Consider the following 84,883-nt stretch of genomic DNA (forward strand, 5'->3'; position numbering starts at 1 on the left):
AGATCACAAAACTCTATGCCTGTCTTTTTTTACCCGCCCATTACTGGGGATTCCTCAGCGCGCCAGCGGGGATAAACCGACTTACGCGGCTGTAATGACTCCCACAAAGAGGTGTTCCCCGCGTCAGCGGGGATAAACCGGTGACCGTTCAACATTCCTGAGTCAGTACAACGTGTTCCCCGCGCCAGCGGGGATAAACCGTGGATGGCGACCGCATGGCCGGGCGGAACGTAGTGTTCCCCGCGCCAGCGGGGATGAACCGTACCGCGCAAGAAGCGCACGCCCTTTGCCGGAGTGTTCCCCGCGTCAGCGGGGATAAACCGGACGCACTGGATGCGATGATGGATATCACTGGGGGAGCTTCCATTATCAAACTCATCAAGACGCCTTCGCCAGCTCCTTCACCAGAGGTAGCATTATCCGCATAACGTCACTGCAGCGACGTTCTGTTCTTCCTGGAAGTGCCTTATCAATATGCTGTTGATTATCCAGTCTTACATCATGCCAGCTAGTTCCCTCAGGGAATGCGGCTGTTTTTGCGCGTTGCTGATAACCATCTTTATTTCCCAGACTCCAGTTTGTTGCTTCTACTGAAAGTACGGCAATACCGGCTTTGTCGAAAACCTCGGCGTCATTACAACACCCGGTGCCTTTGGGATAATTTTTATTTAAGCCCGGATTGGTCGTTGCGGCAATTCCATGACTGCGGGCAATCGCCAGCGCCCTGTCGCGCGTTAATTTCCTTACTGCTTCAGGGGTTTTTACACCGCTGTTGAAATACAATTTATCGCCAACAATTAAGTTATCGAGATTAATCACCAGCAGCGTATTTTTCTTTTCGGTGTCACTCATCCGCTTGAGTAAATTCTCAGCGCCTAATTTACCTTCCTCTTCGCCACTGGTCGCCACAAAACGAATACCATACTCGGTAGGCGTATTTTTCAGACGATCTGCCAGCTCAAGCATGATGCCCAGACCTGCAGCGTTATCATCCATTCCTTGTAACGTCAGCCCGCCGAGATTGGCATCTGCGTCAGCATCACTCAGCGGGGCGTAAGTATCCAGATGCGCCATAATGATGATCTGCTGCGGCGCTTTGCCATCATGAGCAGCAATGACCGTACTTCCCGTCACGTTATGCCAGTTCTTGCGATTATCGCGGGCAGTGTAAATATATCGGCTATTAAATGTCCGAATATCACTGCGATAACCCATTTGCTGAAACTGTTGGCGAATATAATCCGCAGATAACATTTCTGCTGGAGTTCCTGTCATGCGTCCCGGAAAGAAAGTCGCAATATGTCGTGCCTGGGTATTAGCAAAATCGCCAGGTTTAGGTGACGAGGCGTGTACGGGGAGAATAAAGCATACGCCGAGCGCCAGGGCAGCGGTACGGTGGCGCAATGCGGAAAACATAGTGAGTCCTTAAATACCATGCAAATTTTTTTTACCGCCATAGTATGAAACTGCCGCAGCGCTAAAACAATTTCAAATCTTCCTAAACGCCCGAAATCCGGTGCCTTAAGCACTTTTTGATATTAGCTTTGCCAAATCGTTATTCCGTTAAGGAACTACTCATTCTAATTGGTAATTTCATTCGTTCTCTTACGCTCCCTATAGTCGAAACATCTGATGGCAAGAAAATAGCAGTATTGCAAAGGAACGGTTATGGAGCAAAAACGACTTACTCACCTGCTGCAACTGGAGGCAGAAAGCATCCACATTATTCGCGAGGTGGCGGCAGAATTCTCAAATCCGGTGATGCTTTACTCAATCGGTAAAGATTCCAGCGTCATGCTGCATCTGGCGCGCAAGGCGTTTTATCCTGGTACGCTGCCTTTCCCATTGCTGCATGTCGATACTGGCTGGAAATTCCGCGAGATGTATGAGTTCCGCGATCGCACGGCGAAAGCCTACGGCTGCGAGTTGCTGGTGCATAAAAACCCAGAAGGTGTGGCGATGGGGATTAATCCATTCGTTCACGGCAGCGCGAAACATACCGATATTATGAAAACCGAAGGCCTGAAGCAGGCACTGAACAAGTACGGCTTTGATGCCGCCTTCGGTGGCGCACGTCGTGACGAAGAGAAATCTCGTGCTAAAGAGCGAATCTACTCTTTCCGTGACCGCTTCCATCGCTGGGATCCGAAAAACCAGCGTCCGGAGCTATGGCACAACTACAACGGGCAAATAAACAAAGGCGAAAGTATCCGTGTCTTTCCGCTTTCCAACTGGACCGAGCAGGATATCTGGCAATACATCTGGCTGGAAAATATCGACATTGTTCCGCTGTATCTCGCTGCGGAACGTCCGGTTCTGGAACGCGACGGTATGTTGATGATGATTGATGACAACCGTATCGACCTGCAACCGGGTGAAGTGATTAAAAAACGGATGGTGCGTTTTCGTACGCTGGGCTGCTGGCCGCTGACCGGTGCGGTGGAGTCAAATGCACAAACACTGCCGGAGATCATCGAAGAGATGCTGGTCTCCACCACCAGTGAACGTCAGGGACGCGTGATTGACCGCGACCAGGCGGGATCTATGGAGCTGAAAAAACGTCAGGGGTATTTTTAAAATGAACACCGCACTTGCACAACAAATCGCCAATGAAGGCGGCGTCGAAGCCTGGATGATTGCGCAACAACATAAAAGCCTGCTGCGTTTTCTGACCTGTGGTAGCGTCGATGACGGCAAAAGTACCCTGATTGGTCGCCTGCTGCACGATACCCGCCAAATCTACGAAGATCAGCTCTCATCGCTGCATAACGACAGCAAGCGTCACGGCACCCAGGGCGAAAAGCTGGATCTGGCGCTGTTGGTGGATGGCCTGCAAGCTGAGCGCGAACAGGGCATCACCATTGATGTGGCTTACCGCTATTTCTCTACCGAGAAGCGTAAATTTATTATCGCTGATACCCCAGGGCACGAGCAATACACCCGCAATATGGCGACCGGCGCGTCAACATGTGAACTGGCGATCTTGCTGATTGATGCCCGTAAAGGCGTGCTCGATCAAACCCGTCGTCACAGTTTTATCTCCACGCTGTTGGGGATCAAACATCTGGTTGTGGCGATCAACAAAATGGATCTGGTGGATTACAGTGAAGAGACGTTCACCCGTATTCGTGAAGATTATCTGACCTTTGCCGGGCAGTTGCCGGGTAATCTGGATATCCGTTTTGTGCCACTCTCCGCACTGGAAGGCGACAACGTGGCTTCGCAAAGTGAAAGTATGCCGTGGTACAGCGGCCCGACACTGCTCGAAGTGCTGGAAACCGTGGAGATCCAGCGAGTGGTGGATGCCCAGCCAATGCGCTTCCCTGTGCAGTACGTTAACCGACCGAATCTTGATTTTCGTGGCTATGCCGGAACGCTGGCTTCTGGTCGCGTGGAAGTCGGGCAACGTGTCAAAGTGTTGCCCTCTGGCGTGGAGTCAAATATTGCGCGGATCGTTACTTTTGATGGCGATCGCGAAGAAGCCTTTGCCGGAGAAGCGATCACCCTGGTGCTGACGGATGAGATTGATATCAGCCGTGGCGATCTGTTGCTGGCGGCAGATGAAGCGTTGCCGGCAGTGCAGAGTGCGTCGGTGGATGTGGTATGGATGGCAGAACAACCGCTTTCCCCTGGGCAGAGTTACGACATCAAAATTGCTGGTAAGAAGACGCGCGCTCGTGTTGATGGCATTCGCTATCAGGTTGATATTAATAACCTTACCCAGCGCGAAGTTGAAAACTTGCCGCTGAACGGCATCGGCCTGGTGGATCTCACTTTTGACGAGCCGCTGGTGTTAGATCACTATCAGCAAAACCCGGTGATGGGCGGGCTGATTTTTATCGATCGCCTGAGCAACGTGACCGTGGGTGCCGGTATGGTGCAAGAGCCGAAAAACGAGGCTGCCGTTGCGCCGTCGGAATTTAGCGCGTTCGAGCTGGAACTGAATGCGTTAGTACGTCGCCATTTCCCGCACTGGGGCGCGCGCGATTTGCTGGGGGATAAATAATGGCGCAGCATGACGAAAACGTCGTCTGGCATAGCCATCCGGTCACTGCGCAACAACGCGAGCTACACCACGGTCATCGTGGTGTAGTGCTGTGGTTTACCGGCCTCTCCGGATCCGGTAAATCCACGGTCGCCGGGGCGCTGGAGGAGGCGTTACATAAACTCGGCGTCAGTACGTATCTGCTGGATGGCGACAATGTTCGCCACGGATTATGCAGCGATCTCGGTTTTAGCGATGCCGATCGTAAAGAGAATATCCGTCGCGTCGGTGAAGTGGCGAATTTGATGGTTGAAGCCGGACTGGTGGTGCTGACCGCGTTTATCTCGCCACATCGCGCTGAACGGCAGATGATTCGCGAACGCGTAGGAGAAGGGCGATTTATCGAAGTATTTGTCGATACGCCGCTGGCGATTTGCGAGGCCCGCGATCCAAAAGGCTTATATAAGAAAGCGCGTGCAGGGGAGCTGCGCAATTTTACGGGAATAGATTCCGTTTACGAAGCGCCTGAATCTCCTGAAGTTCATCTTAATGGTGAACAATTAGTAACAAATTTGGTAACTCAATTATTAGATCTGCTGAGACAGAACGATATTATCAGATCCTGAGACACTACCGGGCTTGCACGCCCGGTTCGTCAAAGTAACAGGATCAAATATGCGTAATAGCCATAACATTACACTAACAAGTAACGACAGCCTTACTGAGGATGAAGAAACCACATGGTCACTGTCAGGTGCCGTGGTCGGTTTTATCTCCTGGTTATTTGCGCTGGCGATGCCGATGTTGATTTATGGCTCTAACACGCTGTTCTTCTTTATCTACACCTGGCCTTTCTTTCTGGCGCTGATGCCCGTTGCGGTGGTGGTGGGGATTGCGCTGCATTCATTGATGGACGGAAAGCTACGCTACAGTATTGTTTTCACCCTGGTGACAGTCGGCATTATGTTTGGCGCGCTGTTTATGTGGCTACTGGGCTAATTTGTACTTTCCCGTCTCCGCTGTTCATAATTCAAACCGTAACTAATAATGAGATTATGTTCTGCACGCCCTGGGTATACGTAACAATAGACAAATGTGGTACATTTGCCCGCGTTGTCGCGGTATCCCCAACAGAGGATGTAGAGTCGTCTTCGGATGCATGGGATGATGATGCCGTTTTTCAGGGGGCAGGATGGGTAAACTAACGCTGCTGTTGCTGGCTATTCTGGTCTGGCTACAGTACTCGCTGTGGTTCGGTAAGAACGGTATACATGACTATACCCGCGTCAATAATGATGTGGCGGCACAGCAAGCTACAAACGCGAAACTTAAAGCGCGAAACGATCAACTTTTTGCCGAAATTGACGATCTCAATGGCGGCCAGGAGGCGCTCGAAGAGCGTGCGCGTAATGAACTCAGCATGACCAGGCCGGGCGAAACTTTTTATCGTCTGGTGCCTGACGCGTCGAAGCGCGCACAGTCTGCGGGGCAAAACAATCGATAAATCAGCCCAGGAATTAACATGGCAACCACTCATTTGGATGTTTGCGCCGTGGTTCCGGCGGCCGGATTTGGCCGTCGAATGCAAACGGAATGTCCTAAGCAATATCTCTCAATCGGTAATCAAACCATTCTTGAACACTCGGTGCATGCGCTGCTGGCGCATCCTCGGGTGACTCGTGTCGTCATTGCCATAAGTCCTGGCGATAGCCGTTTTGCACAACTTCCTCTGGCGAATCATCCACAAATCACCGTTGTAGATGGCGGTGATGAGCGTGCCGATTCCGTGCTGGCAGGTCTGAAAGCCGCTGGCAACGCGCAGTGGGTACTGGTGCATGACGCCGCTCGTCCTTGTCTGCATCAGGATGACCTCGCGCGCTTGTTGGCGTTGAGCGAAACCAGCCACACGGGGGGGATCCTCGCCGCACCGGTGCGCGATACGATGAAACGTGCCGAGCCGGGCAAAAATGCGATTGCTCATACCGTTGATCGCAACGGCTTATGGCACGCGCTGACGCCGCAATTTTTCCCTCGTGAGTTGTTACATGACTGCCTGACGCGCGCTTTAAATGAAGGTGCAACCATTACCGACGAAGCCTCGGCACTGGAATATTGCGGATTCCATCCGCAGCTGGTCGAAGGCCGCGCGGATAACATTAAAGTCACGCGCCCGGAAGATTTGGCACTGGCCGAGTTTTACCTCACCCGAATCATCCATCAGGAGAATACATAATGCGGATTGGACACGGTTTTGACGTACACGCCTTTGGCGGTGAAGGCCCAATTATCATTGGTGGTGTACGTATTCCTTACGAAAAAGGATTGCTGGCGCATTCTGATGGCGACGTGGCGTTACATGCATTAACCGATGCCTTACTTGGCGCGGCGGCGTTGGGGGATATAGGCAAGCTGTTCCCGGATACCGATCCGGCATTTAAAGGTGCGGACAGCCGCGAGCTGCTACGCGAAGCCTGGCGGCGCATTCAGGCTAAGGGCTATACCCTTGGCAACGTCGATGTCACTATCATCGCTCAGGCCCCGAAGATGTTGCCGCACATTCCACAAATGCGCGTGTTTATTGCCGAAGATCTCGGCTGCCATATGGATGATGTTAACGTGAAAGCCACTACTACGGAAAAACTGGGATTTACCGGACGTGGGGAAGGGATTGCCTGTGAAGCGGTGGCGCTACTCATTAAGGCAACAAAATGATTGAGTTTGATAATCTCACTTACCTCCACGGCAAACCGCAAGGCTCCGGGCTGCTGAAGGCCAATCCGGAAGACTTTGTGGTGGTGGAAGATTTGGGCTTTGCGCCTGATGGTGAAGGTGAGCATATTCTGATTAGAATCCTCAAAAACGGCTGCAATACCCGTTTTGTGGCTGATGCACTGGCGAAATTCCTGAAAATTCATGCCCGTGAAGTCAGCTTCGCTGGGCAAAAAGACAAACATGCTGTTACGGAACAGTGGTTATGCGCTCGCGTGCCGGGCAAAGAGATGCCGGATCTCAGTGCTTTTCAACTGGAAGGTTGTCAGGTGCTGGAGTATGCGCGACACAAGCGTAAGCTGCGTTTAGGGGCGCTGAAAGGTAACGCCTTTACCCTGGTACTACGCGAAGTGAGCAATCGCGATGACGTAGAACAACGTCTGATCGATATTTGCGTTAAAGGTGTCCCGAACTATTTTGGTGCTCAGCGTTTTGGGATTGGCGGCAGCAACTTGCAGGGCGCGCTGCGCTGGGCGCAAACCAATACTCCGGTGCGCGATCGCAATAAACGTAGTTTTTGGTTGTCGGCAGCCCGCAGTACGTTGTTTAATCAGATTGTTGCTGAACGCATCAAAAAAGCAGACGTTAATCAAGTTGTTGACGGCGATGCGCTACAATTAGCCGGACGCGGCAGTTGGTTTGTAGCAACCATCGAAGAAATGGCTGAACTGCAACGTCGCGTCGATGATAAAGAGCTGATGATAACCGCTGCATTGCCGGGCAGTGGCGAATGGGGAACTCAGCGTGAAGCGCTGGCATTCGAACAAGCGGCTGTCGCCGAAGAAACTGAATTACAAGCCTTACTGGTGCGCGAAAAAGTTGAGGCCGCGCGCAGAGCGATGCTGCTGTATCCGCAACAATTAAGCTGGAATTGGTGGGATGACGTCACCGTAGAAATCCGTTTCTGGCTTCCGGCGGGAAGTTTTGCAACCAGCGTTGTCAGGGAACTTATCAACACAACAGGTGATTATGCGCATATTGCTGAGTAATGATGACGGGGTACATGCACCCGGTATACAAACGCTGGCGAAAGCCTTGCGTGAGTTTGCTGACGTTCAGGTGGTCGCCCCCGATCGTAACCGCAGCGGCGCTTCAAATTCTCTGACACTGGAGTCCTCCCTGCGCACGTTTACCTTTGAAAATGGTGATATTGCTGTGCAAATGGGAACCCCGACCGATTGCGTCTATCTTGGCGTGAATGCTCTGATGCGTCCGCGCCCGGACATTGTTGTGTCCGGGATTAACGCTGGGCCGAATCTGGGGGATGATGTTATCTATTCCGGTACGGTAGCCGCCGCGATGGAAGGCCGTCATTTAGGTTTTCCGGCGCTTGCCGTCTCGCTTGACGGGCATAAACATTACGACACTGCCGCGGCGGTAACCTGTTCAATTTTGCGCGCACTGTGTAAAGAGCCGCTGCGCACCGGGCGTATTCTTAATATCAATGTTCCGGATTTACCGTTGGATCAAATCAAAGGTATCCGCGTGACGCGCTGCGGTACACGACATCCGGCAGATCAGGTGATCCCGCAGCAAGATCCGCGCGGCAATACGTTGTACTGGATTGGCCCACCGGGCGGTAAATGTGATGCCGGCCCGGGGACCGATTTTGCTGCGGTAGATGAGGGCTATGTCTCCATCACGCCGCTGCATGTGGATTTGACTGCGCATAGCGCGCAAGATGTGGTTTCAGACTGGTTAAACAGCGTGGGAGTTGGCACGCAATGGTAAGCAGACGCGTACAGGCACTTCTGGATCAATTACGTGCGCAAGGTATTCAGGATGAGCAGGTGCTGAATGCACTTGCCGCCGTGCCGCGTGAAAAATTCGTTGATGAAGCGTTTGAGCAAAAAGCCTGGGACAATATTGCCTTGCCGATAGGTCAGGGGCAGACAATTTCACAGCCGTATATGGTGGCACGAATGACCGAATTACTCGAACTGACGCCGCAGTCGCGGGTGCTGGAAATTGGCACTGGTTCGGGATATCAAACGGCAATCCTGGCGCACCTTGTCCAGCATGTTTGCTCGGTCGAACGGATTAAAGGCTTGCAGTGGCAGGCGCGTCGCCGCCTGAAAAATCTTGATTTACATAATGTTTCAACCCGTCATGGCGATGGATGGCAAGGTTGGCAGGCACGTGCGCCGTTTGACGCTATCATTGTTACGGCGGCACCGCCGGAAATTCCAACTGCGCTAATGACGCAGCTGGATGAAGGTGGGATTCTCGTCTTACCCGTAGGGGATGAGCACCAGTATTTGAAACGGGTGCGTCGTCGGGGAGGCGAATTTATTATCGATACCGTGGAGGCCGTGCGCTTTGTCCCTTTAGTGAAGGGTGAGCTGGCTTAATATGTGAGGAAATACCTAGATTTTTCCTGGTTATTTTGCCGCAGGTCAGCGTATCGTGAACATCTTTTCCAGTGTTCAGTATGGTGCCTTGCACGGTAATTATGTCACTGGTTATTAACCAATTTTTCCTGGGGGATAAATGAGCGCGGGAAGCCCAAAATTCACCGTTCGCCGCATTGCGGCTTTATCACTGGTTTCGCTATGGTTGGCAGGCTGTTCTGACACTTCAAATCCACCGGCACCGGTCAGCTCCGTGAATGGCAATGCGCCTGCAAACACCAATTCTGGTATGTTGATTACGCCGCCGCCGAAAATGGGGACGACGTCGGCAGCGCAGCAACCGCAAATTCAGCCGGTACAGCAGCCACAAATTCAGGCTACTCAACAGCCGCAAATCCAGCCAGTGCAGCCAGTAGCTCAGCAACCGGTACAAGTGGAAAACGGACGCATCGTCTACAACCGTCAGTATGGGAACATTCCGAAAGGCAGTTATAGCGGCAGTACATACACCGTGAAAAAAGGCGACACGCTTTTCTATATCGCCTGGATTACCGGCAACGATTTCCGTGACCTTGCTCAGCGCAACAATGTTCAGGCGCCATATGCGCTGAACGTCGGTCAGATCTTACAGGTGGGTAATGCTTCCGGTACGCCAATCACTGGTGGAAATGCCATTACCCAGGCCGACGCAGCAGAGCAAGGTGTTGTGATCAAGCCTGCACAAAATTCCACCGTTGCTGTTGCGTCGCAACCAACAATTACGTATTCTGAGTCTTCGGGTGAACTGAGTGCTAACAAAATGTTGCCGAACAACAAGCCAACTGTGACCACGGTCACAGCGCCTGTAACGGTACCAACAGCAAGCACAACCGAGCCGACTGTCAGCAGTACATCAACCAGTACGCCTATCTCCACCTGGCGCTGGCCGACTGAGGGCAAAGTGATCGAAACCTTTGGCGCTTCTGAGGGGGGTAACAAGGGGATTGATATCGCAGGCAGCAAAGGACAGGCAATTATCGCGACCGCAGATGGCCGCGTTGTTTATGCCGGTAACGCGCTGCGCGGCTACGGTAATCTGATTATCATCAAACATAATGATGATTACCTGAGTGCCTACGCCCATAACGACACAATGCTGGTCCGGGAACAACAAGAAGTGAAGGCGGGGCAAAAAATAGCAACCATGGGTAGCACCGGAACCAGTTCAACACGCTTGCATTTTGAAATTCGTTACAAGGGGAAATCCGTAAACCCGCTGCGTTATTTGCCGCAGCGATAAATCGGCGGAACCAGGCTTTTGCTTGAATGTTCCGTCAAGGGATCACGGGTAGGAGCCACCTTATGAGTCAGAATACGCTGAAAGTTCATGATGCAAATGAAGATGCGGAATTTGATGAGAACGGAGTTGAGGTTTTTGACGAAAAGGCCTTAGTAGAAGAGGAACCCAGTGATAACGATTTGGCCGAAGAGGAACTGTTATCGCAGGGTGCCACACAACGTGTGTTGGACGCGACTCAGCTTTACCTTGGTGAGATTGGTTATTCACCACTGTTAACGGCCGAAGAAGAAGTTTATTTCGCGCGTCGCGCACTGCGTGGAGATGTCGCTTCACGTCGCCGGATGATTGAGAGTAACTTGCGTCTGGTGGTAAAAATTGCCCGCCGTTATGGCAATCGTGGTCTGGCGTTATTGGATCTGATCGAAGAGGGCAATTTAGGGCTTATCCGCGCAGTTGAGAAGTTTGACCCGGAACGTGGTTTCCGCTTCTCAACATACGCAACCTGGTGGATTCGCCAGACGATAGAACGGGCTATTATGAACCAAACCCGTACTATTCGTTTGCCGATTCACATCGTAAAGGAGCTGAACGTTTACCTGCGAACCGCACGTGAGTTGTCCCATAAGCTGGACCACGAACCAAGTGCAGAAGAGATCGCAGAGCAACTGGATAAGCCAGTTGATGACGTCAGCCGTATGCTTCGTCTTAACGAGCGTATTACCTCGGTAGACACCCCGCTGGGTGGTGATTCCGAAAAAGCGTTGCTGGACATCCTGGCCGATGAAAAAGAGAACGGTCCGGAAGATACCACGCAAGATGACGATATGAAGCAGAGCATCGTCAAATGGCTGTTCGAACTGAACGCCAAGCAGCGTGAAGTGTTGGCACGTCGATTCGGTTTGCTGGGATATGAAGCGGCAACACTGGAAGATGTAGGCCGTGAAATTGGCCTCACCCGTGAACGTGTTCGCCAGATTCAGGTTGAAGGTCTACGCCGTCTGCGTGAGATTTTGCAGACTCAGGGGCTGAATATCGAAGCGCTGTTCCGCGAGTAAGTAACTGTCAAAAAGGCCAGTCTCAAGCGAGGTTGGCCTTTTTTTATCTGATAATAAAGTCTAAAAAAGAGATCGGACAGTCCCTTCGACCCTGGTGGTGAGGGGAACAGGACGGCTCCGGCGTAATATGCTACGAAGCCATCATCTTGCGCACCAGTTGCATAAATAGCTCCTGCTCTTCTCCACTCAAACGCCCCAAAAATTCCGCATCCACACTGTCACCAATCGGTATTGCCGCAGCAAGTGCCTTTTCTCCTTCGGCAGTCAGCCAGACAAAGCGTCGCCGCTTATCGGCGGTGTCATGTTCTCGCCTGACTAAGCCACGATTTTCCATTCGAGCCAGCATTTCTGCCAGCGTTGCTTTGGTGCTGACTGCTGCTTCTATCAGCGCAACCTGTTCGATACTAGGCTTATCAGCAATGGCGCACATCACCGCGTACTGCGGTTTGGTCAGGTCAGGTAGCTCATGCTGCCAGCGAGATGTGTGCTGCTGAAAAAGCTGTCGTAACTGATGGAACGCTTTATTTCGTAACGCCATGTAAACTCCGGGCTAACTATCTGCCGCTATCATAGCGGTTTTTCAGTGACGAAGGGGATGTTGTTACTTTTCAGTGCTTGCTGCGATGGGAACAGAGGCGTATTTTAATAATAATGTTCGTGTACGAACAATTAAGAGAGTTAACAATGAGACTGATCGTCGGGATGACAGGGGCCACCGGAGCGCCTCTTGGTGTGGCATTACTGCAAGCCCTGCGGGAGATGCCGAATGTCGAGACTCATCTGGTGATGTCAACGTGGGCGAAAACCACCATTGAACTGGAAACGCCTTATAGCGCTCGCAATGTTGCTGCCCTCGCAGACTTCTGCCATAACCCTGCGGACCAGGCGGCAACCATCTCATCCGGCTCCTTTCGTACCGACGGTATGATCGTTATTCCATGCAGTATGAAAACGCTCGCCGGTATCCGTGCCGGTTACGCCGAAGGGCTGGTGGGGCGCGCTGCCGATGTCATTCTGAAAGAAGGCCGCAAACTGGTGCTGGTGCCGCGTGAAATGCCGCTTAGCACCATCCATCTCGAAAATATGCTCGCACTTTCACGCATGGGCGTGGCGATGGTGCCGCCCATGCCTGCCTTTTATAACCATCCCGAAACGGTAGATGACATTGTCCACCACGTGGTTGCCCGCGTGCTGGATCAATTTGGCCTCGAACATCCTCACGCCAGGCGCTGGCAAGGATTGCCGCAGGCCCGGAATTTTTCTCAGGAGAATGAATAATGGCATTTGATGATTTACGCAGCTTTTTACAGGCGCTTGATGACCACGGCCAGTTACTGAAAATCAGTGAAGAAGTGAACGCCGAGCCTGATCTGGCAGCCGCTGCCAACGCCACCGGGCGTATCGGCGACGGCGCACCGGCGCTGTGGTTTGATAATATTCGCGGCTTTACCGATGCTCGCGTGGCGATGAACACCATCGGTTCCTGGCAAAACCACGCCATTTCCCTCGGCCTGCCGCCGAATACCCCGGTTAAAAAACAGATTGATGAGTTTATCCGTCGCTGGGATAACTTCCCGATTGCCCCTGAGCGCCGCGCGAATCCGGCCTGGGCGCAGAACACTGTCGATGGCGACGAGATCAATCTGTTCGATATTCTGCCGCTGTTTCGTCTGAATGATGGCGATGGCGGTTTCTATCTCGATAAAGCCTGCGTCGTTTCTCGCGATCCGCTCGACCCGGATAACTTCGGCAAGCAGAACGTCGGCATCTACCGCATGGAAGTGAAGGGCAAGCGTAAGCTCGGCCTGCAACCGGTGCCGATGCACGATATCGCCCTGCATCTGCATAAAGCGGAAGAGCGCGGTGAAGATTTGCCGATTGCGATCACCCTGGGTAACGATCCGATCATCACACTGATGGGCGCTACCCCGCTGAAATACGATCAGTCCGAGTACGAAATGGCAGGTGCGCTGCGCGAAAGCCCGTACCCGATCGCCACTGCGCCGCTGACCGGTTTTGATGTACCGTGGGGATCGGAGGTGATCCTCGAAGGGGTAATCGAAAGCCGTAAACGCGAAATTGAAGGACCGTTTGGTGAATTTACCGGCCACTACTCCGGCGGGCGCAACATGACCGTGGTGCGTATCGATAAAGTCTCTTATCGCACGAAACCGATTTTTGAATCACTCTATCTCGGCATGCCGTGGACCGAAATCGACTACCTGATGGGGCCAGCCACCTGTGTGCCGCTGTATCAGCAGCTGAAAGCTGAGTTCCCGGAAGTGCAGGCGGTGAACGCCATGTACACCCACGGCCTGCTGGCGATAATCTCCACCAAAAAACGCTACGGCGGCTTTGCCCGCGCCGTGGGCCTGCGTGCGATGACCACGCCGCACGGTCTGGGCTACGTGAAGATGGTGATTATGGTCGATGAAGACGTTGACCCGTTCAACCTGCCGCAGGTGATGTGGGCGCTCTCCTCAAAAGTGAACCCGGCGGGCGATCTGGTGCAGTTGCCAAATATGTCCGTGCTGGAACTTGATCCAGGCTCAAGTCCGGCGGGGATCACCGACAAGCTGATTATCGACGCCACCACGCCTGTTGCCCCGGACAATCGTGGTCACTACAGCCAGCCGGTGGTCGATTTACCGGAAACCAAAGCCTGGGCTGAAAAACTGACCGCTATGCTGGCCGCACGTAAATAAGGAGAAGAAGATGATTTGTCCACGTTGTGCCGATGAACAGATTGAAGTGATGGCGAAATCGCCGGTGAAAGATGTCTGGACGGTCTACCAGTGCCAGCATTGCCTTTATACCTGGCGCGATACTGAACCGCTGCGTCGCACCAGCCGCGAACATTATCCACAAGCGTTCCGTATGACGCAGAAAGATATTGATGACGCGCCAATGGTGCCGAGTATTCCACCGCTGCTGGCGGCAGATAAGCGTTAATAAAAAAGTGCCGGGTAGAGGTTTTGCTTTACCCGGTCATATTATTTAATTCTATAAAACGATAACCGTCCGCTTTCCGGCGAGCCGGTATCAATATAAATCTGATTGGCAAATATCTGGATATTTGCAAACATCATATGTCCAAATATAAAATAATCAGCGCCGTTTATTTCTTGTAACTCGCCATTAAGCGATTTCTGCACGCGATCAACTGGCCAGAGTAATTCGCTTTCCGCTATTTCTTTGCCAAAGTGATATTCATTCCCCGGATAATCTGCATGTGCGATGACATATTTTATTATGTCGTTAGTAATTTCAATAATATGCGGAAGGTGATGGAATCTCAGCAACAGATCTATTGCATCCTGTTGTTCCGTATCATTTAAATCGAAAAACCAGTCACCACCGCTGGCAAGCCACATATTGCCATCGCCAGTTTCGAATGCATCAAGCGCCATCGCTTCGTGGTTACCTTTAACCGATGTAAACCAGGGCTGGTTTAGCAGGCGCAGCACGTTAAGACTCTCCGGCCCACGATCAATGTTATCGCCCGTGGAAATAAGCAAGTCAGTTTCGGGACAAAAAGAGAGTTGATATAAGCGGGATTGTAATAATTGATAATCACCATGAATATCACCAACGGCCCATATATGACGATAGCGATGAGCATCAATTTTTTTATAGCGTGAAGATGACATAGTTTTACCCTGTAAGATAAGCTCTCTTATTATACAGGGTATTTTTATTTGATTCTTCTGTTGTCGTTAATATTCCCGATAGCAAAAGACTATCGGGAATTGTTATTACACCAGACTCTTCAAGCGATAAATCCACTCCAACGCCTGACGCGGGGTGAGTGAATCCGGGTCGAGATTTTCCAGTGCTTCGACCGCAGGTGAGGTTTCTTCTGGTACGGACAGCAAAGACATTTGCGTACCATCAACCTGTGTAGCGGCGGCGTTCGGCGAAATGCTTTCCAGCTCACGCAGTTTTTGTCGTGCGCGCTTAATAACCTCTTTTGGCACGCCCGCCAGCGCAGCCACTGCCAGGCCGTAGCTTTTGCTCGCTGCGCCATCCTGCACGCTGTGCATAAAGGCAATGGTGTCGCCGTGCTCCAGCGCATCGAGATGCACGTTGGCGACGCCTTCCATTTTTTCCGGCAGTTGAGTCAGTTCAAAGTAGTGGGTGGCAAACAGCGTCAATGCTTTAATCTTATTCGCCAGATTTTCCGCGCACGCCCATGCCAGCGACAGGCCATCGTAAGTGGACGTCCCACGCCCAATCTCATCCATCAACACCAGACTGTACTCGGTGGCGTTATGCAGAATATTGGCGGTTTCGGTCATCTCTACCATAAAGGTTGAACGCCCGGATGCCAGGTCGTCAGCCGCGCCCACACGGGTAAAGATACGGTCAATCGGGCCGATCTCGACTTTTTGTGCTGGTACATAGCTGCCGATGTAGGCCATCAGTGCAATCAGTGCGGTCTGGCGCATATAGGTACTTTTACCGCCCATATTCGGACCGGTAATGATCAACATGCGGCGCTGCGATGACAGGTTCAGCGGGTTGGCGATAAACGGCTCATTCAGCACCTGCTCAACCACCGGATGGCGGCCTTCGGTAATGCGAATGCCAGGTTTATCAATAAAGGTCGGGCAGGTGTAGTTCAGGGTATAGGCCCGCTCTGCCAGGTTAACCAGAACATCAAGTTCTGCCAGCGCGCTTGCGCTCTGTTGCAACGCTTCCAGATGCGGCAACAACAGGTCGAACAGCTCTTCATAAAGCTGTTTTTCCAGTGCCAGCGCTTTGCCTTTTGAGGTGAGAACTTTATCTTCGTACTCTTTCAGCTCTGGAATGATATAGCGCTCGGCGTTTTTCAGCGTCTGGCGACGCATGTAGTTGATTGGTGCCAGATGGCTTTGCCCACGGCTGATTTGAATGTAGTAGCCGTGCACCGCGTTAAAGCCGACTTTCAGCGTGTCCAGGCCGGTACGTTCACGCTCGCGGATTTCCAGACGCTCCAGATAATCGGTCGCGCCGTCAGCCAGCGCCCGCCACTCATCCAGCTCTTCGTTATAGCCCGATGCGATAACACCACCGTCGCGTACCAGCACCGGCGGTGTGTCGATGATTGCTCGCTCCAGCAGATCGCGCAGCTCGGCAAACTCGCCCATTTTCTCACGCAGCGCCTGTACCGGTGCACTATCGACATTTTCTAATTGCGCACGCAGCTCCGGCAGTTGCTGGAAAGCATGACGCATACGGGCCAGATCGCGCGGGCGAGCGGTACGCAACGCCAGACGTGCCAGAATACGTTCCAGGTCGCCCACCTGACGCAGTACCGGCTGCAGCTCGGCGGTGAAATCCTGCAATGCGCCAATAGTTTGTTGGCGCTCAAGCAACACGCGGGTATCGCGCACTGGCATATGCAGCCAGCGTTTCAGCATACGGCTACCCATCGGCGTTACAGTGCAGTCGAGCACGGAAGCCAGCGTGTTTTCCGCACCGCCCGCCAGGTTCTGGGTAATTTCAAGGTTACGACGCGTCGCGGCATCCATAATGATGCTGTCCTGCTCACGTTCCATCGTAATAGAACGAATATGTGGCAGGGTCGTGCGTTGGGTGTCTTTCGCATACTGCAACAGACAACCGGCGGCACAAAGTCCGCGCGGCGCGTTCTCGACGCCAAAACCGACCAGATCGCGGGTGCCAAATTGTAGATTCAACTGTTGGCGCGCGGTGTCGATTTCAAACTCCCACAGCGGGCGACGGCGCAAGCCGCGACGACCTTCAATTAACGACATTTCAGCAAAATCTTCTGCATACAGCAGTTCTGCCGGATTAGTGCGTTGCAGTTCTGCCGCCATCGTTTCGCGGTCAGCCGGTTCACTCAGGCGAAAACGACCTGAACTGATATCCAGCGTCGCGTAGCCGAAACCTTTGCTGTCCTGCCAGATAGCCGCCAGCAGGTTGTCCTGACGCTCCTGCAACAGCGCTTCATCGCTGATGGTGCCCGGCGTAACGATACGGACAACTTTTCGCTCGACCGGACCTTTGCTGGTCGCCGGATCGCCAATTTGTTCACAAATAGCAACCGACTCGCCCTGATTCACCAGTTTGGCGAGATAGTTTTCCACCGCATGGTAGGGGATACCTGCCATCGGGATCGGCTCGCCCGCTGAAGCACCGCGTTTAGTCAGTGAAATATCCAGCAGTTGCGACGCTCGTTTCGCGTCGTCATAAAATAGTTCGTAAAAGTCACCCATCCGGTAAAACAGCAGGATCTCAGGATGCTGGGCTTTCAGCTTGAGATACTGCTGCATCATGGGGGTATGGGCATCGAAATTTTCTATTACACTCATGGGGTTATGTCCGCTTCCCTGATATTAAATGGGGTGTGATAGTTTTTATTTTCGTTGTAATCACATAAGGCGCACATGATACCGGAGTTAATCATTTCAGGGGAAGAAGCTAACGGTGAGTTCTTGATGCCAGTTCCGGGAAAGATGCTGTTTTGCAGCTTTTGTGTGATGCTGACGAAGCAAGTACGCAAAATTGTGTTGGTTTGAGAATCCTTCTTCTTTAGAGTCATAGTGCCCTTTAAGATTAAGTTGTAATATAAACACATCTTAATGAGGTGGAGGCAGCATGTCCGGCAAGCGTATCTCTCGTGAAAAACTGACGATTAAAAAAATGATCGATCTTTATCAGGCGAAATGCCCGCAGGCGTCAGCAGAGCCGGAACATTACGAAGCGTTGTTTGCTTACGCGCAAAAGCGGCTGGATAAATGTGTGTTTGGTGAAGAGAAACCCGCCTGTAAGCAGTGTCCGGTGCACTGTTATCAGCCAGCAAAGCGTGAGGAGATGAGGCAAATTATGCGTTGGGCCGGGCCGCGAATGTTATGGCGTCATCCGATCTTAACCGTACGCCATCTGATTGATGACAAACGTCCGGTGCCGGAGTTACCAGAAAAATATCGTCCAAAGAAATAAATTTGCCGGAGTGCTATCCTCTCCGGCAAATACGGCGCTTACGCTTTGGTCGCAATCAGGATTGCTGATGCCTTGATCAATGCAATAACGCGCGACCCAGTGGTGAGTTTCATTTCTTCCTGGCTTTCATTTGTTACCACCGCCACAATTTCAAAACTCGCATCTGTTTTGATATGGACAGTAGTATTCACTGCGCCTGCGGTAATTGTCGAAACGCTACCTGCAAATTGGTTGCGAGCGGAGAATTTCAGTCCACAGTCTTCCGTTGCCAGCGTTACCCACGGGGCTTTAATCAGGGCAATCGCTTCTTTCCCTTTTGCCAGCCTCAGAGCCTGCTGGCTGCTGTGAGTCACAATGGCCACCAGCTTTGCACCACCTGCCAGCGTCAATTCTACTTCATCATTCACCGCGCCCATTGCTACTGAGCTAACTGTTCCGGTTAATTGATTTCTTGCTGAAACTGCCATACTGCCTCCTTTCATTTAATGTTGATCGAGTATAACCACATTTGTTAAACCAATGCTGATTTATCAATTCCCAGCCGCTTCATCCGTGATAGCAGCGTGGTGCGTTTCAGCCCCATACGCTGGGCGGCGCCTTTCGGACCCGCGACTACGCCATTAGTCTCTTTTAATACACGTACGATCAACTGATATTCATCTTCGCCCTCCAGGGCGACAACCGTTGCGGCAGGCGGCGTTTCAGGCTCCGGTAAAGCAATATCTGGCAATGACAGCTGCAGCACGTTGCCACGTGTCAGCAATACCGCGCGCTCAATGACGTTTTCCAGCTCGCGTACGTTACCCGGCCACTCCATGCTACTTAAGGTGCGCAGCGTCTCGGCCGGAATGCTGTCGATATTGCGCCCCAGACGACGGGCAATTTTGAAGGTAAAGGCTTTCGCCAGCAGCGGAATATCTTCCGGACGTTCGCGTAGTGGCGGCAGGTGTATCGGGAAGACATTCAGACGGTAATAGAGATCGCTACGGAACTCACGGTCGGCGACCATTTTTTTCAGATCGCGGTTAGTCGCGGCAATTAACCGTACGTCCGTCTGAATGATTTTGTTGCTGCCGAGGCGTTCAAACTCCTGTTCCTGCAAAACACGCAGCAACTTCGGCTGTAGCTCCAGTGGCATATCGCCCACTTCGTCAAGGAACAGAGAGCTTTTATCTGCCAGTTCAAAACGACCAATGCGCTGGGCGCTGGCACCGGTAAAAGCCCCACGTTCATGACCAAACAGATCGCTTTCCAGCAATCCGGCAGGCATTGCCGCGCAGTTCATTTTTACCATGCGGCGATTATTACGCCCACTGAGATTATGGATCGCGCGGGCAATCAGTTCCTTACCTGTGCCAGTTTCACCGAGGATCAGAACGGTACTGTCACTTTGCGCCACCATTTCAACTTGTTTAAGCACGCTGTACATGGCTTCGCTGCGGCCAATAATCTCGCCAAATTCACTATCAACATTGTTGAGCTGCTCAGTCAGGGCGAGGTTTTCATCAACCAGCCGTTCTTTCAAACGATGGATTTCCTGATAGGCGAGGGCGTTATCGACAGCGATTGCCACACGTTCGGCAATCTGGCGCAGTAAATTCAGATTGGTAGTGGTAAAGACCTTCTCTTCACATTGTGCCAGTTTCAGCACGCCCAGCATGGTGTTGCCAGACATCAGCGGTAACAGGCACAAGGTTTGAATCTGGTTGCCCCAGGTGTCGAACAACATGCGCTCATAGGGGGCTAAATCGTCCCGCTCGTGGAGATTAATCAGTAGCATCTCTTTGCTTTTGAACACGCGTTCGGTGAGGGTTCCGGCTTCATCGACTTCGCTCTGTTCGTGGGCGGGATGCTGTTTATCAAGATAGTGAGTGGAGTAGATGTTGAGTTTGTTTTTACGGTGGCCGCGTAAGACGATGCTGATATCGTCAATGTCGAAGTAGTAATGGATTTCTTTTGCGACTTCGCTGACCAGTTCGTCCATATCCAGGCGGGAAAGCACCGCGTTAGTGATGGCGACCAGGATGCGGAAGTTATCGCGTTCCCGGCATAACAACTCATAGTCGACATTGTTAACGGCGCGGCTCTGGATTTGTTCGGTGACGACAGAAACGATCTGCGTAAATGTTTGCAGACGATTGAACTCTTTTTCGCTCCAGGGGCGATCGTCATAACGAATAAATTCACAGCCACCAAAAATATGCCCTTCTGCCGCCAGTGACATCAGGCAATAGTGACCAAATTTGGGGTATAGCCCACTAGTGGCCAGCTGCGGCCAGGTTTCACAAAATTCTTCGTAATTGCAATGCAGTGTATCAGGGCGCGACAAAATGCTGCGTACCGGACCGTGTGCCAGAACAGTTTCGTCTTCATATTTAATGGGGGTGTCTTTTTCACGCGACGCGTAATAAGACGCACGTTGAGTCTGCGCTTGCCACAACACAATCGCAGCGTTGTCGGCGAGCGCAGAACGCTTTACCAGTTGCGAAAGAGCCTCACACAGCGAGGCCAGATCTGGCTGCTGCAATAGTGTCCGAGTGATGTCGAACAACCCTTGTTGTCCGAGATCACTCATCGGTGTATATGACATGTCGTTCTTCCAGGAAAGCACCGCAAAGCGGTGCAAAAGGTCATTGACTAACTATAGGAGATGTAGAATTTTATTAGCATATACGCGGAAGCGGTTCGGCGTGTGGTAAATCGAGGGTTCGTTTCACGCCATACAGACCGGCAAGACGAACACCTTTACGTTCCACCACTTCACCAATCAGCGCCGCGTCTTTCCCCAGTGGATGGGAATGTAACGTTGCCAAAACTTGCTCTGCTGCGTTGCGTTCAACGGCGATTACCAGTTTGCCTTCGTTGGCAAAGTTAAGGGCGTCCAGCCCCAGCAGTTCGCAAACGCCGCGCACGGCAGGTTTAACCGGCAGTGCCGCTTCTGAAAGTTCAATGCCACAACCGCAGGCTACCGCAAACTCATGAACCACCGCGTTTACCCCACCACGGGTGGCATCACGCAGCGCTTTCACGCCGGGAATGTCACGTAGCGTCTGAATAAGTGGCGTCAGTACCGCGCAGTCGCTGACCAGTTCGCCATCCAGCCCCAGCTGCTCGCGCAGGTTAAGAATAGTCGCTCCGTGGTCGCCGAGCGTACCGCTCACCAGCAGAACATCGCCTGCGGTTAACGTCTGTGCGCCCCAGTGAATATTCGCCGGAATTGCGCCCATGCCTGCGGTGTTGATGAATAGTTTATCTGCCGCGCCGCGCTGCACCACTTTAGTGTCGCCTGTAACGATGGCTATGCCTGCCGCGCGGGCGGTTTCTGCCATGCTGGTGACAACGGCTTTCAGCGTCTCCATCGGCAATCCTTCTTCAAGGATAAAGCCACAAGAGAGATAGCGCGGAATAGCGCCACTGACCGCAACGTCATTCGCGGTGCCGCAAATCGCCAGCTTGCCGATATTACCGCCAGGAAAGAACAGCGGGTCGATGACGTAACTGTCGGTAGAGAACGCCAGACGGTCGCCTTCCGCTACCAGCTGCGCCAGATCAAGACGCGCCTGATCTTCCTGCTCTGCCAGCCACGGGTTGGCAAAAGCTTCCATAAACAGGCTGTTGATTAATTGCTGCATCGCCTGGCCGCCGCTGCCGTGGGCGAGTTGGATATTATTCACGCTTCACTCTCCTGCTGACGATACTGATACCACGCGGCGCAGGCTCCCTCGGAGGAAACCATCAGCGCGCCGAATGCGGTTTGAGGATTACAGGTGTTACCAAATAGCGGGCATTGGTGCGGCTTACATTTGCCCGTCAGTACTTCGCCACAACGCGCGCGCGGGTCATCGCAAACCTGCTGCGGTGCTGGACGGAAATGCGCTTCGGCATCGAATCGTTGATAATCCGGCGTCAGGTGCACGCCAGAAGATTCAATCACGCCTAAGCCGCGCCATTCGCTGTCGCCGTTGACGCAGAACACATCGGATATCGCCTGTTGTGCCAGCAGGTTACCGGCATCCGGCACCACCCGACGGTACTGATTCTCTACCTTGCTGTGGGCCGCTATTTTCTGCTCTACCAGCATGACCACGCCTTGCAGTAGATCAAGCGGTTCGAATCCAGCGACCACCAGCGGACGATGAAAATCGCTGGCGATAAAATTATAGGCATCAGTGCCGATAACCATACTGACGTGACCGGGTGCAAGAAACGCGTCGATACCGTTATCCGGCTGTTCCAGCAAACTGCGCAGCGTCGGGATCAGCGTAATATGCTGGCAGAAGAAGTAAAAATTCTGCACATCGCGAGCTTTTGCCTGTTGCAGAGTGATGGCAGTCGTCGGCATGGTGGTTTCAAACCCTAAGCCGAAAAACACCACTTTGCGAGTTGGATTCTCCTGCGCCAGTTTCAACGCATCCATTGGCGAGTAAACGATGCGTACATCGGCACCGCGCGATTTTGCCTGCAGCAGCGAACCCTGTTTCCCGGGGACGCGCATGGCGTCGCCAAAGGTACAGAAGATGACTTCCGGATGGCTGGCAATCTCCACGCAGGTGTCGATTCTGCCCATCGGCAGTACACACACCGGGCAACCCGGACCGTGGATAAACTCAACGTTTTCCGGCAACAACTGGTCAAGGCCGAATTTAAAAATGGCGTGAGTATGACCGCCGCACACTTCCATAATTCGCAGAGGGCGTTCGGCGGTGTAAGAGAGATGTGAAGCACGTTCGCGCAGATGCTCAATTAACTGCATCACCTGTTCCGGCGCGCGATATTCATCAACAAAACGCATTATTTTTCCTCGCCATACAACAGCGCACCGACATCTGGCTCAACGTCAAACATGTTTTGTAAGGCGTCAAGGATGTCGCGCGCTTCGGCTTCATTAATTACGCTCATGGCAAAGCCAACATGAACCAATACCCACTGGCCCACGCGCGGCTGACCGTTTTCATCGCAGCTGCCGACCAACGTTAAATCGACATCGCGCTGGATGCCGCAGACGTCGACTTTCGCCTGGTTGCCGTCAATGGTGCGGATCTGGCCGGGAACGCCTATGCACATCGCTGTGTCTCCAGCCAATTCAGCCACTGGTCCATCCCTTCGCCGCTGGTGGCTGAAATAAGGATGATTTCAATTTCTGGATTGACTTCGCGGGCGCAGGCGATGCACTTCTCAACGTCAAAGTTGAGATACGGCAGCAGGTCAACTTTGTTGAGCAGCATCAGTGAGGCGGCGGCAAACATATGTGGATATTTCAGCGGTTTGTCTTCACCTTCGGTAACCGAAAGCACTGCCACTTTGTGTTTTTCACCGAGATCGAAGCTCGCCGGGCATACGAGGTTGCCGACGTTTTCGATAAACAGAATACCGTTATCGTCCAGTGGCAGGCGCGGTGCGGCGTCGGCGATCATCTGTGCGTCAAGATGGCAGCCTTTACCTGTGTTCACCTGAATCGCTGGCGTGCCGGTAGCACGAATACGCGCGGCATCGTTCACGGTTTGCTGGTCGCCTTCAATCACTGCGCACGGAACGCTGTCTTTCAGGCGCATTAAGGTTTCCGTCAGCAGGGTGGTTTTACCGGAACCAGGACTGGAAACCAGGTTGAGCACCAGCTGCTTGCGGGCAGCAAAGCGCGCGCGGTTGCGTTCGGCCAGACGGTTGTTTTTGTCCAGCACGTCAATTTCGACTTCCAGCATCCGACGCTGGCTCATGCCTGGCGCGTGAGTACCCGCTTCACCATGACCATAATGCAGGTCGCCTTCTTCAGTCTGGCTGGGGGTAAATTCAGGCGCTTTAATGCCGGTGATTTTCATCTTCGGGCGTGCCGCCGGGGCAAATGGTGCGCTACGAAACGCGGAATGGGGGTTATGTTCATCACCCTCGATATACAGGTTGCCTTCACCGCAACCGCATGTTGTACACATCGCTCACTCCTGGTCTATTTCTATTCGCCGAATCTGTAAACCGTCGTCTGCCACAATCTGTAGCATGTCACCATGACACTGTGGACAGCGGCGAACGCGCTGGGTCAATAACGTCACATATTGTTGGCATGTTTCACACCAGCATTCGGCCTCTTGTTCTTCGAGGTGCAGTTTACAACCTTCCGCTACGCTGCCGCGGCAAACCAGATCAAAACAAAAGGCAAGAGCGCTGGTTTCGACACAAGAAAATGCGCCAATTTTGAGCCAGACCCCAGTTACGCGCTTTGCGCCGTATTTTGCGGCCTGCTGTTCGATCAATTCCAGTGCCCGTTGGCAGAGGGTTATTTCGTGCATATCGCCTCCCATTAACTATTGCCAGCTACAAGCAATAATTGTGCCATTGTTGATTATCCCTACGGTGAATAATGTCGATGATGTCGAAATGACACGTCGACATGGCGACGAAATTCGCCTCTAGCCTAAAAAGCACCTTAATAACAATAAATTAAAAGTTGGCACAAAAAATGCTTAAAGCTGGCATCTCTGTTAAACGGGTAACCTGACAATGACTATTTGGGAAATAAGCGAGAAAGCCGATTACATCGCACAGCGGCATCGTCGCCTACAGGACCAGTGGCACATCTACTGCAATTCGCTGGTTCAGGGGATCACGTTATCGAAAGCGCGCCTGCATCACGCCATGAGCTGCGCACCGGATAAAGAACTCTGTTTCGTTCTTTTTGAACATTTTCGCATTTACGTCACCCTGGCAGATGGCTTTAACAGCCACACCATCGAGTATTACGTTGAAACGAAAGATGGCGAAGACAAACAGCGGATTGCGCAAGCGCAACTGAGCATTGACGGCATGATTGATGGCAAGGTCAACATCCGCGATCGCGAACAGGTGCTGGAACACTATCTCGAAAAAATCGCTGGCGTTTACGACAGCTTATACACCGCCATTGAAAACAATGTGCCGGTGAATTTAAGCCAACTGGTAAAGGGACAAAGCCCGGCGGCATGAGTTGGGGCTTTGCCCGTTTTGCAGGCGTTATGCCTGTTTGGGGATGGGCGTGTCGATGAGTGTCGAAAATGACATTTCATCGGCATGTTTTCGTCAAAAATGACAATCACCTGAGGAATGCCTGGTGAATCGTTTTGTAATTGCTGACTCCACGCTCTGTATCGGCTGCCACACCTGTGAGGCCGCCTGTTCAGAGACGCATCGCCAGCACGGCCTGCAATCAATGCCGCGCCTGCGAGTGATGCTCAATGAAAAAGAATCTGCGCCGCAGCTCTGTCACCACTGTGAAGATGCGCCTTGTGCGGTGGTCTGCCCGGTTAACGCCATCACCCGCGTTGATGGGGCCGTGCAGTTGAATGAAAGCCTGTGCGTAAGCTGCAAACTTTGCGGCATCGCCTGTCCGTTTGGCGCAATTGAATTTTCCGGCAGCCGTCCGCTGGATATTCCGGCAAATGCCAATACACCGAAAGCGCCACCGGCACCGCCTGCTCCGGCTCGTGTCAGCACATTGCTTGACTGGGTGCCAGGTATTCGCGCGATCGCCGTCAAATGTGACCTCTGTAGCTTTGATGAACAAGGTCCGGCCTGCGTGCGGATGTGCCCAACCAAAGCCCTGCATCTGGTGAATAACACCGATATCGCCCGCGTCAGCAAACGTAAACGTGAGCTGACTTTTAATACGGACTTTGGCGATCTCACCTTGTTTCAGCAGGCTCAAAGTGGAGAGGCTAAATGAGCGCAATTTCCCTGATCAATAGCGGCGTGGCGTGGTTTGTCGCCGCCGCTGTTCTGGCATTTCTCTTTTCTTTTCAAAAGGCGCTAAGTGGCTGGATTGCCGGAATTGGCGGCGCGGTTGGTAGCCTGTATACGGCAGCCGCGGGCTTCACTGTGCTGACTGGCGCGGTTGGCGTGAGCGGTGCGCTGTCGCTGGTAAGCTACGATGTGCAAATCTCTCCGCTTAATGCGATTTGGCTGATAACCCTCGGCCTGTGCGGCCTGTTTGTCAGCCTCTACAACATTGACTGGCATCGCCACGCGCAGGTGAAGTGCAACGGCTTGCAGATCAATATGTTGATGGCTGCTGCTGTGTGCGCCGTCATCGCCAGCAACCTCGGCATGTTCGTGGTAATGGCCGAAATCATGGCCTTGTGCGCGGTGTTCCTTACCAGTAACGGAAAAGAGGGCAAACTGTGGTTTGCGCTGGGACGTCTTGGCACGCTGTTGCTGGCGATTGCCTGCTGGCTGCTGTGGCAGCGTTACGGCACGCTGGATCTGCGCCTGTTAGATATGCGTATGCAACAGCTGCCGCTCGGTTCCGATATCTGGCTACTTGGCGTGATTGGCTTTGGCCTGCTGGCCGGGATTATCCCGCTGCATGGCTGGGTGCCGCAGGCACATGCTAACGCCTCTGCGCCTGCTGCTGCGCTGTTTTCCACGGTGGTGATGAAAATTGGCCTGCTGGGTATTTTAACCCTGTCGCTGCTGGGCGGTAACGCGCCGCTGTGGTGGGGGATTGCACTTCTGGTACTCGGCATGATCACCGCGTTCGTCGGCGGTCTGTATGCGCTGATGGAACACAATATCCAGCGCCTGCTGGCTTACCACACCCTGGAAAATATCGGCATCATCCTGCTGGGGCTGGGGGCTGGCGTAACGGGTATCGCACTCGAACAACCGGCGCTGATTGCTCTTGGCCTGGTCGGTGGCCTGTACCATCTGCTTAACCATAGCCTGTTCAAAAGCGTACTGTTCCTCGGGGCGGGGAGCGTCTGGTTCCGTACTGGTCATCGCGATATCGAAAAACTCGGTGGTATTGGCAAGAAAATGCCGGTTATCTCCATCGCCATGTTGGTCGGGTTGATGGCAATGGCTGCGCTGCCGCCGCTGAACGGTTTTGCCGGGGAATGGGTTATCTACCAGTCCTTCTTCAAACTGAGCAATAGCGGCGCGTTTGTTGCCCGTCTGCTGGGGCCGTTGCTCGCTGTGGGGCTGGCAATTACCGGTGCGCTGGCGGTGATGTGTATGGCGAAAGTCTATGGCGTCACGTTCCTCGGCGCGCCGCGTACCAAAGAAGCCGAAAACGCCACTTGTGCACCGCTCCTGATGAGCATCAGCGTGGTGGCACTGGCGATTTGCTGCGTGATTGGCGGCGTGGCTGCGCCGTGGCTGCTGCCGATGCTGTCTGCTGCTGTACCTCTGCCGCTGGAGCCTGCTAACACCACCGTTTCTCAACCGATGATCACGTTGCTGCTGATTGCCTGCCCGCTGCTGCCATTCATCATTATGGCGATTTGCAAAGGCGACCGTCTGCCGTCGCGATCCCGCGGCGCGGCCTGGGTGTGTGGCTACGACCATGAAAAATCAATGGTGATTACCGCTCACGGTTTTGCCATGCCGGTGAAACAGGCGTTTGCGCCGGTGCTGAAACTGCGCAAATGGTTGAATCCAGTGTCACTGGTGCCGGGCTGGCAGTGCGAGGGGAGTGCGTTGCTGTTTCGCCGGATGGCGCTGGTTGAACTGGCGGTGCTGGTGGTGATTATTGTTTCACGAGGAGCCTGAGAATGAGTGTTTTATATCCGTTAATTCAGGCGCTGGTGTTATTTGCCGTTGCGCCGCTGCTCTCCGGTATTACCCGCGTGGCGCGCGCGCGCTTGCATAACCGTCGCGGGCCGGGCGTGTTGCAGGAGTATCGCGACATTATCAAACTGCTGGGCCGTCAGAGCGTTGGCCCGGATGCCTCCGGCTGGGTGTTCCGCCTGACGCCGTACGTAATGGTGGGTGTTATGCTGACCATCGCCACGGCATTGCCAGTGGTGACAGTCGGTTCTCCGCTGCCGCAACTGGGCGATTTGATCACCTTATTGTATCTCTTCGCTATTGCGCGTTTCTTTTTTGCCATTTCCGGTCTGGATACCGGTAGCCCGTTTACTGCTCTCGGCGCGAGCCGTGAAGCGATGCTCGGCGTACTGGTAGAGCCGATGTTGCTGCTTGGCCTGTGGGTCGCCGCGCAGGTTGCCGGTTCCACCAATATCAGCAACATCACCGACACCGTTTATCACTGGCCGCTGAGCCAAAGCATCCCGCTCGTTCTGGCACTTTGCGCCTGTGCGTTCGCCACCTTCATTGAAATGGGCAAATTGCCGTTCGATCTGGCAGAAGCTGAGCAAGAGTTACAGGAAGGGCCGCTTTCTGAATACAGCGGCAGCGGCTTTGGCGTAATGAAATGGGGTATCAGCCTGAAACAACTGGTGGTGTTGCAGATGTTCATCGGCGTGTTTATTCCATGGGGACAAATGGAAACCTTCACTGCCGGTGGGCTGCTGCTGGCGTTGGTGATAGCCATCGTCAAACTGGTGGTCGGTGTACTGATTATCGCGCTATTCGAAAACAGCATGGCCCGTCTGCGTCTTGATATTACTCCGCGCATTACCTGGGCTGGGTTTGGCTTTGCATTTTTAGCGTTCGTCTCCTTGCTGGCGGCGTGATTAAAGAGAGTTTGAGCATGTCTGAAGAAAAATTAGGTCAACATTATCTCGCTGCGCTGAATGAGGCATTTCCGGGCGTTGTGCTGGAGCACGCCTGGCAGACCAAAGATCAGCTGACTGTTACCGTGAAGGTGAACTATCTTCCGGAAGTGGTGGAGTTCCTTTACTACAAACAGGGTGGCTGGCTGTCAGTACTATTTGGTAACGACGAACGTAAGTTGAATGGTCATTACGCTGTCTACTACGTGCTGTCGATGGAGCAGGGCACCAAATGCTGGATCACGGTGCGCGTCGAAGTTGATGCCAATAAACCGGAATATCCGTCCGTGACGCCGCGCGTTCCGGCGGCGGTGTGGGGCGAGCGTGAAGTGCGCGATATGTACGGTTTGATTCCGGTTGGCCTGCCGGATGAACGCCGTCTGGTGCTGCCGGATGACTGGCCGGATGAGCTCTACCCGCTACGTAAAGACAGCATGGATTATCGTCAACGTCCGGCTCCGACCACCGACGCTGAAACCTACGAGTTCATCAACGAACTGGGCGACAAGAAAAACAATGTCGTGCCGATTGGTCCGCTGCACGTCACTTCCGACGAACCGGGCCACTTCCGTCTGTTCGTCGATGGCGAAAACATTATCGACGCCGACTACCGCCTCTTCTACGTCCATCGCGGTATGGAAAAACTGGCAGAAACCCGCATGGGTTATAACGAAGTGACCTTTCTCTCCGACCGTGTGTGCGGCATCTGCGGCTTTGCGCACAGCACGGCGTACACCACCTCCGTTGAGAATGCGATGGGCATCGTAGTGCCAGAACGCGCACAGATGATCCGCGCCATTCTGCTGGAAGTGGAACGCCTGCACTCGCACCTGCTGAACCTCGGTCTCGCCTGCCACTTTACCGGCTTTGACTCCGGCTTTATGCAGTTCTTCCGCGTGCGCGAAGCCTCCATGAAAATGGCAGAGATCCTGACCGGTGCGCGTAAAACCTACGGCCTGAACCTGATCGGCGGCATTCGACGCGATCTGCTGAAAGACGACATGATCCAGACCCGCCAGCTGGCGCAACAGATGCGCCGTGAAGTACAGGAGCTGGTGGATGTACTGCTGAGTACACCGAATATGGAACAACGCACCGTAGGCGTTGGTCGCCTTGATCCGGAGATCGCCCGCGATTTCAGCAACGTTGGTCCGATGGTCCGTGCCAGTGGTCACGCTCGCGATACCCGAGCCGATCACCCGTTTGTCGGCTATGGTTTGTTGCCGATGGAAGTGCATAGCGAGCAAGGCTGTGATGTGATTTCCCGTCTGAAAGTGCGTATCAACGAAGTTTATACCGCGCTGAACATGATTGACTTTGGTCTCGATAACCTACCGGGCGGTCCGCTGGCGGTGGAAGGATTTACCTACATTCCGCACCGCTTTGCGCTGGGCTTTGCCGAAGCGCCGCGTGGCGATGATATCCACTGGAGCATGACCGGCGACAACCAGAAGCTGTACCGCTGGCGCTGTCGTGCGGCGACCTACGCGAACTGGCCGACTCTGCGCTACATGCTGCGCGGCAACACCGTTTCCGATGCGCCGCTGATTATCGGTAGCCTGGACCCTTGCTACTCCTGTACCGACCGCATGACCGTGGTCGATGTACGTAAGAAGAAGAGCAAAGTGGTGCCGTACAAAGAGCTCGAGCGTTACAGCATTGAGCGTAAAAACTCGCCGCTGAAATAAGGAATCGCCATGTTTACCTTTATCAAAAAAGTCATCAAAACCGGCACGGCGACCTCGTCTTACCCGCTGGAGCCGATTGCGGTTGATAAAAACTTCCGTGGTAAGCCAGAGCAGAACCCGCAGCAGTGCATTGGCTGCGCGGCCTGCGTCAATGCCTGCCCGTCAAACGCTTTAACGGTTGAAACGGATCTCGCCACCGGTGAGCTGGCCTGGCAGTTCAATCTTGGGCGGTGCATCTTCTGTGGACGCTGCGAAGAAGTTTGCCCGACGGCGGCGATCAAACTGTCGCAAGAGTACGAACTGGCGGTGTGGAAGAAAGAAGATTTCCTGCAACAGTCCCGCTTTGCGCTGTGCAACTGCCGTGTCTGCAATCGTCCTTTCGCTGTCCAGAAAGAGATCGACTACGCCATTGCGCTGCTTAAGCACAACGGCGACAGCCGCGCGGAAAACCACCGCGAAAGCTTTGAGACTTGCCCGGAATGTAAGCGCCAGAAATGCCTGGTGCCGTCCGACCGTATTGAACTGACTCGCCATATGAAAGAGGCCATCTGATGAGCAATTTATTAGGCCCCCGTGACGCCAACGGCATTCCGGTCCCTATGACGGTGGATGAATCCATCGCCAGCATGAAGGCGTCGTTACTGAAAAAAATCAAACGTTCTGCCTACGTTTACCGCGTGGACTGCGGCGGCTGCAACGGCTGCGAAATTGAAATTTTCGCTACCTTATCGCCGCTATTTGATGCAGAACGCTTCGGCATTAAAGTCGTTCCTTCACCGCGTCATGCGGATATTTTACTGTTTACCGGTGCGGTTACTCGTGCAATGCGATCCCCTGCGCTGCGTGCGTGGCAGTCCGCGCCGGACCCGAAAATCTGTATCTCCTACGGTGCCTGTGGTAACAGCGGCGGGATCTTCCACGATCTCTACTGCGTGTGGGGCGGTACGGATAAAATCGTCCCGGTAGATGTCTATATTCCTGGATGCCCGCCAACGCCTGCCGCCACGCTGTACGGCTTTGCGATGGCGCTCGGCCTGCTGGAGCAGAAAATTCACGCCCGTGGGCCGGGTGAACTGGATGACCAACCGGCAGAGATTCTGCATGGCAATATGGTGCAGCCGCTGCGTGTGAAAGTAGACCGTGAAGCACGCCGCCTGGCGGGTTATCGTTACGGTCGCCAGATTGCCGATGACTTCCTGACACATTTAGGGCAGGGCGAAGAGCAGGTTGCACGCTGGCTGGAAGCGGAAAATGATCCGCGTCTGAACGAGATTGTCAGCCATCTGAATCATGTTGTTGAAGAGGTGCGTATCCGATGAGTGAAAAGGTGGTGTTCAGTCAACTGAGCCGTAAATTTATTGATGAGAACGATGCCACGCCCGCCGAGGCGCAGCAGGTGGTCTATTACAGCCTGGCGATTGGTCACCACCTTGGGATTATCGATTGCCTGGAAGCGGCGCTCACCTGCTCGTGGGATGAATATCTGGCATGGATTGCCACGCTGGAGGCGGGCAGCGAAGCCCGCCGCAAAATGGAAGGCGTACCGAAGTACGGTGAGATCGTCATCGACATTAACCATGTGCCGATGCTGGCCAAAGCATTCGATAAAGCCCGGACTGCGCAAACTTCGCAGCAGAAAGAATGGAGTACAATGCTGTTAAGTATGCTGCATGATATTCATCAGGAAAACGCCATCTATTTGATGGTGAGGAGACTGCGTGACTGACGTTTTACTCTGTGTTGGCAATAGCATGATGGGCGATGATGGCGCAGGCCCGCTGCTGGCAGAAAAGTGCGCCGTCGCGCCGAAAGGTAACTGGGTGGTGATTGACGGCGGTAGCGCACCGGAAAACGACATTGTCGCTATCCGAGAACTGCGCCCGAAACGACTGTTGATTGTCGATGCCACTGATATGGGGCTAAACCCCGGCGAGATCCGCATTATCGACCCGGATGACATCGCCGAGATGTTTATGATGACTACCCATAACATGCCGCTGAACTATCTTATCGATCAGTTGAAAGAAGATATTGGCGAGGTCATTTTCCTCGGCATCCAGCCGGATATCGTCGGCTTTTACTACCCGATGACCCAGCCGATTAAAGATGCGGTGGAAACCGTTTATCAGCGGCTGGACGGTTGGGAAGGGAATGGTGGATTTGCGCAGTTAGAAGTGGAAGAAGAGTAATTCTTTCTTAAGGCATTCAGGGATATGAAAATCTGGACAAGGATGTGTGCTTTTTTATTTTGCTTAGTGCTTCCTGCGCAGGCTACCAGCTTTACCGAATATCTGCCGATGAGTGACAGCGAATACGCGCAAAAGCGGGCGCTGAAACCTCTCCTGAACATGCCTTATTTTACCGAGCAAAACTGGCATTTTAGAAAAGTTGGCGTTGCTGGCGTGACGCTTGAGAAGATGCCAAATGAAGAGGATTACTGGCAATTAACCGCTAAAGACCGCGCCGGTAAATCCTGGACGGTGCCTGTGGGTATGCTGGCAAATATGGCGGGCAAAGGGCAACTCTATCGCACCGATCTGGATCGTAACGGCATTCAGGATCTGGTTATCTGGTTACCAAGTGCTGGTAATGGTCTGGCTCCTTATGCACATTTAATCCTTATGACGTTCACGCGCGATGGTCGTCCCTGTGTCTTTGAACCCTGGGGATTCTACACCGCAAGCAAAACTGGCGTAGATGATTTGCTGGATTTGCAAGGCAATGGCCACACACAATTGCTGGATATGCAGTTTAATTCTGGTTACTGGATAACCAGCCTGTATCAGGTAAAAGACGCCAAATGGCAACGTGTTCACGGCTGGTTTGGCAAGCTAAGCTATCCCGCGCTCACGCGTTTTACTTATAGCCCCAACCGTAAACTCGTCCTCAAACCCATTGCCGGGCGTGACCCGCAAACGGAAGATTTGGCGCTGACGCAGCGTTGTTTGATAACAGGGGATGTGCTTGATGGGGTGAATCAGAACTGACTTTTCACGACGAAGAATCAGTCAGACTGATGGTAAACATAAATGGCCTGATGCGCCCGGTTTATCGAGCCTACAAGGGCGTCCCTGTTTATTGATTTTTGCCATGGCACCGTACACTATTACGGCGCTTGATCTACTGCGAGTCTCTCATTGCATTTCCGCGATAAACACTGTCATCACATGTCATCGTCACTAGTGTCGATGACAGTGTTTTTGCAGCATTACAAAAATTATTTTCTTTAAATAACAGTAAATTAAAAACTGGCATGATTTGTGAATGTATCGGCGCATTAACTGTCATTGCTGGAGAATTTGATGAACCGTTTCATCATTGCTGACGCGAGTAAATGTATTGGCTGCCGTACCTGTGAAGTGGCGTGCGTGGTTTCTCATCAGAAGAATCAGGACTGTGCATCGCTGACCCCGGAAACTTTTTTACCGCGAATTCATGTCATTAAAGGTGTGAACATTTCCACGGCGACAGTCTGCCGTCAGTGTGAAGATGCACCGTGCGCTAACGTCTGCCCGAATGGTGCTATCAGCCGTGATAAAGGGTTTGTTCATGTCATGCAGGAACGTTGCATTGGTTGCAAAACTTGTGTTGTAGCTTGCCCGTATGGCGCGATGGAAGTGGTGGTGCGTCCGGTTATTCGCAACAGCGGCACAGGGCTTAACGTACGAGCTGACAAAGCCGAAGCCAATAAATGCGACCTCTGTAACCATCGTGAAGACGGTCCGGCGTGTATGGCGGCTTGCCCGACCCATGCGCTGATTTGTGTCGATCGTAATAAACTTGAACAACTGAGCGCAGAAAAACGCCGCCGCACGGCGCTGATGTTCTAAAAAATCTTACAGAAATGTTCTGGCATCAAAGGAATTCCCGGAAATATTCGTAGAATACGGAGCGGGCGGTATCGCCGACCTGTGACTGCTGGATGCGACGCGCTCGTGTCCGGCAGGGCGGGGTACGCAATTCATGATGGCGGGAATAACTCAATGGCAAAAAACACATCTTGCGGTGTCCAACTGCGTATTCGTGGCAAAGTGCAGGGCGTCGGTTTTCGTCCATTTGTCTGGCAACTGGCACAGCAATTAAATCTTCACGGCGATGTCTGTAATGACGGCGATGGCGTAGAAGTCCGGTTGCTGGAAGACCCGGAAACGTTTCTTGTTCAATTGCATCAACACTGCCCGCCGCTGGCGCGTATTGATAGCGTCGAGCAGGAACCGTTTATCTGGTCACAACTGCCCACTGAGTTCACTATCCGCCAGAGCGCAGGCGGCGCCATGAATACGCAAATTGTTCCCGATGCTGCCACTTGCCCTGCTTGCCTTGCTGAAATGAATACCCCTGGCGAGCGGCGCTGGCGTTATCCGTTTATCAACTGTACTCACTGTGGCCCACGTTTCACCATTATTCGCGCGATGCCTTACGACCGTCCGTTTACCGTGATGGCGGCGTTTCCGCTATGTCCGGCCTGTGATAAAGAGTACCGCGACCCGCTCGATCGTCGCTTCCACGCCCAGCCGGTGGCCTGCCCGGAATGTGGCCCGCATCTTGAATGGGTAAGTCATGGTGAACATGCTGAACAAGAAGCGGCTTTACAGGCGGCTGTCGCACAGTTAAAAGCAGGAAGGATTGTTGCCATCAAAGGGATTGGCGGGTTTCATCTTGCCTGCGATGCACGTAACAGTAACGCGGTGGCGACACTTCGGGCACGCAAACATCGCCCGGCGAAACCGCTGGCGGTCATGTTGCCAGTGGCAGACGATTTACCAGAAGCCGTGCGCCAGTTGCTCACCACGCCCGCCGCGCCGATTGTGCTGGTAGATAAAAAATGCGTTCCTGAGCTTTGTGATGATATCGCTCCTGGCCTTAACGAAGTCGGGGTGATGTTGCCTGCGAACCCGCTCCAGCATTTGCTGTTACAGGAACTGCAATGCCCGCTGGTGATGACCTCCGGCAACCTGAGCGGTAAACCACCGGCTATCAGTAACGAACAGGCTCTGGAGGATTTGCAGGGCATTGCCGACGGATTCTTGAGACATAACCGCGACATCGTGCAGCGTATGGATGATTCGGTGGTGCGCGAAAGCGGCGAAATGCTGCGTCGTTCGCGGGGCTATGTACCGGACGCACTGGCCTTGCCGTCTGGCTTTAAAAATGTGCCGCCAATACTGTGCCTTGGTGCCGATCTGAAAAATACCTTCTGTCTGGTGCGCGGTGGACAAGCCGTGTTGAGTCAGCATCTGGGCGATTTGAGTGATGATGGCATCCTGATGCAGTGGCGCGAAGCGTTACGTCTGATGCAAAACATCTACGATTTCACCCCACAATACGTTGTGCATGACGCGCATCCGGGCTATGTCTCCAGCCAGTGGGCGCGCGAAATGAATCTGCCGACGCAAACGGTGCTGCATCACCATGCCCACGCGGCGGCGTGTCTGGCAGAGCATCAGTGGCCGCTGGATGGCTGTGATGTCATTGCTCTGACGCTCGACGGTATTGGTATGGGCGAGAGCGGCGCTTTGTGGGGCGGCGAGTGCCTGCGGGTGAACTATCGCAAATGCCAGCACCTGGGCGGCTTGCCTGCGGTGGCGCTTCCGGGTGGCGATTTGGCGGCGAAGCAGCCGTGGCGAAACCTGCTGGCGCAGTGCCTGCGCTTTGTGCCGGAGTGGCAGAATTATCCCGAAACGGCAAGTGTGCAAAAGCAAAACTGGAGCGTGCTGGCGCGAGCCATTGAGCGTGGAATTAATGCACCGCTGGCGTCATCGTGTGGGCGGTTGTTCGATGCCGTAGCGGCGGCGTTGGGTTGTGCACCAGCCACGTTAAGTTATGAAGGTGAAGCAGCTTGTGCTCTGGAGGCGCTTGCAGCTTCGTGCCACGGAGTGACGCATCCGGTGACGATGCCGCTGGTGGACAATCAACTGGATCTCGCCACTTTCTGGCAGCAGTGGCTGAGCTGGCAGGCTCCGGTTAATCAGCGTGCGTGGGCATTTCATGATGCGCTGGCGCAGGGTTTTGCTGCGTTGATGCGTGAGCAAGCCACGATGCGCGGTATCACTACACTGGTATTTAGCGGTGGGGTTATTCATAACCGTTTGCTGCGCGCACGTCTGGCACATTATCTCGCTGATTTCACATTGCTCTTTCCACAGAGTTTACCGGCGGGTGATGGCGGGTTGTCTCTGGGGCAGGGGGTTATTGTTGCAGCGCGTTGGTTAGCGGGTGAAGTCCAGAACGGATAAAACGTGTTGCGTTTGGATACCATTGCCGGATGCGGCGTAAACGCCTTATCCGGCCTACACATGCGCTTCCCGTAGGTCGGATAAGACGCGTCAGCGTCGCATCCGACATTTTGGGCACAGTCGCCCGCCTGCATCGGCTGGCGAAACGTCTGGGTCTGAAGGATTAAATAATCCCGGCCTGATAGAAATCCTGCAGGTTAATCGCACCGGTGAGTTTGCCGTTTTCATCCACCACCGGGGCGGCAGTGATTTTGCGCTTCATCAGGAGCTCTTTGGCGTCGATAGCGCGACTTTGTGCCTGTAATGTGGTGCCGCCGACCGTCATTGCTTCACTAACTGGCGTAGTGAGTGCGCCGCCGCCAACCAGCCAGCGGCGTAAATCGCCGTCGGTAAATACGCCTTTCACCAGTCGTTGATCGTCGCACACTGCCACCAATCCCAGACCGGTGCGGCTGAGTTCCAGCATCGCATCCATCACGCTGGCGGTTAACGCTACCTGCGGAATAGCGTCATCACGGCGCATCAGATGGTGCACTTTATTCAGCAAGCGAGCGCCCAGTGCCCCTGCTGGGTGGGAGCGGGCAAAATCTTCTTCATTAAAGCCGCGTGCTTGCATGACAGCCATCGCCAGTGCGTCTCCCATCATCAGGGTATTGACGGTGCTGGAGGTCGGCGCAAGGTGCATCGGACAGGCTTCGCGTTCTACGGAGATATCCAGCACCGCTTTCGCCGCCAGACCCAGCGGTGATGTCGCTTTGCCGGTCATCGCCAGCAGTGAGATAGATTTATCTTCCAGACGCGGAATAATCAGATCCAGTTCCTTCGCGCCACCGGAGTAAGAGATAAACAACATCACATCTCGGCTTTCAATCATCCCCAGATCGCCGTGTAGTGCCTCTGCCGGGTGGACAAAAAAAGCCGGTGTGCCGGTGCTGGCAAGCGTTGCGGCGATTTTCTTACCAATGTGGCCCGATTTGCCAATTCCCGAAACCACCACTTTGCCTTCGCAGTGCAGGATAATATTGGCAGCGCGAACAAAATCATCGCCCAGACGTTCCGGTAAACGGCTTGCTTCCTGCAACTCCAGCATTAACGTCTGACGTCCCGCGTTCAGTAGTGCTTCACTCATTGCTCTCTCCGGTTATGATCACATCGATCCCTTTCTCTTCCAGCGCCTGACGAAACGCTGGATCGATACCTGCGTCGGTAATCAGCTTATCGACGCTTTCAAGACTACAAACCACGTTGGGGCTTTTACGGCCAAACTTCGATGAGTCAGCCATCAAAATGACTTCGCGCGCGGCATTACACATCGCCTTACTGACGGTATAGACCTCGTTGAATGTGGTTACGCCCGCATTGAGATCGATGCCGTCGGTGCCCATAAACAATTTATCGAAACTGAAATGTTCGAAGGCATTCTCTGCCAGCTGCCCGTGAAATGAGGCCGATTTTTTACGAAACGTTCCACCTGGCATCAGGATGGTTTGTTCGTTATCCAGTTCGGATAGCGCATTGACGATATGCAGGCTGTTGGTCATCACTGTGATGTTATTAAAGCGTGAGAGCAGGGGTACCATCTGCAAAACGGTACTGCCAGCATCAAGAATGATCGAATCGCCATCATGAATAAAACTAACGGCAGCTTCTGCAATCAGCTCTTTCTTGTGGGTGTTGATGAGCGTTTTATGATCGATAGGTGGGTCGGATTCCTCTTTATTCAACACTACCCCGCCATAGGTACGAATGACGGTTCCGGCATGTTCCAGAATCACCAGATCTTTGCGAATGGTTGTGCCTGTGGTGTCAAAGTATTGCGCCAATTCTTCAACCGAGCATTTCCCCTGCTTTTGCAGGTACTCCAGAATGGCGGCCTGACGCTGACGAGGTTTCATGGGCGTGATTACCTGATTTAGGTTTCAAAATGATAACTTCGCAAGCAAGTAACATTCACAACGAAATTATCCACGTTTCAGTTTAAGCGCCAATGATAGAGCATTCTGTGATAGTGGATCATGGGGAAAGATCACATCGGGCTGTAAATCAGCAGAATGCATGCCCGTAATTGCGGGAATTTTTTGTGGTCGGGCGAAGACGGTCAGTCCTTTCATAAACAAGGTGTCGACGATGCGCAGCTGATCGTCCAGCGCGATGGCGACCACGACCCGTGGTTTAAAGCGCCCGCTGGAACGACCCACGCCAACGTGGCCTTGCTGGCAAAGTGCGTCGAAGGCACGGTTAAAACGAGAAATTTGCCAACCGCCTAAGGCCAGTTGCGCACACCAGGCGATAACGGCGACGGTGATGAGTGCAGATACCATTCCTTCTCCTTAATGTAGTGGCGGAAGTCCTGTAGGCCTGATAAGCGTAGCGCATCAGGCATTTTATTAGTCTCGCGGAGATCCTTAAAGGATCTCCGCTGTTGATCAGAACATCACCTGACCGCCGGTGACATTGATCGACTGACCAGTGCAGTACGATGCCTTAGGACTGGCATAGAACAGCAGCATATTCAGCACGTCCTGATAATCGCAGCCGCGTTTGAGCGGTACTTTATCGATGTAATACTGCTCGACTTGATCCGGTTTGATACCTAGCTTGGTCGCGTATTGTGGCAACAGTGACTGGAACATCGGCGATTTCAGCAGGTTACCGAGCATCAGCGAATGTACCGTAATGCCGTACTCTGCCAGATCCAGCGCCAATGATTGAGTCAGCCCGACGCCACCAAATTTCGCTGCGCTGTAGCCAGAGTTATGTTTGCTGCCCACTTTGCCGGATTTCGAGTTGATCTGAATAATGCGTCCCTGAATTCCGTCGCGGATCATCAAACGCGAAAATTCACGAGCACACAGGAAATAACCCACCAGATTCACCTGTAGCGAACGGTCAAAATCGCCGAGCTGGAAGTCGCTGATAAAGGCTGCTTTTGCTATTCCGGCGCTGTAGACCAGCAAATCCACGCGACCAAAGATTTCATCTACCCCACGAGAGAGCGCCAGAACGCTCTGCTCGCTGGTGGCGTCAGCACCAAAACCGTACGCCATACCTTCACCATATTCGGCGTTAATTTCTTGTGCCACATTTGCGGCTTTGTCGCTCTGAATATCGACAACTGCGACGCGATACCCCTCGGCAGCCAGACCGTGGCACAGGAACGCGCCCAGGGTTTGCCCACCACCGATGACAACGGCAACCTGATTCATTTTTTACTCCTTAACTAATTCAAACTTCAAAACCGATCCCGGCGCGATATCGTCGGGGACAGGACCTGCCACATGGACAGTGCCCGGAAATTCCGCTTCGCTTAAACCATCGAAGCGCAGGGTGACATGACCCAGCTCGCGAAGGTTGTCTTCTGCCACGCTACCAATGGCCGTCACCGGATAACGATGCTGCCCGAGTGAAAATTGCAAACCGGGACGGAGTGCACCTTTCAACTCGCCGTGGCAATGAATGAAGCAATACTCTTCGAGATCCGCAGGCGCGCCTTCACGAAAGGTGATGAGCATCTGGTCGCTAAGGGCGTCAGTGGCACTCGCGCCGATACGGGTGATGGTGGTCTGATAAATAACGGTCATGTTTCAGCCTCTATTGATAGATAAAACCGGAGACAAACCAGGCGATCAGTACAGTCGGCGCGCCGGTTAAAAAGCGGCTCACCAGTACAGAAGGGACGCCGACGCGCACCGTGTCCTGACGGGCTTCCGCGAGCGACAAACCGACCGGGATGAAGTCGCAGGCCGCCTGCGCGTTGATGGCAAACAGCGCTGGTAAAGCCAGATGTGGTGGAATATTGCCGAGACCAATCTGCACACCGATCAATACGCCGATAACCTGTGCGATAACGGCGCCTGGGCCGAGGAAAGGTGAAAGCAGCGGGAAGGAGCAGATGAGCGCCAGCATTACCAGACCCAGTGGATGGCTCGCCAGCGGAGCAAGACCGTGGGCAATCCAGTCACCAAGGCCGGAAGCCATAATGATGCCAATGAGCGCCGAGACGAACGCCATAAACGGCAGAATGGTTTTTAATACAGTGTCGATGGTGTCACGGCCAGATTGAAACAACACGGCAACGGCAGACCCCATACCCATTCCCACCTTCGCCAGTAAACCATCGCTTTGTTCGGTGATTTTCTTGCTGGTGTCATAGTCACGACCCACGGAGGAGGGGTGTGGTGTCGCATCACCCACTACAGTGATGTTTTCTTCTTTTACGCCAGAGACATAAATATCTTCTACAATATACTGCGCCAGCGGACCGGACTTGCCCGTCGAGTGGATATTAATGGTAGGAATACGTCGTTTCGGATAGATGCCGCAGCGTAATGTGCCGCCACAGTCGATTACCGCGACACCAATTTCTGCCTCTGCGGGTTCACCCTCTTTAAATCCGTCGATAGTTTGCCAGCCAGTAAGCTGTGCCAGTTTGTCGACAATCGCAGGTCGGGTACCGGCGGTGATATAGACGATTTTTTTGCCCGGCGTGGCTTCCAGCTCAAGCGGGCCGCCCCAGCCACCCGTTCCTTTTTCGATCCGAATATGCGTCATGATGTTGCTCCTGCCAGGTGAACTTTTTGTTCAAGTTGAATGCCCATCTTTTTCTCAAAAATCGCGGTGGTCAGATCGGTCACCCAGCCGCGGAAGAAATTGGTGACCAGACCAACCAGCAGATAGCTCACCGCCAGTGGGCCAAGTGGCAAATTCAGCGTCGTCAGACCGCTGGCAATGCCAAGATAAACAAACAGTTCACCTGGGTTGATATGGGGGAAGAGGCCATTCATCGAGTGGCAGCTATAAGAGGCCGCCGCGTAATAGCTGGGTTTGTACTTTTCCGGCATAAAGCGACCCAGGCTTAAGGTCATCGGATTACAAAAGACAAACGTGCCAATGCACGGAAGCAGCAGGTAACGGGAAACAGGGTTACCGGCACAACGTTGAGCAAAACGTTCAATACGATGCTGACCGATAAAATTAATCAGTGCGTTCATGATAACCAGCAGGCTAATCAACAGCGGAAGAATGCCGGTCACCATACCGGTAAACACCTCTCCGCCCTTTTGGAACAGCCCGATAAACCACTCTGCGCCATGAGTAATGGTTTCTATCATTGTTCTCTCCTTCAGAATTTATTGTTTTATTACCAAACAGCAACCTAATCTAATCAGATCGAAAGATTTAAAAGTGTTATTTTGATCGCAAAATGAAAGATAAATATTTTAATTTGAAAGCTTGCATAAAAAGATAGTGAGGAGGATGAGTTGAGTTATGTAAAGTCCGTATCGGGCAGTGACAACCGCTTCCTTGTGCGGGGCGGGATGCTTTACCATACTTGCCCCTGGTTGAATCTGTTAAATGGACCTCTCATGTTCAAGCGTCGTTATGTAACATTGCTTCCCCTTTTTGTGTTGCTTGCCGCCTGTAGCAGCAAGCCAAAACCTACAGAGACTGAAACGACCACCGGAACGCCGTCTGGCGGCTTCCTGCTTGAGCCGCAGCACAATGTGATGCAGATGGGCGGTGACTTCGCTAATAACCCGAATGCCCAACAGTTCATCGACAAAATGGTGAACAAACACGGTTTCGATCGTCAGCAGTTGCAGGAAATTCTCTCCCAGGCAAAACGTCTGGATTCGGTATTGCGGCTGATGGATAACCAGGCGCCAACTACTGCGGTGAAACCGCCATCAGGTCCTAATGGCGCATGGCTGCGTTATCGCAAGAAATTTATTACGCCGGACAACGTGCAGAACGGTGTGGTTTTCTGGAATCAGTATGAAGATGCGCTAAATCGCGCGTGGCAGGTGTACGGTGTACCGCCAGAAATTATCGTCGGGATTATCGGCGTGGAAACCCGCTGGGGACGTGTGATGGGGAAAACCCGCATTCTTGATGCGCTGGCAACGCTGTCATTTAACTACCCACGCCGCGCGGAGTATTTCTCTGGTGAACTGGAAACCTTCCTGCTGATGGCGCGCGACGAGCAGGACGATCCGCTCAATCTGAAAGGTTCCTTTGCCGGTGCGATGGGCTACGGTCAGTTTATGCCATCGTCTTATAAACAATATGCAGTGGATTTTAGCGGCGACGGGCATATCAACCTGTGGGACCCGGTTGATGCCATCGGTAGCGTGGCGAACTATTTCAAAGCGCACGGCTGGGTGAAAGGCGATCAGGTTGCGGTGATGGCAAACGGTCAGGCGCCAGGCTTACCGAATGGCTTCAAAACCAGGTACAGCATTTCACAACTTGCCGCAGCTGGACTAACGCCGCAGCAGCCGCTGGGCAATCATCAGCAGGCCAGCTTACTGCGCCTGGATGTTGGTAGCGGTTACCAGTACTGGTATGGTTTGCCGAACTTTTACACCATTACCCGTTACAACCACAGTACTCATTACGCAATGGCGGTCTGGCAGTTAGGACAAGCTGTGGCCCTGGCGCGTGTGCAGTAACTATTTGCAAGAGGGAGGTTAAACTTCCCTCTGCTTTCTTACTGTTTATTCGAATGACGTAATTGCTTGATTTTTTTCGATAGCGATATCGCATATCCCAGGCAGACAACGCCTAATGCAGCCTGGCCGAAGTCGAAAGGTTCAAGATAGCCAGAAGATAAAATTTTACATACCACTGCAACCAGGGCGCTGACGCCGCCAATGGTGACCCACATGCGCATTTGCGTGGTCTGTTTGAGCACGTTTTGTGGGGTGTTATCCGTTTTCATTGTTGTCATTGCTTTTCTCTCCCTGTGAATACATATCAATATGAATGCGGCATGGTAGCCTTTTTTCTTTACTGGTTGGTCGTAACAGTCTTATTTCGGAATGCGACTCGTAAAATGAATCGCTCGTCCCCATCTTCTGCGGGAAAGTGCTATCTTGTCCGGCATAAATTTTTGACTGACAGAGGTTGAAATGACCGACAGTGAACTGATGCAGTTAAGCGAACAGGTTGGGCAGGCGCTGAAAGCCCGTGGCGCAACTGTCACAACTGCCGAGTCTTGTACCGGCGGCTGGGTCGCAAAAGTGATTACCGATATTGCCGGCAGTTCCGCCTGGTTTGAACGCGGATTTGTCACCTACAGTAACGAAGCCAAAGCGCAGATGATCGGCGTACGCGAAGAGACGCTGGTGCAGCATGGTGCGGTGAGTGAACCTGTCGTGGTGGAAATGGCGATAGGCGCACTGAAAGCGGCTCGTGCTGATTATGCCGTGTCTATCAGCGGTATCGCTGGGCCGGATGGTGGCAGTGAAGAGAAACCTGTCGGCACCGTCTGGTTTGCTTTTGCCACTGCCCGCGGCGAAGGTATTACCCGCCGGGAATGCTTCAGCGGTGACCGTGGTGCGGTGCGTCGTCAGGCTACAGCGTATGCATTGCAAACCTTGTGGCAACAATTTCTACAAAACACTTGATACTGTATGAGCATACAGTATAATTGCTTCAACAGAACATATTGACTATCCGGTATTACCCGGCATGACAGGAGTAAAAATGGCTATCGACGAAAACAAACAGAAAGCGTTGGCGGCAGCACTGGGCCAGATTGAGAAGCAATTTGGTAAAGGCTCCATCATGCGCCTGGGTGAAGACCGTTCCATGGATGTAGAAACCATTTCTACCGGTTCGCTTTCGCTGGATATCGCGCTTGGGGCAGGTGGTCTGCCGATGGGCCGTATCGTCGAAATTTACGGACCGGAATCTTCCGGTAAAACTACACTGACGTTGCAGGTGATCGCTGCTGCCCAGCGCGAAGGTAAAACCTGTGCGTTTATCGATGCTGAACACGCGCTGGATCCAATCTATGCACGTAAACTGGGCGTTGATATCGACAACCTGCTGTGCTCTCAACCGGACACCGGCGAGCAGGCACTGGAAATCTGTGACGCCCTGGCGCGTTCTGGCGCAGTAGACGTTATCGTCGTTGACTCCGTGGCGGCACTGACGCCGAAAGCGGAAATCGAAGGCGAAATCGGCGACTCTCACATGGGCCTTGCGGCACGTATGATGAGCCAGGCAATGCGTAAGCTGGCGGGTAACCTGAAGCAGTCCAACACGCTGCTGATCTTCATCAACCAGATCCGTATGAAAATTGGTGTGATGTTCGGTAACCCGGAAACCACGACCGGTGGTAATGCGCTGAAATTCTACGCCTCTGTTCGTCTCGACATCCGTCGTATCGGCGCGGTGAAAGAGGGCGAAAACGTGGTGGGTAGTGAAACCCGCGTGAAAGTGGTGAAGAACAAAATCGCTGCGCCGTTTAAACAGGCTGAATTCCAGATCCTTTACGGCGAAGGTATCAACTTTTATGGTGAACTGGTTGACCTGGGCGTGAAAGAAAAGCTGATCGAGAAAGCAGGCGCGTGGTACAGCTACAAAGGTGAGAAGATCGGCCAGGGTAAAGCGAATGCGACTGCATGGCTGAAAGACAACCCGGAAACCGCGAAAGAGATCGAGAAGAAAGTGCGTGAGCTGCTGCTGAGCAACCCAAACTCCACGCCGGATTTCTCTGTAGATGACAGCGAAGGCGTAGCAGAAACTAACGAAGATTTTTAATCGTTATTTATTGATGATAATACATAAAGTGAGCACGGACAGTCCCTTGAGCCTTTGGTGTTTAGGGTGAGGGGAAATTCCGCACTGGGTAATACTTTCTTCGTTTGTTTTGCAAAACCAGGGCCGCATTTGCGGCCCTGAGATTGTTGACAATGCGCGCGTTGTTCATGCCGGATGCGGCGTGAACGCCTTATCCGGCCTACCAAAACGTGCAATTTCAACAGATTGCAGAAATTGCGTAGGCCTGATAAGCGTAGCGCATCAGGCAATTTTGCGTTTGTCATCATTCTCAGGGGCGCATTTGCGGCCCTGATGTTGACAATGTGCGCGTTGTTCATGTCGGATGCGGCGTGAACGCCTTATCCGGCCTACCAAAACGTGCAATTTCAATAGATTGCAGAAATTGCGTAGGCCTGATAAGCGTAGCGCATCAGGCAATTTTGCGTTTGTCATCATTCTGAGGGGGCGCATTTGCGGCCCTCAGATTGTTGACAATGTGCGCGTTGTTCATGCCGGATGCGGTGTGAACGCCTTATCCGGCCTACCAAAACGTGCAATTTCAATAGATTGCAGAGATTACGTAGGCCTGATAAGCGTAGCGCATCAGGCAATTTTGCGTTTGTCATCATTCTCAGGGGCGCATTTGCGGCCCTGAGATTGTTGACAATGTGCGCGTTGTTCATGCCGGATGCGGTGTGAACGCCTTATCCGGCCTACAAAACATGCAGTTTCAATAGATTGCAGAGATTACGTAGGCCTGATAAGCGTAGCGCATCAGGCAATTTTGCGTTTGTCATCATTCTCAGGGCCGCATTTGCGGCCCTGATGTTGACAACGTGCGCGTTGTTCATGTCGGATGCGGCGTGAACGCCTTATCTGGCCTACAAAAACGTGCAATTTCAATAGATTGCAGAAATTGCGTAGGCCTGATAAGCGTAGCGCATCAGGCAATTTTGCGTTTGTCATCATTCTCAGGGGCGCATTTGCGGCCCTTTTACTTTTTTAAGTTTTAGGGATATGCCATGACAGAATCTACACCCCGTCGCCCGGCATATGCTCGCCTGTTGGATCGTGCGGTACGCATTCTGGCGGTGCGCGATCACAGTGAGCAAGAATTGCGACGTAAACTCGCGGCACCGATTATGGGCAAAAATGGCCCGGAAGAGATTGATGCCACGGCAGAGGATTACGAACGCGTTATCGCCTGGTGCCATGAACATGGCTATCTAGATGACAGCCGATTTGTGGCACGCTTTATTGCCAGCCGCAGCCGCAAAGGCTACGGTCCGGCGCGTATCCGTCAGGAACTGAATCAGAAAGGTATTTCCCGCGAAGCGACAGAAAAAGCAATGCGAGAATGTGACATCGACTGGTGCGCACTGGCGCGCGATCAGGCGACGCGAAAATATGGCGAATCTTTGCCAACTGTCTTTTCAGAAAAAGTTAAGATCCAGCGTTTTCTGCTCTATCGTGGCTATCTGATGGAAGATATCCAGGAGATTTGGCGAAATTTTGCCGACTGAACGCATACGGGATTTTACTTCCCAGTCAAGAAAACTTATCTTATTCCCACTTTTTCAGTTACCAGCCCGGCGGTCAAGACACGCTGTAGCTGGTGGCGATATTTCGTTAGCTTGATTTCAGGATAATTATGAGCAAGAGCACCGCTGAGATCCGTCAGGCGTTTCTCGACTTTTTCCATAGTAAGGGACATCAGGTAGTTGCCAGCAGCTCCCTGGTCCCCCATAACGACCCAACTTTGTTGTTTACCAACGCCGGGATGAATCAGTTCAAGGATGTGTTCCTTGGGCTCGACAAGCGTAATTATTCCCGCGCGACCACTTCCCAACGCTGCGTGCGTGCGGGTGGTAAACACAACGACCTGGAAAACGTCGGTTACACTGCGCGTCACCATACCTTCTTCGAAATGCTGGGCAACTTCAGCTTCGGCGACTATTTCAAACACGATGCTATTCAGTTTGCATGGGAACTGCTGACCAGCGAAAAATGGTTTGCCCTGCCGAAAGAGCGTCTGTGGGTTACCGTCTATGAAAGCGACGACGAAGCCTACGAAATCTGGGAAAAAGAAGTCGGGATCCCGCGCGAACGTATTATTCGCATCGGTGATAACAAAGGTGCGCCATACGCATCTGACAACTTCTGGCAGATGGGTGACACTGGTCCGTGCGGCCCGTGCACCGAAATTTTCTACGATCACGGCGATCACATCTGGGGTGGCCCTCCGGGAAGTCCGGAAGAAGACGGCGACCGCTACATTGAGATCTGGAACATCGTCTTCATGCAGTTCAACCGCCAGGCTGACGGTACGATGGAACCGCTGCCGAAGCCGTCTGTAGATACCGGTATGGGTCTGGAACGTATTGCTGCGGTGCTGCAACACGTTAACTCTAACTATGACATCGACCTGTTCCGCATGCTGATCCAGGCGGTAGCGAAAGTCACTGGCGCGACCGATCTGAGCAATAAATCGCTGCGCGTAATCGCTGACCACATTCGTTCTTGTGCGTTCTTGGTCGCGGATGGCGTAATGCCGTCCAACGAAAACCGTGGTTATGTATTGCGTCGTATCATTCGTCGCGCAGTGCGTCACGGCAATATGCTGGGGGCGAAAGAAACCTTCTTCTACAAACTGGTTGGTCCGCTGATCGACGTTATGGGCTCTGCGGGTGAAGACCTGAAGCGCCAGCAGGCGCAGGTTGAGCAGGTGCTGAAGACCGAAGAAGAGCAGTTTGCTCGTACACTGGAGCGTGGTCTGGCGTTGCTGGATGAAGAGCTGGCGAAACTTTCCGGTGATACGCTGGATGGCGAAACCGCTTTCCGTCTGTACGACACCTACGGCTTCCCGGTTGACCTGACAGCTGATGTTTGTCGTGAGCGCAACATCAAAGTTGACGAAGCTGGTTTTGAAGCAGCAATGGAAGAGCAGCGTCGTCGTGCGCGCGAAGCCAGCGGCTTTGGTGCCGATTACAACGCAATGATCCGTGTTGACAGTGCATCTGAATTTAAAGGCTATGACCATCTGGAACTGAACGGCAAAGTGACTGCGCTGTTTGTTGATGGCAAAGCGGTTGATATCATCAATGCAGGCCAGGAAGCTGTGGTCGTGCTGGATCAAACGCCATTCTATGCGGAGTCTGGCGGTCAGGTTGGCGATAAAGGCGAACTGAAAGGCGCTAACTTCTCCTTTGCGGTGGAAGATACTCAGAAATACGGTCAGGCGATTGGTCACATCGGTAAACTTGCTGCGGGGTCTCTGAAAGTGGGCGACGCGGTGCAGGCTGATGTTGATGAGGCTCGTCGCGCCCGTATTCGTCTGAATCACTCCGCAACGCACCTGATGCACGCTGCGCTGCGCCAGGTTCTGGGTACTCATGTATCGCAGAAAGGTTCAATGGTTAACGACAAAGTGCTGCGCTTCGACTTCTCACACAACGAAGCGATGAAACCAGAAGAGATTCGTGCGGTCGAAGAGCTGGTGAACGCGCAAATTCGCCGTAACTTGCCTATCGAAACCAACATCATGGATCTCGAAGCGGCGAAAGCGAAAGGTGCGATGGCGCTGTTCGGCGAGAAGTATGATGAGCGCGTACGCGTGCTGAGCATGGGCGATTTCTCCACTGAGCTGTGTGGCGGTACTCACGCCAGCCGCACTGGTGATATTGGTCTGTTCCGCATCATCTCTGAATCGGGTACTGCTGCAGGCGTTCGCCGTATCGAAGCGGTAACCGGAGAAGGTGCTATCGCCACCGTTCATGCAGACAGCGATCGCTTAAGCGAAGTTGCACATCTGCTGAAAGGCGATAGCAATAATCTGGCTGATAAAGTGCGTTCAGTTGTGGAACGTACACGTCAGCTGGAAAAAGAGTTACAACAGCTTAAAGAACAAGCTGCCGCACAGGAGAGCGCAAATCTTTCCAGTAAGGCAATTGATGTTAATGGTGTTAAGCTGTTGGTTAGCGAGCTTGGCGGTGTTGAGCCGAAAATGTTGCGTACCATGGTTGACGATTTAAAAAATCAGCTGGGGTCGACAATTATCGTGCTGGCAACGGTAGCCGAAGGTAAGGTTTCTCTGATTGCAGGCGTATCTAAGGACGTCACAGATCGTGTGAAAGCAGGGGAACTGATTGGTATGGTCGCTCAGCAGGTGGGCGGCAAGGGTGGTGGACGTCCTGACATGGCGCAAGCCGGTGGTACGGATGCTGCGGCCTTACCTGCAGCGTTAGCCAGTGTGAAAGGCTGGGTCAGCGCGAAATTGCAATAATATAAGCGTCAGGCAATGCCGTGGACTCGCTTCACGGCATTCGCATTAACGCTATCGACAACGATAAAGTCAGGTTGAAGTTGTGTATATCGGCTAAACTTAGGTTTAACAGAATGTAATGCCATGACTGCTTACATGTAATGTGTTTGTCATTGCTTACTTTTTGGCGTTATATGATGGATAATGCCGGGATACAGAGAGACCCGACTCTTTTAATCTTTCAAGGAGCAAAGAATGCTGATTCTGACTCGTCGAGTTGGTGAGACCCTCATGATTGGGGATGAGGTCACCGTGACAGTTTTAGGGGTAAAGGGCAACCAGGTACGTATTGGCGTAAATGCCCCGAAGGAAGTTTCTGTTCACCGTGAAGAGATCTACCAGCGTATCCAGGCTGAAAAATCCCAGCAGTCCAGTTACTAATCTTTCCGCGTCTCATCTTTATCGGTGAGACGCACCCTCAAAATTTCTCCTTCACTCCATTGTCTTTTCGCTTTACTCCTGTTCATTCAACTTAAGTCTCCATTTTTTGCATTACTGCTATCGGTCAGACCTCCATTTTTCTGTTGATAAAACACTCTTTTTGACGTTTTTACAGACTAATTGCGCGTGAAGTGTGCAAACGATAAAAGTGTGGGAAAAATTGTTTGACTTATAAGTCTCAGAAAGTAATATGTGCGCCACGCAGCGACGATGAGCGATAAACAAGTTCTTCGAAGCACTCGTAAGAGGCGTGTGGTGAGGTGGCCGAGAGGCTGAAGGCGCTCCCCTGCTAAGGGAGTATGCGGTTAAAAGCTGCATCCGGGGTTCGAATCCCCGCCTCACCGCCATTTGCATCCGTAGCTCAGCTGGATAGAGTACTCGGCTACGAACCGAGCGGTCGGAGGTTCGAATCCTCCCGGATGCACCATCTCTTACTTGATATGGCTTTAGTAGCGATATCAAAATCTGCAGTAAAATAAGTTTCCCGATGCATCCGTAGCTCAGCTGGATAGAGTACTCGGCTACGAACCGAGCGGTCGGAGGTTCGAATCCTCCCGGATGCACCATATTCTCCGTAACTTTCATTGATGAAGGTGTGGAAGAGGTAACGGTGATAACCGCAGGCACCAGGGAGGATAACGTTGCTTTAGCAACGGCCCAACGGGCGAACGCCAGTGAGTCATCCTCCCGGATGCACCATATTCTCCAAAAAATTTCCTTCAAAAATATCTCATTTCTAAATAACTATTTTATCCATATCCTGAATATTCTTCTCCTTCTTCATCAGCGACAAAATCAAGCAATTACGCTAAAGTAGCGCCATATTTTTCGATTTGCGAGAAGACCATGTACGAGCGTTATGCAGGTTTAATTTTTGATATGGATGGCACTATCCTGGATACGGAACCGACACACCGTAAAGCGTGGCGCGAAGTATTAGGACACTACGGTCTTCAGTACGATGTTCAGGCGATGATTGCACTTAATGGCTCGCCCACCTGGCGAATTGCTCAGGCGATCATTGAATTGAATCAGGCTGATCTCGACCCGCATGCGCTGGCGCGTGAAAAAACAGAGGCGGTAAGAAGCATGCTGCTGGATAGCGTCGAGCCGCTTCCTCTTGTTGAAGTGGTGAAAAGCTGGCATGGTCGTCGGCCAATGGCTGTGGGGACGGGGAGTGAAAGCGCCATCGCTGAGGTGCTGTTAACGCACCTGGGATTACGTCGTTATTTTGACGCAGTCGTTGCTGCCGATCACGTCAAACACCATAAACCTGCTCCAGACACATTTTTGTTGTGCGCGCAGCGTATGGGCGTGCAACCAACACAGTGTGTGGTCTTTGAGGATGCAGATTTCGGTATTCAGGCTGCCCGTGCTGCAGGTATGGACGCTGTGGATGTTCGTTTGTTGTGAGTGAAGTGTTATCGCTCTTCTCGTTGTTTGCCAGTAGTTTTCTCAGCGCTACACTATTACCCGGCAATTCCGAAGTCGTTCTGGTGGCAATGTTGCTTTCCGGGATCAGTCATCCCTGGGTTTTAGTATTAACAGCAACAATGGGTAATAGCCTTGGAGGGTTAACTAACGTTATCCTTGGGCGTTTCTTTCCATTGTGTAAAACATCGCGCTGGCAAGAGAAAGCTACCGGCTGGCTGAAACGCTATGGTGCAGTCACGCTATTATTAAGCTGGATGCCCGTCGTTGGCGATTTACTGTGTCTGTTAGCGGGATGGATGCGCATCTCCTGGGGGCCGGTAATCTTTTTTTTGTGCCTTGGTAAAGCGTTACGTTATGTTGCAGTTGCAGCAGCTACCGTTCAGGGCATGATGTGGTGGCACTAATTGTAGGCCTGCACATATGGTCACCATTACAGTTATGCTAATTAAAACGATTTTGACAGGCGGGAGGTCAATTTGATCCCGGACGTATCACAGGCGCTGGCCTGGCTGGAAAAACATCCTCAGGCGTTAAAGGGGATACAGCGTGGGCTGGAGCGCGAAACTTTGCGTGTTAATGCTGATGGCACACTGGCAACAACAGGTCATCCTGAAGCATTAGGTTGCTCACTGACACATAAATGGATTACTACCGATTTTGCGGAAGCATTGCTGGAATTTATTACACCAGTGGATGATGATATTGATCATATGCTGACCTTCATGCGCGATCTGCATCGTTATACGGCGCGCAATATGGGCGATGAGCGGATGTGGCCGTTAAGTATGCCATGTTACATCGCGGAAGGTCAGGACATCGAACTGGCACAGTACGGCACTTCTAATACCGGACGCTTTAAAACGCTCTACCGTGAAGGGCTGAAAAATCGCTACGGCGCACTGATGCAAACCATTTCCGGCGTGCACTACAATTTCTCTTTGCCAATGGCATTCTGGCAAGCGAAGTGCGGTGATATCTCAGGCGCTGATGCCAAAGAGAAAATTTCTGCGGGCTATTTCCGCGTTATCCGCAACTACTATCGCTTCGGTTGGGTTATTCCTTATCTTTTTGGCGCGTCTCCGGCTATTTGCTCTTCTTTCCTGCAAGGTAAACCGACTTCGCTGCCGTTTGAGAAAACCGAGTGCGGTATGTATTACCTGCCGTATGCGACCTCTCTGCGTTTGAGCGATCTTGGCTATACCAACAAGTCGCAAAGCAATCTTGGTATTACCTTCAACGATCTCTACGAGTACGTAGCGGGCCTTAAACAGGCAATCAAAACGCCATCGGAAGAGTATGCGAAGATTGGTATTGAGAAAGACGGTAAGCGACTGCAAATCAACAGCAACGTGCTGCAGATTGAAAACGAACTGTACGCGCCGATTCGTCCAAAACGCGTTACCCGTAGCGGCGAGTCGCCTTCAGATGCACTCTTACGTGGCGGTATTGAATATATTGAAGTGCGTTCACTGGACATCAATCCGTTCTCGCCGATTGGTGTAGATGAACAGCAGGTGCGATTCCTTGACCTGTTTATGGTCTGGTGTGCGCTGGCTGATGCTCCGGAAATGAGCAGTAGCGAACTTGCCTGTACACGCGTTAACTGGAACCGGGTGATCCTCGAAGGTCGCAAACCGGGCCTGACGCTAGGTATCGGCTGCGAAACCGCACAGTTCCCGTTACCGCAAGTGGGGAAAGATTTGTTCCGCGATCTGAAACGCGTTGCACAAACGCTGGATAGCATTAACGGCGGCGAAGCGTACCAGAAAGTGTGTGATGAACTGGTCGCCTGCTTCGATAATCCCGATCTGACTTTCTCTGCCCGTATCTTAAGGTCTATGATTGATACTGGTATTGGTGGAACAGGCAAAGCGTTTGCACAAGCGTACCGTAATCTGCTGCGTGAAGAGCCACTGGAAATTCTGCGCGAAGAGGATTTTGTCGCCGAGCGTGAGGCGTCTGAACGCCGTCAGCAGGAAATAGAAGCCGCTGATACCGAACCGTTTGCGGTGTGGCTGGAAAAAAACGCCTGACAGAAAAGAAAAAGGCCACTCGTGAGTGGCCAAAATTTCATCACTGAATTCAGGGATGATGATAACAAATGCGCGTCTTTCATATACTCAGACTCGCCAGGGAAGAAAGAGTTCAGAAAATTTTTAAAAAAATTACCGGAGGTGGCTAAATGCCGTTGTTAGATAGCTTCACAGTCGATCATACCCGGATGGAAGCGCCTGCAGTTCGGGTGGCGAAAACAATGAACACCCCGCATGGCGACGCAATCACCGTGTTCGATCTGCGCTTCTGCGTACCGAACAAAGAAGTGATGCCAGAAAGAGGGATCCATACCCTGGAGCACCTGTTTGCTGGTTTTATGCGTAACCATCTTAACGGTAATGGCGTAGAGATTATCGATATCTCGCCAATGGGCTGCCGCACCGGTTTTTATATGAGTCTGATTGGTACGCCAGATGAACAGCGCGTCGCTGATGCCTGGAAAGCGGCAATGGAAGACGTGTTGAAAGTGCAGGATCAGAATCAGATCCCGGAACTGAACGTCTACCAGTGTGGCACTTACCAGATGCACTCGTTGCAGGAAGCGCAGGATATTGCACGTAGCATTCTGGAACGTGACGTGCGCATCAACAGCAACGAAGAGCTGGCGCTGCCGAAAGAGAAGTTGCAGGAACTGCACATCTAGTCAGTTTAAGCTGAAGAGGCCGGGCAGTTGATATCACCTGCCCGGCTTTTACTACCTGTCAGTCACCCGATATTCCACGCTATGTGCTTCATCAGGTTGAGGAACTTCCAGCCTTGAGGCCATCCGTATCACGACCACTTCAGGAACTGCAAACTCGCGCCTGGCATTTTGCTGTTTCCATTGCGCCCACGGCACTTCCAGATAAACGATTTTTACCCGTGCACCGTAAGCCGTAAACAAACTGATGAGCTGGCTACGCAGCTGGCGGGTAATGTTCGTCGCATTCCAGACGAACGACTTTTTCTGGCGTAAAAAAACGCGTGCCTCTGCTTTGGCCTGTTGCACAATACGCCCGGTGGCAGTTTTGTCGTCCGGGCTGGCATTGATTCGCCGCCGCATATCATCAAGACTGATAACATCCATTCCCTGACACTGGTCACTGATATAGCGATCTTTGCCCATACCCGGTAAGCCACACAGCAAAATAACCTCAAAAGGTTCAGCCTCCCAGGGGACAAAATCGGGAGAACTTTGTTCATGAGTCAGGTAATGCCAGCGTGCGGAATCAGAAACGAACGGGCGCACTTTTCCCCAGCATTGTTGCTCATGGCAAAACAGCTCGAACAACTCGATGCGTTCCAGCATTGATTGCTGATCCGGGCTTTGGCGACCAAGCAGATCGGCACGAGCAAGCAAAGCGAGCAGACGCGTGTCGATGCGCATTGCAGCCGTGAGCAGCAAACGCTCCGGTTGCGGACGTTCCAGTAACCACAGCGGTAACCCATGCAGACGTACCAGCGCAACAATTTGTTCACGCAGCACGAACGGCGTAGGGATATCGCGCCATAAAATGTGTCGGGCCGTCAGCTCGCCCCGACGAGCATGGCCAGGTGACTGAATACGTCCATTTTCTTGCACGGTAGTACTGCGCTTTTCAACATCATGCAATAACGCCGCCGCCCATAAAATTTCTTGCTGCCGGGCGGGGAGTTGCTGGAATTCTGGCAGAGCCACGAGGGCATTAAGCACCATTTCGGTATGTACACCGACATCGCCTTCACCATGATGCTCCGGGTCTTGCGGTGTGTTATGCATCTCCTCAACCCAACTAAAACGCTGGCGTAGTGTCGACCAGCGTTTGTCGTCGGTAAGTTGCCAAATCATGACTGTTCTCCGTAAGCGAACTCATGGGCCATCCGCGCCCGTTGCCAGTGGCGTTTCCAGTGCTCGGTAGTTTTGACATGATTTTTGCGTACATACTTGAAGACGTTATGCGAAAAGTCAGCGACGGAAAACGCGTCACTATTCCGGCTGACAATGCCTTCCAGCGTACAGGGTTGCCCTGTTTGCGTATCCCAGGGATCGAACGCACCGCGCGCATTGGTCAGCGACAGAAAATCACGTTGCCAGCTTTTTTCATCATTCCCCGGCTGCGGGCCGGAAATTTCGGGAACGCAGGGGAAATCAAACAGAGCGGCGTAAAACTGCACCTCTTCCCAGCTCAGCCACATATCCTGGCAGCGAACGGCAAACAGATAAAAGCCCTGTTCCAGCGCGCGGTATTCAATGGAATGAACGGCGTAAAGATTTTCACCAAACAACTCCAGGTCGCCGAGATCATTTTTCAGCAGTTGCCAGCGTTGGCGAATTTTATAGGTCCATGCCGATTCCGTAGGCGCGGCATGGGAACGGGCAAACACGCCGTAGCGGTTAAGACAGTTATTTTCACCGTCGAGTTTTTCTGTGTGCACCAATTGCGTGATGGCCTGTAAATTCTGCCAGTAATCGGCGTTAATGCGGTCATCGCTGGTGGTGCCAGGGGAGAAGGGATAATGCCAGGTTCTCCCATATTTACGTTGGGTATTCATAATAATCCATTATTTTGTGTGTAATAAATGTACGCTCGCGAGGGTGCGAGTTATGGGGTTAAAAGAAAAATGTGAGTATCACCCGCGAAAGCGAGGGCGAAAGAAAAAGAGAATTAACAACCTGAGCGAATGCTCAGAACCGGTTAATGGTGAATGGAAGAGTTTGGAGCGGCGAAAAGATACACCGAATGAGTGGATAAAACAACCGTTTGTAGAATGAGCAAATAAAAAGGGAGCCGTAGCTCCCTTTGACAACCTTAGTGCGCACCGCCTCCGCCGCCACCTGCGCCAAATGGCGGTTTAGCAAACCACACCAGCCCCAGCAAGACGAGGAATATCCCGGCTGACATCCAGAAGATCTCATTGGCAGAAATAATCAGCCCCTGATTGGTGATCTGTTGAGCAATCCAGCCGGAAGCCTGCTGTTGTGTCATCCCCAGCCCTTCCAGTTGACTATACATCGCCTGGGCGTTCGGGTTAAACGGGTTTACCGACTCAGTCAACTGCGCATGGTGCATCGACTCGCGGTTAGTCCACATGGTCGTGGTTATCGACGTGCCGATAGACCCCGCCAGCGTTCGCGTAAAGTTGGAGAGGCTCGATGCCGCCGCCAGTCGTTCCGGTGGCAAACCAGACAGCGTAATCGTGGTCAGCGGCATAAAGAAGCAAGCCACCGCAAAACCCTGGATAAATTGCGGCCAGGCCGACGCGCCAAAATCCATACCCGGTTCAAAGGTATAAGCACGCCAGTAGAAGCAGACTGCATACATAATAAAGCTGAAGGTTACCAGCCGACGCATATCCAGTTTATGTGCGAAGCGACCAATAATCGGCGACAGGATCACCGGAATAATCCCTACCGGTGCAGAGGCCAACCCTGCCCATGTTGCCGTGTAGCCGTAGACTTCCTGCAACAACTGCGGCAGCAGAACAATAGCGCCGAAGTAGAGCATATAGGCGAGGCTGACACATAAGCAGCCGATGGTGAAGTTGCGCGACTTAAACAACGACAGATCGACTATCGGGTTATCGTCGGTCAGCTCCCAGACAATCAGGAAGCAGATAGCCACCACCGCCACCACGGTGAGGATGATAATTTCCTGTGATGAGAACCAGTCCAGCTCTTTACCCCGGTCGAGCATAATCTGCAGGCTGCCGATACCAATTACCAGCAGTGCCAGCCCCACGGCATCAATTCGCCGCCGTTCGGTGCGGGTTTCGCGTCCGCGCAGGGTTTGCAGCGTCATCAACACCACCGCCACGCCAATCGGCACGTTGATGAAGAATATCCAGCCCCAGTGGTAATTATCGCTGATATAACCGCCAAGGATCGGGCCGCAAATTGGCGCGACAATTACCGTCATCGACCACAGCGCCAGCGCGATCGAGCGTCTGGCGGGAGGGTAGTTATTGAGCAATAGACTTTGCGAAAGCGGGATTAACGGCCCGGCGACAATCCCCTGAATCACGCGGAAGAAGATCAGCATATTCAGGCTGCTGGAGACACCACATGCCCACGACGCAATAGCAAAGGCGATGGTTGACCAGAGGAAAAGTTTTACTTCCCCGACGCGCTTTGCCAGCCAGCCGGTAAGCGGGATCGAGATGGCATTTGCCACCCCGAAAGACGTGATTACCCACGTTCCCTGGCTGAGCGATGAGCCCAGGTTTCCGGCGATTGTGGGGATCGCCACGTTAGCAATGGTGGAGTCCAGCACCTGCATGAATGTCGCCAGTGACAGCGCAATCGTCATAATGACCAGTTGCGCGCCTTCCAGCGGTTTTTGCTGTTGCATTACACGCACCTCTGGATTAGCCAGCGTTAGCTTTTACGATATCGTCGATCAGTTTATTGACAGGTGCCAGGCTGATTTCACGCGCGGTGCTTACCGCTACCGGCGTAGAACGTACTTTGTTCGCCAGTACCTGACCGTCACGGTGAGTGGTATTGACGCTCACTAGCGTGGATAAACCGATACGCAGCGGGTATTGCTCCAGCTGTTTTTGGTCCAGTTCAATACGCACAGGCAGACGCTGAACGACTTTGATCCAGTTACCGGTCGCATTTTGCGCCGGAAGCAGCGAGAACGCGCTACCAGTCCCCATATCCAGACCAACCACTTTACCGGTGTATTTCACCTCATCGCCGTAAATATCGGTGGTGATAGTGACCGGCTGACCGATGCGCATATTGGCAATCTGCGTTTCTTTAAAGTTGGCATCCACCCACATATTCGTGGCGGGAACGACCGCCATCAGCGGCGTCGTTGGGCTAATTTGCGCGCCAGGCTGTACCGCGCGACGGGAAACATAGCCGGTCATCGGACTGACAATACGGGTACGTTCCAACGCCAGCCAGGCGTTACGTACTTCGGTGGCTGCCTGTTGCACGGCAGGCTGATCTTCCAGTTTAGTCGCCAGAACCATCGCCTGATTGGCATTGTATTGTTGAATAGCGACGTCAAGTTGCGCCTGGGCGCTGGTGACGGCGTCGCGTGCGTGTTGCAGCTCCTCGCGACCAATCAGGTTGGCATTGCCCAGCGGCACACGGCGGTTGTAGTCACTTTGTGCTTTGGCGAGGGCGATTTTCTGCACCTCAATATTTGCCTGCAACTGTTTGCTGTTAATCATCAGCTGGTGGGTTTGGCGAACGCTGGAAGCCAGTGCAGTTTTGGCTTTTTCAAACGCCTGGCGAGCATCTGTCGGGTCGAGAGTGACCAGCACATCGCCTTCTTTCACAAAATCGGTGTTATCGGCCCAGACTTTCGTCACGCTGCCAGACACCTGAGACATAATTTGAATCTGATTCCCTGCCACGTATGCGTCATCGGTTTCTTCGAAATGACGCAGTACCAAAAACCAATAAATCCCTATCGCTACGGCAATAATTATAAAGAGCAAGGTGAGAAGGAGGAGCAGACGCTTACGTTTGCCGCTCTTCTTTACCGGTTGCTGCGGGGTTTGAGTCTCCGCATTTGCGCTCATATTGTTCTCCACGATCTTCTTAACTCATCGGCTGAGTCGACCTGCTTGCCAAAAAGGCCAGCATGTTGCGATGCTGGCCGGTCATTTTTTCTTTTATAAATCTGGATTTTTGAATGAGATGACGCGTTAGCTCATCGCTTCGAGAACCACACCGTCTTGTTCCATCTGGTCGAGACGGGAGAGCAATTTGCGGGTGATTTGCTCAAGCTGATCTTTTTCTGTTGTGCTGAGCGCGGACCAGAGTTGATGCAGGCAGTTATGCTGCGGCGGTAAAACCTCGCGCAAAAACTCGTGACCTTTTTCCGTTAATTGCAGATACAGGCAACGACGGTCGTTATCGCTTTCACGACGTTCGATCCAACCGCGTTTTTCCAGTTCATCGGCAATACGCGTCGCGTTGGTACGGGATGATCCAAGAGCACAACTCAATTCAGAAGGCTGAATACTGTGGTTTTCCTGAGACTCCAGCGTAATCAACGCCATAAACAACGTCTCGTTAATCCCCTGAGCCTTCAGCATTTTATTGCGGTTCTCCAGCAGCTTGCTTTGCATATGCATGCAAAGACGGGTCAGAAGGATCTCCTGATAAGGAAAATCTTCGTGGCGGCTGGCGCGAAATTTTAGCATTTGTTCAATGGGCGTAAACGAACTATCCATTTGGGTATGACCTCATTAATTTCAGCCGATATAGTAACGACAGTGACAAATAAAGTAAACGTATTGTTTTAGAAAAATAATTCTTGTGGGTTATATAATCGCCATCACTTTCCAGGCGAGCCCATAGGCCAGCGCACTAAGCAGTGTTGGGATAATAATGCTGCGTGTTTTATAGAAACTGACACCCAGTACCGCGAAGCCGACCAGCGTGGGCACGAAACGGCGTGTATCATGCATCACTTCTGGTGCGGTAGAAACAACCAGCAGAGCGCATATCGAGGCGATGCCTATGGTGTCGAGCAAAATACTTACCGCGCCACGTTTGGTTGGACGGGCATTACCCACACGCAGGCGCAGCGGCAAATAGCGGAAGCAATAATTCGCCGCGCCAACCAGTAACCCAAGCAGCAAAACCTCATAGCTCATCAGACGCTCCTTGCCAGAATGTCTGGATTAACGCAGTGAGGCAGCCACAAACAATGCCTGCCAGAATGGCAGCGGGAATAGAAAATAGCGTTACGCCTGCAAGAGCACCAACTAACGCTGCGGTAACGCAAAGAGATTGTTTGCGCTGGAAAGAGGCGAGCAGGAAACTCATAAAGAGTGCCGGAAGCATAAAACCTAATGCTGCTTCAACGGCGGGATAACCTTGCAGCAAGCCGCTGCCGGAGAATGCCCCTATTACCGTACCAAATACCCACGATGACCATGAACTGAAGGCAATGCCGATCATCCAGTTCTCGCTCCAGCGGCGATTATTGCGTACCAGTTTTGCGGTTGCGGCGGCAAAAACTTCATCCGTCAGGCCAAACGCCCACAGGGCAGTTTTCGATTTTTGCAGACGCTGAATAATACGGCTACGCAGTGATGGGCCATACAAAACATGGCGAACATCCATTGCCATGACGGTCAGTGCAGCAACCCACAAACTACTCCCGGCCGCCAGCATCGTGGTAATGACGAACTGGCTCGCGCCTGCATAAATGATGCAGGAGAAAAAAACGCTTTCGAGAGGAGAGAATCCCAGACGGGTCGCATTCAGACCGAACGCAAAGGCCACCGGAATATAACTAATAACAATCGGTAAACTGTCTTTGCATCCTTCCATGAAGGTCGCCGAACCAGGAGCAGGCTGTGGAGTAGGGCTTTCCATAGAGTGTTCGCTTAACGATTGTTAATATTATAAATAGACTGAATATCTTAACCTTATCAGACTGATGGGCTTCTTAACACCCTATAAGTGTAAAGCCACGAAAGCGGTTGCTGATTGCTTAATTTGCGGCTTCCTGACGATGAAAACCTCGCCACCAGACCAGTAAGTTAACCAGGGCAATCGTCGCACCAGCCAGACAAATGCCTGCCCAACCGCCATGTTGCCAGGCTGAGGCTGAAATTAGCGAACCGGCGGCACCGCCAATAAAGTAGCTGGTCATGTAACCTGTAGTCAGGCGACTACGCGCATCAGGGGGACAATAAAGCCCGCTGAACGGGCAGAAAGGGAAAAGTTACGCGCGATGGTGTCGGGCAATGGCTGGGCGTAATAGTTGCTGGCGCCCAGCCTTCAGAAAACGTTTCATCGATTTTCAGCCGGATGAAAACCATCGCTGCAAGTGCTCATATAAGTATTGTCTGCGCGATTATCAATATTTACTTCTGCGCTGCCAGCGCCTCCTTCACCCAGCCATCGAACTGCTGCTGATGGGCTTTGATCCAGCCATCAACGTGGCCCTGAATATCGCCTTCTGAGGCTTTGCCGTCATGCATAATGGCGTTCTGGGCGTTAATATCTGCCACTGGTAACTGCATAATGGCAAATAGTTTCGCTGCTGCTGGATTTTTCTCGGCCCAGGCTTTGTTGGCAACGATATGCATGGTGCTGACCGGGAAGCCGTAATTCGCGCCATTTGGCAGTTTAGTGTCAGCATTTTTATCTCCCGGCAGTGCGGAGAACGGCACCTGCAACCAGACCACATCTTTGCCCGGCTTCAGCTCATTACTCACCCAGTACGGCGTCCAGGTGTAGTAAAACACCGGCTTACCCTCTTTGTAACGACTGATGGTATCGGCCATCATCGCCGCATAGTTCCCCTGATTATGCGTCACGGTATTGGTCAGTCCATACGCGGCAAGCTGGTGGTTGATCGCACCTTCGCAGCCCCAGCCTGGGTTACAGCCGGTTAAATCCGCTTTACCGTCGCCGTTGGTATCGAACAGTTTGGCGATCTTCGGGTCTTTCAGTTGTGCGATGTTGGTGATTTTGTACTGGTCGGCGGTTTTCTTATCGATCAGGTAACCCTGCGCCGCGCCGTTAACAAATACCCCTTCACGATAAAATTTCTTATCGCCACCGGCTGCTTCGTACATGTTGTCATGCAGTGGCGTCCAGTTCACTGCGGTGAAGGTTGCATCGCCGGAAGCAAGCGATGTGTAGCCAACGTTGTAATCTACTTCGCTGGGTTTATTGACGGTATAACCTAACTTCTCCAGCGCGCGGCTGACCAGCAGCGTCTGGAAAGTTTCTTCGGTGATGGTGCTCTGAACGGGATTAACAGTAACGCCTTTGCCCGGCAGATCGGCAGCAAAAGTTTGTGTAGAGATAAGCGTGGCAAACGCTGTCGCAAAAAGTACGCTATGTCGCATTGTTATTCCTTTCTTTGGCAGGGTGATAATGCCCGGCGTCACCGGGCAAGTGCAGAGTTACTGAATGAATGGGCGGGTCAGCAGACCGACAGGGCCAGTGGTGTACCAGCGACGGTTGCCGCGACTGCGTGAGTCACGTCCAACGGCCTGCGTCAGGCGATCGAGGATAATGGCGAGGATCACAATCCCGACGCCGCCAACGGTGGCAAGCCCCATATCCAGACGACCGATACCGCGAAGTACCATCTGACCCAGCCCGCCGACGGCAATCATCGAGGCGATGACCACCATAGAAAGAGCCAGCATCAGCGTTTGGTTAACGCCCGCCATAATGGTCGGCATTGCCAGCGGTAACTGAACTTTGAACAGCATCTGGCGCGGGCTGGCACCAAATGAGCGCGAGGCTTCAATCAGATCTGCCGGAACCTGGTTAATCCCCAGAATAGTCAGACGAATAATCGGCGGCAGAGCAAAGATGATCGTCACCACTACGCCCGGCACGTTGCCGATGCCAAACAGCATGACGATAGGCACCAGATAAACAAACGCTGGTGTGGTCTGCATGGCATCAAGCAGTGGACGAATAATTTTCGCCGCTCGCGGACTTCTCGCCAGCCAGATCCCCAGCGGCAAACCGATGACGATACAGAACAGCAGGGCGGTTAACACCAATGCCAGAGTAACCATTGCCTGCGACCAGGCACCGATAGCGCCGATGGCCATCAGCGAAATCAGTGTTGCCACGCCCATTCCGACCCCGGAAATCTGCCAGGCGATAAGAGCGAAAACGATAATCGCCACCGGCGCGGGCATACCCAGCAGCAGTTGCTGAAAACCGTTAAGGATGTAATCGACCGGAACGCGCACGCCCTGGAAGACGGGACGGAAATGGGTAACGACCCAGTCGATCCCTTCAGTTACCCAACTGTCGAGCGGGATCAGCGTCTTATGGAACGGATCGAGAATATTAAAATGCTCGACGTTTGGTGCAGGCGTACTGGTCAGCCAGTCAGCGCCACCGCCGTCAGTCGGTGTAGTCGCCGGTGTACCCCAGGCGTCTGCGGATTGTGCAGCGCTGTCTGCCGCTGGTGTGGTATCCCACGGATTATGTTGATCAGCCATTGTTTACCCCCTCACGATCTAAAGCGCGCAGCAGCATTCCTTTCGAAATAATGCCGACATACTGTTGGTCCTCGTCGACCACGGGCACTGCACAGGGCGCCTGTCCGACATGGGAGAGCAACTCGCTAAGAGGTGTTTGCGCATCGACCGCTAACGGCGCATCAATCAGTGCAGCATCAAGACCTTGTTGCTGCGTTAATGCGGCTTTAAGCGAATCGATAGACACAGCGCCGACAAACTTATTACCGCGTTCGATGACGTAACCATATTCGCGGTCTTCATCCTGCAATAATTTCAGTGCCGAACGTGGTCCGAAGCCAGGGGTTTTACGAATTAAGCCATTCGGTGTCCGACGGGCAATATCTTTCGCGCTGAATACCTGACTAATATCGACGCCACGGAAGAAAGTACGGACATAATCATTCGCCGGATTATTGAGAATTTCATCCGGTGTGCCGACCTGTACCACTTCACCATTTTGCATAATGGCAATTCGGTCGCCAATACGCATAGCTTCATCGAGATCGTGAGAAATAAAGACGATGGTGCGCTGATGTTTCGCCTGTAATTTTACCAGCTCATCCTGCATCTCGGTGCGAATTAATGGGTCGAGCGCTGAAAAGGCTTCATCCATTAATAAAATATCCGGATTAATCGCTAACGCGCGGGCTAATCCGACACGTTGACGCATCCCGCCAGAGAGTTCATCCGGGTAGCTGTGGGCATAATTTTCCAGCCCGACCTGACGCAGGGCATCAAGGGCTTTTTCCCGGCGTTCTTCGGCGTTAACTCCGGCCAACTCCATACCGAACGCGGTATTGTCCAGCACGGTCATATGCGGCATTAAGGCAAAGGACTGGAATACCATCGCAATTTTTTTTCTGCGCACCTCACGGAGTTCGGCGTCGGATATCTTGGCAATATCCACACCATCAATCAGCACTTGCCCGCGGGTGGGTTCAATCAGGCGATTGAGAAGGCGTACCATTGTGGATTTACCCGAGCCGGATAATCCCATGATGACAAATATCTCGCCTTCTTCAATGGCCAGACTGGCGTCTTTTACGCCAAGCGATAGCCCAGTTTTTTCCAGAATTTGTTCTTTTGAAAGTCCTTGTTCGATATATTTGAACGCTCGCTGAGGATGCTCGCCGAATATTTTATAGAGATTTTTAATTTCTAATTTAATTGCCATGCAATAGAAAGATTCCTGTTATTTGTTTATGTCGATATATTACCCAATGGAAATAGTCACTTTTTTCTACCCTAACATACTGAGAATCTGAGGCAACCCCTGAGAGCAAATGAAGCATGAATATTGATGCGAGCAAAACGCCGGAATTTCCCATGATATAAGGGCTGAGAGCAAATCGAGAAAAGTTGATATTTTTTGTGATAGATAGTGAAAAAACGCCTGAATATTGTGGTTTCAGGCGAATAATGCAACAGAGTATCAGTGTCGATCACCACAAAATATTTACGTGATAAAAAGCTATTTGGTAGGGATTATTTCCCTGCTGTAGTTAGTGATATTTTGAAAAATACCCCGTCAGAAATTCCAGTCTTCATCTTCTGTTTCTACCGCTTTTCCCATCACGTAAGAGGAGCCTGAACCGGAAAAGAAATCGTGATTTTCATCGGCATTCGGCGAAAGTGCGGCGAGGATTGCCGGATTCACTTCTGCCATTTCTGCAGGAAATAACGGTTCGTAGCCCAGATTCATCAACGCCTTATTGGCGTTGTAGCAGAGAAACGCCTTTACATCGTCAGCCCACGTTGTTTCGGCGTACAACTCATCGGTGTACTGCAACTCGTTGTCATAAAATTCCAGCAATAAATCTAAGGCGAAACTCTTCAACTCTTCACGTTGTGCCTGGGAGATTTTTTTCAGGTTTTTCTGGTATTTATAGCCGATGTAATAACCGTGGACTGCTTCATCGCGGATAATCAGACGGATCAGATCGGCGGTATTGGTTAGCTTACCGCGACTGGAAAAATACATTGGTAGCCAGAAGCCGGAGTAGAACAAAAATGATTCAAGAAACACACTGGCGATTTTCTTTTTCAGCGGATTATCGCCGCGATAATGTTGCTGAATAATCTGTGCTTTTCGTTGTAACGGCGCGTTTTCTTCACTCCAGGCGTAGGCGGCATCGACATCTTTTGTCTGGCACAACGTCGAGAAAATCGAACTGTAAGAACGGGCATGAACCGCTTCCATAAAGCTGATATTCGATAGTATCGCCTCTTCATGGGGCGTGAGTGCATCGGGCATCAGCGAAGGCGCACCGATAACATTTTGCAGCGTGTCGAGCAGCGTCAGGCCAGTAAAAACGCGCATTGTCAGCTGTTGTTCTACGGTACTTAATGTCTGCCACGCAGGAATATCGTTAGACAGCGGCACCTTTTCTGGTAGCCAGAAATTGCTGGTCAGGCGATTCCACACCTCCAGATCTTTATCGTCAGATATCTTGTTCCAGTTGATGGCGCTGATACGTGAGAGTTTCATAGATATTCCTTAAAGCCGGACTCATCAGGCTCCGATTTTTGGCAATGTGCACTTTGTTCCTGCCGGATGCGGCCTGAACGCCTTATCCGGACTACAAAATCTTGCAAATTCAATATATTGCAATTCTCTTTCTGTCTATTAAAGCGCACAGGAGACGCAGCCTTCAATTTCAGTGCCTTCCAGCGCCCTCTGACGCAGGCGAATGTAATAGAGCGTTTTGATACCTTTGCGCCAGGCGTAAATCTGTGCTTTGTTGATATCGCGAGTGGTGGCGGTATCGGGGAAAAACAGCGTCAGCGACAGTCCCTGGTCGACATGGCGGGTCGCTTCGGCGTAGGTGTCGATGATCTTTTCCGCGCCAATTTCGTAAGCATCCTGATACAGCGCCAGATTTTCGTTAGTCATAAACGGGGCAGGGTAGTAAACGCGTCCTGTTTTTCCTTCTTTGCGTATCTCTACTTTCGCTACAATCGGATGAATACTCGACGTAGCATGATTGATATAAGAAATAGAACCGGTTGGCGGCACCGCCTGGAGATTCTGGTTGTAGATACCATAACGTATCACGTCGTCGCGCAGCTGCACCCACATCTCACGGGTAGGTAACGTGATACCGCTACGAGCAAACAGTTCGCCAACTTTCTCCGTTTTCGGCTGCCAGTTACCTTGCAGATATTGGCTAAAATATTCACCGCTGGCATAGCGTGACTGTTTGAACCCGGCGAAGGTTTTACCGCGTTCGCGCGCCAGCAACATTGAGGTACGCAGCGCGTGCCAGGTGATGGTATAGAAATAGAGATTGGTAAAATCCAGAGCTTCCGGCGAACCATAAGCGATGCCTTCTCGTGCCAGATAGCCATGTAAATTCATCTGCCCCAGTCCGATGGCGTGCGAGGCGGCATTTCCGGCTTCGATGGATGGCACGCTGCGGATATGACTCATATCTGACACCGCTGTTAAACCGCGTACGGCGACCTCAACCGTGCGGGCAAAGTCGGGGGAATCCATGGTGTGGGCAATATTCAACGAACCTAAATTACAGGAAATATCATGGCCTGTGCGAGCATAGTCGAGATTCTCGTCATACTTTGAGGCGCTATTAACCTGCAAAATTTCTGAGCAAAGATTGCTCATATTTATGCGCCCGGCGATAGGGTTAGCACGGTTAACCGTGTCTTCATACATGATGTACGGATAGCCAGACTCAAACTGGATCTCTGCCAGTTGCTGGAAGAAATCACGGGCGTTGATGTATTTTTTGCGGATGCGTTCATCGGCAACCAGTTCGTCATAGCATTCGCTGATGGCGATATCGGCAAACGGCTTGCCATAAAACCGCTCAACGTCATAAGGCGAAAATAGTGCCATTTGCGCATTCTCTTTTGCCAGATGAAAAGTGATATCCGGGATCACCACTCCCAGCGACAGTGTTTTAATGCGGATTTTTTCGTCGGCATTTTCTCGTTTTGTGTCGAGAAAACGCAAAATATCGGGATGATGGGCATGTAAATAGACTGCACCAGCCCCCTGACGAGCGCCGAGTTGGTTGGCATAGGAAAATGCGTCTTCCAGCATTTTCATCACTGGAATTACGCCAGAAGATTGATTTTCAATACGTTTAATTGGCGCGCCCGCTTCCCGCAGATTCGACAGCAAAAATGCCACGCCGCCACCGCGTTTCGACAGTTGCAGTGCGGAATTTACCGCCCGACCAATCGACTCCATATTGTCTTCAATACGCAGCAGAAAACAGGAAACCAGTTCGCCGCGCTGCTGTTTACCACAGTTGAGGAATGTTGGCGTGGCAGGCTGAAAGCGTCCAGACAGCATCTCATCAGCCAGTTGCAACGCCAGCCTTTTGTCGCCTTGTGCCAGCGTTAGCGCCACCATAACCACTCGATCGGCAAAATCTTCCAGATAACGCTTACCGTCAAATGTCTTCAACGTATAGCTGGTGTAAAACTTCCATGCACCGAGGAATGTCTGGAAACGAAAACCGCTGGCGTGCGCGTGGGCAAACAGCGTAATGACAAAATCGCGAGAGTAGCGGTTAAGAACGTCTTCATCATAGTAACCTTCGTTGACCAGCCAGTTCAGGCGCTGCTGCTGGCTACTGAAGGTCATACTGTTCACACGCACATGCGTTGCCATAAAGGCGTCAACGGCCTGGTGGTCTTTATCGAACTGAATGCGACCCGCGCTATCGTAAAGGTTAAGCATCGCATTCAGAGCGTGGTAATCCATCGTGTCCTGCGTCAGGCGTTCTGCGGTTGTCGTTGCCAAAATTCGGTTACTCCGTTACGAACGTTTTCGATATCGCTTTGCGTACCCATGAGTTCAAAGCGGTACAGCCACGGTACGCCGCATTTTTGAGCAATCACATCTCCGGCGCGGCCATACGCCTCACCAAAGTTGCGATTACCCGAAGCAATAACGCCGCGAAGCAACGCCCGGTTATGCGCGTCGTTTAAAAAGCGAATTACCTGTCGTGGCACCGCGCCAGCCGTACCGCCGCCGCCGTAAGAGGGGACGATCAGGATGTAAGGCTCGTTTACCTGAATCCGTTCCCGCTCATTGAGCGGGATGCGTACTGCGGGCAGCCCCAAACGTTCGATAAAACGCTGCGTATTTTCGGAGCTGCTGGAGAAGTAGAGGAGCGGGTTCATGCACTGGCCGCGTGTGGTGCTGGATGCAGACGGTTGATCATGTCCGGGCGGAAACCAGACCAGCTAAGATCGCCTGCAATCACGACCGGCAACTGACGAAAGCCCTGAGCACGCAACGCTTCTGCCGCTTCAGGAACGCGATCGACATTGATCATTTCAAAATTAAAGCCCCGGTTTTCCATCGCCCGTTTGGTGGCGTGGCACTGAACGCAATCGTTACGAGTGTAAATGGTAATGCGCATGATTCGTATTTCCGTTTAAAATGAAGATACGGCGCGATGATACGCGTCGGGTTGTCTCTCTGTTGATACAGAGATACTAGATGTAGTTTAAAAAAGATTCAACCACACAATATATAGCAAATAATGGTCGGAATTACCCAGGATATGAGCGTGACGGGGTAGGGGGATTTTTGTGATTCACCAGGCAAAAAGAAACCCCGAAGCCAGGCTTCGGGGTCAAAGACGTGTATTTATTCTCATTGTTGCACTACGATTTGCGCATGCTCAACAGTGCGCCGATAAAAATACCTACCGCAGCTGCGGTACCCACGCTACACCAGGGTCTTTCACGAACAAAAGAATCCGCGCAGCCAACGGCATCGCGCGCGGCTTGCTGGACGCGAGTACGACCATGCATTCGCGCTCTGGTTTCTTTTAGTAATGCCTGTGCTTTACTGCGTGCGGCTTCGGCTTCCCCTTTGGCGTCGCTGCCCCAGGACTTCAATACAGATTCGAGGCTGTCAGCTAATTGATTGACATCATTCTGAATATCCTGCACGCCATCATCGACGTCGTTGCGGTTCGGTCGGTTAAACATATGATCCCCTATTAGAATTCGATGTAATTTTAGTGTAGACCATCATTTTCTTAACTGAGGTTCATCGCGGCTTTATGGACTTTTCTGAAAGCGTTGTGAATGCGCAATCAGGTAAGGTAGGCCCGCAGTGGATAATAGTGAGGATCAAATATGTATTTACGACCAGACGAGGTGGCGCGCGTACTTGAAAAAGTCGGCTTTACTGTCGATGTGGTGACCCCGAAAGCTTATGGTTACCGCCGTGGGGAAAATTATGTCTATGTTAATCGCGAAGCGCGAATGGGACGCACCGCCCTGGTGATTCATCCAATATTAAAAGAACGTAGTTCAACACTGGCTGAACCCGCTTCCGATATTAAAACTTGCGATCATTACCAGCAATTTCCGCTCTATTTAGCGGGTGAACGTCATGAGCATTACGGTATCCCGCATGGCTTTAGTTCGCGTGTTGCGCTTGAACGTTATCTGAATGGTTTATTTGGCGAAGCCAGTTAAAGATGCGACTGGCGATGCCAGTCGCGAAAAGAAGGGTCAGGCTTTTACCTGCTGGTAACGGCTGACTTTAAACAGTCGGCGGCAATAATCAAGGAAGTAGCCATAAACCGCTCCCATCAACATCGAAACAACGATGTTTGAACTGACCGCCGCCAAAATCTGGTGCCAGTCTGCGCCTACCACTAACAAGATCGCCACATATACTGGTGACTGGAACGTCACATAAGCCAGGATATCTGCCAGATTTTTTACCCAGCCCGACGTGCTAACTTTGCGTGCCGCGCGCATAAACAGATCGCGGTACATACCGTATGGCCATGCAATTAAGATATTCACCGGAATCGCCACCAATCTGGAATAAAGGGACTGTTCGAAGCTCATTCCGGAGAGGAAAACTTCAATACACATGTTCACGACAGAACAGTAAACAACCATCGCGAACGTATCTGCAACTGCATGACGCAAGCGTGACTGCGGTGAGAACATGCTAATGCTCCTTAATAAAAGCGTAATGGGATGTTAATGGCGGTGAAGGCAGTGGATCTCATTGCCATCTGCATTTTTGCATAGCGTATATCGCTGGTTATAACTAATCAATTAGTGAAAAATTTTTATTTAATCTGATTTTGTAGATAAAATGTTCCGTAGCGGCGCGTTTTTTGTACATTGTGGATTTTTACATGCCAGTATGATTAATTTTTAATTAAATCAATTGGATATGAGCGTTTCTTTATTTTCGCTAATGAAGGTTTTGGAGAGGTAACGCTATAATCGTAGAGAATTCGGTGAATGTAGTGACTTGGTCATTTTCAGCATTTTTTATGCCAGATAATGCGGAATGACAGCAGAAAGCACCAGTGATTGGTGTTTTGTTTTATTCAGTTTTATTGCATTTTTATTCACTTTTGTTTTGTCAGGCTTGCAGAATTGGCGAGCAGAGAGCGCCTCTCAGTTCATTGATAACCGAAATTACTCATCAAAATGGCTAATATATAATCTTGATATTATTCTGAGAGTCTCAGGAAATAACAGCTGAAATAATCTCGTGTAGGACTGTGAATAGATTAAATTTTGTGGAAATATAATAAATGATCGCTTACACTACACGACGAAATACTTTTTTGTTTGGGCGTTAAAAGGTTTTCTTTATTATGTCTGTAATGTTACAAAGTTTAAATAACATTCGCACTCTCCGTGCGATGGCTCGCGAATTCTCCATTGACGTTCTTGAAGAAATGCTTGAAAAATTCAGGGTTGTCACTAAAGAAAGACGTGAAGAAGAAGAACAGCAGCAGCGTGAACTGGCAGAGCGCCAGGAAAAAATTAGCACCTGGCTGGAGCTGATGCAAGCAGACGGAATTAACCCGGAAGAGTTATTTAGTAATAGCTCTGCTGCTGCCCCACGTGCTGGTAAAAAACGCCAGCCGCGTCCGGCGAAATATAAATTCACCGATGTTAACGGTGAAACTAAAACCTGGACCGGTCAGGGCCGTACGCCGAAGCCAATTGCTCAGGCGCTGGCAGAAGGTAAATCTCTCGACGATTTCCTGATCTAATTACTGAAGCCGGATGTCGCTGCTATGGCGCGTCCGGCGTCGCTTCTCAAGCTCGCTGGTTCCACGGCATCTTATCCAACAACCTTGCCATCCCACAAAAGCCGCTGATTCCTGCAAGCAATAATCCGGCTCCGACAAAACCACTTAATAAGAAGAAACTGCTATTTACGGTATAACCCAGTACAACCCCGATTAATATTAAACCACCCGCGGCGATCTGCACCTGACGCATTAACGGCAAGGGGTGCGATTTATTTACTGCTACTGGCAATCCTGCTTTTTTCCAGCCATCAATCCCATCTTCGAGTAAAAAGATTTCTGCGGGGGCGGCAATCGCTGCTAATTTATCAGCGTTATTACTGGTGCGTTTACCTGCCTGGCAGTGGAATATAATTTGCTCGCTACGTAATTTAGCCGGAAAACCTGACTGTTCGATCACGGATAATGGAGCTAGATCTGCTTCAGGAATATGTTCACGAAGATATTCATCAGCATCACGAATATCGATTAACTTTGCGCCGCGTGCGATTAATTCTTGTGCATCATTCGGCGAAATGATTGTCAAAGCCATAGTGACTCCTTACGGACAATAGACATTTTTCAGGGTGGCGATAATGGTATTTACCGCCTCATTTTTAATGAAATATAGAATGCGTTGGGCATCCCGTTGGCTGTCGATAAGCCCTTCGTCCCGCATTCGAGCGAGATGCTGTGATGTAGCAGAGGCACTTAGTCCGGTAATGCGCGTCAGTTCTCCCGCGCTGGTGCCGGGTGAACCGCTAAGCATGCACAGAATCAGCAACCGTTTGGGGTGGCTCATTGCTTTCAATAAGGCTGCAGCCTGTTCGGCTCTGGCCTGTAATTGCGCGAGTTCAGTCATATTTATTTAAAGAGTTACTAAATTAAGTAAAATCTAAACTAAAAATTCAACATATACCAGCATCCCCAGCGTAAATGAGAGTAAAAGCGTAAGTTGAAACTGGCAGGTTCCGCTAAAATCACTATGCTTAAGAGATAAAATCTCTTTTTAAACAATGAGTAATTTTCTTATAGGGAGTACATATGGGTTTCTGGAGAATCGTCATCACCATCATTCTGCCGCCGCTCGGCGTGCTGCTCGGTAAAGGGTTCGGTTGGGCGTTCATTATTAATATTCTGCTGACACTGCTTGGGTATATCCCCGGTTTGATTCACGCGTTCTGGGTGCAAACCCGCGATTAAACCTGTGCTTACCCCTGCAACGTTAACGCGCCGCGTTCCTCTGCTACACTTTCTGAGTGTTTCCTTTAACAAATGAGGTAACTATGGGTCTGTTCAATTTTGTGAAAGATGCCGGAGAAAAACTCTGGGACGCGGTTACAGGTCAGCACGATAAAGACGATCAAGCGAAGAAGGTGCAGGAGCATCTGAACAAAACCGGTATACCTGATGCCGATAAAGTGAATATTCAAATTGTCGACGGCAAAGCGACGGTCACTGGTGACGGCTTAAGTCAGGAGGCGAAAGAGAAAATCCTTGTTGCGGTGGGGAATATTTCCGGTATTGCCAGTGTCGATGATCAGGTAAACACCGCGACGCCAGCCACTGCCAGCCAGTTTTATACCGTTAAATCTGGCGACACTCTGAGTGCCATTTCCAAACAGGTCTACGGTAACGCCAGTCTCTACAATAAAATCTTCGAAGCGAATAAACCGATGCTAAAAAGCCCGGATAGAATTTACCCGGGGCAAGTGTTGCGTATTCCTGAAGAGTAGTTAATTACCTGCCATCGCCTGCTGGATAATGGGAATTGGCGTCAGTAAATGTTGGCGCATTAACTCACTGGCGCGTGTGGTATCCCGCGCCAGTACCGCCGCCGTCAGGGTCTGGTGCTGATCGTATTTATCTTCCAGCATTTCCACAGAAAGTACCGTTCGCCGCAGCCAGATGAATCGATAACGCGCCGCCAGATCAAATAACCGTTCACGCATTTGCAGCAAATAGTGAGAACCACAGCCCGCCACAATTGCAGTATGAAACGCCTGATGACGCAAATCCCACTCATCAAGCATTTTCTCACTGGCGTCACAGGCTTCAAGCTTACTGAGCAGATGCGCTTTTGCGAGAACATCTGCCTCCCACTCATCACCACCGCGGGCAATCGCCAGACTGACCAGCATTGCTTCCATATTGGCGCGGGCGTCGAAAATATCGAGCAGTTGCTGCACTGACATAGAGGCCACCCGATACCCTTTTTGGTTTACCACCGTGACCAGTTGTTCTGCCACCAGTTGCGAAAGCGCTTCCCGCAACGGCCCAACGCCAAGTGCATAACGCGATGTCAGCAAACTCATCCGTAATTTTTCATCCGGATGAAAATTGCCGCGAATAATATCGTTCTTCAGCCAGCGATAGCCATCCAGAGACGTAATGGTCATGGTGTGACTCCTGATCATTATCAGCGCGTGTTATGAACGGGCGTTTTTTGCCACAATATCAGCTTGTTCCAGTGCGCCATAATTGGCACGGTACAGATAATTCCTATCGCTAATAAGCTGGTAGCGATTACTTCTAATTGTTGCGCCGGACGGAATAACATGACTACCAACACAAAGGTAATAAAGCCAATGACCAGCCAGGTGAGCCACGGATAAAGCCACATCCGCAGGCGAATTTCGCTTCCTTTTGCTCGCAGAATTTTGCGCATCCGCAATTGTGAAACGGCGATGACTAAATAAACCAGCAGGGCGATAGCACCGGAGCTGTCGATGAGGAATTTAAACACTTTCGCTGGTGCGTAATAGTTCACTACCACCGTTAAGAACGCCGCGCCGGTCGAGAGTAAGACCGCCACATACGGTGTTTTGTTACGGTTGATTTTCCCCATTACCGCGGGTGCATCACCGCGACGGCTTAAGGAGTAGAGCATCCTTGATGCGGTATACAGAGCCGAGTTCAGGCAACTGGTTACGGAAAGCAATATCACGCAGTCCATGATTAATTTCGCGTGGGGAATATTGAGTAATTCCAGCACCGAGCGATAAGAACCGACAGCTTTCAGCCCAGGCATATTCCACGGTATTAACGCAACGACGACGAAAATAGAGCACAAATAGAAGATAGAAATACGCCAGATAACCGAGTTAGTGGCGCGGACAATGTGTTTTTCTGGCGTGTCGGATTCCGCTGCCGCAATAGTGACAATTTCTGCGCCCATAAACGAGAACATGGTGATCAGCATCGCGCTTAATACCGCGCCGAAGCCGTTCGGCATAAAGCCGCCGCTATCCCATAATCTTGAAATACCGCTCACGTCGGCATATGGGTAAAAACCGCTGATTGCTACTGCACCAAGGAAAATAAACGCCAGAATAGCGATGACTTTGCACAGCGCCAGCCAGAACTCAAATTCGCCGTAGTTTTTGACGCTTAATAAATTGCTGCCGGTTAAGGCGAGGGTAATGACGAGGGAAAATAACCAGATGGGAATGCCAGGAACCCAGGAGTGTAGGATCATGGCGGCGATGTTGGCTTCCAGTGGGATCACCAGTACCCAAAACCACCAGTACAGCCAGCCGATGGTATAGCCCGCCCAGCGACCAATGGCTTTGTCGGCATAGGTGGAAAACGAACCGGTATCGGGCGTGGCAACCGCCATTTCTGCCAGCATTCGCATAATCATAACCACCAGTAATCCGGCGAACAGATAGGCCAGCAATACAGCCGGTCCCGCTTCGGCGATGGCGACGCTGGAACCAACAAACAGACTTGCGCCGATAACACCGGCAATAGATAACATGGTGACGTGGCGTGATTTCAGCCCGCCGCCTAACTCATGTGATTGCGATGATTGCCCCATCCTGAATCCTCTCGAAAGTGTGTCACTTGGGAGAGCGCCCCGACATTTCCCGCGTCGGGTCACGCGTATAATGGTTATTGATTCTTTTTGCCGGAGAGCGGCTCCGCCTTATCCGACCTGCATGTTCATTTCGTAGGCCGGACAAGACGTGCAGCGTCGCCTCCGGCATTCGTGCGCCGATTGTCGGATGCGGCGTAAACGCCTTATCCGACCTACAGGTCCATTTTGTAGGCCGGACAAGACGCGCAGCGTCGCCTCCGGCATTCGTGCGTCGATTGTCGGATGCGGCGTAAACGTCTTATCCGACCTACAGATTCATTTCTTAGGCCGGACAAGACGCACAGCGTCGCCTTCGGCATTCGTGCACCGATTGTCGGATGCGGCGTAAACGCCTTATCCGACCTACAGGTTCATTTCGTAGGCCGGACAAGACGCGCAGCGTCGCCTCCGGCATTCGTGCGCTGATTGTCGGATGCGGCGTAAACGCCTTATCCGACCTACAGGTCCATTTCGTAGGCCGGACAAGACGTGCAGCGTCGCCTCCGGCATTCCTGCGTCGATTGTCGGATGCGGCGTAAACGCCTTATCCGACCTACAGGTTCATTCTGTAGGCCGGACAAGACGCGCAGCGTCGCCTCCGGCATTCGTGCGCTGATTGTCGGATGCGGCGTAAACGCCTTATCCGACCTACAGGTCCATTTCGTAGGCCGGACAAGACGCGCAGCGTCGCCTCCGGCATTCGTGCGCTGATTGTCGGATGCGGCGTAAACGCCTTATCCGAGCTGCATGTTCATTTCGTAGGCCGGACAAGACGCGCAGCGTTGCCTCCGGCATTCGTGCGCCGACTGTCGGATGCGGCGTAAACGCCTTATCCGACCTACAGATTCATTTCGTAGGCCGGACAAGACGCGTAGCGTCGCCTCCGGCATGAGTGCGCTGATTGTCGGATGCGGCGTAAACGCCTTATCCGAGCTGCATGTTCATTTCGTAGGCCGGACAAGACGCGCAGCGTCGCCTCCGGCATGAGTGCGCTGATTGTCGGATGCGGCGTAAACGCCTTATCCGACCTACAGGTCCATTTCGTAGGCCGGACAAGACGCACAGCGTCGCCTCCGGCATTCGTGCGCTGATTGTCGGATGCGGCGTAAACGCCTTATCCGACCTACAGGTTCATTTTGTAGGCCGGACAAGACGCGCAGCGTCGCCTCCGGCATTCGTGCGCCGATTGTCGGATGCGGCGTAAACGCCTTATCCGACCTACAGGTTCATTTCGTAGGCCGGACAAGACGCGTAGCGTCGCCTCCGGCATTCCTGCGCTGATTGTCGGATGCGGCGTAAACGCCTTATCCGACCTACAGGTCCATTTTGTAGGCCGGACAAGAAGCGTGGCGTCGCCTCCGGCATTCGTGCGCCGATTGTCGGATGCGGCGTAAACGCCTTATCCGACCTACAGGTCCATTTTGTAGGCCGGACAAGACGCGTAGCGTCGCCTCCGGCATTCGTGCGCCGATTGTCGGATGCGGCGTAAACGCCTTATCCGACCTACAGGTCCATTTTGTAGGCCGGACAAGACGCGCAGCGTCGCCTCCGGCATGGTACGGTGCTACTGCTTCGCTTCATCAAAACACTGGCCGATGATCTCCAGACCCTGACGAATCTGAGCGTCTTCTATGGTGAGCGGTACAAGGATGCGCAGCACGTTGTAATACGGGCCGCAGGAGAGAAGAATCAGGCCCTTATCGCGGGCGCGCGCCACGATCTCGGCGGTGAGTTTGGCATCCGGTTTGCTGTGATCGCCATCCTCAAACAGCTCGATGGCGATCATCGCCCCCAGTCCGCGTACATCGCCAATCTCCGGGTGTTTTTCGGCGATCGCCAATAACCCGTCTTTCAGCTTTTGCCCCAGGTCGTTGGCTTTTTGCAGCAGATTTTCCTGCTCGAACACCTTCAACACTTCCAGCGCCGCGACGCAGGCAATCGGGTTACCCGCATAGGTGCCGCCCAGGCCGCCCGGTGCGACAGCATCCATCACTTCCGCGCGCCCGGTGACGCCCGCCAGCGGGAAGCCGCCCGCGATCGATTTCGCAAAGGTGGTGAGATCCGGCGCAACGCCCATCTGCTCCATCGCAAACAGCGTGCCGGTACGTCCCGCGCCGCTCTGCACTTCATCGGCAATCAACATGATCCCGTGCTCATCGCACAGTGCGCGTAAACGTTGCATGAAAGCTGGTGTCGCGGCATAAAAACCGCCTTCGCCCTGAACGGGTTCAATGACGATGGCGGCGATATCTTCCGGCGCCGCGTCATTTTTGAAGATTCGGTGGATACTGGCGATCGCGTCATCCTCGCTGATGCCGTGCAGCGGACAAGGATAAAGCGCACGATAAACATGGCCCGGCATCAGGCCCATCCCCGCAGAGTACGGATTCACCTTGCCGGTCAGCGCCAGCGTGTAGTGCGTACGCCCGTGGTACGCGCCGCTAAAGGCGATGGTCCCGCTGCGTTTGGTGGCGGCGCGGGCGATTTTCACCGCGTTTTCCACCGCTTCGGAACCCGTCGTCACCAGCAGCGTTTTTTTGGCGAAATCGCCCGGCACCTTCTGATTCATAATCTCGCACAACTCCAGATACGGCTCGTAAGCCAGCACCTGAAAGCAGGTATGCGACAGTTTTTTCAACTGCGCTTCCACTGCCGCAACCACTTTCGGATGCAGGTGCCCGGTATTGAGCACCGCAATCCCGCCCGCGAAATCAAGATACTCACGGCCTTCAACGTCCCACACCCGGCAGTTTTCCGCACGGTCAGCGAAAATCGGGTGAATTTGCCCAACGCCACGGGGAATCGCCTGACTGCGGCGCTGCATTAACTCTTTATTGCTGCTCATTCGCGTTCTCCAGTTAAAGACCGATGCACATATATTTGATTTCTAAGTAATCTTCGATGCCATACTTCGAACCTTCACGACCCAGGCCCGAGGCTTTGATACCGCCGAACGGGGCGACTTCATTGGAAATAATGCCGGTATTGATGCCGACGATGCCGTATTCCAGCGCCTCGCCCACGCGGAAGACGCGGCTTAAATCACGGGCGTAGAAATAGGCGGCAAGGCCAAATTCGGTATCATTGGCCTGCGCAATCACATCAGCTTCATCTTTAAAGCGGAATAGCGGGGCGAGGGGGCCGAACGTCTCTTCTTTCGACACTTTGGCGTCGGCCGGAACGTCCACCAGAATGGTCGGCTGGAAGAAGTTGCCGCCGCGTTCGTGCGCTTTACCACCGCAAACCACGCGCGCGCCTTTCTCCAGCGCATCGGCAATATGCTCTTCCACTTTTGCCACCGCTTTTTCATCGATCAGCGGCCCGATGGTGACGCCTTTATCCAGCCCGTCGCCGATGTGCAGTTTGCTCACCGCCTGCTGCAATTTTTCGGCAAAGCGGTCATACACGCCGTCCTGTACGTATAAACGGTTGGCGCAGACGCAGGTTTGCCCGGCGTTGCGGAATTTCGAGGCCAGCGCACCTTCCACGGCTTTATCGAGATCGGCATCATCAAAGACGATAAACGGCGCGTTACCGCCCAGCTCCAGCGACACTTTTTTGATGTCTTTCGCGCACTGTGCCATTAACTGGCGGCCAATTTCGGTCGAGCCGGTAAATGACAGCTTGCGCACCAGCGGGTTGCTGGTCAGTTCGTTACCCACTGCGCCCGCCGAACCGGTGACCACGTTAAATACGCCAGCCGGAATGCCTGCGCGGATCGCCAGCTCTGCCAGCGCCAGCGCAGAGAACGGCGTCTGACTGGCGGGCTTCAGCACCATCGTGCAGCCTGCCGCCAGCGCCGGACCGGCTTTGCGGGTAATCATCGCCGCCGGGAAGTTCCACGGCGTGATGGCGGCGGTAACGCCAATCGGCTGCTTAATAACAATCAAGCGTTTATCGGCCTGATGACCAGGAATGGTGTCGCCATAAATACGTTTGCCTTCTTCGGCAAACCACTCAATAAAGGAGGCGGCGTAGCTGATTTCGCCTTTCGCTTCAGCCAGCGGTTTGCCCTGTTCGAGGGTCATCAGGCGCGCTAAATCGTCCTGATGCTCCATCATCAAATTGAACCAGTTGCGCAGAATGGTGGCGCGTTCTTTGGCGGTGAGCGCACGCCAGGCGGGCAGGGCGCGGTTGGCGGCGTCGATAGCCGTACGGGTTTCATCAGCGCCCATTTTCGGCACGCTACCCAGCTTGTCGCCGTTCGCCGGATTAGTGACGTCGATGACCTCGCCATTGTTGGCGTCCAGCCATTCCCCGTTAATCAACGCCTGCTGACGGAATAAGTTACTGTCGGTAAGTTTCATCGCTACATCCTGTTTTCAAAGGTTATTGATTAAACGCGGCGTGTAAGGCATCCACACTACGTGCCGCTCGCAGCGTGCGTCCGGGGTTACTCTGGCTTGCCAACAGCGTTTGTACCTTGCTGACAATATGCGCACCAATAGGAATTGCTGATGTCGCTGCCGGGGAGGGCGCATTGCAGGTGTGGATCGTGCGCGGGGTGGTGACAAACAGAAAATCGTCAATCAGCTTGCCGTCCGGCGATACCGCCTGCGCCCGCACACCGGCGGGCCAGGGCTGGAGATCGCTTAACGAAAGCCGGGGACAATACTTTTGCACCAGTCGCAGATAGCCGCTTTTGCACAGCGAGTTTTTCATCTCGCCCAGTCCTGAGCGTAGATGGTTTTGCAGCACCCGGCGAATCCCCGAGGAACTCAATATCTCCAGCGTGTCGCTAAACGAGAAATCGCGCTTGCGATAGCCTTCGCGTTTGAAAGCCAGCACCGCGTTTGGCCCGACGGTCACGCTGCCGTCGATCATGCGGGTAAGATGAACACCCAAAAATGGCATTGCCGGGTCGGGAATGGGGTAAATCAGGTGGTTAACAATCTGGTTATGCTCTGGCGCAAGGCGAAAATACTCGCCGCGAAACGGGCAGATAATAAAGCCTGGTTCAAGGCCAAGCATTTTCACCAGCCGATCAGCCATTAGTCCGGAGCAGCTAATCAGCGTTGACGCTTGATACTCACCGCCCTGACGGGTACGGATCGTCACGCCGTTTTTATGCTCATTGAGGCCGCTGACTTCAGCGTTATAAATAATCTCGCCGCCTCTGGCCTGAAAGATTTTTGCCATTGCCGCTGTGATTTCACGATAGCTGACAATGCCGCTGGAAGGGACAAAAATGCCGCTGAGTCCGGTGATATTTGGTTCGCGCTCGCGCAGCTCGTCGGCGTTTAACCACTCGCGCTCAATACTGTTTGCCGCCGTGCGCTCCCACAACCCGCGCATCCGTTCTATTTCGAGATCGGAGGTGGCGACCAGCATTTTGCCGCAGTTGTCATAACGGATGCCGTTTTGATCGCAAAAGGCTTTGGTGGCGCGATTCCCCGCCAGGCAAAACTGCGCTTTCAGGCTGCCGGGTGTGTAATAGACCCCGGCATGGATCACGCCGCTGTTGTGGCCCGTCTGATGACAGGCCGGTCCGGACTCTTTTTCCAGTAATGCAATGCTGGCGTCCGGATAGACATCAATCAGTTGCATGGCGGTAGACATGCCGATAATGCCGCCGCCAATAATCACAAAATCATACATCCGCTCAATTCCTTTGCGCTTACTGATGCGTCTGGTAGTGGTTAGTGGCGTAAGCGAAGTAGCCACGCTGGCGCATCAGTTCACGACGCAGATCCGGATGCGCGATAAAGCGGTCGCGACCGTGCAGCCAGAACAGATTGTTAATCAACAGGAATTTGCCAACGGGAACGGGTACAGAAAGAATGTTCTTGCTGGTTTCAATGGCGTCCGAAAGCGCGCTCAACCACACACCTTCTTCAAAATCTTTTGGCTGAACGAACTGGTCGATATAACGCATCACCGGGCGACCCTGCTGGTCGACATCGAACACCGGATGGAAGACATCTTTGCTGACGTTTTTGCTCGGCGGCGCGGCAAAACGCATTGGGCGGCGCGCCAGCGAGTGGTGGAAATAGTGGTCCAGATGTTCCCAGTCATCGAGATGCAGCAGCAGTGAGTTGCCACCCTGCATGTTCTGCTCGTCGATTTTCATCATCAGCACGTAATCGGTGATCTCTTCGACGTAGGTGCCGTCGTTGTGCAATTCCATCACGCGGTGCGGCTGACGCAGATAGCTATCTGAGTTATCGACATTTTTCACCACAAAACGCGCGTAGTACTGACCGCTCATCGCGTCGAAATTGGAGCGACCAATCAGATGCGCTACCGCCGTTGCCAGTTTCACCATCTCATCGGCCTGCGCGACATCATCGACACCCACCGCATTGATCAACAGCGCACCTTCAGCACGATTTAACAGCGTCTTCAACAGCAGCGGTTGCAGCTGATTCGCACACAGATCGTCGAGAATTTTGCCCACCCGAAAACGCAGAAACGATTTGTACTCCAGCGCCTGCACGGGCCACTCGGCAACCTGTTCGAGAAACTGTCTGGTCGTCTGTTCGGTGAAGGTGAGTTCCAGCAGACGCGGGGATTGCGCCGACGGGGTGAGGGTGAATCCGCTATAGTCCTGGCCTGAATCGACAGCGTTGGTGTGTACGGCGGTCAGTGCATTCATCAGAAGCGATCCTCTTATGAGATGTAGGGTGACATGGCGATGTTTATTTCGTAGCCATAATCTAAAAATATCTACATTTCTGAAAAATGCGCACAAAAGCGTCATATTGTTTTCTTATTGTGATCGAAAACAACAAATTAGTAATATTTAATGTGAGGTATTAAAACAAAGTGAAAAATAAATTAATAGTTAAAGCAACAGGTTAGGTTGGAATTGCCCTCTGAGAACAGATTAACTGGTCGATAAAAAACAGTAAAAGTGAATGGCTTCACTGCAAAATGACCGTTAGTAAACTAAACATATTATCTGCCCCGTTATAGCAGGTCAGATATGACATGAAATTACGAATATACTCAATAAACCTCAAGACGCAGGTTTGAGTACCTGAAAGTGATCGTTTATTCGGGATGCCAGAGAATCCGTTATACCCGGCAGCGTATGACTGAAAAAAAGAATCAGTTCATCACCCGCAGTGGCTTTAATTCATTCATAATATTCAATGAATTGTCTTTGTTTCTCTTCACTGAATTGAATTTATAATTTCCACTATTTTTTCCTGATTTAATTCAATTGATCTTTCCAAAGGCGAACCATCAAATTTGATAAAGTTTTTGTTGTACTTTACTTTAATTCCAAAATCAACATTGTTATCTGTTAGTAATTTAATAACATCAGCATACTCGTTAAAGCAAATATAAATCAAAAGTTCGCATTTGTCTTTGTAAACACAAGAAATATCCGCTCCTTTACTTAACAAGAAAGCGGCTAAATCTCTATGATTGCGTCTACATGCCCACCAAAAAGCAGGAGTTATATAATCTATATCTATACCGTTTTCTATTAAAACCTTAGCCCCCTCAACATTTCCAGAGCTAGTTGTCCAATCTAAAGCATTCATTTTAGCAGATGCAAGTTGATTAACATCTAATCCTTGATCAATCAAAAATTGTGTCATCCTGCCTGAACACTTTTCTGCTGAAATGAATAATGCTGATTCCTTTTTACAGCCTACTGCATGAATATTTGCTCCATTTTCAAGTAAGTATGATGCAATATTTTCATGCTTATGATGTAAAGCCCAAAGAAAAGGCGTTTCTTGGACTGTATTACGGATATTCAAATCAGCTCCAGCTTCTACGAGCATTTTTACAATATCCAAATTGCCATCTTCACAGGCAATATGTAAAGGTGTTCCAAAATAGCTGCACTTTTTATTTAAAATAGTTGACTTGATATTTTTTAAATAGTTTCTAATATTGTTTGAGTTTTTTGTGGCACAGGCATAGTTTAATGTATTTTCAAAACCTGCTTTTACCATGTCATCATTTCTTGACATTTTTATAGCCTCTCTAAATTAGTAACAACGAATATGATTGGATGGTCACTATGTGATCTCCCTGTGTATGAGAATGCTCATTTTTAATAAATGAATAACCTGTTGTGATAAATTTTACAAAACTATTCACCTGGTAAATTAAAACTCATCAATGTTAGCATTGATATATATATCAGAGTCAGAGATAAATCGTCCCTTACATTTTGCTCTGTTCGGTATGCTATCGATATGCATAATCTTTTTTATATCTTTATCTATAGCATATTCAATAAGCAAAATATAGCCCTCAAGTTTCTATAACTACGGTTTATGAAAGTGCAGAAATAACGAGCAAATGGCATCATTCCTGCTTTTGTCAGAGGGCTCCACCATGCTTATTGGCTATGTACGCGTATCAACAAATGACCAGAACACCGATCTACAACGTAATGCATAGAACTGTGCAGGATGTGAGCTGATTCTTGAGGATAAAATCAGCAGTATGGAGCGCATTGCCAACGATGTATTTATCTTCGTCAGAGTGAGATGAAAGGTACGTTGAATACAATGGGGGAACTGGGTTCAATATGAGAGTTTGGCATTGATAACGAACTGGTCGTTATGGATATTGAAGAGTGGGCCATACTACTGGGGATATTGATTTTTATCTGAGAGTAACTCATTAAGATAAACATTAAAAAATAAGATGAAAAGATATTAATCACCATAACAATATCGAGACTTACAGCAAACATATAAAATAAACCAGGCGGTAACATGAGGGAAGTTAATTTTTGTAACTCATGGGATATTAACGAACGTTATAGTAATGTTGTTTGTTATGATGTGATTATATATTCTGATTAATGCGATTGATAAAAAATCATATTGATTTGTTGTTTCTGTTTTCTTATAAGAAAAGAAGGGGTGCAGAGGAGAAACATCATGAATAAAAAATTGATTGCATTTTTGTGCTCTTTTTTAATAACCGGATGTTCCAATGGAATAGGTGATTCACCTTCCCCTCCGGGAAAAAATATAGAATTAGTCGGAATTCCGGGGCCGGGGAGGCCGGTGGCTTCAAACGGTGTATCATCAACATCTGGGAGCAACCGCACTGATTTTCCTGAAGTTTCAATAATGAGTACTGGGGGGGCGTTACTTACGGTTTGGGCCAGACCTGTTCGTAACTGGCTCTGGGGATATGCTCCATTTGATTCAGTAAGTTTTGGGGAAAATCGAAACTGGAAGGTTGTGGATGGTAAAGATGCCGGTACAGTGAAATTTGTTAATGTTGCCCAAGGGACTTGCATGGAGGCCTTTAAAAACGGGGTGATACATAATACCTGTGATGATAATTCGTTATCTCAGGAGTTTCAGTTACTGCCTTCTACTAATGGTAATGTGCTTATAAGAAGTAGTGCCTTGCAGACGTGTATAAGAGCAGACTATTTAAGCAGAACTATACTGTCACCGTTTGCTTTTACAATCACCCTTGAAAAATGTACTGGTGAAAAAGAAGAAAAGCAAGAAATGTTAAGCGCAA

The 84,883-nt window shown here is 51.8% G+C and carries 89 protein-coding genes, 3 tRNA genes and 2 pseudogenes; 49 read left to right on the forward strand and 45 right to left on the reverse strand.

The features are described 5' to 3' along the window. Positions 1-200: 200 nt before the first annotated feature. Positions 201-428, forward strand: coding sequence for a hypothetical protein (locus A7090_RS25945; protein WP_157941439.1), 228 nt, complete (start codon positions 201-203; stop codon positions 426-428). Here the strand turns inward: A7090_RS25945 and iap are convergent. Then, a complete protein-coding gene (iap, locus tag A7090_RS03660) occupies positions 379-1,416 on the reverse strand; it encodes an alkaline phosphatase isozyme conversion aminopeptidase (protein ID WP_105273072.1) in 1,038 nt (345 codons plus the stop codon). The two genes, A7090_RS25945 and iap, sit on opposite strands and share 50 nt — an antisense overlap. A gap of 252 nt (positions 1,417-1,668) precedes the next feature. Between iap and cysD the strand changes: the two genes are divergently transcribed. The 12 genes from cysD to rpoS all read left to right on the forward strand — a co-directional run bounded on the left by cysD (position 1,669) and on the right by rpoS (position 11,439). Then, positions 1,669-2,577 carry a sulfate adenylyltransferase subunit CysD gene (gene cysD, locus A7090_RS03665; RefSeq protein WP_105273073.1) on the forward strand — a complete coding sequence of 303 codons (909 nt, stop codon included), beginning with the start codon at positions 1,669-1,671 and terminating at the stop codon, positions 2,575-2,577. A gap of 1 nt (position 2,578) precedes the next feature. Then, the gene (gene cysN, locus A7090_RS03670; protein ID WP_105273074.1) at positions 2,579-4,006 is read left to right on the forward strand and encodes a sulfate adenylyltransferase subunit CysN; all 1,428 of its coding nucleotides are present in this window, start codon (positions 2,579-2,581) and stop codon (positions 4,004-4,006) included. After that, entirely contained in the window at positions 4,006-4,611 is a 606-nt protein-coding gene (gene cysC / locus A7090_RS03675) for an adenylyl-sulfate kinase (protein ID WP_105273075.1), read from the forward strand. The genes cysN and cysC overlap by 1 nt, the downstream gene beginning before the upstream one ends. A 49-nt stretch (positions 4,612-4,660) precedes the next feature. Next, positions 4,661-4,984, forward strand: a complete 324-nt coding sequence (locus A7090_RS03680) for a DUF3561 family protein (protein ID WP_105273076.1) — start codon at positions 4,661-4,663, stop codon at positions 4,982-4,984. A gap of 193 nt (positions 4,985-5,177) precedes the next feature. Beyond that, positions 5,178-5,489 (forward strand): cell division protein FtsB, encoded by a 312-nt coding sequence (ftsB, locus tag A7090_RS03690; protein WP_000517479.1) that lies wholly within the window; start codon positions 5,178-5,180, stop codon positions 5,487-5,489. 18 nt (positions 5,490-5,507) lie between these two features. Further along, positions 5,508-6,218: a 2-C-methyl-D-erythritol 4-phosphate cytidylyltransferase gene (ispD, locus tag A7090_RS03695; RefSeq protein ID WP_105273078.1), complete on the forward strand. Its 711-nt coding sequence runs from the start codon at positions 5,508-5,510 to the stop codon at positions 6,216-6,218. After that, positions 6,218-6,697: a 2-C-methyl-D-erythritol 2,4-cyclodiphosphate synthase gene (gene ispF, locus A7090_RS03700; protein WP_001219242.1), complete on the forward strand. Its 480-nt coding sequence runs from the start codon at positions 6,218-6,220 to the stop codon at positions 6,695-6,697. Before ispD ends, ispF begins: the two co-directional genes overlap by 1 nt. After that, positions 6,694-7,743: a tRNA pseudouridine(13) synthase TruD gene (gene truD, locus A7090_RS03705; protein ID WP_105273079.1), complete on the forward strand. Its 1,050-nt coding sequence runs from the start codon at positions 6,694-6,696 to the stop codon at positions 7,741-7,743. Before ispF ends, truD begins: the two co-directional genes overlap by 4 nt. Beyond that, positions 7,724-8,485: a 5'/3'-nucleotidase SurE gene (surE, locus tag A7090_RS03710; RefSeq protein ID WP_001295182.1), complete on the forward strand. Its 762-nt coding sequence runs from the start codon at positions 7,724-7,726 to the stop codon at positions 8,483-8,485. The genes truD and surE overlap by 20 nt, the downstream gene beginning before the upstream one ends. Beyond that, positions 8,479-9,105: a protein-L-isoaspartate O-methyltransferase gene (gene pcm / locus A7090_RS03715; protein ID WP_105273080.1), complete on the forward strand. Its 627-nt coding sequence runs from the start codon at positions 8,479-8,481 to the stop codon at positions 9,103-9,105. Before surE ends, pcm begins: the two co-directional genes overlap by 7 nt. A gap of 190 nt (positions 9,106-9,295) precedes the next feature. Next, positions 9,296-10,384 (forward strand): murein hydrolase activator NlpD, encoded by a 1,089-nt coding sequence (nlpD, locus tag A7090_RS03720; RefSeq protein ID WP_342365287.1) that lies wholly within the window; start codon positions 9,296-9,298, stop codon positions 10,382-10,384. Positions 10,385-10,446: 62 nt separating this feature from the next. Next, the gene (gene rpoS, locus A7090_RS03725) at positions 10,447-11,439 is read left to right on the forward strand and encodes an RNA polymerase sigma factor RpoS (protein WP_105273082.1); all 993 of its coding nucleotides are present in this window, start codon (positions 10,447-10,449) and stop codon (positions 11,437-11,439) included. A 130-nt stretch (positions 11,440-11,569) separates the two neighbouring features. Here rpoS and A7090_RS03730 read toward each other — a convergent pair whose 3' ends face one another. Continuing rightward, positions 11,570-11,977: a MarR family winged helix-turn-helix transcriptional regulator gene (locus A7090_RS03730; protein ID WP_105273083.1), complete on the reverse strand. Its 408-nt coding sequence runs from the start codon at positions 11,975-11,977 to the stop codon at positions 11,570-11,572. 146 nt (positions 11,978-12,123) lie between these two features. Between A7090_RS03730 and A7090_RS03735 the strand changes: the two genes are divergently transcribed. The 3 genes from A7090_RS03735 to A7090_RS03745 are packed head-to-tail and all read left to right on the forward strand — an operon-like array spanning position 12,124 to position 14,391. Next, entirely contained in the window at positions 12,124-12,717 is a 594-nt protein-coding gene (locus A7090_RS03735; RefSeq protein WP_105273084.1) for a non-oxidative hydroxyarylic acid decarboxylases subunit B, read from the forward strand. Then, on the forward strand, positions 12,717-14,144 hold the full coding sequence (locus A7090_RS03740) for a non-oxidative hydroxyarylic acid decarboxylases subunit C (protein ID WP_088542241.1): 1,428 nt from the start codon (positions 12,717-12,719) through the stop codon (positions 14,142-14,144). The genes A7090_RS03735 and A7090_RS03740 overlap by 1 nt, the downstream gene beginning before the upstream one ends. 10 nt (positions 14,145-14,154) lie before the next feature. Beyond that, positions 14,155-14,391, forward strand: a complete 237-nt coding sequence (locus A7090_RS03745; protein WP_000562985.1) for a non-oxidative hydroxyarylic acid decarboxylases subunit D — start codon at positions 14,155-14,157, stop codon at positions 14,389-14,391. A 41-nt stretch (positions 14,392-14,432) separates the two neighbouring features. Here A7090_RS03745 and pphB read toward each other — a convergent pair whose 3' ends face one another. Together pphB and mutS are read right to left on the reverse strand one after the other, a co-directional pair. Continuing rightward, positions 14,433-15,089, reverse strand: coding sequence for a protein-serine/threonine phosphatase (gene pphB, locus A7090_RS03750; RefSeq protein WP_105273085.1), 657 nt, complete (start codon positions 15,087-15,089; stop codon positions 14,433-14,435). 105 nt (positions 15,090-15,194) lie between these two features. Then, the gene (gene mutS, locus A7090_RS03755; RefSeq protein ID WP_105273086.1) at positions 15,195-17,756 is read right to left on the reverse strand and encodes a DNA mismatch repair protein MutS; all 2,562 of its coding nucleotides are present in this window, start codon (positions 17,754-17,756) and stop codon (positions 15,195-15,197) included. Positions 17,757-17,831: 75 nt separating this feature from the next. Between mutS and A7090_RS26105 the strand changes: the two genes are divergently transcribed. Then, a complete protein-coding gene (locus A7090_RS26105; protein WP_198599561.1) occupies positions 17,832-17,963 on the forward strand; it encodes a hypothetical protein in 132 nt (43 codons plus the stop codon). Positions 17,964-18,042: 79 nt separating this feature from the next. Further along, positions 18,043-18,387, forward strand: a complete 345-nt coding sequence (locus A7090_RS03760) for a nitrous oxide-stimulated promoter family protein (RefSeq protein WP_105273087.1) — start codon at positions 18,043-18,045, stop codon at positions 18,385-18,387. A gap of 38 nt (positions 18,388-18,425) precedes the next feature. Here the strand turns inward: A7090_RS03760 and A7090_RS03765 are convergent, their stop codons facing one another. The 7 genes from A7090_RS03765 to hypA all read right to left on the reverse strand — a co-directional run bounded on the left by A7090_RS03765 (position 18,426) and on the right by hypA (position 24,668). Further along, the gene (locus A7090_RS03765) at positions 18,426-18,854 is read right to left on the reverse strand and encodes a TOBE domain-containing protein (protein WP_105273088.1); all 429 of its coding nucleotides are present in this window, start codon (positions 18,852-18,854) and stop codon (positions 18,426-18,428) included. 44 nt (positions 18,855-18,898) lie between these two features. Then, positions 18,899-20,977, reverse strand: coding sequence for a formate hydrogenlyase transcriptional activator FlhA (flhA, locus tag A7090_RS03770; protein ID WP_105273089.1), 2,079 nt, complete (start codon positions 20,975-20,977; stop codon positions 18,899-18,901). 73 nt (positions 20,978-21,050) lie between these two features. Then, complete coding sequence (gene hypE, locus A7090_RS03775) at positions 21,051-22,061, reverse strand: hydrogenase maturation carbamoyl dehydratase HypE (protein WP_105273090.1); 1,011 nt, start codon at positions 22,059-22,061, stop codon at positions 21,051-21,053. Then, on the reverse strand, positions 22,058-23,179 hold the full coding sequence (gene hypD, locus A7090_RS03780) for a hydrogenase formation protein HypD (protein ID WP_105273091.1): 1,122 nt from the start codon (positions 23,177-23,179) through the stop codon (positions 22,058-22,060). The genes hypE and hypD overlap by 4 nt, the downstream gene beginning before the upstream one ends. Further along, on the reverse strand, positions 23,179-23,451 hold the full coding sequence (gene hypC / locus A7090_RS03785; RefSeq protein ID WP_105273092.1) for a hydrogenase 3 maturation protein HypC: 273 nt from the start codon (positions 23,449-23,451) through the stop codon (positions 23,179-23,181). Before hypC ends, hypD begins: the two co-directional genes overlap by 1 nt. Further along, on the reverse strand, positions 23,442-24,314 hold the full coding sequence (hypB, locus tag A7090_RS03790; protein ID WP_000337665.1) for a hydrogenase nickel incorporation protein HypB: 873 nt from the start codon (positions 24,312-24,314) through the stop codon (positions 23,442-23,444). The genes hypC and hypB overlap by 10 nt, the downstream gene beginning before the upstream one ends. A 3-nt stretch (positions 24,315-24,317) precedes the next feature. Further along, entirely contained in the window at positions 24,318-24,668 is a 351-nt protein-coding gene (gene hypA, locus A7090_RS03795) for a hydrogenase maturation nickel metallochaperone HypA (protein WP_105273141.1), read from the reverse strand. Between the two features lie 211 nt (positions 24,669-24,879). Between hypA and hycA the strand changes: the two genes are divergently transcribed. The 12 genes from hycA to hypF all read left to right on the forward strand — a co-directional run bounded on the left by hycA (position 24,880) and on the right by hypF (position 36,789). Continuing rightward, positions 24,880-25,341 carry a formate hydrogenlyase regulator HycA gene (gene hycA, locus A7090_RS03800; protein WP_000158056.1) on the forward strand — a complete coding sequence of 154 codons (462 nt, stop codon included), beginning with the start codon at positions 24,880-24,882 and terminating at the stop codon, positions 25,339-25,341. A gap of 124 nt (positions 25,342-25,465) precedes the next feature. After that, positions 25,466-26,077 carry a formate hydrogenlyase subunit HycB gene (gene hycB / locus A7090_RS03805; protein ID WP_032183086.1) on the forward strand — a complete coding sequence of 204 codons (612 nt, stop codon included), beginning with the start codon at positions 25,466-25,468 and terminating at the stop codon, positions 26,075-26,077. Next, entirely contained in the window at positions 26,074-27,900 is a 1,827-nt protein-coding gene (hycC, locus tag A7090_RS03810; RefSeq protein WP_105273093.1) for a formate hydrogenlyase subunit 3, read from the forward strand. Before hycB ends, hycC begins: the two co-directional genes overlap by 4 nt. 2 nt (positions 27,901-27,902) lie before the next feature. Then, the gene (hycD, locus tag A7090_RS03815) at positions 27,903-28,826 is read left to right on the forward strand and encodes a formate hydrogenlyase subunit HycD (protein WP_105273094.1); all 924 of its coding nucleotides are present in this window, start codon (positions 27,903-27,905) and stop codon (positions 28,824-28,826) included. Between the two features lie 17 nt (positions 28,827-28,843). Further along, on the forward strand, positions 28,844-30,553 hold the full coding sequence (hycE, locus tag A7090_RS03820; protein ID WP_105273095.1) for a formate hydrogenlyase subunit HycE: 1,710 nt from the start codon (positions 28,844-28,846) through the stop codon (positions 30,551-30,553). 9 nt (positions 30,554-30,562) lie between these two features. Beyond that, a complete protein-coding gene (hycF, locus tag A7090_RS03825; RefSeq protein ID WP_000493799.1) occupies positions 30,563-31,105 on the forward strand; it encodes a formate hydrogenlyase subunit HycF in 543 nt (180 codons plus the stop codon). Further along, positions 31,105-31,872 carry a formate hydrogenlyase subunit HycG gene (gene hycG / locus A7090_RS03830; protein ID WP_105273096.1) on the forward strand — a complete coding sequence of 256 codons (768 nt, stop codon included), beginning with the start codon at positions 31,105-31,107 and terminating at the stop codon, positions 31,870-31,872. The genes hycF and hycG overlap by 1 nt, the downstream gene beginning before the upstream one ends. Next, positions 31,869-32,279: a formate hydrogenlyase assembly protein HycH gene (gene hycH, locus A7090_RS03835; protein WP_105273097.1), complete on the forward strand. Its 411-nt coding sequence runs from the start codon at positions 31,869-31,871 to the stop codon at positions 32,277-32,279. Before hycG ends, hycH begins: the two co-directional genes overlap by 4 nt. Further along, positions 32,272-32,742: a hydrogenase maturation peptidase HycI gene (hycI, locus tag A7090_RS03840; protein WP_105273098.1), complete on the forward strand. Its 471-nt coding sequence runs from the start codon at positions 32,272-32,274 to the stop codon at positions 32,740-32,742. The genes hycH and hycI overlap by 8 nt, the downstream gene beginning before the upstream one ends. Before the next feature lie 42 nt (positions 32,743-32,784). Further along, complete coding sequence (locus tag A7090_RS03845; RefSeq protein WP_105273099.1) at positions 32,785-33,540, forward strand: hypothetical protein; 756 nt, start codon at positions 32,785-32,787, stop codon at positions 33,538-33,540. A 315-nt stretch (positions 33,541-33,855) separates the two neighbouring features. Continuing rightward, positions 33,856-34,383 (forward strand): electron transport protein HydN, encoded by a 528-nt coding sequence (hydN, locus tag A7090_RS03850; RefSeq protein WP_105273100.1) that lies wholly within the window; start codon positions 33,856-33,858, stop codon positions 34,381-34,383. A gap of 153 nt (positions 34,384-34,536) precedes the next feature. Then, positions 34,537-36,789, forward strand: a complete 2,253-nt coding sequence (gene hypF, locus A7090_RS03855) for a carbamoyltransferase HypF (RefSeq protein ID WP_105273101.1) — start codon at positions 34,537-34,539, stop codon at positions 36,787-36,789. A gap of 163 nt (positions 36,790-36,952) precedes the next feature. Here hypF and gutQ read toward each other — a convergent pair whose 3' ends face one another. The 7 genes from gutQ to srlA all read right to left on the reverse strand — a co-directional run bounded on the left by gutQ (position 36,953) and on the right by srlA (position 41,900). After that, on the reverse strand, positions 36,953-37,918 hold the full coding sequence (gene gutQ / locus A7090_RS03860; RefSeq protein WP_105273102.1) for an arabinose-5-phosphate isomerase GutQ: 966 nt from the start codon (positions 37,916-37,918) through the stop codon (positions 36,953-36,955). Further along, positions 37,911-38,684 carry a glucitol operon DNA-binding transcriptional repressor SrlR gene (gene srlR / locus A7090_RS03865; protein ID WP_000804546.1) on the reverse strand — a complete coding sequence of 258 codons (774 nt, stop codon included), beginning with the start codon at positions 38,682-38,684 and terminating at the stop codon, positions 37,911-37,913. Before srlR ends, gutQ begins: the two co-directional genes overlap by 8 nt. Positions 38,685-38,750: 66 nt before the next feature. Continuing rightward, positions 38,751-39,110 carry a transcriptional regulator GutM gene (gene gutM, locus A7090_RS03870; RefSeq protein ID WP_105273103.1) on the reverse strand — a complete coding sequence of 120 codons (360 nt, stop codon included), beginning with the start codon at positions 39,108-39,110 and terminating at the stop codon, positions 38,751-38,753. Positions 39,111-39,215: 105 nt separating this feature from the next. Then, a complete protein-coding gene (gene srlD / locus A7090_RS03875; protein ID WP_001077342.1) occupies positions 39,216-39,995 on the reverse strand; it encodes a sorbitol-6-phosphate dehydrogenase in 780 nt (259 codons plus the stop codon). A gap of 3 nt (positions 39,996-39,998) precedes the next feature. Further along, positions 39,999-40,370, reverse strand: coding sequence for a PTS glucitol/sorbitol transporter subunit IIA (srlB, locus tag A7090_RS03880; RefSeq protein ID WP_105273104.1), 372 nt, complete (start codon positions 40,368-40,370; stop codon positions 39,999-40,001). Positions 40,371-40,380: 10 nt separating this feature from the next. Next, positions 40,381-41,340, reverse strand: coding sequence for a PTS glucitol/sorbitol transporter subunit IIB (srlE, locus tag A7090_RS03885; protein WP_105273105.1), 960 nt, complete (start codon positions 41,338-41,340; stop codon positions 40,381-40,383). After that, positions 41,337-41,900, reverse strand: coding sequence for a PTS glucitol/sorbitol transporter subunit IIC (srlA, locus tag A7090_RS03890; protein WP_000573321.1), 564 nt, complete (start codon positions 41,898-41,900; stop codon positions 41,337-41,339). The genes srlE and srlA overlap by 4 nt, the downstream gene beginning before the upstream one ends. A gap of 255 nt (positions 41,901-42,155) precedes the next feature. On the opposite strand from srlA, the gene mltB reads away from it, so the two are divergent. Then, the gene (gene mltB, locus A7090_RS03895) at positions 42,156-43,241 is read left to right on the forward strand and encodes a lytic murein transglycosylase B (RefSeq protein WP_105273106.1); all 1,086 of its coding nucleotides are present in this window, start codon (positions 42,156-42,158) and stop codon (positions 43,239-43,241) included. Between the two features lie 38 nt (positions 43,242-43,279). Here mltB and A7090_RS03900 read toward each other — a convergent pair whose 3' ends face one another. After that, on the reverse strand, positions 43,280-43,519 hold the full coding sequence (locus tag A7090_RS03900) for a hypothetical protein (RefSeq protein WP_105273107.1): 240 nt from the start codon (positions 43,517-43,519) through the stop codon (positions 43,280-43,282). A gap of 181 nt (positions 43,520-43,700) precedes the next feature. Between A7090_RS03900 and pncC the strand changes: the two genes are divergently transcribed. The 12 genes from pncC to luxS all read left to right on the forward strand — a co-directional run bounded on the left by pncC (position 43,701) and on the right by luxS (position 54,233). Further along, positions 43,701-44,198 (forward strand): nicotinamide-nucleotide amidase, encoded by a 498-nt coding sequence (gene pncC / locus A7090_RS03905; RefSeq protein ID WP_105273108.1) that lies wholly within the window; start codon positions 43,701-43,703, stop codon positions 44,196-44,198. Between the two features lie 79 nt (positions 44,199-44,277). Then, entirely contained in the window at positions 44,278-45,339 is a 1,062-nt protein-coding gene (gene recA / locus A7090_RS03910) for a recombinase RecA (protein WP_000963143.1), read from the forward strand. A gap of 1,022 nt (positions 45,340-46,361) precedes the next feature. Then, a complete protein-coding gene (gene recX, locus A7090_RS03915) occupies positions 46,362-46,862 on the forward strand; it encodes a recombination regulator RecX (protein WP_105273109.1) in 501 nt (166 codons plus the stop codon). A gap of 128 nt (positions 46,863-46,990) precedes the next feature. Then, positions 46,991-49,621 (forward strand): alanine--tRNA ligase, encoded by a 2,631-nt coding sequence (alaS, locus tag A7090_RS03920; RefSeq protein ID WP_105273110.1) that lies wholly within the window; start codon positions 46,991-46,993, stop codon positions 49,619-49,621. A 234-nt stretch (positions 49,622-49,855) separates the two neighbouring features. Beyond that, positions 49,856-50,041: a carbon storage regulator CsrA gene (csrA, locus tag A7090_RS03925; protein ID WP_000906486.1), complete on the forward strand. Its 186-nt coding sequence runs from the start codon at positions 49,856-49,858 to the stop codon at positions 50,039-50,041. 314 nt (positions 50,042-50,355) lie between these two features. Beyond that, positions 50,356-50,448: transfer RNA gene (locus A7090_RS03930), tRNA-Ser, on the forward strand. A gap of 3 nt (positions 50,449-50,451) precedes the next feature. Further along, positions 50,452-50,528, forward strand: a tRNA-Arg gene (locus A7090_RS03935). Between the two features lie 62 nt (positions 50,529-50,590). Continuing rightward, positions 50,591-50,667 (forward strand) — tRNA-Arg (locus A7090_RS03940). Positions 50,668-50,947: 280 nt separating this feature from the next. Beyond that, positions 50,948-51,514, forward strand: a complete 567-nt coding sequence (yqaB, locus tag A7090_RS03945) for a fructose-1-phosphate/6-phosphogluconate phosphatase (protein WP_105273111.1) — start codon at positions 50,948-50,950, stop codon at positions 51,512-51,514. Continuing rightward, positions 51,511-51,939, forward strand: coding sequence for a YqaA family protein (locus A7090_RS03950; RefSeq protein ID WP_105273112.1), 429 nt, complete (start codon positions 51,511-51,513; stop codon positions 51,937-51,939). The genes yqaB and A7090_RS03950 overlap by 4 nt, the downstream gene beginning before the upstream one ends. A 72-nt stretch (positions 51,940-52,011) precedes the next feature. After that, positions 52,012-53,568, forward strand: a complete 1,557-nt coding sequence (gene gshA / locus A7090_RS03955; protein ID WP_105273113.1) for a glutamate--cysteine ligase — start codon at positions 52,012-52,014, stop codon at positions 53,566-53,568. A gap of 149 nt (positions 53,569-53,717) precedes the next feature. Beyond that, positions 53,718-54,233: an S-ribosylhomocysteine lyase gene (gene luxS / locus A7090_RS03960; RefSeq protein ID WP_001130211.1), complete on the forward strand. Its 516-nt coding sequence runs from the start codon at positions 53,718-53,720 to the stop codon at positions 54,231-54,233. Between the two features lie 51 nt (positions 54,234-54,284). Here luxS and A7090_RS03965 read toward each other — a convergent pair whose 3' ends face one another. The 16 genes and pseudogenes from A7090_RS03965 to A7090_RS04050 all read right to left on the reverse strand — a co-directional run bounded on the left by A7090_RS03965 (position 54,285) and on the right by A7090_RS04050 (position 69,499). Then, positions 54,285-55,397 (reverse strand): AAA family ATPase, encoded by a 1,113-nt coding sequence (locus A7090_RS03965; RefSeq protein WP_105273114.1) that lies wholly within the window; start codon positions 55,395-55,397, stop codon positions 54,285-54,287. Then, complete coding sequence (locus A7090_RS03970) at positions 55,394-56,101, reverse strand: RNA ligase family protein (RefSeq protein WP_105273115.1); 708 nt, start codon at positions 56,099-56,101, stop codon at positions 55,394-55,396. The genes A7090_RS03965 and A7090_RS03970 overlap by 4 nt, the downstream gene beginning before the upstream one ends. A gap of 257 nt (positions 56,102-56,358) precedes the next feature. Then, on the reverse strand, positions 56,359-57,897 hold the full coding sequence (gene emrB / locus A7090_RS03975; RefSeq protein WP_105273116.1) for a multidrug efflux MFS transporter permease subunit EmrB: 1,539 nt from the start codon (positions 57,895-57,897) through the stop codon (positions 56,359-56,361). Positions 57,898-57,913: 16 nt separating this feature from the next. Further along, positions 57,914-59,086, reverse strand: coding sequence for a multidrug efflux MFS transporter periplasmic adaptor subunit EmrA (emrA, locus tag A7090_RS03980; RefSeq protein WP_105273117.1), 1,173 nt, complete (start codon positions 59,084-59,086; stop codon positions 57,914-57,916). Positions 59,087-59,212: 126 nt separating this feature from the next. Beyond that, positions 59,213-59,743, reverse strand: a complete 531-nt coding sequence (emrR, locus tag A7090_RS03985) for a multidrug efflux transporter EmrAB transcriptional repressor EmrR (RefSeq protein WP_000378447.1) — start codon at positions 59,741-59,743, stop codon at positions 59,213-59,215. Between the two features lie 90 nt (positions 59,744-59,833). Further along, positions 59,834-60,169 carry an L-valine transporter subunit YgaH gene (gene ygaH / locus A7090_RS03990; RefSeq protein ID WP_105273118.1) on the reverse strand — a complete coding sequence of 112 codons (336 nt, stop codon included), beginning with the start codon at positions 60,167-60,169 and terminating at the stop codon, positions 59,834-59,836. Then, complete coding sequence (gene ygaZ / locus A7090_RS03995; protein ID WP_105273119.1) at positions 60,159-60,896, reverse strand: L-valine exporter subunit YgaZ; 738 nt, start codon at positions 60,894-60,896, stop codon at positions 60,159-60,161. The genes ygaH and ygaZ overlap by 11 nt, the downstream gene beginning before the upstream one ends. Before the next feature lie 118 nt (positions 60,897-61,014). After that, a pseudogene (locus A7090_RS04000) lies at positions 61,015-61,209 on the reverse strand (transporter); the annotation flags it as partial. Between the two features lie 181 nt (positions 61,210-61,390). Beyond that, positions 61,391-62,383 (reverse strand): glycine betaine/L-proline ABC transporter substrate-binding protein ProX, encoded by a 993-nt coding sequence (gene proX / locus A7090_RS04010; RefSeq protein ID WP_105273121.1) that lies wholly within the window; start codon positions 62,381-62,383, stop codon positions 61,391-61,393. 57 nt (positions 62,384-62,440) lie between these two features. Then, positions 62,441-63,505, reverse strand: a complete 1,065-nt coding sequence (proW, locus tag A7090_RS04015; RefSeq protein ID WP_105273122.1) for a glycine betaine/L-proline ABC transporter permease ProW — start codon at positions 63,503-63,505, stop codon at positions 62,441-62,443. Beyond that, positions 63,498-64,700 carry a glycine betaine/L-proline ABC transporter ATP-binding protein ProV gene (proV, locus tag A7090_RS04020; protein WP_105273123.1) on the reverse strand — a complete coding sequence of 401 codons (1,203 nt, stop codon included), beginning with the start codon at positions 64,698-64,700 and terminating at the stop codon, positions 63,498-63,500. Before proV ends, proW begins: the two co-directional genes overlap by 8 nt. Before the next feature lie 354 nt (positions 64,701-65,054). Next, complete coding sequence (gene nrdF, locus A7090_RS04030; protein WP_105273125.1) at positions 65,055-66,014, reverse strand: class 1b ribonucleoside-diphosphate reductase subunit beta; 960 nt, start codon at positions 66,012-66,014, stop codon at positions 65,055-65,057. Positions 66,015-66,152: 138 nt separating this feature from the next. Next, positions 66,153-68,297 carry a class 1b ribonucleoside-diphosphate reductase subunit alpha gene (gene nrdE / locus A7090_RS04035; RefSeq protein ID WP_105273126.1) on the reverse strand — a complete coding sequence of 715 codons (2,145 nt, stop codon included), beginning with the start codon at positions 68,295-68,297 and terminating at the stop codon, positions 66,153-66,155. Then, positions 68,270-68,680 (reverse strand): class Ib ribonucleoside-diphosphate reductase assembly flavoprotein NrdI, encoded by a 411-nt coding sequence (gene nrdI, locus A7090_RS04040; RefSeq protein WP_105273127.1) that lies wholly within the window; start codon positions 68,678-68,680, stop codon positions 68,270-68,272. The genes nrdE and nrdI overlap by 28 nt, the downstream gene beginning before the upstream one ends. After that, complete coding sequence (gene nrdH / locus A7090_RS04045) at positions 68,677-68,922, reverse strand: glutaredoxin-like protein NrdH (RefSeq protein ID WP_069905572.1); 246 nt, start codon at positions 68,920-68,922, stop codon at positions 68,677-68,679. The genes nrdI and nrdH overlap by 4 nt, the downstream gene beginning before the upstream one ends. Before the next feature lie 247 nt (positions 68,923-69,169). After that, positions 69,170-69,499: a DUF883 domain-containing protein gene (locus tag A7090_RS04050; protein WP_001295174.1), complete on the reverse strand. Its 330-nt coding sequence runs from the start codon at positions 69,497-69,499 to the stop codon at positions 69,170-69,172. A 150-nt stretch (positions 69,500-69,649) separates the two neighbouring features. On the opposite strand from A7090_RS04050, the gene A7090_RS04055 reads away from it, so the two are divergent. Beyond that, the gene (locus tag A7090_RS04055) at positions 69,650-69,994 is read left to right on the forward strand and encodes a DUF2002 family protein (RefSeq protein ID WP_105273128.1); all 345 of its coding nucleotides are present in this window, start codon (positions 69,650-69,652) and stop codon (positions 69,992-69,994) included. 36 nt (positions 69,995-70,030) lie between these two features. Here the strand turns inward: A7090_RS04055 and alaE are convergent, their stop codons facing one another. Further along, on the reverse strand, positions 70,031-70,480 hold the full coding sequence (gene alaE, locus A7090_RS04060; protein ID WP_105273129.1) for an L-alanine exporter AlaE: 450 nt from the start codon (positions 70,478-70,480) through the stop codon (positions 70,031-70,033). Positions 70,481-71,145: 665 nt separating this feature from the next. Between alaE and stpA the strand changes: the two genes are divergently transcribed. Then, complete coding sequence (stpA, locus tag A7090_RS04065; RefSeq protein ID WP_105273130.1) at positions 71,146-71,550, forward strand: DNA-binding protein StpA; 405 nt, start codon at positions 71,146-71,148, stop codon at positions 71,548-71,550. A 46-nt stretch (positions 71,551-71,596) separates the two neighbouring features. Here the strand turns inward: stpA and ygaP are convergent, their stop codons facing one another. Together ygaP and A7090_RS04075 are read right to left on the reverse strand one after the other, a co-directional pair. Next, positions 71,597-72,121: a thiosulfate sulfurtransferase YgaP gene (gene ygaP, locus A7090_RS04070; RefSeq protein WP_105273131.1), complete on the reverse strand. Its 525-nt coding sequence runs from the start codon at positions 72,119-72,121 to the stop codon at positions 71,597-71,599. Between the two features lie 9 nt (positions 72,122-72,130). Then, the gene (locus A7090_RS04075) at positions 72,131-72,430 is read right to left on the reverse strand and encodes an ArsR/SmtB family transcription factor (protein ID WP_105273132.1); all 300 of its coding nucleotides are present in this window, start codon (positions 72,428-72,430) and stop codon (positions 72,131-72,133) included. Between the two features lie 182 nt (positions 72,431-72,612). On the opposite strand from A7090_RS04075, the gene A7090_RS04080 reads away from it, so the two are divergent. Next, entirely contained in the window at positions 72,613-72,771 is a 159-nt protein-coding gene (locus A7090_RS04080; protein WP_000508177.1) for a YqaE/Pmp3 family membrane protein, read from the forward strand. Between the two features lie 83 nt (positions 72,772-72,854). Beyond that, positions 72,855-73,304, forward strand: coding sequence for a potassium binding protein Kbp (kbp, locus tag A7090_RS04085; RefSeq protein WP_105273133.1), 450 nt, complete (start codon positions 72,855-72,857; stop codon positions 73,302-73,304). Here the strand turns inward: kbp and csiR are convergent, their stop codons facing one another. The 7 genes from csiR to A7090_RS04120 form a co-directional block, all read right to left on the reverse strand. Beyond that, positions 73,305-73,967: a DNA-binding transcriptional regulator CsiR gene (gene csiR / locus A7090_RS04090; protein ID WP_105273134.1), complete on the reverse strand. Its 663-nt coding sequence runs from the start codon at positions 73,965-73,967 to the stop codon at positions 73,305-73,307. Between the two features lie 20 nt (positions 73,968-73,987). Continuing rightward, entirely contained in the window at positions 73,988-75,388 is a 1,401-nt protein-coding gene (gene gabP / locus A7090_RS04095; protein ID WP_105273135.1) for a GABA permease, read from the reverse strand. A gap of 1,603 nt (positions 75,389-76,991) precedes the next feature. Beyond that, positions 76,992-78,272: a 4-aminobutyrate--2-oxoglutarate transaminase gene (gabT, locus tag A7090_RS04100; protein ID WP_105273136.1), complete on the reverse strand. Its 1,281-nt coding sequence runs from the start codon at positions 78,270-78,272 to the stop codon at positions 76,992-76,994. A gap of 13 nt (positions 78,273-78,285) precedes the next feature. Further along, on the reverse strand, positions 78,286-79,734 hold the full coding sequence (gene gabD, locus A7090_RS04105; protein WP_105273137.1) for an NADP-dependent succinate-semialdehyde dehydrogenase: 1,449 nt from the start codon (positions 79,732-79,734) through the stop codon (positions 78,286-78,288). Between the two features lie 22 nt (positions 79,735-79,756). Next, a complete protein-coding gene (gene lhgO / locus A7090_RS04110) occupies positions 79,757-81,025 on the reverse strand; it encodes an L-2-hydroxyglutarate oxidase (protein WP_105273138.1) in 1,269 nt (422 codons plus the stop codon). Positions 81,026-81,044: 19 nt separating this feature from the next. Next, complete coding sequence (gene glaH / locus A7090_RS04115) at positions 81,045-82,022, reverse strand: glutarate dioxygenase GlaH (RefSeq protein ID WP_105273139.1); 978 nt, start codon at positions 82,020-82,022, stop codon at positions 81,045-81,047. Between the two features lie 520 nt (positions 82,023-82,542). Next, positions 82,543-83,358 (reverse strand): ankyrin repeat domain-containing protein, encoded by an 816-nt coding sequence (locus A7090_RS04120; protein ID WP_105273140.1) that lies wholly within the window; start codon positions 83,356-83,358, stop codon positions 82,543-82,545. A gap of 370 nt (positions 83,359-83,728) precedes the next feature. On the opposite strand from A7090_RS04120, the pseudogene A7090_RS26415 reads away from it, so the two are divergent. Then, positions 83,729-83,791: pseudogene (locus A7090_RS26415) on the forward strand (hypothetical protein); the annotation flags it as partial. A 491-nt stretch (positions 83,792-84,282) separates the two neighbouring features. Next, on the forward strand, positions 84,283-84,883 hold a 601-nt coding region (locus A7090_RS04125), incomplete at its 3' end, for a cytolethal distending toxin subunit A/C (RefSeq protein ID WP_105273142.1).

The organism is Escherichia sp. MOD1-EC7003 (assembly GCF_002965065.1).
Taxonomy (GTDB): domain Bacteria; phylum Pseudomonadota; class Gammaproteobacteria; order Enterobacterales; family Enterobacteriaceae; genus Escherichia.

Bases quoted from the DNA above. Each gene is read 5' to 3' on its own strand.
- iap (WP_105273072.1), bottom strand. From the start codon at position 1,416: ATGTTTTCCGCATTGCGCCACCGTACCGCTGCCCTGGCGCTCGGCGTA.
- cysD (WP_105273073.1), top strand. From the start codon at position 1,669: ATGGAGCAAAAACGACTTACTCACCTGCTGCAACTGGAGGCAGAAAGC.
- cysN (WP_105273074.1), top strand. From the start codon at position 2,579: ATGAACACCGCACTTGCACAACAAATCGCCAATGAAGGCGGCGTCGAA.
- cysC (WP_105273075.1), top strand. From the start codon at position 4,006: ATGGCGCAGCATGACGAAAACGTCGTCTGGCATAGCCATCCGGTCACT.
- A7090_RS03680 (WP_105273076.1), top strand. From the start codon at position 4,661: ATGCGTAATAGCCATAACATTACACTAACAAGTAACGACAGCCTTACT.
- ftsB (WP_000517479.1), top strand. From the start codon at position 5,178: ATGGGTAAACTAACGCTGCTGTTGCTGGCTATTCTGGTCTGGCTACAG.
- ispD (WP_105273078.1), top strand. From the start codon at position 5,508: ATGGCAACCACTCATTTGGATGTTTGCGCCGTGGTTCCGGCGGCCGGA.
- ispF (WP_001219242.1), top strand. From the start codon at position 6,218: ATGCGGATTGGACACGGTTTTGACGTACACGCCTTTGGCGGTGAAGGC.
- truD (WP_105273079.1), top strand. From the start codon at position 6,694: ATGATTGAGTTTGATAATCTCACTTACCTCCACGGCAAACCGCAAGGC.
- surE (WP_001295182.1), top strand. From the start codon at position 7,724: ATGCGCATATTGCTGAGTAATGATGACGGGGTACATGCACCCGGTATA.
- pcm (WP_105273080.1), top strand. From the start codon at position 8,479: ATGGTAAGCAGACGCGTACAGGCACTTCTGGATCAATTACGTGCGCAA.
- rpoS (WP_105273082.1), top strand. From the start codon at position 10,447: ATGAGTCAGAATACGCTGAAAGTTCATGATGCAAATGAAGATGCGGAA.
- A7090_RS03730 (WP_105273083.1), bottom strand. From the start codon at position 11,977: ATGGCGTTACGAAATAAAGCGTTCCATCAGTTACGACAGCTTTTTCAG.
- A7090_RS03735 (WP_105273084.1), top strand. From the start codon at position 12,124: ATGAGACTGATCGTCGGGATGACAGGGGCCACCGGAGCGCCTCTTGGT.
- A7090_RS03740 (WP_088542241.1), top strand. From the start codon at position 12,717: ATGGCATTTGATGATTTACGCAGCTTTTTACAGGCGCTTGATGACCAC.
- A7090_RS03745 (WP_000562985.1), top strand. From the start codon at position 14,155: ATGATTTGTCCACGTTGTGCCGATGAACAGATTGAAGTGATGGCGAAA.
- pphB (WP_105273085.1), bottom strand. From the start codon at position 15,089: ATGTCATCTTCACGCTATAAAAAAATTGATGCTCATCGCTATCGTCAT.
- mutS (WP_105273086.1), bottom strand. From the start codon at position 17,756: ATGAGTGTAATAGAAAATTTCGATGCCCATACCCCCATGATGCAGCAG.
- A7090_RS26105 (WP_198599561.1), top strand. From the start codon at position 17,832: ATGATACCGGAGTTAATCATTTCAGGGGAAGAAGCTAACGGTGAGTTC.
- A7090_RS03760 (WP_105273087.1), top strand. From the start codon at position 18,043: ATGTCCGGCAAGCGTATCTCTCGTGAAAAACTGACGATTAAAAAAATG.
- A7090_RS03765 (WP_105273088.1), bottom strand. From the start codon at position 18,854: ATGGCAGTTTCAGCAAGAAATCAATTAACCGGAACAGTTAGCTCAGTA.
- flhA (WP_105273089.1), bottom strand. From the start codon at position 20,977: ATGTCATATACACCGATGAGTGATCTCGGACAACAAGGGTTGTTCGAC.
- hypD (WP_105273091.1), bottom strand. From the start codon at position 23,179: ATGCGTTTTGTTGATGAATATCGCGCGCCGGAACAGGTGATGCAGTTA.
- hypC (WP_105273092.1), bottom strand. From the start codon at position 23,451: ATGTGCATAGGCGTTCCCGGCCAGATCCGCACCATTGACGGCAACCAG.
- hypB (WP_000337665.1), bottom strand. From the start codon at position 24,314: ATGTGTACAACATGCGGTTGCGGTGAAGGCAACCTGTATATCGAGGGT.
- hypA (WP_105273141.1), bottom strand. From the start codon at position 24,668: ATGCACGAAATAACCCTCTGCCAACGGGCACTGGAATTGATCGAACAG.
- hycA (WP_000158056.1), top strand. From the start codon at position 24,880: ATGACTATTTGGGAAATAAGCGAGAAAGCCGATTACATCGCACAGCGG.
- hycC (WP_105273093.1), top strand. From the start codon at position 26,074: ATGAGCGCAATTTCCCTGATCAATAGCGGCGTGGCGTGGTTTGTCGCC.
- hycD (WP_105273094.1), top strand. From the start codon at position 27,903: ATGAGTGTTTTATATCCGTTAATTCAGGCGCTGGTGTTATTTGCCGTT.
- hycE (WP_105273095.1), top strand. From the start codon at position 28,844: ATGTCTGAAGAAAAATTAGGTCAACATTATCTCGCTGCGCTGAATGAG.
- hycF (WP_000493799.1), top strand. From the start codon at position 30,563: ATGTTTACCTTTATCAAAAAAGTCATCAAAACCGGCACGGCGACCTCG.
- hycG (WP_105273096.1), top strand. From the start codon at position 31,105: ATGAGCAATTTATTAGGCCCCCGTGACGCCAACGGCATTCCGGTCCCT.
- hycH (WP_105273097.1), top strand. From the start codon at position 31,869: ATGAGTGAAAAGGTGGTGTTCAGTCAACTGAGCCGTAAATTTATTGAT.
- A7090_RS03845 (WP_105273099.1), top strand. From the start codon at position 32,785: ATGTGTGCTTTTTTATTTTGCTTAGTGCTTCCTGCGCAGGCTACCAGC.
- hydN (WP_105273100.1), top strand. From the start codon at position 33,856: ATGAACCGTTTCATCATTGCTGACGCGAGTAAATGTATTGGCTGCCGT.
- hypF (WP_105273101.1), top strand. From the start codon at position 34,537: ATGGCAAAAAACACATCTTGCGGTGTCCAACTGCGTATTCGTGGCAAA.
- gutQ (WP_105273102.1), bottom strand. From the start codon at position 37,918: ATGAGTGAAGCACTACTGAACGCGGGACGTCAGACGTTAATGCTGGAG.
- srlR (WP_000804546.1), bottom strand. From the start codon at position 38,684: ATGAAACCTCGTCAGCGTCAGGCCGCCATTCTGGAGTACCTGCAAAAG.
- gutM (WP_105273103.1), bottom strand. From the start codon at position 39,110: ATGGTATCTGCACTCATCACCGTCGCCGTTATCGCCTGGTGTGCGCAA.
- srlD (WP_001077342.1), bottom strand. From the start codon at position 39,995: ATGAATCAGGTTGCCGTTGTCATCGGTGGTGGGCAAACCCTGGGCGCG.
- srlB (WP_105273104.1), bottom strand. From the start codon at position 40,370: ATGACCGTTATTTATCAGACCACCATCACCCGTATCGGCGCGAGTGCC.
- srlE (WP_105273105.1), bottom strand. From the start codon at position 41,340: ATGACGCATATTCGGATCGAAAAAGGAACGGGTGGCTGGGGCGGCCCG.
- srlA (WP_000573321.1), bottom strand. From the start codon at position 41,900: ATGATAGAAACCATTACTCATGGCGCAGAGTGGTTTATCGGGCTGTTC.
- mltB (WP_105273106.1), top strand. From the start codon at position 42,156: ATGTTCAAGCGTCGTTATGTAACATTGCTTCCCCTTTTTGTGTTGCTT.
- A7090_RS03900 (WP_105273107.1), bottom strand. From the start codon at position 43,519: ATGACAACAATGAAAACGGATAACACCCCACAAAACGTGCTCAAACAG.
- pncC (WP_105273108.1), top strand. From the start codon at position 43,701: ATGACCGACAGTGAACTGATGCAGTTAAGCGAACAGGTTGGGCAGGCG.
- recA (WP_000963143.1), top strand. From the start codon at position 44,278: ATGGCTATCGACGAAAACAAACAGAAAGCGTTGGCGGCAGCACTGGGC.
- recX (WP_105273109.1), top strand. From the start codon at position 46,362: ATGACAGAATCTACACCCCGTCGCCCGGCATATGCTCGCCTGTTGGAT.
- alaS (WP_105273110.1), top strand. From the start codon at position 46,991: ATGAGCAAGAGCACCGCTGAGATCCGTCAGGCGTTTCTCGACTTTTTC.
- csrA (WP_000906486.1), top strand. From the start codon at position 49,856: ATGCTGATTCTGACTCGTCGAGTTGGTGAGACCCTCATGATTGGGGAT.
- yqaB (WP_105273111.1), top strand. From the start codon at position 50,948: ATGTACGAGCGTTATGCAGGTTTAATTTTTGATATGGATGGCACTATC.
- luxS (WP_001130211.1), top strand. From the start codon at position 53,718: ATGCCGTTGTTAGATAGCTTCACAGTCGATCATACCCGGATGGAAGCG.
- A7090_RS03965 (WP_105273114.1), bottom strand. From the start codon at position 55,397: ATGATTTGGCAACTTACCGACGACAAACGCTGGTCGACACTACGCCAG.
- A7090_RS03970 (WP_105273115.1), bottom strand. From the start codon at position 56,101: ATGAATACCCAACGTAAATATGGGAGAACCTGGCATTATCCCTTCTCC.
- emrB (WP_105273116.1), bottom strand. From the start codon at position 57,897: ATGCAACAGCAAAAACCGCTGGAAGGCGCGCAACTGGTCATTATGACG.
- emrA (WP_105273117.1), bottom strand. From the start codon at position 59,086: ATGAGCGCAAATGCGGAGACTCAAACCCCGCAGCAACCGGTAAAGAAG.
- emrR (WP_000378447.1), bottom strand. From the start codon at position 59,743: ATGGATAGTTCGTTTACGCCCATTGAACAAATGCTAAAATTTCGCGCC.
- ygaH (WP_105273118.1), bottom strand. From the start codon at position 60,169: ATGAGCTATGAGGTTTTGCTGCTTGGGTTACTGGTTGGCGCGGCGAAT.
- ygaZ (WP_105273119.1), bottom strand. From the start codon at position 60,896: ATGGAAAGCCCTACTCCACAGCCTGCTCCTGGTTCGGCGACCTTCATG.
- proX (WP_105273121.1), bottom strand. From the start codon at position 62,383: ATGCGACATAGCGTACTTTTTGCGACAGCGTTTGCCACGCTTATCTCT.
- proW (WP_105273122.1), bottom strand. From the start codon at position 63,505: ATGGCTGATCAACATAATCCGTGGGATACCACACCAGCGGCAGACAGC.
- proV (WP_105273123.1), bottom strand. From the start codon at position 64,700: ATGGCAATTAAATTAGAAATTAAAAATCTCTATAAAATATTCGGCGAG.
- nrdF (WP_105273125.1), bottom strand. From the start codon at position 66,014: ATGAAACTCTCACGTATCAGCGCCATCAACTGGAACAAGATATCTGAC.
- nrdI (WP_105273127.1), bottom strand. From the start codon at position 68,680: ATGAACCCGCTCCTCTACTTCTCCAGCAGCTCCGAAAATACGCAGCGT.
- nrdH (WP_069905572.1), bottom strand. From the start codon at position 68,922: ATGCGCATTACCATTTACACTCGTAACGATTGCGTTCAGTGCCACGCC.
- A7090_RS04050 (WP_001295174.1), bottom strand. From the start codon at position 69,499: ATGTTTAACCGACCGAACCGCAACGACGTCGATGATGGCGTGCAGGAT.
- A7090_RS04055 (WP_105273128.1), top strand. From the start codon at position 69,650: ATGTATTTACGACCAGACGAGGTGGCGCGCGTACTTGAAAAAGTCGGC.
- alaE (WP_105273129.1), bottom strand. From the start codon at position 70,480: ATGTTCTCACCGCAGTCACGCTTGCGTCATGCAGTTGCAGATACGTTC.
- stpA (WP_105273130.1), top strand. From the start codon at position 71,146: ATGTCTGTAATGTTACAAAGTTTAAATAACATTCGCACTCTCCGTGCG.
- ygaP (WP_105273131.1), bottom strand. From the start codon at position 72,121: ATGGCTTTGACAATCATTTCGCCGAATGATGCACAAGAATTAATCGCA.
- A7090_RS04075 (WP_105273132.1), bottom strand. From the start codon at position 72,430: ATGACTGAACTCGCGCAATTACAGGCCAGAGCCGAACAGGCTGCAGCC.
- A7090_RS04080 (WP_000508177.1), top strand. From the start codon at position 72,613: ATGGGTTTCTGGAGAATCGTCATCACCATCATTCTGCCGCCGCTCGGC.
- kbp (WP_105273133.1), top strand. From the start codon at position 72,855: ATGGGTCTGTTCAATTTTGTGAAAGATGCCGGAGAAAAACTCTGGGAC.
- csiR (WP_105273134.1), bottom strand. From the start codon at position 73,967: ATGACCATTACGTCTCTGGATGGCTATCGCTGGCTGAAGAACGATATT.
- gabP (WP_105273135.1), bottom strand. From the start codon at position 75,388: ATGGGGCAATCATCGCAATCACATGAGTTAGGCGGCGGGCTGAAATCA.
- gabT (WP_105273136.1), bottom strand. From the start codon at position 78,272: ATGAGCAGCAATAAAGAGTTAATGCAGCGCCGCAGTCAGGCGATTCCC.
- gabD (WP_105273137.1), bottom strand. From the start codon at position 79,734: ATGAAACTTACCGACAGTAACTTATTCCGTCAGCAGGCGTTGATTAAC.
- lhgO (WP_105273138.1), bottom strand. From the start codon at position 81,025: ATGTATGATTTTGTGATTATTGGCGGCGGCATTATCGGCATGTCTACC.
- glaH (WP_105273139.1), bottom strand. From the start codon at position 82,022: ATGAATGCACTGACCGCCGTACACACCAACGCTGTCGATTCAGGCCAG.
- A7090_RS04120 (WP_105273140.1), bottom strand. From the start codon at position 83,358: ATGTCAAGAAATGATGACATGGTAAAAGCAGGTTTTGAAAATACATTA.